The sequence below is a fragment of the Streptomyces sp. NPDC000348 genome (assembly GCF_042898795.1).
Taxonomy (GTDB): domain Bacteria; phylum Actinomycetota; class Actinomycetes; order Streptomycetales; family Streptomycetaceae; genus Streptomyces.
The window spans coordinates 230,058-344,201 of the sequence record NZ_JBIAZD010000007.1 but is presented as its reverse complement, the minus strand read 5'-3'; the positions used below and the strand labels follow the sequence as shown (position 1 = coordinate 344,201).

Below are 114,144 nucleotides of genomic sequence, written 5' to 3'. Positions count from 1 at the left end.
AAGTCACGGCCGACCTGCGCGCCATGGGCAGCGGCGACGTCTTCGGTACCCTGTCCGCCGATGGTCATGACGTTCAGATCATGTCGCTCGCGGGCGCGGCACTGTTCGTCAAGGCCGATCGCGTGATGTTGCAGATGATGGGCGTCGAGGAACCCAAGGCGCACGCCGGCCGTTGGATCGAGCTCCGTGGATCGGCCGACACCCGAGAAGTGCTCGGGCTGAAGCCGGCCCGGCTCGCCCCTTCCCCGCTCGCCTCGTCCCTGGTGTCCGCGGCCAAAGCCACCGGTGCGGCCAAGGAGAGCACGCCGCCGGCCCCCTCCCCCGCTGCCCGGCGATTCCCGCGACCGGCCGGGGTGCCCGCCGACGCGGCACCTGTCGCCGTCGTCGGAAATGCAAACACCAGGTCCGGCGTCTACTGGGTCACGGCTGCTGCACCGCACCGGCTGCTCGGCTACTCGGGACTCGACGTCATGCACGACAGCGACGGTCAGCCCCACGAGTCCATGTTCGACACTGTGGCGAAACTGTCGGTACGCACGGAGAACGCGGCGACCGCGCGCGGTACCTACACGGACATGCGCTCGGTGATCCGCTCCCTGCCGTCCGTCGTGCCGATCAGTGCCGAGCCGACCGAAGAAGAGGTCTCGGACACCGTCGACGAGGAGTGCGGGGTGCTGTGCCACACCGCCACCGTGACCGTCAGCCTGACGAACCGTATGCCGCATGAGTCGGTCACCGCTCGATACACACTCGAACTCACGGCCGTCATGCACAAAGACGAAGAGGGCTACCGGATCGGCGATCCCCTTTATAGGGACATCGGTTCTTGCACCGTCCGGCTGCCCACGGCCAAGCCCGGTGCCACCGTCCAGGGCGCCTGCACGGTGGGTGGTCCCAAGTTGCGGAAGGCAGTCGAGACGGCGGGTACGGTGCACGGGTTCGTGCAAATGACCTTCCAGACCGAGGCGACCCGTCAGGTCGACGGCATCACTGGCCCCAGCCGCTCCAAGGACCTGTTGCAGAAGCTCGACTCCCGTGCCGACCACGTCCTCGGCACGAACTGACCGGGCCGCCCCGGCTGCACGAGGCCGCACGTCGCAAGCCGTATACCGCGTCCGGCCCCAGCCGCTGACGTACCCGGGAAAACCGTCCACATGCGGCGCCGTCCGAGGGAGGAACCATGGCATTCGCTGCGCACGAGGACGACCCGGCCGACGGGCCGGGAGACCGGGACCGGACAACGGCGCAACAGACAGTGCCGTGCGAGCCCGAACTCGGCCCCCGTCCCTATGTGCGCCTCATGACAGCCGTGGGGGCGATCGGGGCCGTTGCCGCAGGCGTCGCCGCCCTGCTCGGCCTCTCCACCGTTCCGGCGCTGCCGTTTCCCGTTGATGTGCCGACCCCGCCGGGGATGACGGACCTGCCGAGCGGCCTGCCAACCGGTCTGCCGGGTGGCCTGCCGACCGACCTGCCGAGCAGGCTGCCCACCGGCCTCCCGACCCGTGGTCCCGAGGCGCCGCCGACGGGCAGCCTGCCGACCTCTGTTCCGAGCCTTCCCACGTCGTTCCCCAGCCTGCCCGACCTCCCACAGATCGGCGGTGCATCATGACCACGCCATCCCAAGCCGTGCCCCCCGTGCCGCCCAGGCCGGCCGAGCCGCCCGGGTACGCGTCCCGGCCCGGACTGGTCGGCGCGATCACTGTGGCGCTCGTGCTGACCGGGATGTACCTGGTCGCCCAGGTGGTCGCCTGGGCAGCACCCGAACCCATCTCACGCTCCGTCTTCGTGAAGCACTTCCTGCTGCCGGAGCCGGTGCCCTTCCGCGTGACGCGGATCCTGCTCCCCATCGGGTGGGGCGTCGCAGCCCTGCTCGGCCTCGTACTGCTCATCCGCCCCGACAGCGCACCGAAGGCGCATCACACGCCTGGCTCACCGCAAGCGCCGCACGCAACCGGCCCGTCGGAGGCGGGTCGTGCACCAGGTGTGCGGAGTGTGCAGACGGTCCAGGCCTGCCGGCTGGGCATTCTGGGTGCCCTGCTCTCACCCTTCGCGATCATGCCGTTGTCCGTCATGGGCAGCAATCTGCCGCAGCTGCTGCTCTGCCTGATCCCCACGCTGGCAGCGCTGCTCCTCGTCCACCGGGTCCAGCTCTATCGGCGGATGCCCGGATGGCTGCTGGCGTCCGGTTTCGGGTGGGGCGCGCTTATCGGCGGCGGATTCGGCCTCGTCATGATCACGTGGATGCAGCGGTCCGTGCCGGGGTACTTCATGTCCGGCTCCTGGGAACGCCCCCTGGACGGAGTCCGTGAGCTCTACACCCTGTTCCCCTTGCACACGGCGGTCGTGACCGAGCTCGGCAAGGCCGCCGGCGTCGCCGTCCTCTTCATGCTCTTCCGCCGCCACATCGACGGAGTAGTCTCCGGGGTGGTCCTGGGCGCGGCCGTGGCACTGGGGTTCAACCTCACGGAAACCGCCCACTACCTGGACCTCGTCGATTCCGATCACCATTTCACCCAGCTCTGGGACCGGCAGGTGGTCGGACTGCTCACCACACATGTGGCGTTCACCGCGCTCGCGGGTGCCGGGATCGGCGCGGCACGCTGGCTGCCGGCGCGCCGGGACCGGCTACTGGCGATCGGGGGTGGGCTGCTGGCGGCGGTGGGCGGCCACTTCGAGACGGATGTCGTACTGATGCATCTCGACGGGCACAGGGCCTACTGGTTCGCCGACGAGACCCTCGGACTGCTGGTCGGTATCCCGGCGATGACGGGCATCACCTCGGGGGTGTTCGCGGCACTGTACATGGTGATCCTCCACCGCGGTCTCAGGGCTCAGGCGGCAGGTCTGACCCGTGCGCTGCGCGACGAGGCGGCATCCGGCCTCGGCGCCGTCACCGAACCGGAGATCGGCCTGCTGCTCTCCCCGCGCCGCCGTCTTCTACTGGAACTGCGGGTATGGCGCCGCGACGGCACGGCAGGGCTGCGCCACCTCCTGCGCTTTCAGCAGGCCCAGCTCGACCTCGCCGTCCAGCGCTGGCACCACGAACGCCCCGGCACCGACTCCTTCATCCCGGAGGAGGAGAGCCTCCGGGGACGGGTCCTGGAGCTGAAGGGCATGCCCACGTCCTCGCATTCCCCTTCGATGCCCGACCGGAAGGCCCTGTCATGACCGGTTCTCCTGCCATGCGGCTGTTCACTCCGGCCACCGCCACCGCAGCTCTCGTCCTCGGCACACCCTCGCCCGCCTCGGCACAGTGTGCGGCCCCCACTTACCACGGCGGTATTCCCCTTTGGATCGGTGAGTGCCCCGAGGCAGTGGCCGGTGGTGCCTCCGCCGTCGTGTGGGCCGTGGTCATCGCGGTTGCAGGGCTCTGGATCGCCCGCGCGCTGTCCCGGTCGGACCATGGCGAGACCACCGACCTGCGGCTGATCGACCGGGTCTTCGAAGGGGAGCCCACCGACACCGAGGTCGAATCGTGAAGCGGCCTGCCGGTGTTCCGCTGCATGCCCTGACGGCCCTCATGCTGATGCTCGCGGCGGCCCTGCCCGCACCCGCCGCTGTGGCAGAGGCCAGGAACGCCGATGCCTCCGACGTACGCGGGACCCCGGTGGAGGATCTGCATCAAGACCCGATCGGACGCATGGCGTATGTCGAACGCAGGGCCAGGCATCTGGGAAGTCCGGGGGAGACGAGAAGGGTTCTGGCCATCGGGTTCGTGGACATCACCGGGTTTGATGACCTCCTGACCAAAGGATATGAGGTCTTCGACTCCGCGGAGCTCAAGCAGAGCAACCCGGCTCTCCACCGGCAGCTCCGGCTCGACGAGCGGCCCAGGATCGATCGCTTCATGACCATCGCGAGGACCAACGATCGGTCGGTCTGGCGAAAGAACGAGCTCGTCCTGCAGGGTAAGCATGCGGAGGAGCGCGTACTGAACGACGTCATGAACTTACACGTGCCGGCCAGCCGCCTCTTCGCCGTCTACGCCGACTTCTCCCCCTGCATCACCAAGTGCAGCCGCCAGTTGCCACCAGAAGCCGACGTGTTCTTCGGGACGGTTTACAGGAAAAGCGGCTACACGATGAAGCTGGAGAGCCTCTTCACCGAGGCGTCGGGCGCGGCAGGACGGGACCCGGCCTTCCAGGAAGAGGTAGCGGCGGCGAAAGTGCGTTTGGAAGATCTCAAGGAGGCGAACTCCAGGCGGAGGTACGACGAGGCCAGGCGCAAGAACAAGACCGCCCGGAAGATGAAGCGGCTTTTCCGCACCGAACAAGGTGGCGCTTGCGGTCAGCAGAACCTCGCTGTCCGGTTGACACTCGTGCCACAGTCCGCCGCCAAGGGACCCCACTGCGGCGCGGGCCCCGGCACGGCCACAACCGGCCTCCTCAAGGCTCTGACGGAACCTGCCTCGAAGATCGGCGGCATCGACTTCTCCAGCATGCGACTGCGCTACCTGTCGGACCCCGGTGACGGCAGCGGACTGCAGTACTCGTTCAGTGCCCGGAGCGACCCCATGCACGGCGATCTGCGCACCTCCTCCGGCCTGGAAGCCGCCCGGCAGACCTCCGATGCCTTCTTCGTCTGGCTCTCCCTCAGCCCTCAGGATTTCTGGGTCAACCTCAGCCCCGACGAACCCGACCGTATCGTCGACGACCAGCTGGGCCGCACAGACGCCGGACGCATCCTGCTGGAAGCCGATCTGCAGATGAAGAAGACCGTAGGCAAGCTCATCCATCCGCACACCGCGCTCGGCAAGCGCTACTGGGACGGTATCCGGGGCGACTGCGTGTCCTCCCGCAACTGGATCGTCCCCGCGCCCGCGTCGGTCCACCAGGACGGCGACAAGCTGTACATCCTCGACGCGCCCCTCGACGTGAAGATGGAAGCGCATTACGTGGCGGCCTCCGGACGTCCTGCTGACACCCCCACCTGCCCGCGTCAGGACCGGGCGACCGAGGAGCACAACGAACGCCTGGAACGAACTCTGGTACTGCCCAGGCTCAGGAAGGCCATCAATACCGCTCCCGAGTACGCCGCCCTGCGCCGCGTCTACCTCGCCCGGGTGGCCGCCGAGTGGTACCGCGAACTGAGCACCACGAAGGCCACCACGTACGGCGAGCTCATGAACTCAGGGGACATCACCGACTGGCCGGTCACCGGCGACTGGACGCCACAGGACACCTTCGACAAGGCCGTCGAGTCGTACACCAAGGGCGAGTACACGGTCACCGACCGGACCATCAGCGGCGGCACGGCCCACGTCAGGAGGTACGTATACGGCGGGGTCGACTTCATCAGCGTGCCCGTCCGCAAGCTCTCGAGCAATGCGTTCGGAGCGGACTTCGCCACACTGCCCGTGAGCGTGGACCGCTCCCTCCACGCCCCTTCCTTCACTGGCCGCGATGACACGGTCTGGCTTGGCGCTCCCACTCCCCGCCAGGCGGCCACCGGCCTTGGACCGACGCAGAAACCCGTGTCCGCGGGCACCTGGGCGATCCGTCTGCTACCGGCGCTGATCATTCCCGTGGCCCTGCTCCTGTGGCGCCGCCGACGGCGCTTGAACACCCGCTCTGCCAGCCCCCTGCGCCGCGCAGCGACGGGCGGGCCGCCAAGACGCCCGTAAACGCCCGCACCACCCTCTCCTCCGGCGGCGCGGCCTGCGCCTGCCGCGCCGCCCCGCGAACTCCTTCTGCCTAGAGGCGTGCCAACCACCCTGCGCAAAAATCAACGTCCCGCTCAAGTCGAACCCACAGCCGCCGGCCAGGCCCTGCGCCGCAAGGTCGAAGACCTCTGGTGCCGACTCGAGGACTGCGCCACCAGTGACCTCACCGAAGCCGAGCGCCACGAGACCCTCGCGGTCCTGGAGCGCCTCGAACGCAACCTGGCCACCCATGCCGATGCCCCCAACCGTCCCCGCCCACCGGGCTCCCACCGTCTGACCGGCCGCGGTCACGCCCTCCTCCCCGTCCTGTACGACCTCGCGACCTGGGCGAAGGACTCCCGCTCATCGAGCGCGGACGGCGCGGCGAGATCGTCCAGGCCCTGCGCGAGCTCGCCCGGCTCAACCAGTCGCACCGGGCGCTGGTGCGGCTGTACACCACGCTGGCGGCCGAGGCCGTCGAACCGGATCACGCGGACCACGAGTACTTCCGGCGCCGCAACGACATCGTCCGGATTTCCCTGGTCATGGCCGTCGACCGGGCACGTGAGTGCGGCAACCTGCCGCCCGGCCCTCCCGCCGAACAGGTGGCGGCCGGGATCATCGCCGTCATGGACGGCCTCCAGCTCCAGTGGCTGCTCGACCCCGGCTTCGACATGGTCGCCGCGTTCGACGCACACCTGCAGATGATCGGCGCACGCCTTGCCCCGGACGCCTGACCCAGCCGTACGTCACGGCGTCGCTCCGACGGCATCGGCTTCCTCGGCACGCTGAGGTGAGACCCTCCGTACCGGTCACCGGGTCGGTGATGTCGGGCCTCCACCCCCTGGCGACCTCGCCCCGGCCAGTGCCGCGCACGCGGTGAGCGCCGGTACGACGGCCAGGGCGTGCCGTACTCCGCGCGGATCACGCGGGTCGGGTACTTCGGTCAGCCGTTCCAGCGGACCCGGCGCGTCTGCGGGTTCGGCCCGTGGATGGCCGCGGGGTCGGTCAAAGGCAGGCGGGACCGGCGATGATCCGTCGGCAGGCACGGTCTTCCACTCGGATCACGGGGCGTCGAGAACTCCGTGATCTCGGGAGTCCGTGCCCGTCGTGCTCTCCAGGAGTCATGAGCAGGCAGGAGCCGGGCCCCGGTCGACCGCCGGCTGGGCAGGGAACTGAGCAAGCGGCAGCTCAACACGTCGTCCGAGGCCGATCTCCTCCGCCTCGTCACGGGTGACCATCGCGAACACTCCGCTCGGGACGCCTGCAAGACCGGCCGCGCGAGACGCCACGGCCAGGAGATCCTCCTCGGCGGCCCCGGTGATGAAGAAGACGTACGCCTCACCGTACTCCTCGCCGTCGTCCTGCACCTCCGCCGCCTCCTGCTCGGCGAGGAAGTCCTCGACCTGGTCGATCCACGGGAAGAGACAGGAACCCTCCGCAGTGCCCGCGGCTTCCCGAAGGGGCACATGGATCTCAACAACAATCTCCATGAGGCTCATTGTCGCTGTTTCCACGGACCGGACCCGTCGCCTGCCGCGCCTGAGCGCCCGCGCCGGGCGCGCATGGCTCAGTCGCCGTACAGCCAGCTGTCGTACCCGGCGTCATCCACCAGGTGGTACAGGCCGAAGGCGCCGGGGAACAGCACCAGGGCCAGCACCCCGATCCGCAGCAGGACCGGGGCCGCGACGGTCACAGGCCCGGCCTGGCCCCTGACGGTGCGCCAGTCGCGACAGCGCCGGATGTCTCCCCCGCAGGCCCACCAGAAGAAGAGCCCGATGAGGATCCCGACCACGGCCACGGCAGCGGCGAACCCTCCGGCGACGGCGAGGAACGTCGTCCGGTCGTTGTGGTCGCCGACGAACAGGGAGGCCAACCCGAGCAGGGGCACTGCGGCCAGCCCATACAGGGCCCCGCGCGCCGCCACATCCCGGATCCGGAGCAGGGGGCGGATGATCGCATCCTCGGTGCGTATACGCGGCACCGTACCCCGGCGCCGTTCTGGCCACCACCGGCCTGGCCGTCCTCGTCCACGGATTCAGCCGTTGCGACGAGACCGGTTGGAACGCAGCCGGCACGCCGGCCCTGCCGGCCGCCGCGGTGATGCTGCTCGCCGCCTTCACGCTACGACCGCACTCCCCCGGCGTGCGCAGGGAACCGCCAACCAGGTCGGGGCTGGGGCGGTCCGGCCGGGCCTGTGGTCGCGGTAGGGGTCGGGTTCCCGGTCAGGCCGCGTCGAGCCGCCTGTGCCGCCGGCCGGGCGTGCGGAGCGTGCCGGCCGCTTGCCTGCCGCCGGGGATCGGGCGCAGGTGCCGGCGGCGTGCGTGGCGGGGTGGCTGTGCGGTGCGGGTGAGCCATTCCTCGATGCGGCTCGTGGTGTACAGCAGTGCTGCCATGACCGGCAGCAGCAGGCACGCGGTCAGGATCACCGGTTCCCCCTTTCCCGGGAGGCGACCTGTGGACGGGTGCCCTCGTCCGGTCCGGCGATGGCGTGCGGGTGTGAAGGTCCTGTGCCTGTCGCTCATTCGTCCTTATGGAGAAGTCCCTCCCGGGAGCGTGCCGCTGGGGTCGTCGGGCAGGGTGATGCGGGTGGTGATGCGTGCGCCGACCGGCGCGCGTTGCACTTCGAGGCCCTGGGAGAGGGCCGTGACGATCTCCAGGCCGTGCTGGCCGACCCGGCCGGCGTCCGCGGCCCGGGCGACCGGCAGGACCGGACGGAGTCCCGCACCATGACCTCGCGCAGGTCGCCGGTGATGCGCAGGTCCGTCTGCACCGTGGACCTGGGCCAGGTCGCGGTGACCGTGTCCGGCAGGCCCTTGAGCCCGTCGCGGGCGACGACGCATACGTCCTCCACCGCGCGGTTGCGCAGTTCGGGCAGCACCGTCATCCAGGTGGTGGCGCCCTCGCCTCCGTCGCCGCCCCGCAGGCCGAGGACGTCCTTGCGGCCGTCCATGTCGACCCCGTGCAGGTCGGCCATCGCCGGCTCGACGCCCGCTTCCCCCGGGAGACCTTCTCGCGGCGGAAGGCCATGGGGCCGTGGCCGAGCGCGGCGGCCCGTTCGGCGACCGCCTCGGCTTCTCCTGCCTCCCCGTGTGATCAACCAGGACCAGCCCTCGATGCGCCAGCACCGTCGCCTCGCCGTCCTCCGCCGCATCCTGCATGACGAGACCCTGCCGCTGCGGACTCGAACCGCGGCCGCGCTCATTCCACTCCATGTCCAACCGGTCAGTCGCATCGTCCGCTTGACCACTGAGGACGTCATCGACGAGGGCGACACCATCACGATTCGGCTCGGCGACCCGCCGTCGCCGCTGCCCGAACCCGTTGCCGATCTCATGCGCGCTTACCTGGCAGAACATCCTGGCCTTGCCCGGGCAAGCAGCCGCAGCCAGGCCTGGCTGTTCTCCGGCCGGCAACCCGGACAGCCGATGAACCAGGTCGGCCTGCTCGGCCACCTTCGGAACATCGAAGTGCCTGTCCGGCGTGCCCGAGCCTAAGCGATCCGCCGGCTCGTGCTTCGAGTCCCTGCCCCTGTGGTTGCCCAGGCCCTCGGCCACCACGGCAAGACCGCCACGCGTTCTGTCACGGAAACCGGCCGGACCCGGAGTCGGTATGCCCCCGGCGACCGCACACGCTGACAGGCGCGACGTAAATGCTCTGGTGCGCCGAGCTCCCGGGATCGGTCCGATGTCGGAACCAGGTGGCGTGCTCTGGTTCCGACGACGGCTTCGACTGCTTCCGTGGCTGGTTGATCGCGCAGGGACGCGAGGCCTTCGAGCGCATGGTCACCGACCCCGATGCCCTGGCGGAAATGCCCGTCGTGCGGGCGTCAGCGGCGGACGGGCTCGATCTCGAGTGCGAGGAGGTGCTGAGCGTCGTCTGGAACGCACACGTCGTGGCGGCCGGCAGACAACTCCCTGACGATGCGTTCAGCATCCGATGTCCGGAGCCGGACCCCACCGGGGACTCCGATTTCGACGACCACAGCGAAATGACTCACCGACTGCCCCGCTTGGGGTCTCTCCATCTGGAGTAAGCCGAAGCTCGCGGTCACGAGGCGAGGTCAAAACGGCGGAGGGGAAGCCACCGAACATCCCGGAGTCTTCACAGGTCAGTCCAGACATGCCCCTCGGAGTAGTCGTGCCGGCCCGGAAAGGCATGCAGCGGCCGCAGTTGCTCCGCTGGTTCCGGAACAGGCGTCGGGCGCCGGGTCTCGGCCGCTTCTTCCGCTCCACCGGATTCGCCCTGGAGGACCACATCGCCCTCGACGTCCTGCTGGAGCCGGCCAACGACGCCGGCATCGGCGGGGGCGGCCTTGGCGGTCCCCCCGGAGGGCCCGGGAGGAGATCCCTTCACGACTCCAGGTAGCGCAGGACCGCCAGGATGCGCCGGTTGCAGCCGGTGGCGTGCGGCAGGTCGAGTTTGTCGAAGACGGCGTTGAGGTTCTTCTCCACCGAACTCAGCGACAGGTGCAGCTTCTCCGCGATGGCCGTATTGGTGTACCCCATGGCCAGCGTCTCCAGCACGCTGCGCTCGCGCGGGGTGAGCCGGGTCAGCGGATCGCTGTGCGTGGTGCGGATGAGCAACTGCCGTACGACCTCGGGGTCGATGGCGGCCCCGCCCGCGTGGATGCGCTCCAGCGCGTCCAGGAACTCCTCGACCTGGGCCACCCGGTCCTTGAGCAGGTAGCCGACCCGTTCGGCGTTGGAGGCCAGCAGCTGGGCGGCGTAGTTGCGCTCGACGTGCTGCGAGAGCACCAGCACACTGACGTCCGGGAAGCGCTCGCGGATCTCCACGGCGGCCCGCAGGCCCTCGTCGGTGTGGGTCGGCGGCATCCGGATGTCGGCGACGACGATGTCCGGCCGGTGCTCCTCGACCTCCTTGAGGAGGGTCACCGCGTCGCCCAGCGACGCCACCACCTCGTGGCCCTCGTCGGCCAGCAGCCGGACCAAGCCCTCTCGCAGCAGGGTCGAGTCCTCGGCGAGGATCACGCGCATGGCAGCTCCGCTGAGATGGTGGTGGGTCCCCCGAGAGGGCTTTCGATGTGCAGCACGCCGTCCAGGGCGGCCACCCGGCCGCGCAGCCCGGCCAGCCCGCCGCCGGCCGGATCCGCCCCGCCCAGGCCGTTGTCCTCGACCCGTACGGCGAGCCGTTCCCCGGTGAGCGCCACCCGCACCTCGATGGCGGTGGCCGCGGAGTGTTTGGCGGCGTTGGTGACGGCCTCGGACACCACGAAGTAGGCAGCCGTCTCCACGGGCTGGGGCAGCGGCGCGCCGACCTCGAACCGGATGCGCAGCGGGGTGCTGCACCGTTCGGCCACCCCGCCCAGCGCTTCCTCCAGGCCGAGGCTGTCCAGCGCCGAGGGGTAGACCCGCCAGGCCACTTCCCGCAGCTCGTTGAGGACCCCCTGGGACTCCTCGTGCGCCTGGAGCAGCAGCGCGTCGGCCCGCTCGGGGTCGCGGCTGCGGCGCGCGCGGCCGAGCAGCATGGCCGGCGCGACCAGGCGCTGCTGGACGCCGTCGTGCAGGTCGCGTTCGATGCGCCGGCGTTCGACGTCGACCGCCTGCACCACCGCGGCCCGGCTGGCGGCGAGTTCGTCGATCCGCTGCTGGAGCAGCTCCCGTTCGGAGGGGCCGAAGCACTCGCGGGCGGTGCGGGTGTCCAGGGCGGCCAGCGAGTACAGGCCCTGCAGGTCGAGGAAGAGCAGGACGCTGCCCAGCACCGCCTGGGTCAGCAGCTCGTCCCAGCCGAGGCTGCCCCGCGCCCCCCGTTGATCAGCAGCCCGGCCAGCAGAGCGCCGAAACCGAGCAGCCCGATCACGACGGCGCACAGCAGACCCGTGTAGCAGCGTACGGCGAGGTAGCGCAGGATCTTCTGGTCGGAGGCCTTGTAGTGCTCGGGGAACCGGTCGCCGAAGAACACCGAGCGGCGGGTCCGTTCGAGCGCCGTGAGGCGGCGCGCTCCGGCCATCAGGACGCGCAGGGCGTCCGGGCGGGTGCGCGGCCACAGCAAGAAGGGGCCGAGGAGGACGCCGACGACGAGGAAGTGGAGGACGCCGAGCAGGGCGGTCGCGCAGCCGAGCAGCACGCCCAGGCCGCGGCGCAGCCGCGGGGGCGGCGAGGCGGCGCTCCGGTCGTCCCCGGGGTCCGCGGTGCCGAGGGCTCCTGCGGGACCGTGGAACGCGGCGCCGGTCAAGTCCTCCTGCACAGCGCCCGAGCCTAGTGCGGCCGAACGGCGCCGGGCAAGATCGCCGGAGGCCGTGCGCGGGAGCACGGGGCGGGGGTCGGCGTGCGCGCGGTCGGTACGCATCAGGAGCGGCGGTGCTGGGCCTTGTCGCGGCCCCTCACCCGTACGGCCACGTAGGCGGCGAAGGCGACGACGACCACGACCAGGACGATCTTGCTCAGGACACCGAGGTAGGTGCCCACCTCGTCCCACTGGTCACCCAGCCGGTAACCGGCCAGTACCAGGACGCTGTTCCAGATCAGGCTGCCGAGCGTGGTGAGCATGACGAACACCGGCATCGGCATCCGCTCGATGCCGGCGGGCACCGAGATCAGGCTGCGGAAGATCGGCACCATCCTGCCGAGGAAGACCGCCTTGGTGCCGTGCCTGGCGAACCACTCCTCGGTGCGCTGGAGGTCGGAGGTCTTCACCAGCGGCAGCTTCGCCCACAGCGCGTACATCCGCTCCCGGCCGAAGAGGGCGCCGATCCAGTAGAGGACGAGCGCGCCGACCACCGAACCCAGCGTCGTCCAGAACAGGGCCGAGGCGAGGGTCAGCACGCCCTGGCCGGCGGCGAAGCCGGTCAGCGGGAGGATGATCTCGCTGGGCAGCGGCGGGAAGACGTTCTCCAGGGCGACGAACAGGCCGGCGCCGGGAGCGCCCAGCGCGTCCACGAGGTCGGCGGCCCACCCCGCGATGCCGTCCGCGGGCTCCTGGGGCAGGGCCAGAGTCATGTGATGCACGGTGGGTCTCCGAGGGGGCGGGTCGGTGGAGCGGGGCGGCTGCCCCGACGATCTCCAACCTAGAAACCGGAGACCGGCGGCGGTATGAGGGCTGCCACCCGGTCCGATGCGGTTCCCCGCACCCGGACCCTGCGGAAAACCGCAGGGTCCCGGGCCGCCCCGGACTGCCCCCGGGGCGTCACGTGTTCGTGTGAGATCTTCACGTGCGCCGTGTGTCTGCCGACCTGCCTCCGACCGTGCCGCTTCCCGGACACCGACCCGTCACATCCATCGGACCTGGAAGGCATCCTCGAGTGACACGGGCGGCCCGCCGGGTGAGGGTCAGTCGTCGAGGGCGTCCATGACCTTGCCCAGGTCGACGAACTTGAAGTTGGTCGCGTCCCGGTCGCCGTCGCCGGGGGCGTCGTGTCCGTCCTGGACGACGAGGAGGCCGTTCGGGTACTTGGAACCGAGCGGGGCGTTCAGGACCGCGGCGCCGTCGCACTCCTCGGAGCCGTCGAGGGTGTCGCTCGCGGCCGTGACCCGGAAGCCTCCCTCGTGCTCGTTGGCGTCCTCCAGCTCGCGGTCGTAGGCGGCAAAGGTGTTGTCGCCCTGGCTGGAGGCGAGGAGGTGGCCGTCGCCGTCGGGCTCGGTGAGCAGCGTCAGGCCCTCGACGTCCGCGGAGATCTCCGTGCCTCCGTAACCGGGGTCGGCGCCCGGCGTGCACTCCTCGGTCACCTCGTCGTAGGCACCGGGGACGCCGTACTCGCGTACCTTGTCGATCAGTTTCGGCGTGCCGGTGAGGTCGGCGCGCAGGCGCCAGATGCCGATGTCCTCCTGGCCGGCGTAGAGCATGCCGTTGGCCGGGTCGACGACCATGCCCTCGACCTGCGGCAGTTCGCCGGGCTCGCCGCACGGGGACCACGAGGTGCCGTCGGGCAGCCGGAAGGCGGAGGGCAGGTCCAGGGTGCGGATCTTGCGGTACGTGACCTTGCCGTCTGCGGTCGGCAGCAGCTCCAGGAGGGCGATGCCGGTGCGCTCGCGTCGGCTGACCAGGGCGTAGGACTTCCCGGTCGCCGGGTCCGTCCAGGTCGCCAGGCCGTAGGCGGTCCGCTGGTCGTTGATCTCGGCCTGGTCCTGGGAGAACACGGGCGGCGAGGCGGGGTCGGTGACGTCGGTCAGCGGGCCGCCGGTGCGGTCGCGGTCGATGCGGTAGAAACGCAGTCGATCGTGGCCACGGTCGCTGGTGACGGCCAGGTCGGCCTTGCCCGAGGAAAGCCGCAGCCCGTGGAGGAGGTCCACGTTGTTGAACCGGCCCGGGGCGTCGTCCTCGCCCACGGCAGGGGGCGCGGCTATCGACTGCACCAGTCGCGCGTCCAGGTCGTAGACGCGCAGACCGCCCTCCTTGGCGGTGGCGACGACGAGGCTGCGGTCGGGGGCCGCGGCGTTGCGCCAGATGGCGGGGTCGTCCGCGTCGGCGTTGCCGCCTTCGTCGTCGTCGTGCAGCACCGGCGTCTCCGCGCGGGGGGTGATGGACGGCAGCGAATCGCCGGAGACGCGGTGGCGGCCCTCGGCCTGGGCCGGCACGGCCAGGGCCGCCGCTGTGAGGGCCGTGATCACGGCCAGCACGGCCGACCGGGCGCTCGTGGAGCGAGTCACGCGGATCTCCTCTGAGAGGGGGTGGGTGGTCCTGCGAGAGAGTGGGCTCTCTTCGTGTCGGCACGGCAGCCGCCGGCCGACCGGTGACTCCGACTTTGCGTGTACACGAGGTGAACGACGTTTTGGACAGCGGATCGTACGTCGGGAGTGTGGCGACGGAGCCCGGGGCCGGCCGCTGGGGCGGGTGCAGGGAAGACGCGAGGCCCACCACGACCTATGGCGTGTCCGGCGGATCATGAGTGTTCCCTGCCGGCCGAAGGCGTCTTCTCGAGTCCGTTCGGCTGCCGTGGCGTCAGGTGCCGGAGGTTCGTGACCCCCACCGTGGCGGTCCGTTGTGATGGTCATGCGGGAGGTGCGGTCCGACGTCCGGTCGGCGGAACGGGGAGAGGTCCTTGTTCGGGTCGGTCACCGGTTCGGGCGGGTGGACCTGCGGCGGCAGACGCGGCCCTGGGTGAATGGTCTGCTCGGCCCGGTGGGCCGGAAGAGCGGCTGGCAGCCGGCCGAGTACGTGGGCCACCGCATCCCTGCGGGCCTGCAGGATCTGCTGAACCGTGCACGCCGGTGTCCTGACGAGGTGCGTGACGACCTGCGGGAGTGCACCGCGCCGAGATACTCGGGGAGCCGGACGGTGTGCCGATCGTCGACCACACCGGCTTCCTGAGGAAGGGCATGGTCTCGGCGGGGGTCCAGCGGCAGTGTTCGGGGATCGCCGGCCGCACGGAGAGTCCCCCGGAGGGGGTGCCCCCGGCCGGACCGGGGTCTTCGCCGCCTGCGCCACCCAGCGCGGACGGACGCCGGCGGACCGGGAGTTGTACCTGCCGAAGTCCTGGACGGCGGACCGGGACCGGTGCGGGGCGGCGAAGGCGCCCGACGACCGCGACTTCGCGGCCAGGGGCGACCTCGCCAGAGCCATGATCCAGCGGGCCCCGGCCTCGCCACTGCCCATCGCCTGGGTGACCGCGGACTCGGCCTACGGCCAGGAGTGGCGGCTGCGGCGGGTGCTGGAGGGAGCCGGCGTCGGTTACGTCCTGACCGTCCCGAAGTCCCAGCCCGTCCCCGCGCCGGGACGGAGACCGGCAGAGACAGCGAACTGCAGCTGGAGTATGAGGGAGCGGCCACCTCCGGCACCGCCGGGGCGGACTGGCACTTCGTCGGGCTCCGGCCACCGGCCGCACCTGCGGTGCCGGCCACCGTACGGTTCGTGTCAATGTTCTGCGGTCTGGGCGGTCAGCCCGTCTCTGGCGGTGTGCGCCGGCAGGAGCGGTTCGGACGCGGGCGGATTGCTGCGGGAGGGGCGCGTGACGGCTGTCGGCCGCGCCGGGATCCGACCGGATCGCGGGTCCTGTTGGAGTGAGGGCAGGATCAACTGCCACCAGTCGGGGAGGCGGCCGGTGAGGGCGTGGGGGCCCTCCAGCGCCTCCGTGAGCGTACAGAATCCGAAGAAGGCCCGGACCAGGGTGCGCGCGGTGGCGGCCGGGCGGACATCGGCGGCCAGATACCCCCCGGCTCGGGCCTGGGCGAGCAGACGTGTGGCCGCGGTCGTCCAGAGAACGAAGGGGTCGGGAAGATCCACGTTGATGGTGTGGCGCTCAGCCCACAGACGGGCACCCGCGCGCGTCAGGGGGTCTTCGGCGAGGGCGCGGGCGATCTCGTGGCTCAGTGCCACGAGGCGCTCCAGTGGCGGCACATCCTGGTCGCCGTACCGCGTGACGAGGCTCGGCCAGGTCGCGAAGCCGTCCTGGACGACAGCCAGGGCGATGCCTTCCTTACTGGCGTAGTGGAAGTAGACGGATCCGCTGGTTCGGCCGGACCGGGCGCTTATGTCGTTGACACTCGTGCCCGCGTAACCCTGCTGGGCGAAGAGGCAGGCGGCTGCCTCCAGGAGTGATCTGCGGGTTGCTCTGGCCCGTTCCTGCAAGATCTTGTGCACCTCAGTTCGGCTCCGTAGTGAACGACCCAAAATGTAGTGCGCCCGCGTACGCCTGGAGCAATGAACCGTCGACCTCGCGCGGTGATTGCTCATTTTTTTCGAATTTGAACACTCACGAGTGGAAATTGGCTTCTCGGGTGCCGCTCCTGGTCCGCCGACCGAATCCTCGCCGCATGGCGACGTGTGATTTTTCGCTGTGCGCATATGTCGCAACTTGCCTTCGCACAGGCATTGGTGACGTTCGGCCAGAAGCTTGAGAGCAGTCGACTGCGGTGACCGCTTACACCTTGATCACCTGACGGTCGAGTACTCGAAGTGATGATTGCACCGTTTTTCCGGGCCTAAATATCGTAGCCGTTGCAATGTTTTCTCTTTGCGGCTGACGCCCTGAAACGTAAGCCGTCCTGTCGGTCGAACCGTCGACGGAACGCCGGCTTTCCCCGCGGCCCGTCATCGAGGGCCGCACCGCCTCACCCCGCGGTCCCACGACTCGCGTGACCGCCCCCGCCCTCTCTCCCCCAGGAGGTCACCATGACGCCGACGCTCCGAACCCTGTCGAACTGGTCGCCCGAGGCCATCGTCTTCGACTGCGACGGCACACTGATGGACACAGAGCGTCATTGGCAGGATGCGCGTAACCGCGCCTTCCGTGAGTTCGGTCTGCTGCCCCCGCCGGGCTTCGCCGAGCGCGCCAAAGGCGTGCACTACGTCGACTGCGGCCGCCTGATGGCCGAGGAGACGAACAAGCCCGAACTGGCCGCGGACCTGACCGCGGCGCTGCTCGGACACTTCCTGTCCCTTGTGGCGGAGGACCCGCTGACGATGCCGGGCGCCTGCGAGACCGTAAGTCTCCTCTCCGGGCGGCTGCCGCTGGCCGTGGCCAGCAACTGCCCGCTCGAGGTGGTGGAGGAGAGCCTCGGCCGCGCCGGACTGCGCCGCCACTTCCGCCACGTCGTCGTGCCCACGGTGCCGCCGGGGAAGTCCGCCGCGCCGAAGCCGGTGAATGACGGGGAGCGGTCGACGGTGGTACGGCCCAAGCCGTGGCCCGATGTGTACACCACGGCGGCGCGTCTGTGCGGAGTCCTCCCGGGAGCCGCGCTGGCCGTCGAGGACTCCCTCACGGGGATCGAGTCGGCGTGGCGTGCCGGCCTGCGGGTGCTCGGCGTGGGCCCCCTGCCGGACGGCGGGAACACTGGGCATGCCGATGCCTGGGTCACGGCTCTGGACTGCCAGGAGGTGCTGGGGTGGGTACGGGGGTGGTGGCGCACCTCGCCACCGGACGCCGGACGGGACCACGAACGCCACGGACCGTTCTAGGAGTTCATGTCGCGCTTCGTTGCGGACCGGCGTCGCGCGCGACTCGCCGCCGACTGCACCGGATCCAGGACCTGCCCCGGCGCGCTCTCCGTTTCCGCCGGGCGGCACGGTTCTCCCGGAACCGACCAGCCCTCCTGGTCCTGCCGAACAGCCACGGCCGGCCGTACCCGCCGGTTCTCACCGACCGGAAGTGCCACTGCTGTCCGGGCGATCAGCCACCCTCGGGAGCGGCCGCGACGTCACCGTTCTCGTCGACCACATGGGTGCGCCAGTACACGTCCCACTTGTCGTCGACCTGCTGAGGCACCTTGCCCGCGGGGTAGCGCGTGTAGCCCTTGGGAGGCTGCTCGCCGTCCGAGATGCACGCGGAGCCGGTGGAGCCGACGTGAATGGCCGGGTACTCGCCTGCGCTGCAGATGTCCTCCCGGTACTCCAGCCCGCATCCGGCCAGCGTCAGGGCGGTCGTGACACCCAGAGCCGCGACAGCGGTGAAGCGGCGGGCACCGCGCCGGGAACGGTAAGCGGGTCGGCTGGTCCCGAGGGCCTTGTGCACGGCGATCTCCTGTCGTCGGCAGGTCCTCGACTCTTGCCGACGACAGGCGGCGCGTCGTGAGCACGCGCACCCAGGCAGGGAACGCCCGGGTACTCATCCATGTACCTCCTCACACCATGCAGGCCGCCTTCCCCCGAGTGGTCACCGGGGGACATGCACGTCGATCCCCGTTGGCTGTGACAGCGCCGCACGGTCGTCACACCGTTGGACCTCTCGATTCCCGCCGCAGACGCACACCACGAGGACGGCGCGGACGATGCCTTGCCGGCCCCGGGTGCCCTCGGCGCACCTGCGGGTCGGATCCGCAGGTGCGCCGGTCCACTGACTGACGTCGGGGGCCTGGTCGTGCTGCGCGGGTGAACTCCTCCCAGGCGTCCTCCCGCAGCTTCACGACCGCCGGGTACTTCCTGCCCCAGGCGTCGGCGAACTCGGCGGACCGCTCCAGGGCGGCTTCCTCGGTCGCCGCGACGTACTCCTGCCCAGTCTGCCGCCGCAGGTCCACCCGCCCGAACCGGTGACCGACCCGAACAAGGACCTCTCCCCGTTCCGCCGACCGGACGTCGGACCGCACCTCCCGCATGACCATCACAACGGACCGCCGCGGTGGGGGTCACGAACCTCCGGCACCTGACGCCACGGCAGCCGAACGGACTCGAGAAGACGCCTTCGGCCGGCAGGGACAGCGAACCGCAACCGGAGTAACCAGTCCGCCGGCGGTGGTTGGCCATGCCCACGAGGCTCCTCCCCACAGAGTCGTGAGCGGAGACGAGGGACGTGGGCGCGCACGCGAACCTATTATGATCTTGGTCATGTCTGTGCAGAGCTCTGACAAGATCCTTTCCCGTAAGCAGAGGCTTCAGGAGAAGCAGCGCCGCCAGTTGGCGGTGGTCGACACCGTGGACAAGGCCGAGGCGAAGGTCCGCAAGGCAGAGGTTGAACTGGCCGGTGCTGTCGCCGAGGCCGTGCAGGTGTTCGGCGACGAACAGTCGGCGTCCGAGGGGCTCGACATGCCGGTCGACGCGATCCGGCGCTTCCTCGGCATGGCGCAGGATGAAGCGGCCGACGCGGACGACGTCGCTGACGCATCCTGAGTTCGGCCCGCCTCGGGGCGGCCACGTGCGTGACCTGGGGTCTCCGGAAGGCGACTACCAGGCCGTGCGTACCACCATGTCCCAGCATGTCCCAGGCGTGCGCGAGCACGTTGCGGTCCTCGGCCGTCCCTGAAGGCGAGCGCCCGCCTGCCGCTCCCGGCACTGGACCCGGGTCTGCGCCGAGCTCGGCATCACGCCGAAGAAGAACATGCCTCACCGGCCACAGACGAACGGCACAGCGGCGAACCGCACGTCACCGGATCGGCCAACGTCCCCGGGCAGTACGCCTAGACTCGCTCCACGGCACCCGGCGGCGCGAGGGGAAGACGTTTCCGTGCACATGTACGACAACCCTGTGATCAGCGGATTCCACCCCGATCCGAGCGTGTGCCGGGTCGGTGACGACTACTACCTGGTGTGCTCCAGCTTCGAGTACGTCCCCGGGCTGCCGCTCTTCCACAGCAAGGACCTCGTGCACTGGGAGCAGATCGGCAACGTGCTCGACCGGCCCGCGCAACTGCCGCTGCCCCTCCCCGGCGCCAAGGCGTCCGGAGGCCTCTACGCCCCCACGATCCGCCACCACGACGGCCGCTACTGGGTCATCAACACCAATGTCGACGGCGGCGGCAACTTCGTCGTCTCGGCCGAGCGGCCCGAGGGGCCGTGGAGCGACCCGGTGTGGATCGACCTGACCGGGATCGACCCCGACCTGGCGTGGGAGGAGGACGGCACCTGCTGGTGCGCCTTCTCCGGCCCCGAAGGGGGCATCAACACGGCCAGGATCGACCCGGTCAAGGGCAAGGTGCTGGAAGGACCTTTCGCCACCTGGTCGGGCAGCGGCCTCAAGTACCCCGAGGCGCCGCACCTCTACCGCATCGGCGACTGGTGGTACCTGCTGATCGCGGAAGGCGGCACGGAACGCGGCCACAGCGTGTCCGTGGCCCGCAGCCGCTCGCCGCGCGGCCCCTGGGAGGGCGCACCCGCCAACCCCCTGCTGTCACACAGCGGCACCGCCCGCTCCATCCAGAACACCGGCCACGCCGACCTGGTCCAGGCTCCCGACGGCAGCTGGTGGATGGTGCTGCTCGGCGTCCGCCCCCGCGGCTTCACGCCCGACGTGCACGTACTCGGTCGCGAGACGTTCCTGACGCCCGTGGAGTGGGACGAGGACGGCTGGCCCGTCGTCGCGCCCGTTCCCGAGAGCCACGCGGCCCCGGACGGTGCCTGGCATCCCGTTCCGGCCCCGCCCGCCCGCGACGACTTCGACGGGGCCGCTCTCGCGCCGCACTGGATTTCACCGTTCGTCCGCGCGGAGGGCTCCTGGTCGCTCGCCGAGCGTCCTGGCTGGCTGGTCCTCAGCGCCACCGGCCCCACCCTCGACAGCCCCGGGTACACCTTCGTCGGCCGCCGCCAGCAGCACCACGACTGCCGCGTCACCACCGTGATCGACCCGGGTACGGGACGCGGTGGTCTCTGCGTACGCCTGGACGAGGCCCACCACTACGAACTGGAGGCCGGGGACGGGGAGGTCGGCGTCGTCGCCCGGATCGGACCGCTGCGCCAGACCGTGGCCCGCCGGCCGGTCCCGGCCGGGCCGCTGCCCCTCACCGTCACGATCCGGACGTCAGGCCTCGTGCCCGCGTCGCCCGAACTCACCGACGGGGGCACCACGGGCCCCGACACCATCGCCTTCTGGCTCGACGATCCCGACGCTCCCGATGCCCGGCCACTCGCCGAACTGGACGGGCGCTACCTGTCCACCGAGGTCGCCGGCGGCTTCACCGGCCGTGTGATCGGCATGTACGCCATCGAGGGCGCGGTCGCCTTCGACTGGTTCGAGTACGTACCAGCGCCGTCCGTGTGACGCTCGGTGTGCGAGCGGGTGTCGCAACACCGAGGGGCACCCGCCCGCAGCCTCCCCAGCCCCCGGACGGCCTCCTCGCCGGTTGACGAGTTGGTGCGTGAGAGGGGATGAGGCATCGTGCCTCCCCGATGTCGAGGTCCTCATGGACGACGGCCGCCTCGGCCCGAGCCGCGGCCATCCCGGCCAGGCCGGCACGCCTCAGCCGCTCTCACGCACCAACTCATTGGGCCGGGCGCCCGTACCGCGTCACAGAGGTGATCACGGAGGAAACAACGGCGGTCGCGACGAGGCTGCCGATCATGACCATCCCCACGCCGATCACGAAGAGGCCGCTGCCGTCGTCCGACCAGTCCAGGAAGGCCGCAGCGGTCAGACCGGCCGTGGTGCCGGCCACCGCGCCCACGACGTGGTTCCGGAACACAGCCCAGCACACCGGTACCAGCAGGGTCAACACCAGCCCGATCACCTGCCACGCCTCGTACGGGCCGGTCGACGAGCCGTCGGGGTGCACGTCACGGTGCTGGTCCCAGCCCAGCCACACGGCCCACATCACCGACGCCGTCACGGCCGGCACGAGGGTCGACGTCAACCGGGGAAGCAGCTTCACGAGTCCTTGGTGCATGCCTCGATCGTCCCGCCGCACGCCGTCGTCGGACAGCGCACGCATACTCAGATCCGTCCGAGTACGTGAGCCGGGAGGACGGACCGCGTGCTCACCCGGGCGCCCCCCCATGGGTTTTGTCACCCCGTGGGGCGGGTTGCGGGCCGCGGGGAGTACCGCCGTGAAGCATTCGTGAAGAGCACGTCGGCTCGTCGTCCGACGAGGCAGAGGAGTGCGTGGTCCGGTGTTTTCCCTGGGCGATCTTCGAGCATTTCGTTGTCGTGATCCACGACGTACCGGCGAATTCCTGGGACCTGGAAATGGCTGTCGCAGCGCGGCATCCGGCACCGCATCGCCCCGAGCACAAAGCGGAACACTTTCTCGCTTTCACGAGCATCGCCCGCACCTTCATCTGCCACCGCAGAATCGCGCCCACCCGGAGCAGCGAGGATCAGGTGTTGGCGGCGCCATAGTGCAGGACGTCGCCCTGTGGAAGCAGATGTCCGATGTCCCGCGTCTGCGGCGACCTTCCTGCCGGCGTCGATGCGCCGGTGCAACCAGAGACCTCGAAGCCGATGATTCCCAGACCGAAGGGGGCGCTCTTGAAAATTTGGGTCCCGATGGCGGCCGGCCATTCGTCCATCACGTCGGATGCGGCGGACCACAGAGCACTCAGGACGGCCTGAGGTTGGGCATCATCACTCGATCCGACCTCTATGGCCGGCTCGTAGCAGCCATCGGACCGGTTGGTCCGGTCCCGGAAGGCGGCAGGACTCGTCATGGCATGATCATGCGGCAGAGCCCGCTCCAATGCCCCGGCATTCAAGCGTGCGGCCGGCCCAATCGAGATGATCTTTTAACCCGTTCCGTACTCGTCTCCTCGGTCGGGTCACCAGACGAAGCGACCAGATGCCCCCTGGCAGTGAGCTCGACGGCGCCGATTGCCTCGCCGGACCTCTCCCCCGCTCCTCCCGAGCGTGGCAAAACACCGTCGGCGTCCCAGGGTGGGCTCATCCATGAGGCAGGCGGGCATCGGGAGGGGAATCAGCGATATACGGAACGGCGGAATGCATGATACGCAGCCGTAGGGCCATGGTTTCACCAGGTAAGTCAAGACTTACCTTCAGGGAACTTTGACCGTATGGTGTGGCGCGAGCCGAAGGAGCCCCCTGTTGTCGAAAATGAATGTTTCCACTGTGCGTGCGGTTGAATCGGAGCGGGATCATGTGTCCTCCTTATACGAGTTGCTCGCCGAGCGGATTTCCGAGGCGCAAGTACACCGAGCGAGTGTGTTGAAGGCTCCGGCGGACAGCGCCGGTGAGGCATACGAGAGAGAAATCGCCGCCGAGCGTCTGGCCAAGGAAATCGGCCGGCTGGAAGGCGCCGGAAAAGGGCTGGTCTTCGGGCGCATCGACCGGACGGACGGCACGGCCCTGCGCATCGGGCGGATCGGACTGCGGAGGGAGGAGGACGACCTGCCTCTGCTCGTGGACTGGCGCGCGGACGCGGCGCGGCCCTTCTACGAGGCGACACCGGTCCACCCGATGGGCCTGCGGCGGCGCCGGCACCTGCGCCTCGAGGAGCGCACGGTCGTCTCGGTGAGCGACGAACTGCTGGACGGGACCGCCCCGACCGACGAGGACGTCGTGGGGGACGGCCCGTTGACCGAGGCTCTGTCGGCCCGGCGTACGGGCAGGATGCAGGCGGCCGTCGCAACGCTGCAGGCCGAGCAGGACGAGATCGTCCGCTCCGCCCGCCGCGGGGTGACCGTGGTGCAGGGCGGGCCCGGCACCGGCAAGACGGTGGTCGCCCTGCACCGGGCGGCCTATGTCCTGTACGCGTTCCCGCGCGCCGCGGAGGAGGGTGTCCTGGTGGTGGGCCCGAACACCCGGTTCCTCGACTACATCTCCCAGGTCCTTCCCTCGCTCGGAGAGAACGACGTCGTTCTGGCGACCTGCCGGGAACTGGCCGGAGTGTCCACGGACACGGTGGATCCGTTCGGCACGGCGCGTCTCAAAGGAAGGTTCGACCTCGCCGACGCCTTGGCCGGTCTGCTGCGCGTCCACCAAGCCCCCGCCGGTGACTTCACCGTGCGGGTCGGACAGGAACTGGTTCACCTCTCCGGCGAGGAAGTCGCCGCGGCACGCGATGCCGCCTTGGCGGCCGTACCGGGGCACAACCCCGCGCGCCAGGTCTTCAAGGAACTCTTGGTCGATGCCGTCACCGACGCGGTGCAACGAGACATGGGCGATCTTCTGGAGCAGATCGACGCCGATGCCGAAAGGATGACGGGCCTGAACCTCGACCGGTTCACGGGAGTCGCCCAGCACCGTGCCGAAGGTGCGACCGACCCGGGTCAGGTCCACGAGCTGGGCCTGGACGCCATCCGAGCCGATCTCCTCGACGACGCCGACGTCGACCGAGCGGTCGAGGTGTTGTGGCCGCGGCTGGTACCCGGTGATCTCGTGAAGGCACTCCTGACGGACGCCGGCGTTCTCGCCGAGCGCCTGCCCCGCCTGACCGCTCATGAACGGTCCCTTCTGCTGCGTGGTCCGGACGACCCGTGGACCGATGCCGATGTGCCGTTGCTGGACGAGGCGGCGAGCCTGGTCGACGGCCCTCCCGAGCGGACGTACGGGCACGTCGTCGTCGACGAGGCGCAGGAACTGACCGCCATGCAGTGGCGGATGATCGTCCGCCGCTGCCCGGCAAGGTCGATGACGCTGGTGGGGGACTTCGCCCAGGCAGGCCCGGTCGCGACAGCACGCGACTGGAAGGAAGCATTGAGCCCTCACGTCGGACCGCGGTTCGTCCTGCACGACCTGACGGTCAGTTACCGCACCACGCAGGAGATCCTGGAGAGCGTCCGGGGCCTGCTCACGCGGATCGCTCCGGACCAGAGGCCCACGCGGTCACTGCGAAACGGTGAGAGCCCCTGCATCGTGACCACGCCTCCGGACGGGTTGGTCACCGCCATCGTCCGGGAGCTCCGCGCCCAGAGCACCGCGCACCCGGGCGAGCTGCTGGGAGTGATCTGCGCGGACACCAGGGTGGGCGAGCTGACGGCTCAGGGCATCGCTCACCACGCACGCGTCGTGTCGGCGTCCGAAGCACGCGGCCTGGAATTCGACGGGGTAGTCGTCGTGGACCCCGAGGAAATCATCACGGCCCGCCCCGGTGGGGAAAGGGACTTGTACGTAGCCCTGACCCGGGCCGCCAAGCGCCTCTGCACCATCACCGTCCAAGCCGCCTGACCCGCCTGCCGGCTCGGCGCCCGCGTCGTCGCCGCGGGCGCACCCGGCACGGTACGGACACCGGCCCGTGCGCACGGGACCGCTCGGCGGGCCGGCGCGACGAGACGTCCCCGCCGGCCTCTTCGCGTCCATGCGATGAGCTGGCCCCGGCGGCAACGCGGACATCCGGTCGTTGCCCGGCACTGCCACTACGGACAAAGAACCCACTCGTTGGGGCGGTCCGGCAGGACACGACCGGGCCGGACCACATCAGAACGGCCCTGTTTTCCTCCCCATATCCAGTGTCCAGTAATGGGTCCATGGACCGCCCCTCCAATAGCCGAATCCGGCCTCGCGAATATCGTCCGGCGTGTACCAGTCATCAAACAGAATGGCATTTCGGTGCCCCCAGTGCCAATTCTCATCATCTTGCATCCAGAAGCGCACAACTTTCTCTGCGGTATCAAATCCCATAGCTACATTTTCCGCCCGCCAGGTGTGATACCCCGCCTGGTGAATCGGCTGCCCAGGCTCCCAAACCAGTATTCCGCCGGGACCACGGTGCATGTTCGCATCTTCACCGACCCAACCCCCATCCTGTCCGCTCAGGAATTCACTGTGTGCGCGCGCTATCAAGACCAGACTCCTTGAGAGCGCGAAGTCCGGGACCCCGGGCGGCATGACAGCTTCTGCGGAATTTCCATGAGGTGGGTAGTTCTCTGGATGCGTACGTGCATCCGTGACGAAGCGTCGCAGCTCCTTCTCCTCGGCTGACATGCTCGTCGCGAGGTCCCAGGCGTGCAGCGGTAGCGAGCGGCGCGGCGTCATCGCGACTCACCCTTTATACATAGAGCGTACGGATACAGCCTGGCCAGCTGGCCAGACGTCAACTTGAGCCAATTAACCCACATGCCTCTATTGAGGAGCCATGGGAACGGGACGAGGCTTCAACGGAGGTCGCTGCTATTACGACCACGACCCTCGCCGAGTCGTTTTCCACTGGCACTCGAGGTACAGGCCACCGACGCATCGACACGTCATGCGATGTCTTCCGTTGCATCAGGCCCACTGCTCGCCTGTCTGCGTTTTCTATTTGCCGCAGCGGTTAACGAAGACCCTCGGCCTGATGCACCTCAGTCGCGAGGTGGAGTTACAGCTCCTCGATGCTTTTCCCTTCCAGTAGACCACCGCACCAGCACCTTCGCAAGCTCCGGGAAACCTGCCCATCACTCCGGTCCACAAGATCAACGCCCGTGCCGAGCTGCGGATTGACGTACCGAGGACGACCCGGTCCGCCTGGAGTTTGGAGCGCTTGTGTGCTGCCGGGAAAAAGGTTCCATAACAACAGCTGACACAATGAGGTCGCTGGTCATCCCACGCAGGCGACACATCGGGTGAGGTCTTCCGAGAGGAAGACGGTGAACCGTCGCTGTGTACCGGTGATCGTGACAGATGGACGCGATCTGTTCCCGCGGCATCGGGCCTTTCGGCGGCATCGGGCCTTTCGGCGGCGTCGGCCGGTCCGGGACGAGGGGTGACCCCCGTGTCCGGCATGGTTTGGTGCCGGTGGGACCAGGCGGTCCGGAGCAGGGGTGCGGAGGCGGCTGGGCTTCCGGACGGCTTGAAGCCGGCGCCGGCCTGCGACTCGGCCCAGGCAGCATGTGCAGGGGCACTCTGGTCCCGGCCGGGTCCCGGACAGCTCGGCCGCCTGCATCCGCACCGACTCCCGGCGCCGACGTCCCACAGCGGTCGGCCCGCCCCCGTCCGCGATTCACCCTGCCGACTGACGAACTGGAGTCAGTGACCTGAAGTCCCGCCGCCCCTTCCTGATCAGTTGGGCTCCAGCCCTCCGATGACGCCGGTCTCCGCGGAGGGCAGCCATCGCGCCGGGGTCCTGGAGGTGTTCACCTCCAGGACCCCCATGTCAGCGCCGATCGTGGTCCGGACTCGTGAACCTGAACCTGACCGCGTTCTCCTCGGTGGCCCACCGGTGGAAGCCGGCCTTGTCCAGCACTCGGATCGAGGACGGGTTCGGCAGTTCCACGCTGGCCGACACGGTGTGGACATCGGGCGCGGTGAGGGCGAATTCGGCCAGGGCCCGGGTGGCCTCGGGGGCATAGCCCCGGCCGCGGCGGGAGGCCACGATGCCGTATCCGATCTCGAGGACGCCTTCGCCGGGTGGCCAGAACAGGCCGATGGAGCCCACCACCAAGCCGCTGTCGCGCTCGATGATCAGACGGTGGCCATAGGTGCCGAGCCACTCGGGGTACTGGCCGAAGAGGCCCGCGACCACGCGATCGCCGTCGGCGGGAAAGTCGTCCGCCCAGTGCGAGGACCGGGTGCCGTCGAGGACCGCCGCGGCCTCGCTCATGGTCCAGGGCCGCAGGACGAGGCGTTTGGTGACCACGTCGGCGTGGGCGGAGGGGGAAGAGGAAGACATGTGTCTCTCCTGGTCGTAGGAGCGACCGGGCCGCACTCTGCTATCGCGCGGGCCGGATGAAGGCATGCCGATGAGGGCCGACGGCGGCCATATTCATCAACCTCCCCATCCCGAGATCACGCGTCTGTCGCGCCGGCCTGACGGTAGTGGTCCTTCTTCGGCCGGGACAACTCGTTTCCGGGTGAGCCGAGCCCCGGAGGGAAGATGCCGGGCTCTCCCGCGCGCAGGCGGTAGTTCTCCTTCCCCTCCGCACACCTGACGCAGGCGCCGCAGCCCCACGGGCCGTACACGACGACGGCGTCCCCTCCTTCAGTCCGCTCACACCGTCGCCGGCGCCTCGGCCCTCCCCGCGCCCTCGTATCCGAGGGGCAGCGGCGGTTCGCGGGGGAAGCCCTCGGCGAACTCGGCCACGTCGTCGAGCAGGCCTTCGCCCTGCTCGGCCGGTTCGAACGCCTCGCGGTCCGTCGGGAACGACGTACTGAACCCCACGGCTTCTTCGTCTCATCGGCTGGCGGCCCCATCGGCTGGAGACGCCTCGGGAAGACCGGATCGTGATCGCGTCACGGACTCACGGAAAAGAACTTGAGCGAGGTCTCGCCCCGCTGCTACTTTCGCGGCGGACCGTGAAGTCGTCGTATGGAGGTGAGACCCGTGAACGCAGTCATCCATGGGTGCTCCCCCAACCCGTCACGGTCCGGCGGCTGACATTCGGTGTCGCCAGGAGCGCCTGAGATCGAGGCACTCCTGGAAGGAGACTCCGATGAACACAGCGCCTTTCACATCGGGCCCGAGCGGGAACGCGGTGGAGATCACGCGCGTCGCGGACAGGCAATGGCACGCACTGGCCGACGACCTGGTCGTCGGCCGCGGGCATGCACAGCACCGGCCCGACGGACGCTTGTTCGTCAGCATCGACGCCTGGCACGACGCCGTCTTCGACCGGCTCGCCGAGGCGATGCTGGCGGAACTGCCGACGCCGCTGTACACGGTGGTCGACGAAGCCGACACCGAACTGACGGCCGGCTGGCGGCGGGCCGGTTTCACGACCCGGCGCCGCGAGTGGGAGTACACCGTGCCGACCGACCCCCGGGTCACAGGACTCGAAGCAGTCCTGCCGCCTTCGGGCGTGACGATCGTGCCCGCAGGCCAGACGGACGAGAATCCGCTGCGGGCGGTGGACCGCGCGATCCGTGACGAAGTCGAGGCGACCGTCGGGTGGCATTCGATGCCCGCCGAGGTGATTCCCCGCCCCGAAGGCGACACCATCGTCGACCCGTCGAAGTACGCGGTGGCCGCGGCACCGGACCGCTACCTGGGTCTGATCCGGGTGGTGCCGGTGAACCGGCCACGCATCGGGCTGGTCGCGGTCCGGGCCGGCGAGCAGCGCCGCGGCATCGCGCGGGCACTGCTCGCCCACGCGCTGGGAACACTGCACCGCTCTGGAGTCACCGCGGCCCGGACCGAAGTTCACCAGTCCAACCACGCAGCTGCGGCATTGTTCGAAAGCATCGGCGCCCGGCCGACGAGCAGCAACCTGGAGCTGGTGCGATGACGAAGAACAAGAACGTCATCGAAGTCGAGGGCAAGGTCGTCGAGTGCCTGCGCAGCGCCATGTTCACCGTGGAGCTCAAGAACGGCCACCAAGTGCTCGCGCACATCAGCGGGAAGATCCGCAAGAACTACATCAAGATCATGCCGGAAGACCGGGTCCTGGTGGAGCTTCCGCCGTACGACCTGACGCGGGGCCGGATCGTGTTCCGGTACCGGAACTAGCGATCGGCACCTTCCACAGCAGCTGGTCTCGGGGTCACGCTCACGGCGTTTCCGTGACCGTGACCCCGATGACGGCTCGCACGGTCGCGGCAGCCACCGCTCCAGGCGATGTCGTTGTGCGGCACGTACAGGATGCCCTGCAGACACGGCCGAACCGGTCCGTTCCACAAGATCGTGTCACGCGCTCCGACGAGTGCGGCTCGAGGTGCTTGCCCAGTCTCTGTGGACCTGTCCCGGGAGGCTCCGTCCGTGCGGATCCGGCCGAACTCCTGCCGTATCAGCACAGCCACCAGGCTGACCGGCGCCGGGCCATGACGAGTCGGTGCGCTTCGGGTCCCTTCCGTACGCGACCGGGAGCAGTTACGGCGGTCATGTGATCGGTCGACGGCCCGAGCGGGCCGGACACGACTCGTGCGCCATGTCGTGCCGAGGCGACACCTGTGTCAAGCGGAGGTGGCGGGGCCGTCCAGCGCCTCGACCGCCTCACCGGCGTCGTGCCCGAAGAAGCGGCCGAGCCGGTCTGAAACGGCATCGCCGGTACGGAACACAGCACGGCCCGCCACCTTCTGCACAGCACCGGACGAGCACTCCCCGGCCCGCCGCCTCCTGCTGGAGACCGCGCGCACGCCCTGGCGCTCGCCGGAGCACCGATGTGGCTCCGGCTATCTGGTGACCGACGGCGATGACCTCGTAGCCGTGCGTGCAGGTGGTGCATCCGTGGTGTACGACAGCGTGATCGAGGGTTTCGTCCACCATCGCCCGAGCCGGTGATCACGCCCTGTGGGGCGGGTTCCGGTGGGAGCCGGCGAGCCGGCGACAGGTTCTCACGGCGATGGACACACCGCGCCCTCGGGGTTCCGGGGAACGGAGGGCTGCTGTTCCTCGTCCTCTCCCGTGTCCTCCCGAGGGGGCCACGGCATCCATGTGAAGGGGTCGTCGGTGGCGAGCGGTCCCGTGGCGCCGAACTCGGACTTCTCCTGACGAGGGAGAATGACTTCTGTCCGCGTCACCGCGAAGGCGGCGGGCCGTAATTCACCGCACGACCCGTTCAGATCTCGTGCAAAAAGAAAGACGTTACCCATTTCTGCCTCTCATCGAGTGCCCGAATGGGGGGATGCGCCGCGCATCGCAATGGGCGATTTACACCCATCCCACCATGACACATGTGACGCGACGGTTCATTTGAAACAGTAAGCAACAGGTTAAGGCAGCCCCAAGGGCGATACAAGTGATAGCGGTCGGAAGGAATGATTGACCAGAATCGGTCGGGTTCGGCTGCCCGCGGCCGGGCATGTTTCCGGGCGCCGTCCGCACGTGAAAAAGCAGGCAAGGTGCCTGTTTGCGGCCCAGTCCCTCCGGAGGGCCGTTCCGCCGGGATTCACGAATGTCCGTTTGGGGTGGGGCGGCGGACCGGCTCCTGCCCGCTTCGGCCTTCCGGCCGACCGCCGACGGCGATATCCGCTCCGCCGGCGCCGGCGGAGCGGACAGGGGGGCAGGGCCCGCGGACGGCGACGCCGACCGGGCACCGGAGTCCGGTGAGCAGGCGGTCACCGGGCCGCCCGAGACGGCACCCGGGCCCCCACCTGCCGCTGCCGGCCGGAGAACGCGAGACGGTCCACCGACCGCGTCGGTGGACCGTCTCGCCGAAGAGCGGGGCTAGCGGGACCGGGGAAGGGTGTCCGCGGAAACGTGGCCGACCGGGGACAGGCTGCATTCCACGGCCCGCGCCGCCCGGATGGTGACGCCCACCTCCAGGGGAACCCGCGGCGGCGCCTCGGCGAAGCGGTACCGCTGGAGCAGCGTCGCCGTCGCGAGCTTCATCTGCAGCATGGCGAAGTGGTTGCCGATGCAGGAGCGCGGGCCGCCGCCCAGCGGGAACCAGGCGTAGCGCGGCCGGTGGCTCTCCTCCTCGGGACGGAAGCGGTCGGGGAGGAACCGCTGCGGGTCCGGCCAGTAGGAAGGGTGGCGGTGCGTCACCCAGGGCGACACGTACACGTAGGCCCCCGCCGGTATCGCGTGCCCGTCGACGACCGTCGACCGCACCGCCCGGCGGATGAGGACCGGCGCCGCGGGATACAGGCGCATGGCCTCCTTGAGCACCCGCTCGACCGTGGGCACCTCGTCCAGGTCCGCCGGGGTGGGGCGGCGTCCGCCGAGGACGGAGCGCACCTCGTCGCGCACGGAGTCCTGGACGTCCTGGTGCCGCGCCAGCAGGTACATGGTGAACGTGAGGGACGTCGCCGTGGTGTCCGAGCCGGCCAGCAGGAAGACCAGCACCTGGTCGCGCAGTTCTTCGTCGGTGAGCGGGGTGTCCTCGTCGCTGCGCGCGTTGATGAGCAGGGTCAGCAGGTCGGTCCCCGCCTCGTGGTCCGAGGTGCCGCCGCGCCGGCGCTGCTCGATCAGACGGTCGCACAGCGCGTGCAGCTCCCGCTGGGCCGCGCGCGCCCGGCGGTTGGCGGGTGTGGGGAAGGAACGGGGCAGGTTCACCGGCATGAGGCCGCGCCGGAGGGTGTACGTGCCGAGCACGGGCATGCAGTGGCGCACCACGTCCTCCGCCTGTTCCGCGTCCGCGCCGAAGAGGATGCGGGTGATCATCCTCACGGTGAGTCGGCTCATGTCCTCGTTGAGGTCGGGCCGCCGGTCGGGGTCGGCCTCCCACGCGGCGCACAGGGCGTCGACCTCGTCGCACACGGCCGTGGCGTACTCCGCCACCCGCTTCTTGGTGAACAGCGGTGAGAGCAGGCGGCGCTGCCTGATGTGGTCGTCGTCGAGACTGCTGAGCAGGCCGTTGCCGAAGGTCTGCCGCATCTCCAGCGAGAAGCGGTCGTCCTTGCGGAAGTTGGCCGACTGGCCGGCCAGCACCTGCTGGGCGCCCGCGGCGGAGAAGACGAAGTGGATCGTCGTGCGCAGTCCGGGCGGCCCGGACACGATCCGCACCACGTCACCGTGCTCGCTCCGGGCGCGCTCGTACGCGCCCAGCGGGTCTCGCCGCAGGTCCAGCAGTGAGCCCAGCAGCGGCAGGCCGTCGGCAGTGGGTACCTCGATCGCGTTCGTCTCCATCCCTGGCATCCCTTTCCCTGGCTCGGCGTGCAAGGCGGTGACCGGACCGGCTCCCGCGGAGCCGTCGGACCGCCGGCCTCTGCGTCCATTGCACGCCGGGCCGCTCGCCGTCCGACAGGGGCGCCCGGCTCGCGTCCGTCCTGCGCGGCCCACGCTTGTGCGCTTGTGTGCCGTAGCGCGGGCAGGCGCCGCCGGGGCGGCGGTCCGTCACCGGGGGCGTCGCGCCGTTCACACCGCGAGGCGCTCCGGGGAGTTCTGGTACCTGGTGTAGCCGTCCAGGCGGCCGAGGGCCGACCGCGCGGCGGGCCGCCGTGCGTAGGGCAGCAGCCTGATGCGCAGGTCGTCGAGCCGGTCGGCGGTGCGCGGGCAGCGGATCCGGCCGTAGTGGTCGAGCAGTTGGTGGACGGAGGCGCAGGCACGGTCCAGCCGTCCTTCCCGCAGATGGACCCCGCCGAGTTTGGCGAGTGTCAGCGCGCGGGCGCGGTGCGCGCTCGGTGGCCGGTGGCGCAGGGACGTGGCGAGGGCCTGGCCGGCCGCGGCGAAGTCGCCGAGGCTCTCGTGCACATGACCCCGCTGGTAGTGCAACGCGGCCATGGGGTAGCCGCTGAACGGCGCGGAGGGGCCGTCCTGTCCGCCGTGCAGCGCCATCGCGTCGGAGAGCGCCGCGAGCGACCGGCGTTCGTCTCCGGCCGTCGCGTGCACCACGGCCAGGTGGCTCATCAGGTACGCCCGGATGGGCGGCGGAGCGTCCTCCGGCGCGGCCGACCACGCCGCACGGGCGACCGCCGTGCTCCGGTGCCCGAGCTGGCCGGACTGCGCGCTCAGCGCTCGCAGGGTGACGGCGTACTGGGTGCGGTCGCCTGCCTCGACGGCCAGCTGTGCGGCCACGTGGAAGTACTGCTGGGCCGCTCCGTTCTGCCGGCAGTCCGCGGACATGCGGGCCAGCAGATGGGTCAGCCGGGAGAGTTTCCCGAGGAGCAGCGCGTGGGTCCGCCGGTCGGTCCGGGCGGCGAGGAAGGCGGCCCCGTCCGTGGCCAGGTAGGTGGCCAGGGCGGTGCGTCCGTGTGCCCCGCCGTAGGTGTCGATGGTCTCCGCGTAGTACGTGATGGTGTGCGTCAGGGCCGCCAGATCGCCCGGGCCGAGCCGCCAGTCGCCCCCGGTGGGCCTCGGCTCGGACTCGGTCCAGACCGGAGGGGCGCTGTTCGGGCGGAAGGGAAGTGCGCGGAACGCCGCCCTGGTCTGCGGACCGGTGTCCGCCGCGGTCAGCATCGCCAGCGCGTCTCGGCCGCTGCCGCCGGTCGCGCGCAACGCGTCCGTCGGCTCGTCGGGAACCCGGGCCAGTCCGGTCTCCTGGACGCTGACCCGCCGGCCGAGCCGCCGGGTCAGGATCTCCGCCACCAGCGCGGGCACCGGGGCCGGAGGCCGGGAGCCGGCCAGCCATCCGGCGACCGACTTGCGGTTGTACCGGAGCACCCGCTTGTTCTCCGCCGCGGCGAGGTTGACGGACCGGGCCAGCGCCTCGCCCGACATATCCGCTTCCCTCATGAGCCTTTTCAGCTGCTGATTCGGATGACTGCGTGACATGACGACCCTTCCGAGCACATTTCGGTAGCAGAAGCGGAATCCGCCGGTAACGACTCTGTAACCGGGGCTGTCATAATGCTGCGCCCATCCGTCGAACCCCATCACGGGACGGAGGACCGCTTGTCGTGTAACCGCATTCGCTAAACAGGTAACCGATTATTTTCAGCCACTCTGCTCGAATCGCCGGAATACGGCCGCCGCACGGCGAAGGACCCTGCGCCGGGCCATGTATTCACAATTTCACAAGTGAACGACCCGTGGGACACCGGGACCGGGGAAAGCCCTTGGCGCCGTGAAGCGGCCGCTGCTTGACTTCAGGTGTCGGCGGAACGGGGAATTCGTCTCCTCGAATAGCGAAACCCGTTCTCCGGGGATCGCACGGCGCGCTTCCCCCCGTCCCCCGGCACGGAACCGGCACTCGGAGGCCGGCACGGAGAACGACACGGCGCCCACGGGAACCGCCTGTTCCGCCGGCACCGGAACCGGGCCGGGCTCTCCCGTACGACCGCGCAAGCCGGCCGCGAGCGCCCCGGCGCCCGCGGCCGCCGCACGAAGTCTCACCGCAGAACGGCCCGGAGCAGCCGCGGGCCGGCACGCCGCACCCGTCATGACCCGACCAATGGGAGTGGAGACGACGTCCATGAACCAGGCAGAGGTCCTCGGCGCCCCGACCGCGGACACCGTCAGGGAGACCCTGGCCGAGTGCAGAGCGGCCACTCTTCCCGCCCTGCGCACCGCGGTCGAGAGCCTGCACCCCCGGCTGGCTCGCATCAGCGCCTACCACCTGGGCTGGTGCCGCCACGACGGCACGCCCACCGACGGCCACGCCGGAAAGATGCTGCGCGGCACGCTGGCCATGCTCGCCGCGCGGGCGTTCGGCGCGAGCACGGCGTCCGCGGTGCCCGGCGCGGTCGCCGTCGAACTGGTGCACAACTTCTCCCTGTTGCACGACGATCTGATGGACGCCGACGAACTGCGGCGCGGCCGCCCCAGCGCCTGGGTGGTCTTCGGGCGGGGGCCCGCCGTACTGGCGGGCGACGCGCTGCTGGGCCAGGCGTTCCGGGTCATCACCGAGGTCCGCGGGACCCCCGGGCAGCCGGCGACCGCGGTGATGGTGGCGGCGGTGGACGACATCATCCAGGGGCAGGCCGCCGACCTGGAGCTGGACGGCTGCCCGGTGGACGAGGTGGACACCGGTGACTACCTGGCCGCGTGCGCCAAGACCAGTGGCCTCCTCGGCGGCTGCCTCGAGGTCGGCGCGCTTCTCGCCCACGCCCCCGCGCCGGTGGCGCGCATGCTCCGCTCCGCCGCCCAGGACCTGGGAGTGGCGTGGCAGATCGCCGACGACGTCGAGAGTCTGTGGGGTGATCCCGCCGTCAGCGGCAAGGCCGCCCGCGGCGACCTGCGCAGCGGCAAGAGGACCTATCCCGTCATCGCCGCGCTGCGGTCCGGGACCGAGGCCGGCGCCCGGCTGGCAGCCCGGTTGAGCGCCACCGAGGCCCCTGCCGAGGCCGAACTGGCCTCGCTGGCCCGCCTGGTCGAGGAGGCGGGCGGGCGCGAGGCGGCCGAGCGGGCCGCCCGCCGCTACCTCGACCAGGCCCTGCACACGCTGAGCCGGGCGGGGGGAGAGGCCGGCACCGTCAAGACCCTGACCGCCCTGTTCCGCCATGTGCTGGCCCGCCACGAGCACTGGACGACCCGGCTCCCGGCCGCCTCCGCCACGAAGGGAGCGGCTCTGTGAACGCGGCCGAGGCCACCGGCACGGCGACGGCAACGGGCGCCCGCACGGCCCCCGCCGCCGACGCCGCCCCGCAGGTGTGGCTCCACCACGCCAGGGAGGTGACCGACCCGGTGCTGCGGGAAGCGGTGGACTCCCTGCACCCGCAGGCACGTGTCGTCGCCGGCTACCACCTGGGATGGTGGGACGCGCACGGCCGGCCCGTCACCGACGGCTGGGGCAAGGCCGTACGCCCCGCCCTCGCGCTGCTCTCCGCACGAGCCCTCGGCGCCCCGTGCGGAACCGGCGCGCACTGCGCCGCGGCCGTGCAACTCGCCCACGACTCGTCGCTGTTGCACGACGACATCATCGACCGCGACGACATGCGCCGGCACCGGCCCGCCGCCTGGCGCGCCTTCGGCGTCGCCGACGCACTGCTGGCCGGGGACGCCATGCTCGCCCTGGCGGTCTCCCTGGTCCACCGCGACACCCCGAACGCCCCGGCCGCCTCGGCGCTGAACGAAGCCGTGCAGCAGTTCATCGGCGGGCAGTTCGAGGACATGGGGTTCGAGGAACGGACCGAGGTGTCCCTCACCGAGTGCACCACCATGGCGGCGCGAAAGACCGGCGCGCTCATGGGCGCCGCGTGCCGTATGGGGGCCCTGGCGGGCGGGGCCGACGAGGGGCCGGCGGCGGAACTGGACGCCTTCGGCCGGTCCCTCGGCCTGGCCTTCCAGCACGTCGACGATCTGCTCGGCATCTGGGGCGACCCCCGGGCGACGGGCAAACCGGCCGGCGCCGACCTCCACGCCCGCAAGAAGAGCCTGCCGGTGGTGGCCGCCCTGGAGTCGGACACGCCGGAGGCCGCCGAGCTGGCCGAACTCTACGCCCGCGACCCCGCCTCGGACGACGCCGGCATGCTCCGGCGTGCCGCCTCCCTCGTCGAGCGGGCCGGAGGGCGGCAGCGGGCCGGCGGCCTGGCGCGCCGGTACCTGGCCGAAGCGCTGGACCACCTCGACGCCACCGGCCTGCCCGCCTCCGACACCCGTCCGCTGCGCGCGCTCGCCGCGTGGCTGGCCCTCCGCGACCACTGACGGCGGCGCCCCGGCGGAACGCGCACCAGCGCACCGCCGTCCGGCGGGCACGCCGACGACACGCCGCGCCCGCGTACCCCCGCGCCACCGTCCGGCCGGCACGCCACCGTGTGCCCCTCCGCACCCGAACGGCCCGCCGACCCGCCCGGCCGGTCCAGCCCTGCCGTCCGCCCCGGCCGGTGGACGCCCCGGCCGCTCTTTCCGTCCCTGCCGCGCCCGGCCGTGGGCCGGCACCCACCCGGCCCACGGCCGGGAAAGGAGAGACATCGTGCACAGCCCGGTCTCCGATCCGGTCCTCGACACCGTCCTGCCCCGATGGCCCTTCCCCGCCGCCCCCGCACGCGACCCCGGCGACATCGCCGCCGTCGAAACCGGCGGGGCGGAGTGGGCGAGGCGCCTGGGACTGATCGACTCCGGCGACCCCCGGCACCCGCTGCGCCGCCTGTGCGCGGGTGAGCTGGTCAGCCACGGCTATCCGCGCGCGGACACCGGTATCCGCGTACTGATCACCCAGTGGACGATGTGGTACTTCAACCTCGACGACCACTTCGAGGACGGAGCCGCGGGCGCCAGCGCCGCCGCCGCCGACCGGGCGGCGGCCCCGCTCAGGCGGCTGGTGGACGCCGCCAGGCACCGCGAGCCGCCGCCCGCCCCCGAGGACGCCCTCCAGCGCGCGCTGGCGGACCTGCTGGAGCGGACCGCGCAGCACATGGCGCCGGTGCAGTTCGGCGAACTCCTCGCGCACCTGGACGACTACTTCACCTCCCTGGTCGTGGAGTCCGACTACCGGGCGCGCGGGGTCCTGCCCGGCGTCGACTCCTACATCGCGCTGCGCCGTGACACCGGGCCGGTGCTGCCGTTGCTGGACTTCGTGGAGCAGGCCGAGTCGGTGCGGCTGCCGGCGCGCTTCTACGGCACCCCCGAGTACACCGAGATGATCGGCTGTGCGGCCGACATCGCCTCCTGGATCAACGACCTGTGCTCGGTGTCGAAGGAACTGGACCGCCCGGACGCCTACAACCTCGTGGTCCTGCTGCACCGCCTGGAGGGCATGTCGCTCCAGGACGCCGCCACCGAGACCCTGAACCGCATCGAGCAGCGGGTGACGGCGCTGAAGCGGGCGTTGCGGCAGGCCGGCGGTCCCACCGGCACGGGCGGCCCCTACACCGTCGCCGAGAAGGCGGCCCTGAGGACCTGGGCCGATGGACTGCTCAGCTTCCAGAACCACGTCGAGTGGTACCTGCGGCACGGGCGCTACGACCGGGACGAGCCCCGCTCGGAGGTCCCCGCGTGACCGGCGGCCGAACCGACCCGGAGGGCACGCTCCCCACGGCGTCGCGCGAAGCCGGGCCACCCCCGCACGGACGCCCGCACGTCGTCGTGGTCGGCGCGGGCATCGCCGGCCTCACCAGCGCCTTCCTCCTGCAGCGCCGCGGCTGCCGGGTCACCGTACTGGAGAGCTCCGGGCCGGAGTACGTCGGCGGCCGGATGAGCTCCGTGCGGCGCGGCGGATTCTTCGTCGACACCGGCGCCTCCCTGCTGTCGCGGCGCTACCACGCGATGCTGCGGCTCGCCGAGCTGGCCGGGGTCGGCGACCGGCTGCTGCCCTCCTCCGACGTCGTCGGGCTGATGCGCGACCGGCGGGTGCACCACGTACGGGTCGGTTCCCTGCCCCGCATGGCCACCGGGTTGCTGCGGTTCGCGCCGTTCCCGTCCGACCTGCCCAAGCTGATGCTGGACCACCTGCGGGTACGGCGCTCGCTGGACTGGTACGACATGTCCGCGGCGGCCCGTCACGACGGCGAGTCCGTCGCCGGATACGCGGTCCGCCGCGGGCTGCGGCCGGGCACGGTGGACCACCTGCTGGACCCCCTGTGCATGCTCGCCTCGCTCCAGGACGTCGAACGCACCTCGTCCGTCGCGCCGTTCATGCTGCTCAACTCCCTGCTGGGGGGTGGCGGCCTGTTCACCTTCCGCGACGGGGTCGGACTGCTGCCGCGGCTCCTCGCCGCCCAGCTGCCCGTCACCTACCACGCCACGGTGCGCCAGGTCGAGGAGAGCGCCACCGGGGTCGCGGTCACCTGGCAGGCGCAGGACGGGACGGGGGAACACACGGAGCGGGCCGACGCCTGTGTGCTGGCCGTGCCCGCCTCCCTGACACCGGACCTCTACGGCCAGATGCAGCGGCAGTTCAGCGATTTCTTCCGGCACGTCGAGTACACCGGCAGCGTCCACGTGGCCTTCGGCCTGGACCGGCCCACCGCCGAGAAGGCCGTGATGGTCAACGTCCCGCGTTCCGAACACCCCGCGCTCGTGGGCGTGATCCTGCCGCACAACACCGCTCCCGGCCGGGTGCCGCAGGGGCGGGGGCTGGTCATGGCGCACTTCCGGGGCTCCTGGTCGGACCGCCACCGCGACCTGCCGGAGGAGCGGCTCGTCGATCACGCGCGGTCGGCTCTGCGGGCCGTGGGACTGACACCCGAGACCGACGACCACACCGTCATGACCCACGTGATGCGTCCCGGGCGCTGCGTGGTCTTCCGCCGGCCCGGCGACTACCGCGAGATCGCCCGGCTCGGTTCGGCCTGGCCCGCCACCTCGCGGGTCCGGCTCGCCGGCGGCGACTTCTTCACCCAGTCCAGCACGCATCACAGCATCTGCTCGGCGGTGCGGGTGTCCCGCCAGCTCTGGGAGCGGCTGGAGGCGTCGCCCCCGCCGGCCCGGCCGTACGCACCCCCAGCCGTCTCCGCTCGGACGAAAGGAACGCAGTGAACACCACGGGCACCAAGGAACCGATCATCGTCGTGGGGGCCGGCATCGCCGGCATGACCGCGGCCTTCCGCCTCCAGCAGGCCGGGCACCCGGTCCGCGTCCTGGAGGCCGAGGACCGCGCCGGCGGCCGGATGCGCACGGTGGAGCGCCGCGGCTACCACATGGACCTGGCCGCGATCCTGCTGATCGAGAACTACACGCAGATGCGCGACCTCGTCCGCGACCTCGGCATCGAGGACACCACCCTGCGCACCAACAACCAGGTCGGGATCCGCCGCGAGGGCCGCGTCCACCGGCTGCGGGCGAACCGGCCCACCGACCTCAAGCGCTCGGGTCTGCTCCCCTGGACCTCGCTGCCCGCCATGGTGCGGCTGCAGTCGGACCTCAACAAGTACGCGAACCGGCTGCGCTGGGACAGCGACATGGGCGAGGCGGCCGCCCTCGACACCGAGACCGCCGCCGCCTACGCGGAACGCCGGCTCGACACGCAGTTCCGCGACTGGGTCGTGGACCCGATGAGCGCCATGTTCTTCAACTCGCCCCCCGACCTGTCCGTGGTCAACTTCCTGTTCTCGATGCCGGCCGTGAACTCCACCTGGTTCAACTTCCACGACCGGGTGGACACCCTCACCACGACACTCGCCTCCCGGCTCGACGTGGAGACCCGTGCCGAGGTCACCCAGGTCGAGGAGACCTCGGACGGCGTCCGGGTGCACTGGCGGCGGGAGGGCGAGCCCGAGCGCACCGAGGAGGCCGCCGCCGCGGTGGTCGCCCTGCCGGGCCCGGTGGCCGCCCGGCTCTGCCCGGGCCTGGCCCCGCCGACACGGGACTACCTGGCGAACGTGCCCTACGTACCCGACATCCACGTCTACTTCGGCGTCGACCGTGTCCCGGACGAGACGGCCACCTGCGTGCTCTTCCCGCAGCGCGAGCACCCCGACCTGGGCGTCATCACCTTCAACCACAACTTCGCGCCCGGCCGCGCCCCGCAGGGCCACGCCCTGCTGACCAGCTACTACCGCTATCCGTGGGCGATGCGGCACTGGGACGCCGACGACGAGAAGATCGAGGCGCTGACCCACGAGGTGCACCGGCAGGCCTGGCCGGAGATGGCCCGGCACATCGAGGCCCACCAGGACATGGCCTACGTGCAGCGCTGGAAGAACGCGGTCATCCTGCGCAAGCCCGGCGACTACGCGCGACTGCGCGACTTCAACCGCGGACTCGACCCCCGCTCGCGCATCCAGCTCGCCGGGGACTACCTCGCCTTCAGCGCGACCAACTCCAGCCTCGTCACGGGCGAGCGGGCCGCCGAGCGGGTGCGCGAGGTCGTCACCACCGGCGCGGTCGCCGCCGGCCGCCGTTAGACGACGCCCCGCCGCCCCCGGGCGAGCGGAGCGAACGTCTCGTCGGTACCCGTCCGGGGCGGCGGCACCGGCCGGCCGCCCCGTGCGAGGGACCGGGCCGCCTCCCCGACCGTCCGCCGCAAGAGAGGAATGCGGATCATGTCCACGCACTGCACGTCCACGACCGAGGAGCAGCGGATCGCGACGGGCGAGGCGCACGGCAAGGCCATCCTGTTCGGTGAACACGCGGTGGTCTACGGCGCCCCGGCACTCGCGCTCCCGCTGCCGGAGCTGACCTGCCGGGCCACCGTGCGCCCCGCGACGGGGCCCGGCACCGGTGGCTCCCGCCTGCGTCTGGTCTCCCCGGGACCGCACGGCACCCCCGGGGAGACGGCGGGAGACGTACCCGAGGAGCTCTCGCTGCTCCTGCGGGCCTTCGCCGAACGAGCGGGCCTCGGGACGCCCCCCGCCCTGGAGATACGCCTCGACAGCCGCATCCCGCCGTCCCGCGGCCTGGGATCCAGCGCGGCGAACGCCCGCGCGCTGGTCCGGGCGCTCGACGCGCTCTGCGGGACCGGCCTGGACGAACAGGAGGCCTTCGACCTGGTCCAGGTGGCCGAGCGGTCCGCGCACGGCATGGCCAGCGGCATCGACGCGCTGGCCACGGGCCGCGAGCGGCCGGTGCTCCTCGCGGACGGCCGGGCCCGTACCCCGTCGGTGGGTGCCGGATTCCACGTCGTCGTGGCCGACAGCGGCAGCGGCGGCGGCACCAGGAGAGCCGTCGGGATGCTGCGGGACGCCTTCGCGCGAAACCCCGACCACCGCACGCGGTTCGTCCACCGCTCGACCGGATTCGCCCGGGCCGCGCTCGACGACCTGGCGGCCGGTCGCCTCCCGTCCCTGGGCCGGCGCCTCACCGACTGCCACCGGATGCTGGCCGGCCTCGGCCTGACCACCGACCGTACCGACGCGCTCGCCCGCACCGCCCTCGACGCGGGCGCGCTCGGAGCCAAGATGAGCGGCGGCGGACTCGGCGGCTGCGTCGTGGCCCTGACCACGAGTGCGGCGCACGCCGAGTCGGTGTCCACCGCACTCGCCGGGCGAACGGGCGCCCGCACCTGGACGGCCGCCGTCCCGGAGGGGGCCGGACATGACGGCCGGTGAGACGGCGGTGGCCGTCGCGCACCCCAACATCGCCCTGATCAAGTACTGGGGCAAACGCGACGAGCAGCTGGTCCTGCCCGTCACCGACAGCCTGTCGCTGACGCTCGACGTGTTCCCCACGACGACCACGGTCCGGCTCGACCCGGACGCCGCGGAGGACCACGTCGTCATGGACGGCGTCCTCGCGCGGGGCGAGGCACTGCGCCGCGCCACCGCCTTCCTGGGCCTGGTGCGCGAGCGCGCCGGACGCCGGGAACGGGCCGTGGTCGACACCCGCAACACCGTGCCCGTGGGGGCCGGACTCGCCTCCTCCGCCAGTGGGTTCGCCGCCCTGGCCCTGGCGGCCGCGCACGCCTACGGCCTGCCCGGCGACGCCGAGGAGCTGTCCCGGCTGGCCCGCCGCGGATCCGGATCGGCCGCGCGGTCCGTCTTCGGCGGCTTCGTCGTCTGGCACGCCGGTGACCCCGACGCCCCCGACCCCGACCGTGCCTCCTACGCCCAACCGGTCACCGACGCCCGTCTGGACGCCGCGCTGGTCGCCGTCGTCCTGGACGAGGGTCCCAAACCCGTGTCGAGCAGGGAGGCCATGCGGCGCACGGTCGCCACCTCCCCGCTCTACCGGGACTGGGTGACGGGCAGCCGCACCGACCTGGCCCGCATGCGCGCGGCGCTGCGCGCCGGCGACATGGCGACGGTCGGCGCGATCAGCGAGCGCAACGCCCTGGGCATGCACGCCACCATGGAGGCCGCGCGGCCCGCCGTCCGCTACCGCACCGCCGCCACGGACGCGGTGCTCGGCCACGTCCGCCGGCTGCGCGCGGAGGGCCTGGGCGCCTGGGCCACGATGGACGCCGGACCCAACGTCAAGGTGCTGTGCGCGTCCGCGGACGCGGAACGGGTCGCCGCCCGGATGCGCGAGGTCACCGACGCCCGGGTGGTGGTGGCACGCGGCGGCCCCGGTGCCAGGCTCCGGCGGGTGACCACCTGATGGCGGCCCGGACCACCCGCCGCGCACCCGGAAAACTCATGGTGGCCGGCGAGTACGCCGTCCTCGAACCGGGGCGGCCCGCCGTCGTCGTGGCGGTCGACCGGTACGTCACCGTCACGGTCACGGCCGCCGAGGACGCCGACGTCGTGATCGACTCCGATCTGCTGGGCCACGAGGTGCGGCTGCGTCGCGGCGGACAGGGTCTCCGGGCGCTGCCGGGACGGGATCCGGCCCCGGCTCGCGGTGTGCCGGCACACATCGTGTCGGTCGTGGAGACGATCGAGCAGCTGCGGACGGAACGGCGGCTCGGCCTGACGCCGGTCCGGCTCTCGGTCCGCAGCGAACTGCACCGCGGTGGCGTCAAGACCGGGCTGGGATCCAGCGCGGCGGTCACCGTCGCGGCGGTCCGGGCTCTGGCGGACCACTACGGCATGCGGCTGTCCCGCGAAGACGTCTTCCGGCTCGCTCTGCTGGCCACCGTCCGGATCGACGCGGGTCCTTCGGGGGCCGACCTCGCGGCCGCGACCTGGCGGGGATGGGTGTCCTACCGGTCGCCCGACCGGCAGGCCCTGCTGACCGGCCTGCGGCGGCGGGGCGTCGCGCACACCCTGGGACAGCCCTGGAGCGGTTTCGCCGTCCGGCCGCTGCCGCCTCCCACCCGTCTCGCCCTGCACGTGGGCTGGAGCGGCCGCCCGGCGTCCACCACCGCGCTCGTCGCCGACCTCGCCACCCGGCGGGAGTGGCAGGGAGCGCTGCGGTCCCGCTTCCTCGACGACAGCGAACAGTGCGTGTCAGCCGCCGAACGGGCGCTGCTGCGGGACGAGCCGGCAGCCCTCCTGGACGCCGTGCGCACCGCCCGCGGCCTGCTGGACCGGCTCGACGCCGAGACCTCCCTCGGCATCGTCACCGCTGACCTGCGGCGCCTCTGCGAGGTGGCCGAGTCCTGCGGCGCCGGCGCCAAACCCTCCGGCGCGGGCGGCGGCGACTGCGGCATCGCCCTGCTCCCGGCCCACCGCTCCGCGGCGCTGCTGCGCCTGCGCTGGACGGCGGCCGGCATCACCCCCCTGCCGCTCGGCGTGACCGCCGGCGCCGGCGCGGACCCCGGTCCCGAGGACCGGACCGTCCCCGACGCCGCCCCTTCCCCGCGAGGACACATCCGATGACCGCACACCGCAAGGACGACCACGTCCGGCTCGCCCACGCCCAGCACACCGCCGGGAATGAGCCGCCACTGCCCGGGGGACCTCCGCGGCCGAGCCAGTTCGACGAGGTGCGCTTCGTGCACCACGCCCTGGCCGGCACCGACCGCGAGAAGGTCTCGCTGGCGACCCGCTTCGCCGGGATCGAGTGGCCGGTCCCGCTGTACATCAACGCCATGACCGGCGGCAGTGCGCGCACCGGCGAGATCAACCGGGACCTGGCCGTCGCCGCCCGTGAGACCGGACTGCCCATCGCCACCGGTTCCATGAGCCCCTACCTCAAGGACCCCGACACGGCGTCCACCTTCACCACCGTGCGCCGCCGGCACCCGGACGGCTTCGTCCTGGCCAACCTCAACGCCGAGGCCACCCCCGAACAGGCCCGCCGGGCCGTGGGCCTGCTGGAGGCCGACGCCCTGCAGATCCACCTCAACGCCGTGCAGGAGACCGTCATGCCCGAGGGCGACCGGTCCTTCGCGCACTGGGCCACCGGCATCGAACGCATCGCCGCCGCCGTCGACGTACCCGTCGTCGTCAAGGAGGTCGGCTTCGGACTGAGCGGACGGACCGTGCGCGAGCTGGCCTCGCTCGGGGTGCGCGCCGCCGACGTGGCCGGCAGTGGCGGAACCGACTTCGCCCGCATCGAGAACGGCCGCCGGAAGCGGCCCGACTACGCCTACCTGGAGGGCTGGGGCCTGAGCACCCCGGCCGCGCTCCTCGACGCCCGTGACCGCGGTCTGCCGCTCCTCGCCTCCGGCGGCGTCCGCAACCCCCTCGACGTCGCCCGCGCGCTGGCTCTCGGCGCCCGCGCCGTCGGCGCCTCGGGCCCCTTCCTCACCACGCTCCTCGACGGCGGTGTGGACGCCCTCGTACGGCACATCAACACCTGGCTGGACCAGCTCACCGCTCTCATGACCCTGCTCGGCGCGCACACCACGGACGCGCTCGCCGACTGCGACGTCCTGCTCACCGGATCACTGCGCGCCTTCGCCATCGACCGCGGCCTGACGACGGCCGCGCGGAAAGGAGTCACCGCATGACCCTCACGGCGGAACCGTCGGCCGGCCTCGCGGCGGCGGGCGTCCCCCTGCGCTGGGTGGGCCCCGTACGCCTCAGCGGCAATGTCGCCACCACCGAGACCGAGGTGCCCCTGGCCACCTACGAATCCCCGCTGTGGCCCTCCGTCGGCCGCGGCGCCAAGATCTCCCGACTGGTCGAGGGCGGCATCCGCGCCACCCTCGTCGACGAGCGGATGACGCGGTCGGTCCTGGTGGAGGCCGACGACGCGGCCACCGCCCACGCCGCGGCCCGCGCGGTCCAGGAGGACCTCCCGCGGCTGCGGGAGATCACCCGGGCGAGCAGCCGCTACGCCCGGCTCCTCGAGGTCCGCCACGAGATCACCGGGCCGCTGCTGTTCATCCGCTTCGAGTTCGCCACCGGCGACGCCTCCGGCCACAACATGGCCACCCTCGCCTCCGACGCCCTGCTGGCCCATCTCCTGGCCACCGTGCCCGGCATCCGGTACGGCTCCATCTCCGCGAACTACTGCACCGACAAGAAGGCCACCGCCGTCAACGGCATCCTCGGCCGCGGGAAGAACGTCGTCGCCGAGATCCTGGTGCCCCGGCACGTCGTGGAGTCGCACCTGCGCACGACCGCCGACCGGATCACCACCCTCAACATCAACAAGAACCTCGTGGGCACCCTGCTGGCCGGCGGCATCCGCTCCGCCAACGCCCACTACGCCAACATGCTCCTCGCCTTCTACCTGGCCACCGGCCAGGACGCGGCGAACATCGTGGAGGGCTCCCAGGGCGTCACCTACACCCAGGACCGGGACGGAGACCTCTACTTCTCCTGCACCCTGCCCAACCTGATCCTCGGCACGGTCGGCAACGGAAAGGGCCTCGGCTTCGTCGACGCCCACCTCACCCGGCTCGGCTGCCGCGAGGACCGGCCCGCCGGCGAGAACGCCCAGCGGCTCGCCGTCCTCGCCGCCGCCACCGTCCTGTGCGGCGAACTGTCCCTGCTCGCCGCGCAGACCAACCCCGGCGAACTGATGAAGGCCCACAACCGATTCGAACGCGCGACGGGAGACGCACATGTCCGCTGAGACCGCCATCGGCATCCACGACCTGTCCTTCCGCACCACCAGCCTCGTCCTGCCCCACACCGAACTGGCCCGCTCCAACGGCACCGACGTCGCCAAGTACCACAAGGGTCTGGGGCAGCGGGCGATGAGCGTGCCCACCGCCGACGAGGACATCGTCACCATGGCGGCCGCCGCCGCGCTGCCCCTGGTGCAGCGGCACGGCCCCGACCGCATCCGCACCGTCATCTTCGCCACCGAGAGCTCCATCGACCAGTCGAAGGCCGCCGGTGTGTACGTCCACTCGCTGCTGGGACTGCCGCCGCACACCCGCGTCGTCGAGGTCAAGCAGGCCTGCTACGGAGCCACCGCCGCACTGCAGTTCGCGGCGGGACTGGTCCACCGCGATCCCGATCAGCAGGTCCTCGTCATCGCCAGCGACATATCCCGCTACGACCTCGACAGCCCCGGCGAGGCCACCCAGGGTGCGGCGGCCGCCGCCATGCTCGTCTCGGCCGACCCCGCCCTGCTCGAACTCACCGGCCCCTCGGGCCTGTTCACCGCCGACGTGATGGACTTCTGGCGCCCCAACTACCGGGCCACGGCCCTGGTCAACGGCAAGGAGTCGGTCACGGCCTACCTCGACGCGGTCGAGGGCGCCTGGCGTGACTACCAGGACCGCGGCGGCCTGTCGTTGGAGGACTTCCGCGCCTTCTGCTACCACCAGCCCTACACCCGGCTGGCCTTCAAGGCCCACCGTGCGCTCCTGGAAATGTGCGGGGCCGGCCCGGACGAGGAAGCGCTGCAGCACGCCGTGGCCCCCACCACCGGCTACAACGAGACCGTGGGCAACAGCTACACGGCCTCCGTATACCTGGCCCTCACCGCCGCCCTGGAGAACTGCCCCGATCTGGACGGCCGGACACTGGGCCTGTTCAGCTACGGCTCCGGCAGCGTCGCCGAGTTCTTCGCCACCCGGGTGCGCCCCGGCTACCAGTCGCACCTGCGTGGCGACGCGCACGGGGAGGCCGTCGGCGCCCGGCAGACCATCGACTACGAGACGTACCGCGGGCTGCGCCTGCACAGCCTGCCCACCGACGGCAGCTGGTACGAGCTGCCCCACCAGACCCGTGGCCCGTTCCGGCTGGCGGCCCTCCGCGACCACCAGCGCATCTACGAGGCGGCCTGACCGACGGCATCCGCGCGGCCGCCCGACCGGCAGCGGTTCCCCGGTGCCGGCGGTGCAGACTCCGGGGCCGGCACCGGGTGCCCGACGCTCGGCGGCGCCCCCTCGGACCGATTGGAGACGAGTCGACATGAGCAGTCCTTCAGCCGCTGTCCCCGCCGCGGGAGCCGTCGGTGTGCTCGGCACCGGTTCCTGCCTGCCCGGAGACGTCGTCACCAACGAGCAGGTGGGTACGCCGGCCGGGGTGACGCCGGAGTGGATCGAGCAGCGCACGGGCATCCGGGCGCGCCGCCGGGCCAAGCCCGACGACGTCACCTCCGGCCTCGCCACGATCGCCGCCCGCACCGCGCTGGCCGCGGCCGGCATCGGGGTCGGTGACCTCTCCCTGATCGTGGTGGCGACCTCCACTCCGGACTCCCCGCAACCCCCGACCGCCACCGCGGTCGCCGCCGGACTCGGTGTCCCACCCGGCACGCCCGCCTACGACATGAACGCCGTGTGCAGCGGCTTCGTCTTCGCCCTGGCCGCGGCCGAACGGATGCTGCACGGCACCGCGGGGCACGCCCTGGTCGTCGGCGCCGACATCTACTCCCGCATCCTCGACCCGGCCGACCGCCGCACCGCGGTCCTGTTCGGTGACGGCGCGGGAGCCGTCGTCCTGGGCCCCGTCCGCGGCAGGGGCATCATCGCCACCCGCCTGGCGTCGTTCCCCGACCACCGTGACCTGATCCGCGTCCCGGCCGGCGGCAGCCGGATCCCGGCCTCACCCGAATCCCTCGCGGAAGGGCTGCACTACTTCACGATGGACGGCCGGGCCGTGCGCGCCTTCGTCGAGGACCACGTCACGCCGATGATCGACGGCTTCCTCCAGGAGCACGGTGCTCCGGCGTCCGGAGCGGGCGCGCCCCGTGTCCACTTCGTACCCCACCAGGCGAACGGCCGCATGATCGAGAAACTGGCGGCCGACCTCGGCTTCCCGCCGGAACGCGCCCATGCGACCGTCCGGGAGTACGGCAACACCGGTGCGGCTTCGGTGCCCGTGACCCTCGACCATGCGGCGAGCCGTCTGGCGCCGGGCGATCTCGTTCTGCTGGCCGGGTTCGGCGGAGGCATGGCCGCCGGACTCGCCCTCCTCGAATGGGGGCCCCGAAGCCTCCGCCCGGCACGGCCGGCCGGGGCCTGACCGAAGGGGATCACGGCGGGCATGGGTGGTGGCCTGCACCACATGCCCGCCACATCCTCACACGCGAAAAGTGCTGTGCCATGTGCCGCCCCGGCTTCCTGCCCGGCGGCCCGGACCGGACCGGAACCGTCACCTTCCGGCGACCCGACGGCGGGTGTCACGACCCGGCGTCACTACGGGACACCGCCTGTCGCCGCGTGGTCGGCATCGCGTCGTGGTGCCGTGCTTCCTTACGTTCGCGCCCGTACCACGGGACGCGGCCATCGCGTCCGGTGCGCCGACCGGCGGGGGGCCGGGGCGGACGGAGCCCGGCGTCCCCGGCCCCCCGCAGCAGGTGGGTGCGATCGTGGGGCCGGCCAGCAGGTGCTGGTCCTGGCCGGGCGTGAGCCGTGCGAAGCAGACGGCTGCCCTCGGAAGGCCACGCGTCCACGGCGGCACGCGGTGGGTGGCGCAGCTCAGTGGAGGTCGAGGACGTCCGGGTGCGACGCGACCGCTTGTTCGTCGGGGCGGCTCAGGGCAGGCGGTGTCACGGGACGACGGCCACGACTAGCCCCGCCTGGCCTTCCTCCTGCGGGATCTGCCCGTCCAGGTCCTGGCCCGGATGCGGTCGGACCGGGTCCTGCGCAGGGCCGTCCCGCCCCGCCGGGCGGGTGGTTGCCGGGCGACCTCGCAAAGAGCGAACTGGGCATCGGTCCCCCTGGACACGGCCCTGGCGGCCCCGGACCGATGGCAAGGTCGAACGCTTCCACCGCACCCTGCCGGAGGCCTGGGCCCGCCAGTGGCCTTGCACCTGAAAGGCCGAACGCCAGGCCGCGTTCCCCGACTGGCTGGAACGGTACAACCACCACCGATCCCAAACCGGCATGACGGCCACACACCGGCCGGTCGCGTCACCTGCCTGTCCGGACGGCACAGCTGCGGTTCAGATCGACTTGAGGACCCGGACGCGGTCGGCGACGGCGCGCCGGGCGACGTCGGAGTCGAAGGCGATGGAGTCGAATTCGTGCGGGGCGCCGGGGTGCAGGTGGAATTCGACCGGCACGCCCGCCCGACTGAGTTTGATGGCGTAGGCGGTGTCCTCGTCGCGGAAGACGTCGAGCTGGCCGACCTCGATGTAGGCGGGCGGCAGGCCGGTCGCGTCCCCGAGCCGGGCCGGAGCCGCCGTCGCGGGGACGTCGGGCCCGCCGGCGGCTTCACCGAGCAGGGCCGGCCAGGCGGTGAGGCTGTCGTCGTAGGACCACAGGAGATAGGGCGCGATGTGCGGGTCCGGGGTGGCGGTGCGGTCGTCGAGCATGGGCATGAGCAGGATCTGGCGGGCGATCTTCGGGCCGCCGCGTTCGCGGGCGAGGATCGTCAGCGCCGCGGCCATGCCGCCGCCGGCGCTGTCGCCCATCACGCCGATCCGGTCGGGATCGACGCCGAGTTCGGCTGCGTGCTCGTGCAGCCAGCGCAGCGCCGCGTAGGCGTCTTCGAGCGGGGTCGGGAAGGGGTGTTCGGGAGCGCGGCGGTACTCGACCGACAGCATCGGCACTCCGCTGGTGGACACGTAGCGGGCGACGGGCCCGTCGAACAGGTCGATGTGGCCGAAGATGTACCCGCCGCCGTGGAAGAACAGCACAGCGGGGCCCGTGGCCGCGCCTTCCTTGGTGTACCAGCGCATTCCGATCCGGGCGCCGTCGTCCGCGGTCGCGTAGTGCTCGCTGGTCTTGACGTCGGCCGGGACCGGCTGAGCCGTTCCCGCGGCGCCGATGATCGGCTCCCACAGCGCGCGGCGCCCCGCGATGTCGCCTACGGCCGGTGGTGTGGCGTCTGCCATCGCGCCGGCCATCGGGGCCAGCGCCGCGGCGATTTCCAGGTCCAAGCCGAGTGCCATGGCCCTTTCCTTTCGGTGGAGGAGCGGTGTCAGGCGGCGGACGGGACGACGACGACCTTGCCGTGCACCGCGCCCCGGGCGGCTCGTGCGTGGAGCGTCGGCAACTCGGCCAGCGGCACCCGCTCGGCGACGGCGACGCGCAGCTCGCCGCGGTCGATCAGCGCCACCAGCCGCGCCAGCTGGTCGGCGTCGCTGCGGACGAACAGGTCGATGCCCCGCACATCGCGCTCCTCGTCGCTGGGGGCGGGCATCCACACAGTGGTATTCACGATGACCCCGCCGGGACGGACCAGGGTGACCAGCGCGGCCAGTTCGGCCGGGTCGACCGGTGCGAGGTTGAGTGCGACGTCGACCGGTTCGGCCACCACCGCGGTCACGCCGGTGGTGGTGTGGTCGATGACTTCGTCGGCGCCGGCGGAGCTGACCGCTTCGCTGCTGCGCGGGCCGGCTGTGGCGATGACGTGGGCACCGGCGTTCTTGGCCAGCTGCACGGCGTAGCCGCCGACCGCGCCGCCGGCGCCGTTGATCAGCACGCGCTGCCCGGCCGTCAGCTTGCCGTGGTCGAACAGGGCCTGGTACGCGGTCAGTCCCACCAGGGGCAGCGCGGCGGCGTCGGCCAGGGGGACGCCCTTCGGTGCCAGCGTCAGGACCTCGGCCGGCGCGAGGACGTACTCCGCAGCGGCCCCGGTGCCGTCCATCGGCAGGAAGCCGACGACGTCGTCGCCGACCGCGATGCCGTCCACCCCCTCACCCAGCGCGTCGACGGTGCCGGCGACGTCGATGCCGGGGGTGTGAGGCAGCACCACCGGGATGGGGCCGCGCATGAAGCCGCCGCGGATGTTGCCGTCGACGGGGTTGAACGATGTCGCGGCGACGCGGATCCGGACCTCACCGGCACCAGGGACGGGCTGCTCCACGTCCTCGTAGCGCAGGACGCCGGGGTCGCCGTACTCGTGGAAACGCACTGCCTTCATTTCGGTTCTCACCTTCACTGCGATGCGAGTTGCTTCGAATTCGAAACAACTGTTGTGACGGTATCACTGCTTCGAATTCGAAGCAAGCAAGGTCGGTCATCACCGGTGCGAGCGAATCGCCGCGGCGAGTTCGGCGGCGGCTTGGCCGATGCAGGCGTGCAGCCACCCCGTGTCGCCGCGAGCCGTGGTCTGCCGGTCGGCGACGACGATCGTGGGTACGGGATCCGCGTGCACGCCGGTCAGCCGCCTGCGCAGGACCTGCGTGAGGTCGGGTGGCTGCCGGCGGGAGCCGCTGTTGAGCGCCAGGAGCACCGGCATGCCGGAGAGGACTCCGTCTCCCAGGACGGCGAAGAACGAGTCGAACACCTCGCTCGGCGATACGGCGAGCACCGGGGCCGCCACCACCAGCCCGTCGGCCGCCACGACCGCCGCGACCGCCTCCCGCAGGTCGAGGCTGGCGTGACCGCGGGAGGTGTGCTGGGCGAGGTCGGCCGCCAGCCGGTGCAGCTCCACCACCTCCACGTCGGCACGCGCACCGCCGGCCGCCAGTGACCGGCACACAGCCTCCGCGACCCAGTCCGCGAGCAGGCGGGTCGGACGCGGACAGCCGATACCGGCGCTCAGGACGGCCAAGGACACCGGACTCCACGCGGCGGTGCTCATCCCGGCATCGTGTTCACGGGTTCTTCCCTGCGGCCGGGCTGCGGTGCCGTCACCGCGGACGCCCGGGGACGGCACGGCCCGCCGGTTCCGCGGCTTCGGCGAGCAGCTGCGCAGGAATCCCGAAGTCCTCGTCGTCGGCCCGCGCCGGCGCCGAACCGGACAGGAGCGGGAAGACCTCGTCCTCGTCGTTGTGCGCGTGGAACGGCGGTGCCTCGCCCTTCGCGGGCGTCGAAGCGCCCGACGGCCGGCTGCCCACCGGTCGCCCCGGCGTCGAGCAGGACGCCGAAGACACTCCCGCCGATCCATTCGGTCTGCTGCTGGTCCTCGCGTTGCGCGGGGCGGGGGATGCCCATGGCCGGTCCTCGGGATTCGCGGGCGGCGGCGCCGTCCTCCTTCCGTAACCCTGCGACGTACCACTGCCCGATCTCCATGCCCTGCGGTGCCCAGTCGGGCCCAACGCTGCCCACACGGTTCGCCCGGGGGGCACGGCATGGGGCCCGTGAGACTCTCGTGCCCGTCCGGTCCACGCCCGGAACGGCACCGGAGCTCGCGGAGGTCGTGTTCCGGCGCCGCCCGCGGTGGCTGGAACAGCGGCGCACGAACACGGCACACCACACTCTTCGAATTCGAAGCAGTAGACTCCGGTCATGCCTGATTCGCCGACGTCGCTCGATCCCGTGCAGCTCGGTGCTTACTTCGACCTCATCGAGGTGACCAGCCTGCTCCGGCATGCGGTCGAGCAGCAGCTGCGCGAGAGCGGTGATCTCAGTTATGTGCAGTTCCAGCTGCTGGCCCGCCTCGGAGACTCGCCGACGGGCAGTCACCGCATGACCGACCTGGCCGACGGCGTGGTCTACAGCCGCAGCGGCCTGACGTACCAGGTGGGTCTGCTCGAGAAAGAGGGCCTGGTCGTCCGCGCTCCCTCGCCGGACGACGAGCGGAGCATCACCGTCACCATCAGCGATGCCGGCCGTGAGCTGCTTGCGAAGGTGCTGCCCGGTCACGTCGAGGTGGTCAGCGGCCTCCTGTTCAAACCACTTACGCGCGACGACGTCGAGGCTCTCGCCGGCCTGCTGGCGCCAGTGCGTGACCACATGCGCTCGACGCCGCCTCGCTCGGCCGCGCCTCGCCGCCGCAGAGGTGGAGCATAAGGACTCGACAGGCGTCGGACCCAAAGACCGCAGCGGGATCAGGAGGCGGCGGGATGCCGGGCAGTCGCGGCAGTCGCCGGCGCGCCGTAACGGGGTCGGGAGGCTGAGTCGTCAGGCCGGTCGGCGTGCGAATTGCGCCGGTGTTGCTCCGTATCGCTTCTTGAAAGCGCGGATGAAGTGGCTGCTGTCGGTGAAGTGCCAGCGCGCGGCGGCCTCGGAGACGGTGAGGCGTGATCCGGGGGCGGTGAGTACCGTGGCCGCTTCCTCCAGGCGCCGGCGGCGTATGTAGGCGCTCAACGACTCGTCCAGACTCGCGAAGGCCCGTTGCAGGGTGCGGAGGGAGACGTGCAGGTGCGCGGCGATGGTGGCCGAAGACAGGTCGGCGTCGGCGAGGCGGGCGTCGGCCAGGTCCCTGGCCGCTTGGGCCAGCGCCGGGATGAAGGTGGGCTCGCGGTCGTCGAAGTGGTCGAGGGCCAGCCCCTTGGCCAGTTCGAGCAGGGCGTTGCGGGACGCGTGCGCGGCCGCGAGGCTCAGGTCGCTCACGGTCCGCTGGACCATGCTGGTGTGTGCCATGAGGACCTGCGCCGCGGGCGAGGTGACCTGTCCGGCGCGTGGTTTCCCGGTGACCAGGGACCGCAGTGCGTCGCCGGGGAAGTTGAAGACGCGGGTGCCGATCTCGGGTGTGGTGCGGAAGTGGTTCTCCGTCACGACGTGGTGCATGAAGTAGGTGCCGGCCGGGACGGAGGCGTCACGGCCCTGGTCGTGCGGGTCCCGCAGGGTTACCGCGCCTCGTAGCACGATGTACAGCCTGATCTGGTCGTGCTCGTGCGTACCGACCGCCTGGGTGCTCACGGACGAGGAGCCCCAGAGTTCGTTGACGACCGTGTCCTGCAGGGTCACCGAGCGCATGGTTCCCTGGAAGCCGTCGACCGTGGACGTGCTGAATTCCGGCAGGGGGTACAGGTCTCCCATGCGGTCGTTCCAGGTGTCGATGAACGGCTTCCACGTTCGCCGGCCGGTGCCTGTGGAGTCGGCGTCGGCGGTGAACGTTCCCACCCTGTCGCTCGGTCCAAAGAAACGCGGTCTGCCGCTCATGTGTCCTCCGCGCCGATGAAGATGTCGCCGGTATCCCATCCGGTGTCGCAAACGTACATGCCTTCCACGTACGACCGTTCCTACTGTTGGCTGCACTTCATCCGTCAACGATCCACCGCCTGCGGGTGTCGCCTGCCGAGCCGCCGGCCCTGCACGTCGGCACCGTCGCGGGCGCACTGCCCCGCGGCGAAGTCGTCGTCGCGCCCGGCGGCTGATTCCCACCCGACCGACCTTCGAGGAGACGACCGCGATGATTCCCGATGACGATCCGTCCAGGTCGCTGACCGTGGCGAACCCGGACGACCCCGGCACGACGTACGTCTCGCTCGTGGGCAACACGTACGCGATGCTGGTCACCGGTGAGCAGACCAACGGCCGGTACTGCCTGATCGACATGCGCGTGCCCGACGGCGGCGGCCCGCCGCCGCACCGGCACGACTTCGAGGAGATGTTCACGATCCTCGAGGGCGAGATCGAGTTCACCTTCCGCGGTGAGAAGTACACGGTGGGGGCCGGGGCCACGGTCAACGTCCCGGCCAACGCGCCGCACAACTTCCGCAACGTCTCGGGTGCGCCGGCCCGCATGCTGTGCATGTGCACCCCCGCCGGCCAGGACGAGTACTTCCTGCGCATCGGCGATGTCGTCGCGGGCAAGGACGCACCGCCGCCGCGGCTGTCGGAGGACGAGCTCGCGGAGCGTCGCCGCCGTGCGGCCGAGTTGGCCTCGACCTACCGAAGCGAATTCCTGTAGCCCGCAGGGTCGGAACGCCCGGCCGTTGGTCGACGCTCACCGGGCCGGGCCCGGTCCCGCTCCGGTCACGGATGCGGCCGTGCTGAGTGGTGTGATCGTGATGAGCGGTCCGGCGGCCCGACTGCGGACGGGCCGCAGGCCTCGGCGAGGTGTGATCGCACCAGTGGCGCAGGGCCGCGCCGAGTTCTGCGGTCGCCATGCCCTTGATTGATCCACGAGGAGAGGCGTTTGCCTCTCCTCGCACTGCCACTGCTATTGCTACGTCCAAGGAGCACGGATTGGGAGCGGTGGGACTGGCGGGCCGGCTGGCCGCGGCACGAGCCGGTGCGCTGGTGGGCAGGGAGCCGGAGCGGGCGGTGCTCGACCGGATGCTGTCGGGCGCGGCGGACGCTCCGCCCGTGGCCTACCTGCACGGTCCCGGTGGCATCGGCAAGTCCTCGCTGCTGCGCCACGCCGCGTGGCAGGCCGAACTCAGCGGCCGCCGCGTGGTGCATGTGGACGGTCGGTTCCTCGACGCCGATCCGCGCCGGCTGGAGGAGGCCGCGGCCCCGGCGTGCGCCGAACCCGGCGCGGTGCTGCTCATCGACACCTTCGAGCGGTGTCAGTCCCTCGAGGCGTGGTTGCGCGAGACTTTCCTGCTGCGGCTCGCCGACCATGCGATCGTAATTCTGGCCAGCAGGATCGCCCCCGACGCCGAATGGTCGCTGGACCCTGGATGGGCGCAGCTGTTCACCGCGCTGGCCGTGCGGCCGCTGGACGCCGCCCAGTCCCACGCCTTGCTCACCGCTCGGGGGGTCCCCGCCGCGCAGCGCGGCCCCTTCGTCGCCTTCGCCGGAGGCAGCCCGCTCGCCCTCTCACTGGCCGCCTCGGTGCCCGCCGCGGCGCCCGGCGCACTGTGGGAACCGACCGGCGACGTGCTGACGACCCTGGTCGAGCGGCTGGTGGGCGACCTGCCCAGCGCCGTCCACCGGCGCGCCCTCGAGGTCGTCGCACAGGTCTACGTCACCCGCGAGCCCCTGCTGCGCGCAGTGCTGGGCGACGAGGACACCGACACGGTCTTCTCCTGGTTGCGCCAGCTGCCCTACATCGAGGCCACGCCCGAAGGGCTGCACCCGCACGACGCGGTGCGGGCGACCCTCGAGGCCGACCTGCGCTGGCGGGACCCCGAGCGCTACGACGACGTCCGCGTCCGCATCTCACTCGCGGGCCTGCAGGCCGTACGCGGCGCCGCCGAGAACGACGCGCTGCTGCGGGTCGCGGAGTGGATGTTCCTCTTCCGTAACCAGGGGGGTCCGGACCATCTGTACGACCACCGGCCGTACCCGCACATCGAAGAGACCCCGCTCCGGCCCGAAGACGTGCCCGACGTGTTGCGCATGACCGAGGAGGCGGAGGGCCCGGCATCGGCGGCCGCGGTCGCGCACTGGGTGTGCCGCCAGCCAGAGGCGTTCCGCGTCCATCGCTACGCGGGCTCCTCCGCGCCCGTGTCGTTCATGGCCATCCTGCGGCTGGACACATCACTGCCCGAGGACCGCGCCGAAGACCCGGTGATCGCAGCGGTCTGGGACCTCGTGGAGGCGGTCGCTCCCCTCGGACCGGGTGAGCATCTGGGCATCCGCCGCTTCGCGGTGCAGTCCGGTGGGCACCAGCGGCCCTCGCCCCTGATGGAGCTCATCAGCCGGCGCACCATCGGCGAGGAGATGCGGACCCACGGACGCGCGGTGACCTTCACCGTCTTCGAGGACGCCGACCGGTGGGGGCGCCACCTCGCCGAGGCCGGAATGCCAAAGCTCGTGGCCGTGGACGTCGGTGGGCGGCAACAGCACGTCTTCGGCCGGGACTGGCGGCGGCAGACAGTGGAACAGTGGGTGCGACACCGGGCTCGCGCCGCGGTCACGCCCGTGGAGACTTGGCCCTCAACTGCCGCCACGAGTGGTCCAGGCAGCCGGTTGCCGCGCGTGGCGTTCGCGGAAGGCGTGCTCGAGGCGCTGCGCACCTGGCACACCCCTCGCGCATTCGCCACCAGCGTCCTGCTGCACTCCCCTCTCGTGCCGCCCGGCTCGTCCGACCCGGCCGCGGACCTGCGCGACGCCATCATCACCGCCCTCGACGCGATACAGACCGACCCCACGGGCGTCAAGGCCCACGAAGCTCTCACCACCACCTACATCACGGCCTCCCGCACCCACAGGGCCGCCGCCCGACGACTCGGGGTGCCCTACGGCACCTACCGGCGCCACCTCGCCCTGGCCAAGGAACGCCTCGTCGAACAATTGCTGCGACAACCGGCCACGGCATCCACACCGACCCGGCCACGCTCTCTACCGGAGGAGTGAGCAGGTGTTTTTCGAAGCCTTCCCGTGGCACGTTCCACGAGCCCCCTCCCTCGACACGATCCTGCGCAACCCCGGCCGGGGCACGGTCATCGTCACGGGAACGCTCACCAGGCCGAGGCCGCAGAGCGGTGGCACGCTGTCGTTCTCGGCTGATTGCTCAGCTTGTCCGGACGCTCGTTGCGGGGTCCAGGTCGGACATGCCGAGTACGAAGCGGTAGCGGACGTCGTTGCGCCGGAGGCGGTCGAGGGCCTCGTTCACCCGCGCCGAGGGGAGCAGTTCGATGTCTGCGGTGATGCCGTGTTCGCCCTGGCGGGAGGAAGACGCCCCGCTGCGCGTGTCCAACGTGCAGACGGGGCTCTTCCCCGGCCCCGTGGGCTCTCGGCGAGGAACGCACCGGCACCGTCCGGACGGGCTCGTCATCCGGACGGAGACACCGCTGCGCCTGCGGTAAGCGCCCACCGCTGGACGGGTGGACGTGACCGTGAGCGTCGACGAGGGGTGCATGCTGGCGGCGTGGCTCGTGGGGACAGAGAGATCGGCCGGCCCGTCGGTGACGGAGCGAGGAGTCGGCAGACGCTTGAAGGGTCATCGGGTCCTGAAGCGGCGGAAGAGGTTTCGGGCCACGTACACGCCCGGGCCGCCGAAGCCGACGATGTCGACGCGCCCGTCGCCGGTGATGTCGGTGAGGAAGCGGGGATGCCGGTCGACCCGCCAGGCACCCGCGTCGTCGTCGTACCCGAACCCGCGGCACACCAGCCGGGCCTGATCGAACCGGCCGTCGCCGCGGTTGTGCGACACCCAGACTCCCTCGTTGCCGAAGCCGACGATGTCCGGGGGACCGTCGCCGGTGACGTCGGCGAGAAGGCGAAGGTGTTTACCGCCGGTCCACCCCTGGGCGAGCCCGAAGTCGTTCAGGACGAGCTGCGCGGGCTCGAACGTACCGTCGCCACGCCCGTGTGCGACGACGACGCCCTGCGGGCCGAACCCGACGATGTCCACTGCACCGCCACCGGTGGTCCGGAGCAGGAACCGGGGATGTTCCTCGACCGAGCTCCACCCCTGGTCGGTCCCGAAGTCGTCCAGCACGTACAGGGGCTCGGCGAATGTGCCGTCCTCGTCCTGGAGCGAGATCCAGACGCCGTCGTCGTGGCAGCCGACGATGTCGGCGCGCCCGTCGCCGGTGGTGTCGACGAGGAAGCGGGGGTGCCGGTCGACGAGCCAGCCACCCGCCTTCTCGTCGTGGCCGAACGCCCTGAGGACTGGTTCGTCGCCGATCGGGGCGAACGTGCCGTCCTCGTCCTGGAGCGAGATCCAGACGCCGTCGTCGTGGCAGCCGACGATGTCGGCGCGCCCGTCGCCGGTGGTGTCGACGAGGAAGCGGGGGTGCCGGTCGGCCAGCCAGCCGCCGGCCTGCCGGCCGTGTCCGAAGGTCTTGAGGACCAGCTCCCCGCCCGCCGGTGTGAAGGTCCCGTTCCCGTCCTGAGCGGACACCCGGACGCCGTCGACGGCGAGCACGACGGCGTCGGGCCTGCCGTCACCCGTCATGTCCACTTGGGTCCACAGGTCCGCGGGAAGCGCGGAGGGCGCGGGTGGGTGCAGGACGCGCTCGTCGTCGTCGAACGTCCCGTCGCCTCTGCCCGACGAGGTCACAGCGCCTTTCGCGGGTCTGATCGCGACGATGTCCGCCCGTCCTGTCCCCGTGGTGTCGGCGAGGAACCGTGCGCCGGGTCCGGCCCACCGGGTGGGCTGCCCGTCGGAGAGGTGACCGGTCCCGTCGCTCTTCCACCCGCCGGCGTCCTGGTCGCTGCCGAACCGTCCGAGGACCAGCAGCATGTCGCTGAAGGAGGGCGTCGCGTCGGGTGCCGGCCGCAGCGCGGTCGAGCGGGCCAGCCGCCAGGACCGGCGGCCATTCCAGTGATCCAGTGGCGACCAGCGCAGCACGGGGTCGCTGGTGCGCTCGGGCTCGGCCATGACGAACCGCCAGCGCTGGGTCCTGGCGGTGTCGTCGTAGGCGCGCAGGACGACCCGGGTGTCGTCCGGGCCCGGGTCACCGAGGTCCAGGACGGCGCCGTCGGTTGCGCCTTCGATGAAGTAAAGGCCCGCTTCGCCGTCGACGGGGACGACGCGCCACTGCTGGCCCTTCTTGCCGGCGGTGGCGTCCCACTGGCGGACGCCGCGGTCGGCGGCGGCGGGGTTGTCGAGCACCTTGCCGCTGACCACGTTGCGGATCACATGGATCCGGTCGTCCTGCGCGGCCGGTACGGGAGTGAGCTGCCACAGCTGCGGGCTCGGACCGCCATCGGGGCCGTCGCGGACGACGAGCGCCGCGTCCACGCCCGGCGCGGCCTTGGCACCGAGGGTCTTGCCGGTGGCGGCGTTGACGATCTGAAGCTTCAGGTCTTCTGTGGGCACGGGCATCGTGATGCCTCTTCCAGGCGGTTGGGGCGCCGAGGCCGGCCGGCGGCAGCCGGCCGGCCTGGGCTCGGGACGGGTGCGGCGCGGCAGTGGGCGCGGATCACGTGAAGACGTGGTGGTAGGGGACGTTCCATTCGTTGGGCAGCCGCGGGTAGAAGGTGTTGATGACCGTCCCGGTGAAGTCGCCGCCCCAGTTGCGGGTGACCCGTACCTCGCCGTCGGCCGTCACCGCGTGGTCCTTGAACCCGAGGATGGTGTCGGGGTGGGTGATCGGCACGAAGGTGATCCCGCCCCACGGCGTCACCGTGACGACCCAGAGCTGCGTGTCCTCGGGCGCGCCGTTCTTTCCGCGCCACTTGTCGCCCACCTTGTCGGGCAGGCCGACCTGGACGGTGTCGCACGTGCTCTGGGGGGCGTCCTGGTGGACGGTGATACGCCTGCGCTGCGGCTTCGGCGCGCCGTCGTCGCCGCGGCCTGCATCGGCATCGCCCGCACCGGCGGGTTTGGGCGAGACCTGGCCTGCGGCGCTCTCGATGAAGTACAGCGGTCGCTGCCCGAAGAAGCCGGCGGGGGTGATGTGCCAGAGGTGGCCCTTCGCCTCCTTGGTGGCCGGCTCGAGCGCAGTGGCGAGCTTGACGCCCTTGTCGTGGCTCTCCTCCTTCAGTTCGGCGGGCCGCAGGTAGCCGCCGTTGAAGGCGTGGACGAGCATGACCGGCCGGTTCTCGACCAGCGCCGCCACGATCGCGTTGTCGTAGCTGTTCACCGCCACCGGGCCGCCGACCACCAGGTTCGACGTCGCCGTGCGTTCTTGGGTGTACATCGCGGAAACCTCATCTTTCCCTGAATGTGGAGAACAACGCGTCGGACACTCGATGCAGTGGTCTGCCACGATCCACTGCCGCGAACTCAATCGAATTCGATCGAAAACAATACCCAAACGCCTGGGCGGCTGACGCGGAATACTCCCACACGGAAACAGCCGGGCGATATGACATCCACTGGCCGGCAATTCAGGAAGTCACGTCCGAGCGACCGACAGCTCCTCAAGTTAGTTGACAAGTAGGAGAGTTGAGGACGCCGAAGAAGCTTTATCACTCGATTGAGCGCATAATACGGTGACGCCTTCCAGGAAAACGGAGGGCATGCTAGCTTCACCTTTCGGGGACGCGCACAGATTCTTGTCCACATTTCACCGAACGAAATTCGGCCGGATTAGTCGAGGACGGGGAATGCCTTCCAACGCGTACAACCTGGTACAGGCCAAGCGTCAGCCGCTGACGAAGAAGAACCTGCGGGAACTGAACATTCAGCAGACCTGGCAGTCCATCCTGAACCACCCCAACCTGGTCTACGTCGACAGCAACGGTGCGAAGCACAAGCCCGTCGGGTTCTCCGTGAACAAGTCGAGCTTCGGCGACTTCGCCGGGACGGCGTTCCAGCTGGGCTGGCTCGCCTACATGAACCTCGGGGAGCCGCTGATCGAGGTGCGGGGCGACATCGGCCAGCCCCCGCCCGACACGTTCTCCTCGCGCGCCTACGTCAACCGCAGCCAGTCCGAGATGACCTTCACCGACTCGGTCGACTTCACCGTCTCGAACGGGGTCACGTGGTCGCTCCACGGAGACGCCAAGCTCACCTTCGGCGGCAGCGTCGGCGCGTCGCTCCAGCTGCAGCTGCAGAACCAGCTCCGGCTGGACCTCCAGTCGCAGCTCCAGGCGTCGTGCCAGAACACGACGGCGAACAAGAACGCGAACACGGTGACCAACAAGAACAGCAAGGACAGCATCGGGGTCGACAACGCCAATACCACCGAGACCTCCGCGAGCAGCTCCGCGACGAACTCCTCGTCGAACGGGACGACCAACTCGGTGGGGTTCACGACTACCGGCAGCGCCACCGGCAACGCGTCGCTCAACGCGCAGCTGGCCCTGGGCATCGCGGCCACCGTGGGCGGCTCCCTGAACACCGGCTGGGCCTCGAAGTCGCAGATCTCCGGCAAGGTCCCGCCGAACTCCCGCGTGCAGACCATCGTCACGCAGCGACGCACCCGCAAGCAGTACACCTACGAGATCCCGGTGACCTTCTCCGGACTGATCGCGGTGAAGTACGACGTGCCGGTGGCGGTCCTGTCTCCCCCGCAGCCCGGGACCTACCCCGGCCTGGACCGGTTGGTCGCCCGCGACATCGGCGACATCGACCTGGCGCCCGGCGGCTTCCGCATGAAAGGGCTGGCCGAGGTCGTCTCCGCCCTGGAGGTCCACCACACCATGCTCGACGGCGAGAGCCTGGCCGTCAGCCAGCAGACGCTGTACAAGCAGCCCTGACCGCGCGGCGCCGCCGCCACGACGACGACCAGAGGTGACGACCATGGTGTTCGACAACATCTTCGACTCCGCGGGCAAGGGTGCGGGGCTCTTCTCCGTGACCACCGACAGCACGAAGCCCCAGCCGGGTGAGGGCGTCGACTTCGAGGACAGCGACGACGACACGTACGACGACACGAGCACCAGCCTGTTCAACAACGCGATCCACGGCGCCTCGTCCCGCGCGAAGATCGTGCGGGAGACCTCGCCCGAAGCACGGGCCGTCCTGGGCTTCCTCGGCTCCTTCGTCCAGACCACCCGGGCGACCGCCGGCGCGCAGGCCCAATACGCCCAGGACCCCGGATCGGTGAGCCGGGCGGCGTCCGCCGGCATGCAGGAGGCGAGCGCGACGGTGACGGAACACAGCGGCCTGAAAAAGGACGAGGACCTGGAGAGCAGGCCGAAGAAGAGCGACTACACCCAGGCACCCGGGACCCCGGAGACGCCGAAGGCACCGGAGGCTCCCAAGGCGCCCAGGGCGACCGCGGAGAAGCCGTCCCGTTCCGAATAGGACCCGGGGCGTGAGGGGCAGGGGCGAGACCGCCCCTGCCCCTCACGCGTTACACGGGAAGCAGCTGCCACTGCCGGCCCCGGTGGTCGCCCTCCGCCCCGTCCTGCGTAATCGCCGTGCGGGCGTTGGTGTCCACCCGCAGCAGCAGGCCGCTCCTGCGGTTCGCGATCTCGAACACCCCCGGAGTGCCGTTCACCGGACCCACCGGGATCAGCCTCCACTGCTGGTGATGTGCGTCAGCGCCCTCGTAGACGCGCTGCGCGACCACTGCACCGGACTTCTCCTGCGCTCCGACGACCTCCAGGACCTTGCCGCTGCGTACGTTCTCGATCCGGTACAGGACATCGCCGTCGTCCTGCCCCGCCGCGACCAGCCGCCACCGCTGATGATCCCTGGGTACGGCGAGCAACTGGTGGACCTCGGCCCCGTCCTTGGTGGACTCGCGCGCGACCCCCATCCGCAGCCTGCTGCGGACGTTGGCCCAGGAGACCACCGTGCCTGACTCGGGCAGTCCGGCCGGCCTCGCCGACGCGATCCTCCGGAGCCGGTTGTTGACGTGATCGGCGATGTGGAGAGTGTCGACGCAGTCCACAGCCAGCCCGTACGGGTGGTACAGCCGGGCCGCGGCGGCCGGGCCGCCGTCACCGCCGAAGCCCGCGGTGCCCGTGCCGGCGACCGTACTGATCGTCCCGTCGGCGGTGACCTTCCGCACCCGGTGGTTGCCGTAGTCGGCGATGCAGAGGACGCCTGCGCTGTCCACCACCACTCCTACCGGACCGTTCAGCCGGGCCGAGATGGCGGGGCCCCCGTCACCGCCGAAGCCCGCGGCGCCCGTGCCGGCGACCGTACTGATCGTCCCGTCGGCGATGACCTTCCGCACCCGGTGGTTGCCGTAGTCGGCGATGCAGAGGGCGTCCGTGCCGTCCACCGCCACTGCGTGCGGGCGGTTCAGCTGAGCCGAAACCGCCGGACCGCCGTCTCCTCCGGATCCGATGGCCCCGGTGCCGGCGAACGTGCTGATCCTGCCGTCGGTCGTGATCTTCCGAACGCGATTGTTGTGGTACTCGGAGACGTAAAGAGCGCCGGTACTGTCCACCGCCACCCCCATGGGGAGGTTCAACCGGGCGGCGGTGGCGGGTCCGTCGTCACCACTGAGGCCCGCGGCGCCCGTGCCGGCGACCGTGCTGATCGTCCCGTCGGCGGTGACCTTCCGCACCCGGTGGTTGTTGCCATCGGCGATGTAGAGGGTGCCTGCACGGTCCACCGCTACTTCACGCGGCCAGTTCAACTGGGCCGATACGGCAGGTCCGTTGTCCCCGCTGAACCCCGCGACCCCGGTCCCCGCGACCGTACTGATCCTCCCGTCGGTCGTGATCTTCCGGACGCGGTGGTTGTTGAGGTCGGAGAAGTAGAGGGTTCCGGTGCTGTCCACCGCGATCCCGTACGGGCGGTTGACCTGAGCCGCTACGGCAGGTCCGTTGTCCCCTTGGAATCCGGCGCTCCCGGTCCCCGCGACCGTGCTGATCGGCGGGGCGGGGTCCTCGGCACCTGTGGCTGTCGCGTGGGCAGTGCTCACCGTTGTCCCTCCCTTTCCCGTAGCCGCTCCCGACGTTTCTGGTGCACCGTCATACCGAGCCCCCTGTCTTGAGACCGGATCGTCTTCGTCCGCCCGAAGGCGAACCGCACGACCGATGCTCCCGTCGCCCGGAGGGCACAGAAATGGGAATGTGTGTACAAGCCGGCTTTCCGGACAGAGCGCGCCAAGGAGCAGGACGGTTTCTTCCACACGCGTGCACGCCACCCGCTCCGGGCGGGCTCCGGAAAGCAGGCCGAGAGAGGATCACCCACACGAGGCGCCGGCCGGGCTCGCCGTTGGTCTCACCTTCATCGCCGCCGGGCCGGCCTTCGCCGGCATCGGCATCACTCAAGGAATCGACGGCATCGGGAAAGCCGTCGACAATACCGCAGACACCACATTCGGCAGGCACCTCGACGTCAACGAGGCCAGAATTGACGGGACGAGGGGCATCGCGCCGAAGATGGCCGAGAATTCGGGGCTCGCCTGAGGCCAGGAAACGGCAAGCAGTGGCCGACGCCTGCCAACGTCGGTGAACGGCGGACGTGGTGGGCCGTCGTGCCGCACGACACCGACGCCCCGACCGCTTCGGCCGGGGCGCGGCCGGTCCAGTTCACCGCCGGCCACATCCCGGAGCGCACCCCCGTCGTCGACGGGCAGAGACGGCCGCCGGCCGGCCCCCTCAACCAAAGTTCTGCGAGCGAGCCCCGCGGGAACGCCGCAGACGGCGCAACAGGACCGGAAGGCCGCCCGGCTCCCGGTTGCAGTCGGCCGTCGACAGTAAAGGTGATCACTGAATCGGGTGGTCACCTGCCTGGTCAGGCACTCCTTTCAGGAGTCGTGTCCCACGCTGAAGAGACCAAGACGTGGATCACGGAAAGGGCTGCCCCATGACCGCAGCGGCGCAGGACGTCATCACCCTCAAGCTCGAGCGCACCTTCGACAGCATGGACGCCAACCACGACGGCTACCTGGACTGGACGGACTACCAAAAGCTCGCCGACCGCTACATCCAGGCCTACCGGCTCGACCGGGACGACCGCCGGGCCAGGGCACTGCAGACCTTCTGCCAGATCTACTGGCTGGAGCTGCTGCGCCACGCGGGCGTGGACGAGGACCGGCTCACCAAGGACCAGTTCGTCACGGCCAGCCGCCTGGCGGTCATCGACACCAGCCGACTGAACGTGACCGAGGGCGGCGGCCACGCGATCTTCGACATCATCGACGTCGACGGCGACAACGAGATCACCAAGACCGAGTACGAGCGCTTCCTGCGCGACGTATGGAAGTACGACGCACCCGACGCACTCGGCATGTTCGACAGGCTCGACATCGACGGGGACGGCGCGATCTCGCGCCACGAGTTCATCCGCGCGGTGCGCGAGCACTTCCTCACCAACGACCCGGACGCGCCGGGCAGCCTGTTCTTCGGACACGTCTGACCCTGAGTCGGCCCGAGTTTCGTGGAGTGTCCGATGTGCCCCGGCGACCCGGCGGTCGGGGACGTCGATCCACGGCGAGCACGCCCGCGGAGGCGGCAGTCGGCAGCTGAAACGGGCGATGTTCCTCTCCGCGTTCGCGGCCCTGCACGATTCCGCCTCCCGGGCCTGCACCGCTGCCGAGCCCGCGGCGAAACCCGCGTCCGAACCCTCCCCCGCCTCGTCCGCCACCGCATCGGCGTCCTGTTCGCCATGCTCCGCGACGGAGCCTTCCACGAGCCCAGGAGCCCGGCGACGGCCGCACGGACCGGCCCCCGGCAGATCGACTCGGATCAGCATCTCGCGTCGTCCGCCCATGCCGAGATCTCCACGGCACCCCGGCGGACGGCTTCTTCCCCCGCTGGTCCTCGCCCGGTACATCGACATCCACCTCACGGGGACTCGGCGCACCGCTACCTCCCCCCGACCTCGCACCGAACCGAGCAGCCCAATGGGGGAACGCCGCCCCCTCAGACGCTCAGTCACACCGGTGCGGCCGGGTACACACCCGCCCACGACACGGACCTTCGTATGCCGGCCCCGTCCCCACCCTCCAGTCGCGATGGGTGACGTGGAACCAGGACTTGTCCGGGCGATCATGTGCCGAATCGACTGATCGTGTCGGTGATCTCTTCCGTCCATGGCCGGTGGCGGGCGAATCGCAGGCGCCGTCGGCGTGCGGTCGCGATGAGTTGGGCAGCGGCGGAGAACAGTCGCGGTCACCTCACCGCCCAACCGCTCGCTCCCGGACCGATGGATCCGGGGCCGGCCTTCGGAGACGGGTCGTGGTCCCGGACATAGACGGTGACTCGCGCCCCGTTGACATGGGTCGTTCCGTACTCGCGGAAGTGGCGCCGCAGGGTGCTTGCTTTCGCTTGCTCCTGCGGGTTGGCCGGCGGGTGCGCACCCGCCGGGTCGCGGACCACGACGATTCGGTCGAACTCCAGCATGCGTGCCGCTGTGTCCTGGGCGGGAAGCTCGACACCTGCAAGCGTGTTCGACGAAACGGGGTCCTGTGCCAGGGCCAGATCCGTCAGGAAACGGGTGTCCTCAGGGTTGGCCGCGGTCCAGATCCGGTGCCGGCCGGGGAGACAGAGCAGCCCGTCGCCGGGACGGCCTTCCTTGCGTACGGTGGCACCGATGGCGGTGACGTCGTTGGTCCGGCTCTGGGGCGTCCTCAGCGAGAGGCTCGCCGGGACGAGCGCGGCCGGTACGGCAACCGCGACCAGTACGGCAACCGCCGTGATCCACGCGTTGCGGAAGGACTGCCGCAGCCGGTGGAAGTAATCCATGCAGGCGCCCAGCAGCAAGGCGATTCCGATATTGCCGTAGAGCACGTACCGGTCCACGAAAAGGGGCTTGACCAGCGAGGCGATCAGCAGCAGAAGGCACGGGAGCACAACAAGCGGCACAGCCGGCACGGAAAGCCGCACGGGTCCTCTCACCCCCACGGGCGCCAGGGCACACGCCACGCCCACGACCGCCACGGTCAGGAACTCAGGAAGCCGCACCGGTCCGTCGATCCAGGACACCTGCTCCGACTGCCCCGCACTACAAATCGCCAGCGGCAACAGCCCGACCACAACGCCCGCGGCAGTCACGGTCCACGCCCTCAGCACCCGCCGTGGAGCGCGGGAGACGACCAGTGTGACGCCGTGTGCGACCAGCGCGAGGACCGCGAACTCATGGAGCAGACAGGCCAGCAGCACGGTGGAGCCATAACCCGAGACCGTCGACCTGACAGCCCTCGCCTCCCGGCTGACCGAGCAATACCCGCTCACTGGACGGCCGTTGACCCTCGCCTGCGACAGCACCGCCCCCGCACACGTACACGGAAACCCCGACGAGTACGAACGGCTGCTGCGCAACCTCATCGACAACGCCGCCCGTCACGCCGCACACCGCATCCAGATCACCATCCGACACCAGGACGCCTGGGTCGTCCTCACGGTGCACGACGACGGACCGGGCGTGCCCACCGAAGACGCCGAGCGCATCTTCGAACGCTTCGTCCGTCTCGACGACGCCCGCTCCCGCGACCACGGCGGCACCGGCCTGGGCCTCGCCATCGCCCGCGACCTGGCCCACCGCCATCGAGGCACCCTCACCCTCGCCCCCCGGACTCTCGGAGCATGCTTCCAGCTGCGCCTTCCCCGAGCCCCCACCCCAGCCGAGGAACGACGCGCTTGACCGCGGCGGCCCTTCGGAACCGGGAGACCACCGGATGACCACGCCTACCGCCACGGTCGCGGAAACGGTCATCCACTTCACCCGCCACCTGGCTGGGCCCGGCTGCTGTGGACCTCCACCGCCCGACCGGCGCGCGGCTCGTAGATCACCGCCTGCGAGAGGCCCGGGTGCGAGAAGCTCCCGCCCGCGAAGAAGCGGGTCGGCCGGCTGATCGCCGCAGAACGAGCCGTCTGCGCACACGCCTTCGCGCACCTGAAGAACTGGCGCGCAGTGACCCGGCTCCGCCGCGACGTGAAGTGGGCCATCCGGTTCGTCCGCACGCTGATGGTCCTCAACCGGCACGAGAGCGCCCGCCGACCGACGGTCCTCACCGCAGACAGCCGCCGCCGACCAGCACGAGCATGACCTCACTCACCCATGCCACCCCCGTGACCTGCACATTCCGCTCGGTCGGCTCAGCTGTCTCAGTAGACGCCCAGGCCGTACGCCGACAGCCACTCGGCCACCGGCTGGTAGTAGGTGAAGCCCCCCGAGCTGCAGTTCCCGCTGCTGCCGACGATGATGCCGAGAGCCGTGCCGCCCGAGAAAGCCGGACCGCCGGTGTCTCCGGGCTCGGAGCAGAGGGTCGACCGGAACAGCCCGTATACGGTGCCTCCCCCGTAGTTGATGGTGACGTTCACGGCCTGGACGGTCCCGCAGCGGTATCCGGTGGTCCGCCCGACATGGCAGACGGACTGCCCGACGACGGGATGTGCCGCGTTGGTGATGTCGCGGGTACCGGCGCCGGCGCCCAGCGAGACCTCGCCCGGGTAGGCGACCGCCGTATTGGTGTACCGGATGCTCGCGTAGTCGTTGCCCGGGAAACTCACTCCCGCGGTGACACCGACAACGACGGTCAGGGCAGGGTCGGCGTACCAGGTATGGGCGCCCTGGGCACACCGGCCCGAAACGAGCGCGTACAGCGTGGAGCCGGAGCGGGCGTTGAAGCCCACGGTGCAGCGGGTGCCGGTGCCGTAGAGGGTGTCGCCCCCGCGCACCGCGACGGCCGCCTGTTGCCCCGCTCGCCAGCCGGCGTGCGCGGCCGATCCGGCGGCGGACCAGCCCAGGAGCAACGCCAGTACGACGACGGCCCGGAGGACGGTTCGGAGGGGCCTTTCGGAACGCAAACGCATGGGACTCACGACGGCCTCCTACGGCATGTACCTGCCATTGTGGGTCTCCCCGACCCGGACGGTCAGGCCGAAAGCCGCCAACCACACGGCGCGCGGACGGGGCCGCCGACCGTCCCCGTACGCGGGACCGTCCCACCGCCCACTGCGCACGAGCCCGCTACCGCCCCCTCTGAGACAGCCCCGCCCGGCACGCAATCGATGCATCTTCCATTGATCGGGAGTTGCACCGAACGTCTTGCAGTCCCGTCGTCGCCCTGGTTCAGCGGGAACTCCGGCTGCCCGCGCCACCCCGCCTTCGCCTCCGGACGCCCGGGCAGCCCGTACGCCCCTTCGCGGGTCCACACGTCCGTGTTGTTCATCGCCGCTGCGGCCACCCGGACCAGCACCTGGCCAGGGCCGGGCCCGGGCAGCGGCCGGTCGGCCCGTGGCCCGAGCGCCTCCGGGCCGCCGTGGCGGTACAGAACAGCGGCAGTCATCAGGCGGTTCCGTCACTGCTTGATCGTGCCTCACAAGGGGCGAGCACGGCCGGGCCGAGAGCGATACCGGTCTGCTGGGCGGAGTCGAGCAGGGCCGAGGCGCTCCCGGCCTTGTCCGCATCGACGCGGTGCACCGCGGCCTGGGGGAGGGGCGAGGACCCCAGCGGGGCTTCAGGGGGCCGCTCGACGGCTGCCTCTACAGGGGTGGGTGTCCGGTGAGGGCGCCACCGGGGTCGTCGGCCAGGGCGAGGCGGGCGGTGATGCGTTTGCCGACCGGCTCGCGCCGTGCTTCGAAACCCTGCGCGACGGCCATCACGATCTCCAGGCCGTGCTGTCCCACCCGGTCGGCGTCCGCGGCCCGGGCGACCGGCAGCACGGGGTCGGAGTCCCACACCGACACCTCCACCGTGTCGCCGGTGATGCGCAGGTCCAGCAGTGCCGGACCGGGAGCGTACTTGCGGGCGTTGGTGACCAGCTCACTGACCACCAGTTGCGTCACGTCCATCGCGCGCTGCGAGACCTGCAGGCCGTGCTCGGCCCGCGCCCGGGCGAGAAAGCCGACGGCCAGGTGACGGGCCTGGGCGATACCCACCCCGTCGCCGTCCAGCACGACCGTGGTCCGTACGACCTCTTCCCCCGGCGTAGTGCCGTCCCCGCCCACGGGCACTGCTGCCATCCCCGCCGCCCTCGCTACCCCGTTCACCACCCGGCGCGCATACCCGCCCTTGCGCGGTACACGCCCCGTGCCCCTCCCCCGGCTGTCCGCACCGTCAAGGGCATCGCCCGCACCGTGCAGGGCCGCACCGCAGGCAAGGCCTGATGCACCAGTATCACCCACATGGCTGAGAAACATACGACAGAAGCACAACCCACCGAGCAGGCGTCGCACCTGGCAGCGGGCTGTCGGTCACCACCGCCACCCCTGACGACGCACGCGTCCTGACGCCGGCGGGCGAAACCGGCCATGACACCGGCGAGACGCTCCGCCGGGCCCCGGACCCCTCCGCCACCGGCCGGTCCCGCATCGTGGCCGACCTGCGGCAGGTCCCCTTCAGGGACTCCAGCGGCATCGGCATCCTCCTCACCGCCCACCACGCCGCGACCTCGCGCACGCGGTCGCGGTTGTCGTGGTCGTAGTCGTAGACGGTGGTGATGCCGCGGCCGTCCTTGACCGTCTCCGCCCGTCCCGGCGCGTCGTAGGTGCAGGTCGTCTCCCCCGGCGGCGCCGGTGGCTTCACCGTCCACAGGGTGCCCTGGCCGTCGCACGCGAACGGGACGGCCTTGCCATTGCCGAGGGGGCGGCGGCACCGGGAGCACCCGTCCCGTCAGTGCCGGCTTCGGTGCGGAACCGGATCAGCCGCCGCGCGTCCGGCGCCGCCCCTCAAGGGGCGGCCGGTGCCCCCGCGGACTGTGCGGGAATCCGCCGATGGATGTCCTCCAGCAGGTCCCGCATGGCCATGCGGAAGATCTCCGCTTGGTGTTCGCCGATGAAGGAGGTGTGCCCGAAGGCCTCCAGGACGACCATGCCGTGCATGTGCCCCCAGGCGCCGAGGAGGAGAGCGGTTGCGGAGGGCGGCAGGGTTTCCGAGCCATGCGGAAACAGGGGTTCCAGGTGCGCCTGCAGAGCCGGCGAGAGCGCCCGGGTGTCGGCTGCGGCGAGTTGTGCCGCGGTGAACCCATCGAACATCTCTCGTTGGAAGACCGTGCCCAGCCGGCGCATCGCCTGGGTGGTCGGGCCCTCGGCAGGGGCCTCGTAATGGCGCAGCGGTGCGCCGTACAGCAGCTGGAATCGCTCGACGTGGGTGACGGCCCAGCGGCGATAGCCCTCGGTGGCGGCCAGGAACCGCCGTGCAGCCGGTTCGTCGGCCGCTGCGTCGACGGCTGCCGTCACGGCATCGGCCAGGTCGTCGTACGCCTTGGCCACCAGCGCCGTGACGAGGGCGTCCCGGTTCGGGAAGTAGTGGTAGAGCCCCTGCACGGTCATGCCGAGGTCGCGGGCGACCGCTCGCAGGGACAGGGCGTGCGGTCCGTGCTCGGCGATCTGGCGCTCGGCGGCGTCCATGATCTCTCGGGTAGCGACGGCTCGGCGTCGCTGGCGCAGGGACGGCAGGACCGTCGCGGGCTCTTCGGCGAACATGCGGCGATCCTAAGGCGGTTGACGGGACGAGTCATCAGAGAACTACATCCGTTCGAAAAACCTGACAGTGTCAGGTAAATCTCCTTCTGCTCAAAAACACGCTGCCTTATTAGCGTCGTCCCCGGCGGCGACGAGCACGGCATCGCACACCTTCTACCGGGGCGAAGAGGGCTCTGCGACGCGTTCCGCCGGCTTCTCGCCCGGCCGCCACCTCTCGTCTTTCCCCGGAGAACCCTGAAGGAGATCCACTCGTGTTCGAACGTATGGCCGACTTGGCGATCCGCCGGTCCCGACTGGTGCTGGTCGTGGCCGCCTTGGCCGTGGCACTGATGGGCGTAGTGGGCGCCGGCGCCTTCGACAAGCTGAAGGGAGGCGGCTTCGACGACCCCGCCTCCCCCTCCACGCGGGCAGCGAACGTCATCGCCGACAAGTTCGGCGGCGAGACCAACCTCGTCCTGCTGGTCCGCTCCCCCGACGGCCGCATCGACACCCCCGCCGCCGAGGAGAACGGCCAGGACCTGGTGGCCGAGCTCAAGAAGGACGAGCGGCTCAGCAACGTCGTCTCGTTCTGGGAGACGAACAGCCCGGACCTGCGTTCCGAGGACGGCCGTGAGGCCATGGTGCTCGCCCACGTGAAAGGAGACACCACCGAGCAGCGGGAAAGCGCCATCGCGATCCTGGACACCTACAGCGGCTCCTACCAGGACACCCTCACCGTCCGGGCCGGAGGAGGCGCCGCTGTAGGAGCCGACCTGTCGAACCAGGTGGTCGAGGATCTGATCCTCGCCGAGGCGATCGCCATACCGCTGACCCTTGTGCTGCTCCTGATCGTCTTCGGCAGCGTCGTCGCGGCGCTGTTGCCGCTCGTCATCGCCGTCATCGCCGTCATCGGCTCGTTCGCCCAGCTCTTCCTGCTCGGCAGCGTCACCGACGTGGCCGACACCGCGACCAACCTCACCACAGCCCTGGGTCTCGGACTGGGCATCGACTACGCCCTGTTGATGGTCAGCCGCTTCCGGGAGCAGATCGCGGTCGGGGTGAGCGTGGACGACGCCGTCCGGCGGACGATGCACACCGCGGGCCGCACCGTCGCCTTCTCCGCAGCGACCGTCGCGGCGGCCTTGGCAGCCCTCATGGTGTTCCCGCAGTACTTCCTGCGCTCGTTCAGCTTCACCGGGGTCGGCGTCGTCGCCATCGCCGCCCTGAGCACCCTGTTCGTGATGCCGGCCCTGCTGAAGGTTCTGGGGCACCGGGTCAACGGCGGGCGGATGCCGTGGGCGAAGTCGCGGCACTCCGAGGCTCAGACATCCGTGTGGGGACGGCTGGCGCGCACCGTCATGCGGCGGCCCGTGCTCACAGCGGCGCCCGTTCTCGCCGTGCTGCTGCTGGCGGCAAGCCCCCTGCTGAACATCACCTTCGGAACGACGGACGAACGCGTGCTGCCCGAGGACGCCGAGAGCCGCCAGGTCTCACAGGTCCTGCGGGAGGAGTTCGGCGGCAGCGAGGACTCGGCCATCCTCATCGCCGTCGACACTTCTGTAGCCGAAGCCCCGCTGACCTCGTACGCGGGGCGACTGGCCGCGCTCGAGGGCGTCGAGCGTGTCGAGACCAGCGCGGGCACCTACAGCGCGGGACGGCCCGCCACGACCGGCCCGGCCGACTCCGCCCTCGGCCGGCCCGACGCACAGCGGATCACTGTGGTGAGCAGCCTGACGCCGAAGTCGGAGGCGGCCGAGAGCCTGGTCGAGCAGGTGCGCTCGGTGACTCCGCCCCCGGGGACGGACCCCTTGGTCGGCGGGAACGACGCCGTACTGGTCGACGCCAAGAAATCCATCGCCGACAAGCTCCCGCTGGCCGTGACCCTGGTCGTCCTCACCACCTTCCTGCTGCTCTTCCTGTTCACCGGCAGCGTCGTGCAGCCGTTGCGCGCGCTGATCCTCAACCTGCTCAGCCTGGGAGCCACCCTCGGTGTGATGACCTGGATCTTCCAGGACGGCAACCTCTCCTCACTCCTCGGCTTCACCGCCCAGCCGATGGAGCTGGCCATGACCGTGCTGATGTTCTGCATCGGCTTCGGCCTCTCGATGGACTACGAGGTCTTCGTCACCAGCCGGATCAAGGAACTCCACGACCGGGGAGCGGACAACGAGACCGCCGTGGTCAACGGCCTCGGCCACACCGGGCGCATCGTCAGCGCGGCCGCCTTCCTGCTCGCGGTGAGCTTCTTCGCCTTCGGCACCGCCGAACTCAGCTTCGTGCAGATGTTCGGCCTCGGCAGCGGACTGGCCATCCTCATCGACGCCCTCGCCGTCCGCGGCGTGCTCGTCCCCGCCGCGATGCGTCTGCTGGGAAGCTCGGCCTGGTACGCGCCCGGCTTCCTGCGCACGTTCCACGCGCGGTACGGCCTCAGCGAGGGCGGTCCCAAGCCGACGTCCGCCCCCGGATCGGCGGCGGCCGCTCGGGCGGACACAAAGGAGTCGACCATGGTGTGACCCGCCCGACCACCGCTCAGCCACCCACCGCGACTCGTCACGCAAGGCTCGGGCCGCTGCTCGGTCCTCTACGACCGGGCCGACGGTCGTCGCGGCGGGGGTACCGCACTCAGCAGTTCCCACAAGGGGCGCGAGCCGGCCGCCCACTGCGCGAGGACCTGACGGTCGACGAGGTGCAGGCGCTGCTGCCGGGCGAAGGCGCGGCCGGGCTGGGTGATGCGGCCGTTGGTGACCATGACGACGACGTCCGCCCGGTGGACGGGGCGGCCCGTGCCGTTGAGGACCTGCAGGTCGGGGGTGCCGACGGCCGCGCCCCGGCTGCCGTTCCTGCGGTGCTTGCACTGGATGACCCAGCGCCGGCCGTAGGGGTCGGTGGCCTTCACATCGGCGCCGAGGTCGCCCCGGCCGCCGACCTGGACGGCGTCCGCGCATCCGTCGCGGTGCATCAGGTCCCGGATCGCGTGCTCGAACTGGCGATGGGACAGGGCGTCCAGCTGCGCCAGCCCGTAGCGCAGTGCACGCGCCTGGACCTGCTGCCACTGCGCGCGCCGGGTGCGGTGCTGCCACCATCCCAGTCCGCCCAGCAGCAGGACGAGGGCGGCGACGACGAGGACCCACCAGTGGGCGACCAGCCAGTTGACCACCATGACCATGAGGCTGACGGCCGCCACCGCGGCGGCTCCCACGGCCGGCAGGTGCATGTCGTCCCGCTGCTGCCGGCGGCCACGACGGGGGCGCCGGGCAGGGCCGCGGCGCCGGGGCGGGCGCCGGCTCATCGCCCACCCTCCAGGGTGGAGAAGTCGATCGGGTACGAGACGGTCGGGGTGGGCGGTGCCGGCTTCCTCGTGGGGGTGTCGAACCTGACGGGGTACGACACCGTAGGCCGCGGCAGGCTCCTGCGCGGTGCCGCTCGGCCGGCACTCCGGTCGAAGCGGAGCGGAGAGGTCACCGCCGCTTCCTCCCCCGGCCTCGAGCGCGGGCCGGTGCTGCCGCCCGCTCCCCCGTTGCTGTCGCCGAGGCCCACGACGGCCACAGCGATCAGCGCGAGGACGGTGAGTTCCCGCCGGGCACCCGGCGCCCACCGAAAGTGCCCGCGCACCGGCGTCCCGTCGGAACGCACAGGGGACCGTACGAACGGCATGCAGTCCTCCCCCAAGTCATCACCACCGAGCGAGGACCATGCTGGAGGCGACCACTGACAATCGATCCAGGTCGGAGTGGTACGGAGTGCCCGTTCAGGACACCCGCCCCGCGCCCCGCGCGTCGATCGCTGTCCGACTTCGCTCGGACAGCAGTTCCGCCCCTTCTCGAGCCCGTCTGCCGGCGCAACCAGTCCACCCATCTGCATGCGACACGGATCCAGAGGGCGGGAGCTTGCCGGCGCCGCCCTGCAGCGAGAAGCCGGGCGGAACCGGTACTCGGGCTCCTGCCGGCGAGGGGAGAGGTGCGCCTCCATCGGAGGAGGACTCGACTTCCGACTGCCGGATCACATCAGGACAACCATTACGTGGCCGAACTCGACGCGGGGAGGGCCGTGGTCCCCCCGTTCACCGTGGGGAAGGCCGCGGGCTGACCCTGCACGCAGTGAAGGGGGCGCCCGAGGAGCGTCTGACGCCACGTCGGCACACCGCGCCGGGCCCAGGGAGGGTCCGTACGTGCGAAGACCGGGCCTCGATCCGTCCTGGTCGGATTCCGCGCAGGGTGATGTCGGCGTTTCGGCCATTCCGAGCCCGGAGCCACCCCAAGCGGGACCAGGGATCCTGCGGCGGCAGCGCTTCCTCCCGCATGCGATGACGGGCTCCCGAGCACGGCCGAATGGCATGTGTTCGACATCGCTGCCGGGTCGTTGGTCCTCACGACTCCGCCTCAGCGACCGTCCCAGGGGGAACGATGACCTCGGCCGTCACACAAGAGCAGCCGCCCCGGCCGCCGAACGGCACCCCGCGGGACGACGAACCGGGGGAGGCCGGTGTTCGAGAGGAGGAGTTCCTCCACCGCGACGGGTCGCGGCTCCGGGCCGGATCGCTGCTGACCACCCGCACGATGGCGCGGCACCTGCCCGCGCACGTGATCTGCCCGGCGGGTCCGGAAACCTCCGGGCGGCGCCGGATGCCGGGCAAGCTGCGCCGGCACATGGCCTGCATGGAGTCCGGCGAGGAGATGCGCGCCGGCCTGGCCGGCCCGTTCCGGATCGGCCGGTACCGGAAGCCGGCCGCCTCGGTCGACGCGGTTGAGCGCAAGGCCGTGAACACCGGCGCCCGGCCGGGGCCGGCCGGCGCCGCCGCCGGGATCCGGGTGGGGGCGGGCTCGTGCCGCACCGCAGCGAGGCGTCCCGGTCCCGCCTCCGGCGCTCGACGCGGTGCACGGGACCGCCTACGGAACCGCCCACGGTGATCCCGAACCGGTCGAGCGCGGCCGAGGGACTCCGGCCCGGCCGCGCACCGAACACAGCGGTCCGCATTCAGCGACAGGAGAAGCACCATGAGTCCCGACACCGCACCCGCCGCGCGGCCGCCGGTCCGCGCGGCAACGCCCGCCGACGCCGAGGGCATCGTCCGGATGCGCTCGGAGTACGTCCTGTCCACGCCCTTGAGCGAGGAGTGGATCCGGCGGTGCACGGACGAGCTGGTACCCCGGCTGACCCCGGCGGGGGACGCACGGGCCTTCGTCATCGACGCGCCGGACGGCTCGATGGCCGCCTGCGCCCTCGGCCTGCTCCATCCCGTGCTCCCGGCACCGGCCTACCCACGAGGCCTGGCCGCCCGCGTGCACGTGGTCGCCACCCACCCCGGCCTCCGGCGCCGCGGCTACGCCCGGGCCGTGGTCTCGGCGCTGCTCGACCACCTCGCCGACGTGGAGCGGGTCACGCTGTTCGAGCTGCACGCCGACGGGGAGGCAGCCCCGCTCTACCGTGAGCTGGGCTTCGCGGGCAGTCCGGCTCTGATGCGGATGACGCGTCCGGAAGAACCCGCCGTTGCGAGCACACCGGCGAGCAGCGCCACCTGGATGCCGCCCGAGCAGTACGCCGAGACGGTACCGAAGGCCACTTGTTTCGCGTGCCTGTACTTCACCGACGAGGACGACCGGCCGCTCCAGCTGCGCTCCGTCTACTCCCCCGCTCATCCATGGCAGTTGGTGGGCGGAACGATGGACGCGGGTGAGCGGCCCTGGGAGACCGCCGTGCGCGAGTGCCGGGAGGAAACCGGCCTGACCCCGTCCGGCCCGTCCCGGCTCCTGGCAGCCGTCTACGGGCTGCCCGGCACCCCGTGGCCCTACAGCACGATCGGACTGGTCTTCGACGGCGGCCGGCTCACCACGGCGCAGATCCGCGGCATCACCCTGAATCCGCAGGAGCACGACGAGGTCCGCGTCCTGCCCCTGGCCGGGTGGAAGGCGCTGATGCCGCCCCGTGACTTCGCGCGCCTGAGCGCGGTGGCAGAGGCCCGCCGTACCGGCGAGGCCGCGTACTTCGGCACCTGGGACTGGGGGAACGAATGAGCAGCGGCATCGTGTTGCTGTCCGACCGGAAGGGAGCCGCGATTCCCCTTCAGGAGTGCGCCGAGGGCCTCGTCGGCGTCCGGCAAGGCGAACCCGCCGCGCTGAGCGACGGATTCGCTGCATGCGAGCGGTTCGACGCGGAGGGTTTGGCGGTGCTGGTCCTGCGCGGCCCGGGCGGGTCGTTCGGCGCGGAGGAGAAGCAGTGGCCCGAGCCGCAGGCTGTCTTCGGCGCGGCGGCGGTGGTCACCTGGGAGCCGCCGGGCGGCCGGATCGAGCAAGGTGGAGCCGCGCCGGCAGCGGCCGTGCCGGAACTCGCGGAGGAGAGCGGATCGAATCCCTGATCGCCGGAAGCGTGCTCACGCCGGTCGGGTTCGGTCCGAGGACAGACCCGATCGCCTCGAATCCGGCACCTCGGCTCCCTGCGGGCCGAGGTGTATCAGGGGCCTCCATCAGCCCCGGAGCGGTTCACGGTTCGAGCGTCGGGAGGCGACGGGGGCAGGGAACGGGCTGGCCGAAGGCGGTCGGGCGGGTGGCCGGCCGGTGAGGGCCGGCAGGGTCGTCGTCCTGATCCGGTGGTGGGTCACAAAGCCGTTCACGGTCAATCCTGTCCAGATGGCGGTGCCGGCCAAGGGCCACCACAGGTCCCGTCCCTGCTCGCCCTGGATGAGGCCGCCGACCCGGCTCACCGCCCGACCGACGGCGAGGAGCAAGGCCGGCCACCTGGCCCACCGCCAGATCCGCATGGCGCCTCGGGCACGGGCTTCTTGCGGGTTCTGCCCGTCCTGCCGGAACTGTGTACCGTCCATGAGGGACGTCCACCCCCTCTCCGGCCCTGCTTTCCCGGAGCTCGGCAAAGGCGGGAGGATGAGCCGAAAAGCATCGTTGTCCCGGTGTTCCGCCGGTTCCGCCGGTCAGTGTTCCGGGTGCGGGTCACGGTTCTCGAACGTCCGCCGGACCGCGGCGCCCTCGTCCTCGACCAGTCCCGAGGAGTCAGGCAGTTCGAGTGCGGCGGCACAGTGCCCGCACAGCGTGGTCCCGCCCGCGGCCGGGGCGGCGGGCCGGCTCCCGCAGGCCTTGCACATCGTCCGGACCTGACCGTCGCGTCGGGGCTGCCGCTCTTCCATCAGTGCCTTCCCTCCCGGTGGGTGATGCTGGGTTCCGGATCGTTTCGGAGCCGGGTTCCCTGGAAGGGCCGGGATCTATCACCGGTGTGCCGCGCTTCCCCGTTCTCCACCAGTGGGCGCCGCACTCCGGACGCTCGGACCGTCCGCACGTTCTCTCGTGCCCGGGCGAGGGCTCCGCACTCAGGTGCTCAGGGCGACCGGGAGCGGGAAGACCCAGGCTGCCACCAGAAGCGCGGCACGGGGGTGGGCCGGGCGGAAGGTCTTCATCGCGGAGCGGTGCTGGAGCCAGGTGAGGCCGGCAGGACGTTTCCGACAGAGAGGATGCGCCTCCACCCCCCTTTCTCGTCCTCTTGACGATAAGAAGACCCCGCATTATCGTCGGCGCGACGAGAAAGAAGGGGCTTCCATGGCCGACATCACCCGGCGCCTGGGCTGGCGCCATCTGCGCTCCACGCCCACGGCTCACATCCGCCACCACCGCGGCGGCAAGCTGGTGCACGACGGGCCGGGACTCGGTTTCTGGTTCCGTCCGCTGACCGCCGCGCTCTCCGAGGTGCCAGTGGAGGACCGGGAGCTGGCCATGACCTTCCACGCCCGCACGGCCGACTTCCAGGACGTGTCGGTGCAGGCCACCGTCACCTACCGGATCGGCGACCCGGCGCTCGCCGCCGCCCGCCTGGACTTCTCCGTCGACCCCGACAGCGGAGCGTGGCGCGGGGCCCCGCTGGAGCAGTTGGGCACGCTGCTCACCGAGACGGCCCAGCAGCACGCGCTGGAGGTGCTGGCCCGCACCCCGCTGTCCGCGGCGCTGACCGACGGGGTGGCCGCGGTGCGCGACCGGATCGCGGCGGGCCTCGGCGCCGAGCCGCGGCTGCCGGCCACCGGGATCGAGGTGGTGGCCGTACGGGTCATGGCGGTGCGTCCCGAGGCGGAGGTGGAGCGCGCGCTGCGCACACCCGCCCGGGAGCGGATCCAGCAGGAGGCCGACCGGGCGACGTACGAACGGCGGGCCGTCGCCGTCGAACGCGAGCGCGCCATCGCCGAGAACGAACTGGCCAGCCGGATCGAACTCGCCCGTCGCGAGGAACGACTGGTGGAACAGCGCGGGGCGAACGCGCGCCGCGAGGCGGAGGAGAACGCGGCGGCGGACCAGGTGCGTGCGCAGGCCGAGGCGTCGCGCACGGTCAAGCTCGCCGAGGCCGAGGCAGCCCGTTCGGTGGCGCTCGCCCGCGCGGAGGCCCAGGCGGCGCGCGAGGTCGGCGAGGCCCGCGCGGAGGCCCAGGCGGCCTGGCTGCGCGTCCACGGCGACGTCGACACGGCGACGCTGCACGCGCTCACCGGGACACGGCTTGCGGAGAACCTCCCGCGCATCGACAGCGTGACCGTCTCGCCGGACGTGCTGACCGGACTGCTGGCCCGGCTCGGCGGCGAGGGCCGGGAATGAGTCTCGCCCCGCGGGCCGTCCTGGTCCACCGCACCACGGAGTACGAGGAACTGGTGGCCCGGCACGGCACCCACGGACAGGCCGCCTTCTTCCTCTCCTCCCGGGGCCGGGACCTCGGGGAGGTCGCCGAACGCCACCGCCGCGCGCGGCGGGCACTGGCCGAGGTGGCGGCCGCGGTCCCGCCGACCTGGCGGCAGGCCCGGGTGGAGCGCGGCGACCTGGACCGTTTCCTGTTCGCCCCGGAGGACGTCGTGGTCGTGGTGGGACAGGACGGACTGGTGGCCAACGTGGCCAAGTACCTCACCGGGCAGCCGGTGATCGGCGTCGATCCCGAGCCGGGGCGCAACCCCGGCGTACTGGTGCGGCACCGGGCGGCCGACGCGGCGGCGCTGCTGCGCGGCGTCTCCACGGCCCGGGCGGACGAGCTCACCATGGTCGAGGCCGTCGCCGACGACACCCAGCGGCTGGTCGCGCTCAACGAGATCTACTTCGGCGCCGTCGGACACCAGACGGCCAGATACCGCCTGGGCCTGGAGGGCGACGGGGGTGTCGTCGAGGCCCAGGCTTCCTCCGGAGTGCTGGTGGGCACGGGCACCGGCGCGACCGGCTGGCTCCGGTCGGTGTGGCAGGAGCGGGGCAGCGCCCTGCGCCTGCCACACCCCACGGAGGACCGCCTGCTCTGGTTCGTCCGCGAGGCCTGGCCGTCGCCGGCCACCGGGACGTCCCTGGTGGGCGGCGAACTCGCCGCCACCGGCCGGCTGCACCTCACCGTCGAGTCCGAACGTCTCGTCGCCTTCGGGGACGGCGTGGAGGGCGACGCCCTGGAGCTGACGTGGGGACAGATGGTGGGTGTGGGCAGGTGCGAGCAGCGGCTGCGGCTGGTGACACACGTTCCGGGGCAGCGGTGACTCGGCGAGGCTGAACGCCGGATGCGCAAGAGCGACCGCGCCGGGGAGGCCCAGCACCACCGGCCGGACTGCGGCTTGCCCGGCACCGCCGCGTACAAGGCGGACCTGACCGGGCGCTGTGAGCTCCTCAGCCGCGATCGGACGCCGCACCGCCCGGCCGGCACCGCACCGAACATCCCGGCTGCCGGGTGGCTCGGCCCGGTTCACCGCGCGCCGGGTGGCCGGCACGGAAGGCGTCACGGCGCGAGGCGGCCCCTGCCCGATCCCCGATCCGGTGCCGACCGTGGACGGGTCCCGTGCTGCCCCTGCCGCTGCCGGACCTGGAGTGCCCGAGCACCGGAGGGCTCAGGCACTCGAAGGGCCACTGTTCAACAACCCTGGTCCGCCCACGGCGACGTGGCGCGCCGCTGCCGGTAGCTGTCCCCGTCGAGCCGTACGACCTCGGCGTGGTGGGCCAGCCGGTCCACGAGCGCCGGGGCGGCCGCGCCGTGGAAGACCTCCTCCCAGCGGGCCGGCGGCCGGTCGCCCGTCACGATCAGGGACGCCCGCTCGTAGCGGTGCGCGACCAGCCGGAAGAAGAGCCGGGAGGTGTCCGCGCCGAAGGGGACGTACCCCACCTCGTCGACGATCAGCAGCGGGTAGGAGTCGAGGGCGGCCAGCTCCGCCGTGAGCCGGCCCGCCGCCTCCGCCTCGGTCAGCCGGGCCGCCCACTCGGCGGCGGTCGCGAACAGCACCCGGTGGCCGGCCTCGCAGGCCCGCACGCCGAGACCGACCGCGAGATGGGTCTTGCCGGTGCCGGGCGGGCCGAAGAACACCGCGTTCCCGCCGGAGGTGACGAAGTCCAGCTTGCCGAGCCGGGCCACCGCCTCCCGGTCGAAGACCCGGGGGTGCTCCGCGTCGAAGTCCTCCAGCAGCTTGCGTGCCGGGAACCCCGCCGCCCGGATCCGCTCGTGGGACCCCGTCTCCGCGGCAAGCGCCTTCGTCCGCGCCGGAGTTGCCGGGCGAGGGCGCGGGACCCCGGCGGGGGACGGCCGGTCCTCGGGCTCCTCGCGGTGCGGCGCCCGCTCGTGGTGGGCGGCCATCGGGCCCGACATGTACGCCAGGATCGCCGCCGACACGATGAACGCCATGTGGATCACCGTGCCCCACAGCAGGGAGTGCCGGGAGGTGTGGTGCACGTCGACGAACATCTGGAGCAGATGGACCGAGGAGATGCCCACGATCGCGGTGGCGAGCTTGACCTTCAGGACGTTGGAGTTGACGTGCGAGAGCCACTCCGGCTGGTCGCGGTGGCCCTGGAGGCCGATGCGCGAGACGAAGGTCTCGTAGCCGCCGACGATCACCATGATCAGCAGGTTGGCGATCATGACGACGTCGACGAGTTTGAGGACGGCGAGCATGACGTACGTCTCCGTCGCCTGCCCGGTGACGCACCGGAGGATCAGCGCCCACAGCTCGTTGAAGAACTTGTAGACGTACACCCCCTGGGCGGCCACGAGGCCGAAGTACAACGGGGCCTGCAACCAGCGGGTGGCGAACAGGGCGTACCCGAGAGTCGTGGTCGGCGGGGACGAGGAACTGGGGATGGGCTGCACGTTCGCCATTCTTCGCCGAGGCCGCCGGACAGGTGAAACCGCGCCACTCACACGAATGAATAGACATCCTGTAGGACGAAACGCGCCTCCCCTGGTGACCGGGAACCGGCCAGGGGGACCGATCAGCCGGCACGCCGGACGTTCGACCGTACGGCCCGGCCCCTCCATGCCGACTCCCGACGGCACGGCGGCGGTGGGGCCGTCGATGTCCCGGGCGGCGTCGAAGCCGCCGTGGCGCCCCGCCCGAAGCGTCCTCCGCCACGAGTGCGGGCTCGCCGGGACGGGCCGGTCGCAGGGCCCCGGCGGTCAGGGCCGCCGGGCCGGGTCCGGAGCGCGCGTCACCTGATCGAGGTCGTGGACGGCCTTGGCCAGCAGGTCGAGCATGGCGAGTTCGGCACGGGCCGGGTCCTGGTCCCGGACGGCGTCCAGAACGGCCTGGTGGCTGGGGACCGGGTCGTCGGTCCGGCCGTGGGAGTGCACGACGCGGTCGCGTGCGCGCAGTCCCGGCTCGAGCAGCAGGTCCATGCGCGCCAGCATTTCGTTCCCGGTGGCGTCGAGGAGGGCGCGGTGGAACGCCGCGTCGGCCTCGGCGGCGTCCGCGGGCGAGTGCGTGTGGGCGCGGGCCATCGCGTCCAGGGCGGCCTGCAGGGCGTGCAGGTCCTGTTCGGTGCGGTGCAGCGCGGCGCGGTGGGCCGCGGCGGGCTCGACGATCGAGCGGACGTCCGCCAGGTCGCGCATGAGGCGCTGTCCGGCGCCGCTGTCGACCTGCCAGCGGATGATGTCGGCGTCGAGCAGGTTCCAGTGCTTGCGTTCGCGGACGAAGGTGCCGCGCTTCTGGCGCGCGTCGATCAGGCCCTTGCCGGCCAGCACCTTCATGGACTCGCGCATCACGGTGAGGCTGACCTCGAGTTCTTCGCCCAGTGCGCGCAGGTCGAGCGTCGCGCCTTCGGCGAGCTCGCCGCCGACGATGCGGGCACCCAGGGCATGGACGACCTGCCCGTGCACACCTCGGCCGGTGTAGGACGCCATACAGGTACTCCTCGGGGTCGCGTGGGCTGCTCGGTGCGGTGCCACGCCATCCTAGCGGCGATTATTAAATATGAATACATCTTGACAGGCTTTCCGGCCACACCCACGATGAACCCACTTCACCGAGTCATTCCGCAGGAGCCGCCTGTCATGTTGTCTCTGCATGCCCACGACCCCTCCGAGCCCTTGACCGGTCACCTCCCCCTGGGCAGTCCTCCTGCCGTCCCCTTCCCGGTGGCCGTCGACAGTCGGAGCCTGTGGCGGGACGGCCGCAGATGGATCCCGGTCATGGGGGAATTCCACTTCAGCCGCTATCCCGCCGCCGAGTGGCGCGAGGAGCTCCTCAAGGTCAAAGCGGGCGGCATCGATCTGGTCGCCACCTACCTGTTCTGGAACCAGCACGAGAACGACCGCGGCGCCTACCGCTTCGACGGCGACCTGGACGTGCGCCGTTTCGTGACGTTGTGCGCGGAGCTCGACCTGGCCGTGGCCGTGCGCATCGGCCCCTGGTCCCACGGTGAGTGCCGCAACGGCGGCTTCCCCGACTGGCTGGAAGACATCGACTGCGCCCCCCGCACCGACGACCCCGCGTATCTCGCCCTGGTCGAACCCTATTACCGGCACCTCTCCCACCAGCTTCGCGGCCTCTTCCACGAGGAGGGCGGCCCGATCGTGGCCGTCCAGGTGGAGAACGAGCTGTACGACCGGCCCGAGCACCTGGCCACGCTGCGGCGCATGGCCGAGGACGCCGGCATCCGCGCGCCGCTGTGGACGGCGACCGCCTGGGGAGCCGCGGACATACCGGCCGATGTCCTGCTGCCGCTGTACGGCGGCTACCCGGAGGCGTTCTGGGAGGACGCGCACGACGGGTGGGCCCGCGAGATGCGCCGGCACTACTTCTTCACGCCGATCCGCGACGACCACGCCATCGGTGCCGACCTGCGCTCGAGCGCCCCGACCGGCACCGGCCCCGACGCGCGCCGCTACCCGTACGCCACCTGCGAGGTGGGCGGCGGCATGGCGATCGCCTACCACCGCAGGCCGATCGTGCCGGCCGCGGACATCACCTCGCTGGCGCTGGCCAAGCTCGGCAGCGGTTCGGTCTGGCAGGGCTACTACCTCTATCACGGCTGCTCGCAGCGCGTGGACCTCAAGGAGCCCAACCAGGAGAGCCACGACACCGGTTACCCCAATGACATGCCGACGGTCACCTACGACTTCCAGGCCCCGCTGGGCGAGTACGGACAGGTCCGGCCGGCTTTCCACGCGCTGCGCCGGCAGCACCTGTTCCTGCACGCCTACGGCGCGGACCTGGCCCGGATGCCGCTGCAGCTGCCCGACCGGGAGCCGGCTTCGCTGGATGACCGCTCCACGCTGCGCTGGGCCGTCCGGTCGGCGGGTGATCAGGGCTTCCTGTTCGTCAACAACCACCAGCCGCACGAGACCCTGCCCGACCACGACGGCGTCCGGTTCGGTGTCACCCTCCCCGGCGGCCGCACCGTCACCGTGCCCGCGCAGCCGGTGAGCATCCCCTCCGGCGCCCACTTCGTGTGGCCGATCGGCCTGGACCTCGGCGCCGGCCTGCGCCTGGAGTGGGCCAGCGCCCAGCCGATCACCCGGCTCGAGGCCGACGGCCTTCCGCTGACCGTGCTCGCGGCAACCGACCGCATCCCGGTGTCGCTGGCGCTGCCCGCCGGGGTGGAGGTCCGCGGCCCGGCCCGGGTGGACGCCTCCGGCGAGGCCACGCTGGTCACCGTCACCGAACCGGGCACCGCGGCGCTGCTGACCCTCACGGGTCCGTCCGGCCGGGCCCGCGTCCTGGTGCTCTCCCCCGAGCAGGCGCTCCGGCTCAACCGGATTCGGGTCTTCGGGCAGGACCGGCTCGTCCTCAGCGACGACGTGGTCTTCGCCGACGGCGACGAACTGCGCCTGCACATCGCCTCCGACGCGCCCTCGGTCGCCCTGCTGCCGGCCCCTGCCTCCCTCGGCGGAAGCGGTGCCGGGGAACCGGTGGCCGACGGCGTCTTCACCCGGTGGCCGCTGGCCGCGGCTCCGCGGCTGCCGCAGCCGGTCCTGGAGACCGTGCGGGAGCAGGCCGTCGCCCCGCCCGCGCGCACCGGCGGATCCCACGACCGGGCCTCCGCACCTCGCGAGGCGGACTGGGACAAGGCCGCCGTCTTCCGACTCACCGTCCCCGCCACCGCGTTGCACGGCGACGGTGAGGTGCTGCTGAGGCTGCGCTACACCGGCGACGCCGCCCGCGCCTACCTCGACGGGCGGCTCGTCGCCGACCACTTCTGGTACGGGCCCGGCTGGGAGATCGGGCTGCGCCGCTTCGCCGACGCGGCCGTCCGGCACGGTCTGGAGATCCGCGTCCTGCCCCTCGATCCCGCCGCCCGCATCCACGTCGACGCCTCGGTGCGCCCCGGGTTCGACGCCGCCCGCACCCGCGCCGCCGTCGAGTCGGCCGAACTGGTGGCCGTACCGCGGGCGCGCCTGACCGGTGAAGGAGAAGGACGTGTCTGATCCCAGCCGCAGAAGCGTGCTGCGCGCCGGGATCGGGGCGGGAGCGGGTCTGCTGGCCGGCCCGGCGCTCGCCGGATGCGGCTCCTCCTCGGCCGCGCCGCTGCGCGCCGGACGCGTCCGCATCAGCCTGTGGACCCACGATCCCGGGTACATCAAGACGTTCCGGACCGCGGTCGAGGACACCGGCCTGATGCGCGGCTCCCGATTCGACTACGGCCTGAAGGTCACCAGTGCGGCGCCCGGCGACGTGATGACCCGCATGATCGCCCAGGCGGTCGCCGACGGGAACACCCCCGACCTGGCCGGTCTGGTCGTCGACCAGTTCCCCCGGGTGATGGGCTCCTCCATCGCGCAGAACCTCTTCGTCGACCTCACCGACACCGTCCGCACGTTCGGTGACGACCTGCTCAAGCTGGCCCCGTACACGGTCGACGGCGTCCCCTACGGTCTGGACTCCGACAACTCGATCACCGTCCTGTACTACCGGCAGGACCTGTTCGAGAAGTACCGGGTCCCCGAAGCGGTGGAGACCTGGGAGGAGTTCCTCGAGCACGGCGAGCGCCTCGGCAAGGACCACGAGGTGAGCGTCGGCATGGTCTCCACCGGCGACAACGGATCGATCGTCAACGGCTTCCTGCAGTTCCTGCTGCAGCGCGGCGGCGGCTTCTTCAACGAGGCCGGCGAGCTGATCCTCGACTCGCCCGAGGCACTCGAGGTGCTCCGGTTCATGGCCCGCGGGGTGCGCTCGGGCGCGCTGCTGGCCCTGCCCGACCCCTACGGCAGCGCGTGCGCGGCCGCGCTCCAGTCCGGGCGGCTCGCCGCCACCGCCATGCCGAACTGGTACAACGCCTACGGTCTGCAGGCCAACGTGCCGGAGCAGAAGGGCCGTTGGCGGATGCGGACCCTGCCCCGCTTCGCCGGCGGCGGGCACGTCGGCTCGACCCTGGGCGGCACCGCCTTCGCCGTGCTGAAGGACAAGCCCCACACGCAGGCCGCGCTCGAACTGCTCCGCCGCGTCTACCTCAGCCGTGAAGGACAGATCCTGCGCTACAGGTCGGGCGGCTTCCTGCCCACCCTGAAGCACCTGTACCGGGATCCCGAACTCGTCGCCGCCGAGGACGCCTACCTCGGCAACCAGCGCGTCTTCGACGTCTACGGCGAGGCCGCCGCCGACCTTCCCCTCTTCTACCAGGCCCCCGGCATGCAGATCCTCGCCGATGTGCTGGGCGGCCCGGTCCTGGACGCGCTCAAGGGACGCGCCTCGCCGCACGCCGCGCTCAAGGCCGGTCTGCGGGCCTACCGACAGCAGGTGAAACGATGACCGCTCCCCCGCCGACCCGCACCGCGCCCACCGCCGTACGCGCCGAGGACCCCGGCGCCTGCGCGCCGTCGCAGTCCCGGTGGTCGCGCCGCCGGCGCGCCTGGGCTCCCTACCTGTTCATCTCCCCGTTCTACGTGCTGTACGGGCTCTTCCTGCTGGTGCCGATCCTGATCGGGCTGTACCTCAGCTGTACCGAGTGGGCGGGCCTGGGCGCCCCGCGCTGGGTGGGCCTGCGCAACTACCGGGACCTGATGGGCGACCACAGCTTCTGGACGGCCGTCACCAACACCGTCCTGTACGTCGTCTTCACGCTGTGCGTCGTGCTGCCCGCCGCGCTGCTCGTCGCCCAGGCCCTCAACGCCCGCGGCCTCCGCGGCCGGGACCTGTTCCGGCTGACCTACTTCATGCCCGTGGTGATCTCCCCGATCGTCATCACGCTGGTCTTCGGGCTGTTCTTCGACAACGAGTTCGGCCTCCTCAACGCGGCCGGACAGGCCCTGTTCGGCTTCGGCGGCATCGACTGGCTCGGCTCGCCCGGCTGGGCGCGCGTCAGCGTCGTCGTCCTCGTGCTGTGGCGCTGGACCGGCTACCTGACCATCTTCTTCCTGGCCGGACTGCAGAACGTGCCCAAGGAGCTGCACGAGGCCGCCGCCATCGACGGCGCCGGACCGGTCAGCCGCTTCCGCAACGTCACCCTGCCCAGCCTGCGCCCGGTCACCGCGTTCGTCGCGGTGACCGTCCTGGTCAGCACCGCCCAGATCTTCGACGAGCCGTTCCTGCTCACCCAGGGCGGCCCGGGCGAATCGACCCTGTCGGTGGCCATGTTCATCTTCCGCGCCGGGTTCCAGCGCCAGCAGCTCGGCTACGCGGCGGCGGCCGGCGTGCTGCTCTTCGTCGCCGTGTTCGTCCTCGGCCGGCTCGCCATGCGGCTGCTGGGAGTGGGGAGAGACGGCCGATGACCCTTCTCGAGACCTCGGGCACCAACACGCCTGCCCGGGCCCGCCGCCGGATCGGCCGCGCCCTGCTCTACGCGTTCCTGATCGCCCTGCTGCTGGTGTTCGCCCTGCCCCTGCTGTGGGCCCTGTCGTCCTCCTTCAAGGCCCGGAGCGAGATCTTCGGCTACCCGCCCGAACTGCTGCCCGATCCGGCCACCCTGGAGAACTACCGCGGCCTGCTGGACGGCAATCCGTTCTGGAGCTGGCTGCTGATCAGCACCGTGGTGGCCGTCGTCTCCACGGTCGCGTCCGTGGCGCTGTGCGCGCTCGCCGGGTTCGCGTTCGCCAAGTACCGCTTCCGCGGCAAGAACCTGCTCTTCGACATCATGTTCAGCTCGCTGGCCGTCCCGTTCGCGGTCATCGTCGTACCGCTGTTCATCATGATCGCCAAGGCCCATCTGACCACCCCGTACTTCGCGCTGGTCGTGCCCTGGGTGGCGCCCGCGTTCGGCATCTTCATGATGCGCCAGTTCACCGAGCAGTCCGTGCCCGACGCCCTCCTGGACGCCGCCCGCGTCGACGGCTGCACCGAGTTCGGGCTCTTCAGCCGCGTCGTCCTGCCGCTGCTGCGCCCGGCCCTGGGCGCCCTGGGCGTGTGGTCCTTCCTCAACAGCTACAACAGTCTGCTCTGGCCGCTCATCGTGGTCAGCGAACCCGGCGACTACACCCTCCCGATGGGCATCCAGGCCCTGTTCGGCGCGACCGGCCGCCAGTACGACCTGGTCCTGGCCGGCGCCGTCCTCGCCGCCGTCCCGAGCCTCATCGTCTTCTTCGTGCTGCGCAAGCAGCTCCTCGAAGGACTCACCGCGGGCGCCGTCAAGAGCTGACCCGCCCGTCGTCCGCACCCTCCACCCACCACACATGGGAAGGCTTCCTCCTCCATGCCCGTAGCGCCCCCCGCGCACCTGCCCGGCAAACTCACCGTCTGTCTGTGGGACTTCTCCTGGTACACCCGCACCGGTCCCGGCGAGCCCTTCGCCGACCTCGACAAGGCGTTCGCGGAAACCGTCGAGCGCGGCTACAACACCATCCGCATCTGCGCCATGCCCCTGCTGCTGTTCGGCCCGGGCACCCCCGGCGGGCCGCTCACGCTCGGCCCGCTGGGCGGCCGGTACGGCCAGGGCATCCGCTGGTACGACGTGCGCGCCACCACGACACTGCCCGATCCGCGCGCCCACCTGCTGGCGCTGTTCGAGGCGGCCCGCCGCCACGACGTCCACGTCATCCTCTCCAGCTGGGAGTACCAGCAGAGCCCGTCGTTCGCCGGTGACCGGGCCTGGTTCGACGCCATCATGGCGATCGGTCCCGAGCAGCGGGCCGAGGCCCTCGCCGACGCCCTCGCCGACCTGATCGACTTCCTGGCCTCGCACGACGGCCTGGACGACCGCGTCGCCTTCACCGAACTCCACAACGAGGTGCAGGCCGGCCGTCTCACCGACGGACTCACCGGTGCGGACGCGGTCGCCGCCCTCAGGCCCCGCCTGGAGCGCGGGCTGGCGCGCTTCCACGAGCGCCACCCCGACCGGCCGGTCACCGTCAACTACGCCCATGTCCCGGTGGGCTCGCTGCACGCCCTGCCCGACGGCATGGACGTCGCCGTCTTCCACCCCTACGTGTACGGCGTGCTGGACGAACTGCTGGACACCTTCGCCCTGCGCGACGTCTCCCGGCCCTTCCCCCAGGAACGCGCGCGGCGGGAGCTGCTGCGCGCGGGCGCTCCCCCTCTCGCGGACTGGACGCCGCCGGAGGCCGACCGCTGGCGCACCGACGCCACCATCGTGGGACCGCGCGAGGTCTACGTCCACGACTGGTGCGACCCGCAGGCGTGGGACGCCTGGCTGTACGAGCGCTACGCCACCCACCGCCCGGCCATGGAGCAGAAGCTCACCGGCTGGATCGCGGCGGCCGCCGACTGGGCCACGACGGCCGGGGTCCCGCTCGTCTTCGGCGAGGGCTGGATCGGCTACACCCCGCTGCACGGCACGTTCGAGGAAGGCCCGGTCGGGGCGGCGTTCTGCCGACGTGCCGTCGCCGAGGCCGCCCGCTTCGGCGCCTGGGGCACGGTCGTGTGCTCCAACGCCGCGCCCCACCACCCGATGTGGCAGGACATCGCCCTGCAGCAGGAGTGCAACGCCCTGCTGCGCGGCTGACGTTCCCTCCGAGCCGGCCCGGCGCGTCGCCCATGACGCGCCGGGCGGCGTTCGCTTCCCCCGCGACGTCGTCGGCGCGTCCTCCCACTCGTTCCGGGCCCGCCACGCCCCTCCGGACGGAGACGGTCTCCGCCTCGGTCCACCGCCCACGGGTGGGGAGCAGGACGGCGCCGTCCCACGGGCCGGGTGTGGGCAGGCCGATGGTGGCGGAGGTGACCAGCAGGCGCTGTCCGGTGAGACAGACGCCGGTGGGCCGCCTGACGGGCAGCGGCACCACGGCCGGCACCCGTCCGTCGGGAGCGAAGCAGCGCACCTGCGCGCCGCCCCAGACGGCGCACCACAGCCGTCCGCGGGCGTCGGTGACCATACCGTCCGGGCTGCCCTCGTCGGCGGAGAACCGGGCGAACGGGCGGCGCCGCGACAGTTCCCCGGTGCGCGGGTGAACGGTGAAGGCGTCGATCCGCCCACGGGCACCGTCGGCGAGGTGCATCGTGGTGCCGTCGGCCGCGAAGGCAGGTCCGTTGGGCACGGTGAGACCGGTGACGGCCTCGGTGACCGTGCCGTCCGGGTCCAGGCGGTGGAGAGTGCCGGCCCCCTCGGTGTTGTCGCAGGCCATGCTTCCCGCCCGCATCCGCCCGGACGGATCGCACACCGCGTCGTTCATCCGGCGTTCGGGCACCATGCCGGAGACGGGGCGGGCCGGCCACGAGGGATCCGGGTCGGCCGGACCGTCGCCCTCGCCGTCGCCGATGTCGGTGTCGGTGTCGGTGTCGGTGGCCAGCAGAGCGAAGCCGGTGCCCGCGGCTGCCGGCCACCGCCCGGACCGGCGGTCCCGCAACGGGGCGACCGCCCCGAGGGGTTCCGGCAGGCGGGCCACCTGTCTCAGGGCGCGTTCCGGGGGTGCCGAGGGGTCGAGGCGCAGCAGCCGGCCGGCGAGGATGTCGACCAGGACCAGGCTGCCGTCGTCCAACAGGCGCAGCCCCTCGCCCAGTTCCAGTCGGTCGGGCGCGACATCGCGCACCGCGTCCGCGTCGAACGCCGGCGGTTCGTCCTCCGTCCCGGTTCCTTTCTCGGCGCGGGGCCCGGTCAGCGGACGGCGCTGCCCGGCGCCGCGTCCAGCAGTGCCAGCTCGTCGCGGTGCGGCAGCCCTTCCCAGTCCCCCTCCGTGGCCACGGCGAAGGCGCCCAGGGCGGTGGCACGGTGCAGTCGCCGTACCGGGTCGAGTCCGTCCAGCAGGCCGGAGAGGTAGCCGGCGCAGAAGGCGTCGCCCGCACCCACGGTGTCCAGGACCGGGACGGTCCTGGCCGGAGCGGTCAGCGGGGGCCCGGAGCCGACGTGCAGCTCGGCTCCCCGGTCTCCGCGCTTGACGACGACTTCGCCGATGCCCGCGGCCAGCAAGGTCTTGATGCGCGTCGCCTCGGGGGTGTCCTCCTCGCCGGCCACCACCGGCAGTTCGTCGTCCGAGGCGATGAGCACGTCGACCAACGGCAGCAGTGGGCGCAGTGCGGCCGCCGCTGCCCGGACGGTCCACAGGCGTGAGCGGTGGTTGACGTCGAGCGCGACCGTCCAGCCGTGCGCGCGAGCGTGTTCGGCCGCGCCGCTCACGGCGTCGAGCGGTCCTTCGCCCAGCGCGCAGGTGATGCCCGTCAGGTGCAGGATGCGGGCGCCGGCGTCCAGCGCCGGGGCCAGGTGCCGGCGGGTGGTGCGCGATGCCGCGGAGCCCGAACGCCAGTAGTGCACCCGCACCAGGTCGGCGACCCGCCGCTCGCGGAGCATCGCCCCGGTCGGCGCGCTCGTGTCGACGGTGGCGTAGGCGGTGTCGACGCCTTCGCCGCGCAGTGTGCGCAGCACCATCCGGCCCGGTTCGTCCGCGCCGACCCGTCCGGCCCAGCCGACCCGGTGGCCGAGGCGGGCCAGCCCGATGGCGACGTTGGACTCGGCGCCGGCGAGCGTCGTGACCGCGCTGCCCCCGGCGGTGAGGGGGCCGGGGCTGCGCAGGGAGAGCATGGTCTCTCCGAATGTCAGCACGTCGATGGCCGCCGCCTCGGGTGTGGAGGACCCGGTCATGGCCGGGCCTCCTGGCGGCGCCGTCCGGGACGTCGGCAGACTTCGACGAATTTCCTTGCGCGGGCGCGCAGTTCGCCGAGGTCGCCGCCATGGGCGGCATCACCCACCAGGGGGGAGCCCACGCCGACGGCCACCGCGCCCGCTTCGAGGTAGTCCTGGGCGGCCGCCGCGTCCACGCCGCCGACCGGCACGAAGGGCACCTGGGGCAGTGGTTCGCGCAGCGCCTTGAGGTAGGCGGGTCCGCCGACCGAGGCGGGGAACAGCTTCACCGCGTCCGCGCCGGCCTGCAGGGCCGCGACCGCCTCGGTGGGGGTCAGCGCGCCCGCGAGCACCGGGAGCCCGGCAGCCGCGGCGGCACCGACCGATTCGGCGACCGCGGGGGTGACCATCCAGCGCGCCCCCGCCCCGGCCGCACGGCACACGTCAGCGGCGGTGAGCACGGTGCCTGCCCCCAGCACGGAGGCAGGCCCCAGCTCCCGGGCCGCACGGGCGATGACGCCCGGGGCGTCCGCGGTGTTCAGTGACACCTCTATGAGAGAGACGCCCTCCTCGGCCAGGGCCAGCACGGTACGCAGCGCCGCCTCGGGGTCGCGACCGCGCACGATCGCGACAAGGCGCTCGTCGCGCAGGCGAGCGAGGAGATCAGAACCGTCCATCAGGAGCTCCAAGTGGTGCGGTTACGGGGAGAGTCGCGCGGCGGTCACCATTCGGCGAACGAGCCGTCGTCATGCCGCCAGAGCGGGCTGCGCCAGTCCGGTCTGCTGCCGTCGGCCCGGCGCACCGCCGCCTCGTCCACCTCGATGCCCAGCCCGGGGCCGAGCGGACGGCGCAGATGGCCCTCGTCGAACCGGAACACCTCGCGGTCGACGACGTAGTCCAGGACCTCGGCACCGCGGTTGTAGTGGATGCCGATGCTCTGTTCCTGGATGAGGAAGTTCGGGGTGCTGAAGGCCACCTGGAGGCTCGCGGCCAGGGAGATCGGTCCGAGCGGGCTGTGCGGGGCGAGCAGCACGTCGAAGGTCTCCGCCAACGACGCCAGTCGCCGGACCTCGGAGATGCCACCGGCGTGGGAGAGGTCCGGCTGGAGCACGGCGATGCCCGCCCGGAGCGCGGGCATCGCCTCGGCTCGCGAGTAGATCCGCTCTCCGGTGGCGATCGGCACACTGGACGCCGCGACCACGTCGGGCAGCCGGTGCGCGTACTCGGGCAGCACCGGCTCCTCGACGAACAACGGGTGCAGCGGCGCCAGGTGCGGCAGGACCCGGCGCGCGTCGGCGGCGCTGAAGCGGCCGTGGAAGTCCACGGCGAAGTCGCGGCCGGGACCCAGCACGTCACGGACCACGGCCGCCCGTTCGACCACCGCGGCGACGTCCGCGGCGGTGGCCAGCCGGTTCATCCGCCCGCCGGCGTTCATCTTGACGGCGGTGAACCCCGCCTCCGCCTGGGCCTTGACCGCATCGGCGATCTCGTCGGGCTCGTCACCGCCCACCCAGCTGTAGACGCGCACCCGCTCGCGCACCGGACCGCCGAGCAGCACATGGGCGGGCACGCCGAGCGCCTTGCCCTGGATGTCCCACAACGCCTGGTCGAGGCCCGCGACCGCGCTGGACAGGACGGGGCCGCCCCGGTAGAAGGAGCCCTTCGTCATCACCTGCCAATGGTCCTCGATGCGCATCGGGTCCTTGCCGACCAGGTACTCGGCGAGTTCGTGGACCGCGGTACGGACCGTGGCCGCCCGGCCCTCCACGACCGGCTCGCCCCACCCCACCACGCCCTCGTCGGTCTCGACGCGGCAGAACAGCCAGCGCGGTGGCACAGCGAACGTTTCGACCCGGGTGATCTTCAAGGATGTCGCTCCCATGGACAGGACGAGTGAGTGGGGACGGGACAGCCGTGCGCCGGCCGCGCTCACGAGGAGTTCTTCAGCACGCTCCAGCCACCGTCGACCACGAGCGCGGCGCCGGTGACGAAGGAGGCGTCGCCGCCGGCCAGGAAGGCGATCGCGGCAGCGACCTCCTCCGGCCGGCCGAGTCGGCCGACGGCGGTCTCCCGGGCGGCGCCCCTCCGGTCCTCCTCGCCGATGCCGTCCCACGCCCGGGTCAGCACCGGCCCGGGCAGCACGCTGTTCACCCGGACCCGACCTCCGTACTCGACGGCCAGCTGCCGGGCGAGCCCCGTCAGCCCCGCCTTCGCCGCGGCATACGCGGGTCTGCCCGGAAGGCCCACCAGGGCGTGGACGGAGGAGACCAGGACCACGCTGCCGTTCGTCGCGATCAGATCGTCCAGACAGGCCCGCACCCCCAGGAACGATCCCGTCAGACCGACGGCCAGCTGTCGGTTCCACTCGGCCGGACCCGTCTCGTGAGCCGCCGCGATCCGCACCGCGCAGGCATTGCTGACCAGGGTGTGCACCGGGCCGAACGCGGCGTGGGCGGCCTCGACCGCCGACGCCCACGCGGCTTCGTCCGAGACATCACAGTGCTGGAACCGCGCACTGCCGCCTGCCTCCCGAATGGACGCCGCGACCTCCCTGCCCGCCTCCTCGTCGATGTCGGAGAGAAGCACGTGGGCGCCTTCGGCCGCCAGACGACGCGCCGTGGCGGCACCGATGCCCGAGGCGGCGCCGGTGACCAGGGCGCACCGGCCCGCGTGCCGCCCGGAGGACGCAGTTGTTGCAGGGTGCACGGAAAGCTCCAGCAGGAGAGGCAGCGAAGACTCCCGAATTAAATATGAATTATTTAGCCGTGCCAAGAGGCTGTCGTACCGAACCGAAGAATCCGCGCCGCGGCGGCCTGAGCAGCGGTCCGGCGGCCAGGGGGTGCTCTTCTCATGGGCGGCGCTCCGCGTACGGCGGACCGGGCCACTTCGTGTCCTGACGGCAGCGCGGCTCACGGTACCGGCTGTCGCAGGTGTGGCGCCGTCGCCGAGGCGAGGGGGACCGGTGACGGCTTCCCTCTCCCGTGCCGGGTGGCCGGTTGTTTTCCCGCTCCGGCCGGGGCAACGGCCGGGGCGGTTCGGCAGTCGTAGGGAGTGACACACGTCGGCCTCCTGCTCTCATCACCGACTTCCCGCGCACGCAAGGTGGTTGGCAGCAAGGCCTGTCACCCCTGGGAGGATTCATGAGCCGCTTCGCCGCACCACCCGGCGACGGACGAAGCAGCGGGCGCGACACCGCCCCGCCGATCGCCGCCGCACGTGCCGTACGACGCAAGCCCCTCGGTCGCGCCACAAGCCACGGTGTCGTGGTGGGGGCCGTCGCCGTTCTGCTGGCGGGGATCAACGCCTCGGCCGATGCCGCGTCCGACACCGCGCCCGGCGGTCCGGTGGTCAACGGTGCCACCGTCAACTCCGGACACGACGTCATCGTAGGTATCACGCACAACGTGCAGTTCCCGGTCACGGTCACCGGATCGGACGACTCCGGCCTGTCCTTCGCCGACGTGGACCTGAAGGGGCCGCACGGCGGTTTCTACACCACCGATGCCTTCTGCGAGACCGCGACGGCATGCACGACGGTGTTCACCGTCAACGCGCACCCGGCCCCGGGCAGTGACGATCCGGTGGACCTGGCCAACGCCAACGCGGGAACGTGGTCGGTCGACGCCTTGGTCGACGCCGACGACGGCGGTTCCGTTTTCGCCCCCGGCGTGAGGTCGTTCGGCCTCAAGCGTGCCGCGCGGCTCACGGTCAACGCCTCACCGGAACCGGTGGCCAAGGGCGCTCGCATCACCGTCACCGGCAAGCTCGTGCGGGCCAACTGGGACACCTACCGGTATGCGGGATACGCGGGCCGGGCCGTGAAACTGCAGTTCCGCCCGAAGGGCAGCAGCACCTACACCACGGTGGCCACGGTGAACACCAGTGACACCGGCACCCTCCGCGCCACGGTCGAGGCGGTCAAGGACGGCTACTGGCGCTGGAGCTTCACCGGCACCCACACCACCGGTCCGGCCAAGGCCGCCGGCGACTACGTCGATGTGCGTCCCTGATGCGGCAAGCACCACCATGAGCGACCGGCACGGCCCGGCCTCGGAGGGATCCGGCCCGTCCGCCGTCTCCGCCGACCGGTCCGTGCCCGGCAATCGCGACGACTGCTGAAGGACGGGAGCGTCCACCGCGCCGTGCCCGGCATCGCCCGCCTCCGCGATCCCGCCCTCACCGGAGGGCGGATCCATGGCCACGACCGATGAGGAGCATGCCTGAGATCACTTGTGCGACAGCCCTTGAAGCGGATATCGAAAAGGCCGCGGATGAGTTTTCTCGCCATTCTTCCTGCCGCGCCGGCGTGCTCACCCATGGCTGATTACTCATTCAACTCGGGGTGAACGGACCAGTCGGCCACCCTATGGGGAGATATCGGCAAGGCCGGATTCATCCGGCATTTTCCCGGTCTTCACCATCGAATGGCCGGAAGAGCCATGTTCAGGCAACTGTTCGATGAGTCAAGATCGCCACGTTTGGGTTGCTGCGGATTCGTGACGGAGCAGCTGAAGAGGCAGCGAGGCGGCAGACGCCTCGCGGGACGGAAGGTTCTCTCCCATGCGCAAGAGGTCTTGGGCCGCGGTGGTGACGGGCGCCCTGGCGGCCGCAACCCTGGCGGTGGGTTCACCCTCTGCGAGTGCAGTGGACATCTACTCGGCATTGGTGAACTACAAGAGCGGACGGTGCCTCTCCCTGGAGGGTGGCGGAGGTACGGCCAACGGAACCAATGCCATCATCTGGACCTGCAACAGCGGGGACGAACAGTACTGGTTCCACGCCACTCCTTCGGGAGAAATCCGTAACCTCAAGAGCGGCAAATGCCTGTCCCTCGCGAACGGCGGCAGTACCGCAAACGGAACCGAGGTCATCCTGTGGACCTGCAACGGTGCCGCCGAACAACGGTGGGACTACTCGGGCGCCCACCAGTGGTACAACATGAAGGCCGGTAAGTGCATGTCGACGGCGGGCGGCGGTGGCACCTCGAACGGCACCAAGGTGATCATCTACAACTGTCTCGGCTCGGACGAACAGCACTGGGACTACGCAGGCTGAGGCCTGACCCGCACCTACCGGCCGGCGGTTGCCTCCGGTTGCCCGGGCCGGACGCCCCGAGGGCGGTTCACAGCCGCCGGCCCCCGGGCCGGCCGTGCCGTCAGTGGCTCGGGATACGATCACCGCCTCGACGGGCCGGACGGAGATCGTGAAGGACTCGCGGCCATGGGGGGTGGGTCGTCCAGGCCCCGGCATCCAGCTCGGGACTGCAGGTGTCTTGCCGTGACCCCGCCCCCCACCTCCCTGCAACGGCTGGGTTCCGGAACCTTCCTGGACAGCTCCGTCCACCAGCCTGATCACTGCGTTGCGGCGCGAGGGCGCGGAGGCGGCAGTGCGCAGGGGGCGGAGGCGGCAGTGCGCAGGGGGCGGGCGGTGAAGTCCGCCGCAGGTGAAGGCCGTCGGCGGTCACACCACCGTCCGGACGAGGTGGGACAGGAAGAGGACTCATCCTGGAAGCGGGCGTTTCAGCCCACGGCTCCCGTCAGCTTTCGTCCTGCGCCTTCTTCTGTTTCTTCCCGGCTGTTCCGGGATTGCCGGGATGCTCGCCGGAGGTCCTCGCCTTGGTCTGCCTTCCGGTGTCGGAAGGGGCTGTGGTCAAGCCGCCCGGAGTGCCGTCCGAGTCGGGGCGGGGCGACGGGGCCGCGGTGCCGGGTACGGCTGCGTCGGGGGCTGGATTCCGGCTCGGGTCGGCCAGGGCGGAGCGGGGATTCCTCCCCGGGGTGGCGTCACGGAGCGGCTCGGCCGAGGCGTCGGGGACGGACGACGACGGAGGCACGGGTGTGGTGTCGTTCCTCTCGGCGGTGATGTGCGAGGGGTCGGCCGGCGCGGAAGGACGGCTGGCGGTCCGTGTCTCCTTCTCACCGCTTCCCTGCCGCACAAGGCCGTCGGAGACGGCGAGGCCGGCGGTCAGCACGGCGGCGAGCGCGGCGGTTCCGCCGGCGACCAGGGCACGACGCCGCGCGGCTGCGGTTTTCGGCCCGGTCGTGCCGCCTGCGGGCAACGGGGTCGGGTGCGTGGGCTCGGCATCCCGCACCGGTCCCCGGCTCGGCACGACGCTCGTGGCGCGGGTCGCGGAGGGGGCGGACACGGCATCCGCCGCGCCGGCCAGGACGGTCAGCGTCCCGGCGCACTCGCGGGCCGACGGGCGGTCCCGCTCGTCCAGGGCGGTCATGTTCCGCAGCAGGGCCGCGAAGTCCTCCGGCAGGGAGTCGGGCAGTACGGGCTCACGATGGAGCCGTGCGATCGCGGCCTCGAGGGGGCCGCCGCCGTATTCGAGCCTGCCGGTGAGGCACTCGAGGAGTACGAGACCGAGGGCGTAGACGTCGGCGGGCCGACCGACCGGCCGGCCGAGCACTTGCTCGGGGGACAGATACGCGGCGGTGCCGATGAGCGTGCCGGTGGCGGTGCAGGTGGTGGCGTCGAGCAGCCGGGAAATACCGAAGTCGGTCAGGTGGGGACGCCCGGACGCGTCCAGGATGATGTTGGACGGCTTCACATCGCGGTGAACGATCTCTGCGTCGTGTGCGTGGGCCAGGGCCTCGGCGAGGCCGGCACCGAGTGCGGCCGTCTCCTCGGGGGACAAACGGCCTTCGGTGATGCGGCCTTTCAGCGTGGGGCCTTCGACCAGCTGCATGACGAGGTAGGCACGGTCGTTGTGCCGTCCGGCGTCGTAGGCGGTGACCAGGCCGGGATGCTGCAGCCTGGCCAGGATGACCGCTTCACTCCGGAAACGTTCCTCCATGTCGGCGCCGGCGCCGGGCCGGAAGATCTTGACAGCCACCGATCGCCTCAGACGCAGGTCGAAGCCGCGGTGGACGTCGGCGGCACCGCCCGAGCCGATGAGTGCGTCCAGACGGTACCGCCCGGACAGCACTTCGGCGGAAGACCGGGAGGCCAGTGCCAAAGCCGACTCGCGGATCCTCATTCCATCTCCCACTGCTTCGACGAAGGGTCCGTCCAGGCGCTCGTTGCCGACGGGATGCCGGATTCACGTACCCGTGAAGGGCCGGGCTAGCCCCCACGGGCCGGTGCCGGTTCGCGGTGAGACATCGAGGGCCGCGGCGGGACCACGGTCGAGAGCCCGACCGGTCCCGGCCGGCCGGCGTGGGTGACGCCCGTGCGGCTTCCCGGCTCGGGCGGGCTGCGGAACGGTGTCCGGTCGCCCTCGTCGGTGGCGTCCGAGGCCTTGACGGCGTTCCGCCTGCTCCTGCCGGAGACGAACGTCCCGCGGGGGATGCCGACCGCCGGCTCGGCCACGCCTCCACGCGGCCCCGCAGGATGAAACCGCGGGAAGCCCATCGCCCGGCGCTCCTGGCGGCGACAGCGGACCGGAGGCGGGAGCCATGGCCGCCCGGGGTGAGCGCCGGCACATCGGGACCCGGCCCGTTCCGGATGCCGGGCGGGCAGGTCGCGGGAGGTTCCGGAACGCCCGACGTGACCTGGGATACACCCTTTGACGCCCGGTTGTGTGTAGCTTGTCCGACTGCTCCCGCACACAGTGCCGCGGCATCGGGTGCACGTTACATCGACCATTCAGGAGACCCATGCGCCCCCGAATACCCTCCGTTCCCCGCACAGCCTCTCTCCCGCCCGTCGCCCTGGCGGGCGGTGCGCTGGCCCTCGGCCTCGGCGGCCTGTATCTCGCCGGGCTGCTGCTCACCGGCGGTGAGATCGAGGCGGGTACGACGGTACGCGGCGTGGACATCGGAGGTCTGACCCGCGAGGAAGCCACCCGGAAGCTGGAGCGGCACCTGGTGGCGGCCGGCCCGCGGAAGCTGGCCGTGAAAGTCGGCGACCGCGCGGGCACGATCGATCCGCGGCAGGCGGGGCTCACCTTCGACATCCGGGAAACCCTGGACCGGGCGGCGTCCACCGGCACCGATCCGGTCGGTGTGATCGGCGGGCTGTTCCGCTCGGGCGATGACATCGAGCCGGTCGTGCGGACCGACGAGGACAAGGCCCGTGCCGCCCTCGGGAAGCTGGCGAAGACGCTCGACGAGAAGGTCCGCGACGGCGCCGTCTCCTTCGCCGACGGCCGTGTCGAACAGATCGCCCCGCGCACCGGGTACGCCCTGGACGTGGACGCCGCGACCGGCGCCCTGCGCACCCCCTTCCTGCGCGGCGCGGCGGACTCGGTCACGGTGCTGCCCGCACGCGAGACCAAGCCGGGGGTCACGGCGGAAGAGGTGCGACGGGCGGTGCGCGAGTTCGCGCGGCCGGCGATGTCGGCACCGGTCACGCTCACCGCGGGCGGCAAGCGGTTCACGCTCCCCCCGGCCGTGCTGGGCGAGTACCTGACGATGCGGCCGGACGACGGCGGCACGCTCACCCCGAAGCTGGACAGCGCGGGCCTGCGCGCCGCGCCCGTGGTGGCCGGTGCCCTGAACGGCCTCCCCGCCACACCGCGGAACGCCCGGCTGGGGCTGGAGGGCGACAAGGCCGTGGTGACCGCCGACGCCACACCCGCCGTGGAGGTCACCGACAAGGCCCTGGGCAAGGCCGTCCTGCCCCTGCTCACCAGGTCGGGCGCCGCCCGCACCGGCGCGGTGACCACACGGCAGATCCAGCCGGAGGTCACCCGCGAGAACGCGGCACGTCTGGGGCTGACGGAGAAGATGTCCTCCTTCACCGTCGACTTCGAGCCGGCCGCCTACCGCACGACGAACGTCGGCCGGGCCGTGGAACTCATCAACGGCTCCGTCGTCGTGCCGGACGAGACCTGGAGCTTCAACCGGACCGTCGGCGAGCGCACCGAGGCCAACGGTTTCACCGAGGGCATCATGATCCTCGACGGCCAGTACGCGAAGGCGCCCGGCGGCGGTGTCTCCGCCGTGGCCACGACCGTCTTCAACGCGATGTTCTTCGCCGGGGTCAAGCCCGTCGAGTACGGCGCCCACTCCTTCTACATCGAGCGCTACCCCGAGGGCCGCGAGGCGACGGTCGCCTGGGGCAGCCTCGATCTGAGGTTCACCAACGACTCCGGCAAGGCCGTCTACATCCAGGCCGAGTCCACCGACACCTCGGTGACCGTCACCTTCCTCGGCACCAGGAAGTACGACGGGATCACGTCGGTCAAGGGACCGCGCACCAACGTGCGGCAGCCGGAGACGAAGACGAGCACCGACGAACAATGCGTGCCGCAGACCCCGCTCGAGGGTTTCGACGTCACCGTGGAGCGGGTCTTCCACGACGACGGCCGGGAAGTGCGGCGGGAACCGTTCCGCACGCACTACACCCCGCGTGACGAGATCACATGCGAGGAAGTACCGGGCGAGCGTCAGCCCTGAGGGGGCGACCCCGTCGGCTCGCCCGGCGTCGCGTCCTCTCCGCCCGGCAGGAGCCGGAGCGCATGCGAGGGCGGCACGCACCCGCGCGGGTGCGTGCCGCCCTCGCGCTCCACTCCCCCGTCGATCGCCGTCCATCCGCAGCGGGGCGGCTCACACGCTCCCCTCGACACGGGAACTCACAGGGCCGAGCGCTCCGTACAGCCGGTCGGCGCTGTCACGCTGTCGGGCGTGCAGGCGTCCGACGGTGCGTCGGGACGTGGTGGACTTGTGGTCCGGGTCCATGCCGTACGTCGCGTTCCACCGGGAGGCAGCCGCCGAGATCGCCCAGCCGGGCGGTCTCTCCCCCTCCGTAGCCTGATGCCGATGGGCACGGGCTTGTCCGGGCCGTCGGCCTGCGGGGGCCGTCAGGGCGGAGATGCCGACGGCTCCGGCGGGTCCCCGGGCTCTCAGGCGTGGCCCTCGCCGTAGAAGCGGACGTAGTCGACGGTCATCGTCGCGGGGGACGGCGTCGAGGCGTCGGGCGGGCCCGGCCAGTCGCCTCCGACGGCGACGTTGAGCAACAGGTGCATGTCCTGTTCGAAGACCCAGTCGCGCGCTGAGGGGAGCTTCGACGGGGTCAGGGTGAAATACGGCTTCCCGTCGACGGACCAGGTGATGCGGTGCGGCCGCTTGTCGACGGCGTAGGTGTGGAAGGCCGCCGAGGCGTCGGCGGTCAGGGTGGCGGCTTCACCGATCCCGTTCTCGTTGTAGTAGGTCGGTCCATGGGCGGTGCCGTACACCGTCCGCGGTTCTCCGCCGACCACCTCGCAGATGTCGATCTCGCCCTGTCCGGGCCATTCGACTCCGTTGTCGCCCAGCATCCAGATCGCGGGCAGCAGCCCCGTGCCCGTGGGCATCCTCGCGCGGATCTCCGCCCGTCCACGGGTCAGCGCGACCTTCCCCTCCGTGGTCAGACGGGCCGATGTCCAGGGGCAGGACTCCTCGGTGAAACACGGGAGTTCGGCCCCTGGTGGAGCCGGACGCGCCGAGATCTCGAGGTGACCGGCGCCGTCGAGGGCGGAGTTGGCCGCGTCGTCCGTGTAGTACTGCAACTCGTTGTTGCCCCACCCCTCGGCCTCCCGGTTCCCGGTCTCGGTGTTCCAGGACCTCTCCGAGGGGCGGGTGCCCGCCGCTCCGTCGAACTCGGCCTGCCAGAAGGGTTTCTCCCCGGCCGGCGCCGGGCGGTGCGTCTCCGTCGGAGCCGTGCCGCAGGCGGCCAGCAGGCTGCCCAGGGCCAGTACGAGCGCCAGACTGGTCCCTCGGTTCACCGCGCTGCTCCCGAATGGGCCCTCACCGGAAAAGTACACATGGCACGAACCCTACAAAGGCCCTTGCGCACCTGACCTCGCGGGACGGCACCGGTCACGGCATCCGCCGGCGGACCGGACCCTGTGGCACGGCCACCCGGTGTCCGGGCACGCCTGCACGTGGTGCACCGCGGCCGGATCCCGCAGGCGTCGAACCCCACCGCACCGTCGGCTCGGGGCGTCGTAGGCTGAAGTCGTGGTTCCGGCGGGTCCTGCCGAACGAACGGATCTCGCGGGTGGCCACGTTCAGCGCGCAGCCGCCGGCCGCTTCCGGATTCCTCGGCCTCCCGGCGCAACCGGGTCAGAAGATCGGGGGATGCCCGTGGTCGCGACGGAGGCTCCCGGGAGTGCGGTGCAGAGCCCGCGTCGGACGGTGCCGCTCGTCGGCTTATCGCTCGCGGAGGACGACGACGTCGGTGGTCGGGGTACCGGGGGCGGGCACGGGCGGAAGCCTGCCGAGTTCCGCCTCCCAGGCGGGCAGCCCGGCCTCCATGGCGGCCGGGCCCCGGTGTGTTCTACGCCGCGGTGCCCTGTCCGGCCTCACCCGGGTCCCCCAGCGGCCGTGTCAACCCGTCACCCGCCTCCGGCCGACGGTCCGGCTCCGTCTCGTCCAGCTCCCAGTGGTGCCGGCACTCCTCGCACCGGGGCCCGTCCGTGACGGTCTCGAACACCTCCCCGTTCGGACAGTCCGTGCCGTCCCCGCGGCCCACACACGCTTCCCCGGTGTCCCCCATGCGCTCGACCGTGCCGCCGCCCGCACGGCGCCGGGGAGTGGGCCCGAGGGGCGCACAGACGCTCACGGTCGGCACGACGCCCCGGCACCCGCCAACAGTCCCGCACGGACCGGGTCCGTCGTTTCCTCACCCGCCGCCACTCCCGTATCGCACCGTGGACCCCGGACACGTCCGCCACCGGCTCTTCGGAGGCCGGTGGCGGACACAACCGGCCTCGGCGCCCTCGGCGGCCGGCCACCCGGCGGTCCGCCCGGGCCGCCCGCGGAGCGCCGCGGAAACCGACGGCGACGGACGCGGACACGGCACGCACGCGCGCGGAGCGGACGACGCGGCGGGCGCCGGCCGGGTGACGCCGGTGTCCGCCGGATGCCGGAGTGCCTCGTGTGAGCGGGAGGACGACAGGGCAACCCATGCTGCATGCGCATCGTGGTCACCGGGGTCACCGGAAACATCGGTTCTGTCGTCGTGCGGCGCCTGCGTGCCGAGGGCGGGCACGACCTTGTCGGCTTGGCCCGGCGGCTGCCCGAGGGCCCTGACAGCCATGGTGTCGACCTGCGCTCGGCAGACCTCAGCGTCGACGCCTGCCACCGCACCCTCGTCGAGGCGTTCACCGGCGCGGACGCGGTCGTCCACCTGGCATGGGGTTTCCAGCCGTCCCACGATCCCGCCTACCTCACCGAACTCGGTGTCGGCGGCACCCGCCGCGTGCTCCGGGCCGTCGCCGACACCGGTGTCCCGCACCTGGTGCACATGTCCTCGGTCGGCGCCTACTCACCGAAGAAGGACGACCGTCCGGTCGACGAGTCCTGGCCCACCGGAGGTGTGCGCAGTTCGCTGTACAGCCGGCACAAATCGGCGGCCGAACGCCTCCTCGACCGGTACGAGGCCTCCGGCGCCGGCACGCTCGTCACCCGTCTCCGGCCGGGAATCGTCGGGCAGCGCGCCGCCGGCAGTGCTCTCCTGCGGTACGGCGTGCCCGCCCTCCTGCCCCCCAAGGCGCTCGACCTGCTGCCGGTCCTGCCGATGGACCGGAGGCTGACCATCCCGATGGTCCACACCGACGACGTCGCCGAGGCGGTCGTCACGGTGCTGCGCCGGCGGGCGGGAGGGCCGTTCAACCTCGCCGCCGACACGCCCGTGACCGCGGCGGTCATCGCGGACGCGCTCGGCGCCAGGCTGGTGCACGTGCCCTCCACCGTGGTCCGCGCCGTCATGTCGGCCGCCTGGCACGCTCGCCTGCAGCCGGTCGACACCGGGTGGCTGGACATGGGCTTCGCGCTCCCGACGCCGGACACGACCCGTGCGCGCACGGAGCTCGGCTGGGCCCCGGCCGAGGACGGCCCGCAGGTGCTCGCCGAGGTGATCGAGGGCATGCGGGAGGCCGCGTCGGGCCGGACGCCCGTGCTGCGCCCGCGCACCGTCCTCGGAGCGCTCGGCGACGCGGTCCGCCGCGGGCCGGTCGCCGTGCGGCGGCGCCCGTGACCACCGGCACGGCACCGACGCGCCCCGGACCGCCGCCCGTGCTCGCGCTGCTCGCCGCCGCCCACGGCGGGCCGGCCCTGGCGGTCGCCGCCGTCGCCGGCCTGCTCGCGCTCCGCAGCGACCTGGACCCGCTCGATGCCGCCGTCGTCACCGCGGCGGTACTCGCCGGCCAGCTCACGGTCGGCTGGGGCAACGACCTGTGGGACCTCCCCCGCGACCGCGCCGTCGGCCGGACCGACAAGCCGTTGGTCACCGGAGCCCTCCCGGTCGGCCGGGTGGTGCGCGCCCTGGCCGCGGCCGGACTCGCCTGCGTCGTGCTGTCCGCGCTCGCCGGCTGGCGCGGCGCGCTGGTCAACGTCGTCCTCGGCGCCGGCGCGGGCCACGCCTACAACCTGGGGCTCAAGGCGACCTGGTGGTCGTGGGTGCCGTACGCCAGCGCCTTCGGGACGCTGCCCTCGGTCGTCACCCTCGCCGGCCCCGTCCCGGCCTGGGCGCCGCTGTGGACGACCGGCGCCGGAGCCGCGCTCGGTGTCGGGGCACACCTGCTCAACGCGCTGCCCGACCTCGCCGACGACGAACGCACCGGCGTCCGCGGCCTGCCGCACCGGATCGGCGGGCGCCCTTCGCGCGTCCTGGCCGCCCTGCTGCTGTCCGCCGCCTCGCTGCTGGCCGTGCTCGGCCCCGCCGGGCCCCCTGCGGCGTGGGCGTCGGCGGCTCTCGTCCCGGTGGCGGTCCTCGTGGTGCTCACGTCGGCCGCCCGCGGCCGGGCTCCCTTCCGGGCCGCGGTGGCCGTCGCCCTGCTCGATGTCGTGCTGCTCGTGGCGGCCGGCTGATGGCGCCCGCAGCCACCCGCTGGGACCTCGCGGTGGTCGGCGCCGGACCGGCCGGCGCCGCCGCCGCCCTGGGCGCGCTGCGCGCCGACGCGAGCCTGCGCGTCGCCCTCCTGGACCGGGCGGACTTCCCGCGGGACAAGGCCTGCGGCGACGGGGTGGCCCCGCACGTCCTCGACCTGCTCGCCGAGGTCCGCGTCACCGGTCTCGTCGACGACCGGGTCCCGGTCGAGCGCCTGCGCCTCGGCCGGGGCGGCCTGGTCGTCGAGCGGCCAACGGCCCGCCCGGCGTGGGTGGTGCCGCGCCGGATCCTCGATGCCCGGCTGGTCGACGCCGCCGTCGCCGCGGGCGCGCGGCTCCTGCGGCACCGGGTCCGCGACCTGCGGCAGCACACCGATGGGGTGATCCTCGACGGGGAGGTCTCCGCCGCGGTCGTGATCGGCGCCGACGGCGCGCACTCGGTCGTCCGACGCGCGCTCGGCCGCTCTCGCGGTCCGGTGGCCCTGGCACTGCGCGGCTACGCCCCGGTCGCACCCGGGCGGCGAGGCGTACAGGTCATCGAGTTCGGCACCCGCCACCAGCCGTCGTACGCCTGGTCCTTCGACCGCGGTGACGGCCACGCGAACGTCGGGTACGGCGAGGTCCTGCGCGGGGACCGGCCGGCGCCGACCCGCGCCCAGTTGCTGGAGCGACTGGAAGTGCTCCTGCCCGGTGCGGCCGAGGAGGGACGGCACTGGGCCGGGCACCTCCTGCCGCTCTCGACGGCGCGCTGGCGCCCTCCGGCCGGCCGCGTACTGCTCGCGGGCGACGCCGCCCGCCTGGTGAACCCCTTGACCGGGGAGGGCATCCACTACGCCGTGGCCACCGGCATCGCGGCCGGCCGCGCCGCCGCCGCGGCCCTGCGTGAGGGACGGCCGGAGCGGGCGGGAGAGCGGTACGCCCGCGCCACCCGCCGGATCCTGCTGCCCCACCTGCGCCACACCGCTCTGGCCGCCCGGCTCGCCCGCACCACTGGTGTCGTCGAGGCCGGGCTGCGGGCCTCGGCCGCCGACCGGCGCGTCTTCGACGACATCGTCGAACTCGGTCTCGCCCGGGGCCTGCTCACCCCCGCCGTCGCGCTCGGCCTCGGCCGGGCGTTCCTCACCCCCGTCCGTCCGACCGGCCGACCTCAGGAGCCAGCATGACCATGCGCGTCCTCAGTGTCCGCGGTGTCCTGCCCGAGCACCGCCACCGGCAGGAGGAGATCACCGAGGCCTTCGCCGACACGCTGGCCGAGGGCGCGGTGGACCGCGGCGTCGTCGAGCGGTTCCACCGCAACACGTGCGTCGAGGCCCGGCACACCGTCCTGGCGCTGGAGGAGTACGCCCGCCTCGGGGACTTCGGCCGGTCGAACGACGTCTTCATCCGGATGGGCGTCGAACTGGGCGGTCGTGCGGTCGTCAACGCGCTCAAGGACGTCGGCCTCACCCCGGCCGACGTCGACTTCATCGTGTCGTGCACGGTGACCGGTCTGGCCGTCCCCTCGCTCGAGGCCCGCATCGCGGCGGAGATCGGGCTGCGCCCCGACGTGGTGCGCATGCCCCTGGTCGGCCTCGGCTGTGTCGCCGGCGCGGCCGGCATCGCACGCCTGCACGACCTGCTGCGCGGCTGCCCGGACGGGGTCGCGGTGCTGATGTCGGTCGAGCTGTGCTCGCTCACGTTCCAGCGCGAGGACACCTCGGTCGCCAATCTCGTGGCGAGCGGCCTGTTCGGGGACGGCGCCGCGGCGGTGGTCGCGGTCGGTCCCGAGCATCCGCTCGCACGGTCCGAGGACCCCGCCCGCCCCGAGGTCCTCGCCTCGCGCAGTCGCCTCTACCCCGACTCGGAACGCATGATGGGCTGGGACGTCGGTTCCGGCGGGTTCAGGATCGTGCTCGACGCCTCGGTCCCCGACCTGGTGCGCCGGTACGTCGGCGACGACGTCCGCGGCTTTCTCGCCGACCACGCCCTCACCGACGACGACGTCGGCTGGTACGTCGCGCACCCCGGCGGTCCCAAGGTCCTGGAGGCACTGCAGGAAGTGCTCGGGATCGAGCGTGACGCCCTGGGGGTGACCTGGGACTCACTGCGCCGGATCGGCAACCTGTCCTCCTCCTCGGTGCTGCACGTCCTGGCGGACACGCTCGCCGACCGCCCTCCGCGGCCCGGCTCCCACGGGCTCATGCTCGCCCTGGGCCCCGGCTTCTGCTCCGAACTCGTGCTCCTGCGCGCCCCGGGGGGTGGGCGGTGAACGGCGAGGTCCTGTTCACCGTCCTGGTCCTGGCCGTCGGCCTGGAACGGGTCGCCGAACTGGTCGTGTCCCGCCGCAACGCCGCCTGGAGCATCGCGCGGGGCGGCGTGGAGTCCGGGCGGGGCCACTACCCGTTCATGGTGGTGCTGCACACGGGCCTGCTCGCCGGCGCGCTCGTGGAGGTGTGGGTGCGGCGGCCGGAGACCGTACCGCTCCTCGCCTGGGTCATGCTCGCCCTCGTCGCGGCCTCGCAGGCGCTGCGCTGGTGGTGCATCGCCACCCTGGGCCGGCAGTGGAACACCCGGGTGATCGTCGTGCCCGGTGCCGCGCGCGTGACCGGCGGCCCCTACCGCAGGATCCCGCACCCGAACTACGTCGCCGTCGTCGTCGAAGGGCTCGCGCTCCCGCTGGTGCACTCGGCCTGGGCCACGGCGGTCGTCTTCACCGTGCTGAACGGGTTCCTGCTCGCCACCCGCGTCCGCGCCGAGGACACCGCCCTGGCACGGCTGGCCTGAGGAGGCGCGCATGGATCTTCTCGTCGCCGGTGGGGGGCCGGCGGGTCTCGCCACGGCATTGCACGCGGCTCGGGCCGGGCTCGAGGTCGCCGTCTGGGAGCAGCGCGCGGGTACCGTCGACAAGGCGTGCGGCGAGGGTCTGATGCCGGGTGCCGTCGCCGCCCTGGCGGCGCTCGGTGTGCACCCGCCGGGACGCGACCTGCGGGGCATCGGGTACGTCTCCGGGCGGCGCCGGGTCGACGCCGACTTCCGGGCGGGGCCGGGCCGCGGGGTACGTCGCACCGTTCTGCACGCGGCGCTGCGAGAGGTGGTGCTGGCCGCGGGCGTACGGGTCGAGCAGCGCACCGTGCGCCGGGTCGAGCAGGACGAGGACGGTGTGGTGGTCGACGGCACCCGTGCCCGCCACCTCGTCGCCGCGGACGGCCTGCACTCGCCGATCCGCCGGTCCCTGGGGCTGCACCGGCCGCGCCGGGCCCACCGGCGGCACGGGCTGCGGCGCCACTACGTGCTCGCCCCCTGGAGCGACCGCGTCGAGGTGCACTGGGCCCGTGCCGCGGAGGCCTACGTGACCCCGGTGGGCGACGACCTCGTGGGCGTCGCGGTGCTCACCTCCGGCCGCGGACCGTACGACGACCACCTCGCCGCCTTTCCCGAGTTGCGGGAGCGGCTGGCCGGAGCCGGGCCCGCCGGACCGGTGCGCGGGGCGGGGCCGCTCCGCCAGGACACGAGCGCGCGCACCGCCGGCCGGGTGCTGCTGGTCGGTGATGCGGCCGGTTACGTCGACGCGCTGACCGGCGAGGGCGTCGCGCTGGCGCTCGCGCAGGCCTCGGCGGCGGTGCGGGCGGTCGTCGACGACGACCCGGCGGCGTACGAGCGGGAGTGGCGGCGGCTCACCCGGCGCTACCGCCGGCTGACCCGGGCGCTGCTCGGCGCGACGAGGGTGCCCCCGGTCCGCGCGGCGCTGGTGCCCGCGGCGCAGCGGCTGCCGTGGTTGTTCTCCGCGGCCGTCGACGCGCTGGCGCGTCCGGCGGGGACGTGATCCGGCGGGCTCCGGGCACGTGCGCCGTGTGCGAGCGGAGAAAGAGGGCACAGGAGTGAGGCCGGTCCCGTGCCGGCCGGCCACCGGCCGGTTTCCCGGGCCCCGGCTGCGGGCTCCCGCGGAACCGATGCGTTCGTCGTGGCGGGACGACGGCGGAGCGCCGCAGAGTTCCATGGACGGCCGACGGAGCGAAACCCGGGCGTCGGGAAAGCACGCGTCAGGGATCCTCGTCGCGTCGGCGTCGCCGCGGCCGCGGCCGAACGGCTGCTCCCGCCATGGAGTCCGGCTGCGACGGTGGGCGGACGGATCACGCTCTCGGGGCCGGCGGGAATCCCTTCCCCACACCTGCCGCCACCGCCGCACCGCCCGGACACCCACCCGCAGGTCCTCGACGATCACCGGGCTCGCCCCGCGCGGGGCGGCAAAGCCCGTGTCCGGCCGGGCGGTCGTACGGCCGTCACGCCGTCGCCGTCCGGCCGGCGTCGCGTTCCACGCCTCCTCGCCGGCGGCGCGGCCCTGCCCTGTCACCGGGGGCCGCCAGGAGCGGCGATCTCCCGTCCTTGCGTCTCCCGCGTGTCCTGGCCGCGCCGGAGGAACCGCTCCCGAAACCCGCGGGCCGGGCGGGAGCTGGTTCGAACCGGCGCGCACGGCGCGCGTGGGCAACACCCCGTTCGGTCTCCGCACGCTCTACCGGTGCCGATGCGTGACGGAAATGATGAGGACACCGCACATGAACCAGGTGATCCGCACCCCTGTCCTCGGTCAGGCGGACATGCGGCGGAAGGAGCCCGTGGTGTTGCTTCTCATCTCCCCGGACAGCGTCGAGGAGGCCCTCGACTGCGCGAAGGCGGCGGAGCACCTCGACATCGTCGACGTCAAGAAGCCCGACGAGGGCTCGCTCGGCGCCAACTTCCCCTGGGTCATCAGAGCGGTCCGCGACGCGGTCCCGATGGACAAACCGGTGTCCGCCACCGTGGGAGACGTCCCCTACAAGCCCGGCACGGTGGCCCAGGCTGCGCTCGGCGCGGTCGTCTCCGGCGCCACGTACATCAAGGTCGGCCTCTACGGATGCACGACGCCCGATCAGGGCATCGAGGTCATGCGCGCGGTCGTCCGGGCGGTGAAGGACCAGCGCCCCGAAGCGCTCGTCGTCGCCTCGGGCTACGCCGACGCCCACCGGATCGGCTGCGTCAACCCGCTCGCCGTGCCCGGCATCGCCGCCCGCTCCGGCGCCGACGCGGCCATGCTCGACACCGCCGTCAAGGACGGGACGCGGCTGTTCGACCACGTTCCGCCGGACGCCTGCGGCGAGTTCGTCCGGTCGGCCCACGCGTCCGGTCTGCTCGCCGCCCTCGCGGGCAGTGTCAAACAGGCCGACCTCGGTCCGCTGACCCGCATCGGCACGGACATCGTGGGCGTGCGCGGAGCGGTCTGCGAGGGCGGCGACCGCGCTGCCGGGAGGATCCGGCCGCATCTGGTGGCCGCTTTCCGGGCGGAGATGGACCGGCAGGCCCGGGAGCACGCGGCCGGCGTCCCCGCCGCGAACTGACCACCGGCATGCCGTCCCCTGGACCCGCCCGCGTCCCCGGACACCGGGCCGCGCGTTTCGCCGTCGTCGACCCGGCCACCGGGGAGACCTTCGACGAGGCCCCCGACCAGCAGCCGGACGAGCTGGACGCCGTGGTCGACCGGGCCCACCGGGCCTGGCACGGCTGGCGCGCCGACCCCGCCGCCCGCACCACCGCGCTGCGCGCGGCGGCCGACGCCGTGGAGACGGCCGGCGGCGACCTCGCCCGGTTGCTCACCCGGGAACAGGGCAAGCCCCTGGCCGAGTCGTACGCGGAGATCGCCCGTACGGCGGCCCGCCTGCGCTACTTCGCGGATCTGGCCCCCAGCACCCGGCGGATCACCGACGGCCGGCCCGTGCGCAGCGAGATCCGCTGGCGCCCCCTCGGGCCCGTCGCCGCGATCGTGCCGTGGAACTTTCCGCTCCAGCTCGCGGCGGCGAAGTTCGCGCCCGCGCTCGCGGCGGGCAACACCATGGTCCTCAAACCCTCCCCGTTCACCCCCCTCGCCACCCGGCTGCTCGGCTCCCTCCTCGCCGCCGTCCTGCCCGAGGGGGTACTGACCGTCGTCACCGGCCGCGAACCCCTCGGTGCCCGCCTCGCCTCCCACCCGGGCATCCGCCACGTCACCTTCACCGGTTCGGTGCCCACCGGGCGGGCCGTCGCCGAAGCTGCGGGGGCCTCGCTCGCCCGGGTCACCCTGGAACTGGGCGGCAACGACGCCGCCGTCCTGCTGGACGACGTCGAGGTGGACCGGATCGCGGACCGGCTGTTCTGGGCGGCGTTCCGCAACTGCGGGCAGGTCTGCATGGCCGTCAAGCGGGTCTACGCCCCGGCCCGGCTCCACGCCGAGGTCGTCGAAGCCCTCGCCCGGCGCGCGAAGACCGTCGCCGTCGGGGCCGGCCTCGACCCGGGCACCCGGCTGGGCCCGGTCAACAACGCCCTCCAGCTGGCCCGCGTCGAGCAGGTCACGAAGCGGGCCCTGGCGGACGGCGCCCGGGCGGCGGCCGGCGGCCGGCGGCTGGACGGGCCGGGCTACTTCTTCGCCCCCACGATCCTCACCGACGTCCCGCCCCACAGCCCGGTGGTGACCGGGGAACAGTTCGGACCGGTCCTGCCGGTGCTGCCGTACCGGAGCCTCGACGAAGCCGTCGAGGCGGCCAACGGCACCGGCTTCGGACTGGGCGGCTCCGTGTGGGGCACCGATCTCGACCGGGCCGAGGCGGTGGCCGGCCGGCTCGAATGCGGCACGGCCTGGATCAACCACCATGCCGAACTCTCCCTCGCCCAGCCCTTCGCGGGTACCAAGAACAGCGGTGTCGGCGTCGCGGGCGGACCGTGGGGGCTCTACGGCAACCTCCGGCCGTTCGTCGTCCACCGCCCGCAGGAGGCATGACGGTGAGGTTTCAGGCGGCCGTGCTGCGCTCGTACGAGGACCCGTTCACGGTCGAGGAGATCACCCTGCGCACGGAACCCGCCGTCGGGGAGATCCTGGTCGAGATAGCGGGCTGCGGGATGTGCCGGACCGATCTCGCGGTCCGGCGATCGGCGGGCCGCAGCCCGCTGCCGGCGGTGCTCGGCCACGAGGGGGCCGGGGTCGTGGTGCGGACGGGCGGCGGCCCGGACACCACGATCGGCGTCGGTGACCACGTCGTGCTGAGCTTCGACTCCTGCGGGCACTGCCGGAACTGCCGCGGCGCGGCCCCCGCCCACTGCGACTCCTTCGCCTCACTGAACCTCTTCGGAGGACGTGGGGAGGACGCGCCGCGGCTCACCGACGCGGCCGGAGGAGCGCTGGCCCCCCGGTGGTTCGGCCAGTCCTCGTTCGCCGAGTACGCGCTCGTCCCGGCCCGCAACGCGGTCCGGGTCGACCCCGGGCTGCCCGTCGAACTGCTCGGGCCGCTCGGCTGCGGCTTCCTCACCGGCGCCGGAGCCGTGCTGAACACCTTCGGCGCCGGCCCGGGTGACACCCTCGCGGTCTTCGGCGCGGGAGCGGTGGGCCTGGCCGCGGTGATGGCGGCCACCGCCGCCGGCGCGCTGACCGTGGCCGTCGACCGGCATCCCGGGCGGCTGGCCCTGGCCGAACGGTTCGGCGCGATCCCGCTGCCCGCCGCAGCGGCCGGACTGTCCGAGCGGATCCGGCGGGTGACCGACGGCGGCGCGCAGTACGCGCTGGACACCACGGCCTCGTGCCCGCTCGTCAACGACGCGCTCCGGGCGCTGCGTCCCACCGGCAGCCTCGGCCTGGTGGCACGGCTCCACACCGCGCTGCCGCTCGAACCGGGCACGCTGGACCGAGGCC

Annotated in this window: 98 protein-coding genes and 6 pseudogenes (2 of these 104 running past the window's edge); 60 read left to right on the top strand and 44 right to left on the bottom strand. The window is 71.8% G+C overall.

Annotated features, from left to right (window positions below):
- From ACFY3N_RS17085 to ACFY3N_RS17065, 5 genes are all read left to right on the top strand, one after another.
- On the top strand, positions 1-1,064 hold the 3' portion of the coding sequence (locus ACFY3N_RS17085) for a hypothetical protein (protein WP_390817480.1). The gene continues 283 nt to the left of window position 1, outside the view; 1,064 of the gene's 1,347 nt are visible here — the last part of the coding sequence; the start codon falls outside the window, past its left edge; its stop codon occupies positions 1,062-1,064.
- A 116-nt stretch (positions 1,065-1,180) separates the two neighbouring features.
- Entirely contained in the window at positions 1,181-1,609 is a 429-nt protein-coding gene (locus ACFY3N_RS17080; RefSeq protein ID WP_390817479.1) for a hypothetical protein, read from the top strand.
- Positions 1,606-3,168, top strand: coding sequence for a PrsW family glutamic-type intramembrane protease (locus ACFY3N_RS17075; RefSeq protein ID WP_390817478.1), 1,563 nt, complete (start codon positions 1,606-1,608; stop codon positions 3,166-3,168). The genes ACFY3N_RS17080 and ACFY3N_RS17075 overlap by 4 nt, the downstream gene beginning before the upstream one ends.
- On the top strand, positions 3,165-3,479 hold the full coding sequence (locus ACFY3N_RS17070; RefSeq protein ID WP_390817477.1) for a hypothetical protein: 315 nt from the start codon (positions 3,165-3,167) through the stop codon (positions 3,477-3,479). Before ACFY3N_RS17075 ends, ACFY3N_RS17070 begins: the two co-directional genes overlap by 4 nt.
- Positions 3,476-5,623 carry a hypothetical protein gene (locus ACFY3N_RS17065; protein WP_390817476.1) on the top strand — a complete coding sequence of 716 codons (2,148 nt, stop codon included), beginning with the start codon at positions 3,476-3,478 and terminating at the stop codon, positions 5,621-5,623. The genes ACFY3N_RS17070 and ACFY3N_RS17065 overlap by 4 nt, the downstream gene beginning before the upstream one ends.
- Positions 5,624-5,949: 326 nt before the next feature.
- On the opposite strand, the gene ACFY3N_RS17060 is transcribed toward ACFY3N_RS17065, so the two are convergent.
- Entirely contained in the window at positions 5,950-6,075 is a 126-nt protein-coding gene (locus ACFY3N_RS17060; RefSeq protein ID WP_390817475.1) for a hypothetical protein, read from the bottom strand.
- Between the two features lie 9 nt (positions 6,076-6,084).
- Between ACFY3N_RS17060 and ACFY3N_RS17055 the strand changes: the two genes are divergently transcribed.
- A complete protein-coding gene (locus tag ACFY3N_RS17055) occupies positions 6,085-6,378 on the top strand; it encodes a TetR family transcriptional regulator C-terminal domain-containing protein (protein WP_390817474.1) in 294 nt (97 codons plus the stop codon).
- Positions 6,379-6,765: 387 nt separating this feature from the next.
- Here the strand turns inward: ACFY3N_RS17055 and ACFY3N_RS17050 are convergent, their stop codons facing one another.
- The 4 genes from ACFY3N_RS17050 to ACFY3N_RS17035 form a co-directional block, all read right to left on the bottom strand.
- Entirely contained in the window at positions 6,766-7,134 is a 369-nt protein-coding gene (locus ACFY3N_RS17050; RefSeq protein WP_390817473.1) for a hypothetical protein, read from the bottom strand.
- A 77-nt stretch (positions 7,135-7,211) separates the two neighbouring features.
- Complete coding sequence (locus ACFY3N_RS17045; protein ID WP_390817472.1) at positions 7,212-7,625, bottom strand: DUF6336 family protein; 414 nt, start codon at positions 7,623-7,625, stop codon at positions 7,212-7,214.
- A gap of 241 nt (positions 7,626-7,866) precedes the next feature.
- Positions 7,867-8,070 carry a hypothetical protein gene (locus ACFY3N_RS17040; RefSeq protein WP_390817471.1) on the bottom strand — a complete coding sequence of 68 codons (204 nt, stop codon included), beginning with the start codon at positions 8,068-8,070 and terminating at the stop codon, positions 7,867-7,869.
- Between the two features lie 92 nt (positions 8,071-8,162).
- On the bottom strand, positions 8,163-8,618 hold the full coding sequence (locus ACFY3N_RS17035; RefSeq protein ID WP_390817470.1) for a transposase: 456 nt from the start codon (positions 8,616-8,618) through the stop codon (positions 8,163-8,165).
- Positions 8,619-8,733: 115 nt separating this feature from the next.
- On the opposite strand from ACFY3N_RS17035, the gene ACFY3N_RS17030 reads away from it, so the two are divergent.
- Positions 8,734-9,138 (top strand): hypothetical protein, encoded by a 405-nt coding sequence (locus tag ACFY3N_RS17030; protein ID WP_390817469.1) that lies wholly within the window; start codon positions 8,734-8,736, stop codon positions 9,136-9,138.
- 155 nt (positions 9,139-9,293) lie between these two features.
- Positions 9,294-9,677 (top strand): DUF4240 domain-containing protein, encoded by a 384-nt coding sequence (locus ACFY3N_RS17025; RefSeq protein WP_390817468.1) that lies wholly within the window; start codon positions 9,294-9,296, stop codon positions 9,675-9,677.
- Positions 9,678-9,993: 316 nt separating this feature from the next.
- Here the strand turns inward: ACFY3N_RS17025 and ACFY3N_RS17020 are convergent, their stop codons facing one another.
- The 5 genes from ACFY3N_RS17020 to ACFY3N_RS17000 form a co-directional block, all read right to left on the bottom strand.
- Positions 9,994-10,638, bottom strand: a complete 645-nt coding sequence (locus ACFY3N_RS17020) for a response regulator (protein WP_390817467.1) — start codon at positions 10,636-10,638, stop codon at positions 9,994-9,996.
- Positions 10,629-11,363: a sensor histidine kinase gene (locus tag ACFY3N_RS17015; RefSeq protein ID WP_390817466.1), complete on the bottom strand. Its 735-nt coding sequence runs from the start codon at positions 11,361-11,363 to the stop codon at positions 10,629-10,631. The genes ACFY3N_RS17020 and ACFY3N_RS17015 overlap by 10 nt, the downstream gene beginning before the upstream one ends.
- Positions 11,364-11,371: 8 nt before the next feature.
- Positions 11,372-11,848 (bottom strand): hypothetical protein, encoded by a 477-nt coding sequence (locus tag ACFY3N_RS17010; protein WP_390817465.1) that lies wholly within the window; start codon positions 11,846-11,848, stop codon positions 11,372-11,374.
- Between the two features lie 101 nt (positions 11,849-11,949).
- Complete coding sequence (locus ACFY3N_RS17005) at positions 11,950-12,600, bottom strand: DedA family protein (RefSeq protein ID WP_390817464.1); 651 nt, start codon at positions 12,598-12,600, stop codon at positions 11,950-11,952.
- A 330-nt stretch (positions 12,601-12,930) separates the two neighbouring features.
- Positions 12,931-14,247, bottom strand: a complete 1,317-nt coding sequence (locus tag ACFY3N_RS17000) for a phytase (protein ID WP_390817463.1) — start codon at positions 14,245-14,247, stop codon at positions 12,931-12,933.
- Between the two features lie 551 nt (positions 14,248-14,798).
- Between ACFY3N_RS17000 and ACFY3N_RS16995 the strand changes: the two are divergent.
- Positions 14,799-15,278: pseudogene (locus tag ACFY3N_RS16995) on the top strand (transposase); the annotation flags it as partial.
- Positions 15,279-15,451: 173 nt separating this feature from the next.
- Here the strand turns inward: ACFY3N_RS16995 and ACFY3N_RS16990 are convergent.
- Complete coding sequence (locus ACFY3N_RS16990) at positions 15,452-16,177, bottom strand: ScbR family autoregulator-binding transcription factor (protein WP_390817462.1); 726 nt, start codon at positions 16,175-16,177, stop codon at positions 15,452-15,454.
- A 531-nt stretch (positions 16,178-16,708) separates the two neighbouring features.
- On the opposite strand from ACFY3N_RS16990, the gene ACFY3N_RS16985 reads away from it, so the two are divergent.
- Entirely contained in the window at positions 16,709-17,494 is a 786-nt protein-coding gene (locus ACFY3N_RS16985; protein ID WP_390817461.1) for an HAD family hydrolase, read from the top strand.
- Positions 17,495-17,705: 211 nt separating this feature from the next.
- On the opposite strand, the gene ACFY3N_RS16980 is transcribed toward ACFY3N_RS16985, so the two are convergent.
- A complete protein-coding gene (locus ACFY3N_RS16980) occupies positions 17,706-18,047 on the bottom strand; it encodes an SCO0607 family lipoprotein (RefSeq protein WP_390817460.1) in 342 nt (113 codons plus the stop codon).
- Positions 18,048-18,856: 809 nt separating this feature from the next.
- Here ACFY3N_RS16980 and ACFY3N_RS16975 point away from each other — a divergent pair.
- Positions 18,857-19,138 carry a hypothetical protein gene (locus tag ACFY3N_RS16975; RefSeq protein WP_390817459.1) on the top strand — a complete coding sequence of 94 codons (282 nt, stop codon included), beginning with the start codon at positions 18,857-18,859 and terminating at the stop codon, positions 19,136-19,138.
- A 340-nt stretch (positions 19,139-19,478) separates the two neighbouring features.
- Positions 19,479-21,002: a glycoside hydrolase family 43 protein gene (locus ACFY3N_RS16970; RefSeq protein WP_390817458.1), complete on the top strand. Its 1,524-nt coding sequence runs from the start codon at positions 19,479-19,481 to the stop codon at positions 21,000-21,002.
- Between the two features lie 220 nt (positions 21,003-21,222).
- Here the strand turns inward: ACFY3N_RS16970 and ACFY3N_RS16965 are convergent, their stop codons facing one another.
- Positions 21,223-21,624 (bottom strand): hypothetical protein, encoded by a 402-nt coding sequence (locus ACFY3N_RS16965; protein WP_390817457.1) that lies wholly within the window; start codon positions 21,622-21,624, stop codon positions 21,223-21,225.
- 430 nt (positions 21,625-22,054) lie between these two features.
- On the bottom strand, positions 22,055-22,384 hold the full coding sequence (locus ACFY3N_RS16960) for a hypothetical protein (protein ID WP_390817456.1): 330 nt from the start codon (positions 22,382-22,384) through the stop codon (positions 22,055-22,057).
- A 400-nt stretch (positions 22,385-22,784) separates the two neighbouring features.
- Between ACFY3N_RS16960 and ACFY3N_RS16955 the strand changes: the two genes are divergently transcribed.
- Positions 22,785-24,857 (top strand): HelD family protein, encoded by a 2,073-nt coding sequence (locus tag ACFY3N_RS16955; protein ID WP_390817524.1) that lies wholly within the window; start codon positions 22,785-22,787, stop codon positions 24,855-24,857.
- 249 nt (positions 24,858-25,106) lie between these two features.
- On the opposite strand, the gene ACFY3N_RS16950 is transcribed toward ACFY3N_RS16955, so the two are convergent.
- The 3 genes and pseudogenes from ACFY3N_RS16950 to ACFY3N_RS16940 form a co-directional block, all read right to left on the bottom strand.
- On the bottom strand, positions 25,107-25,664 hold the full coding sequence (locus ACFY3N_RS16950; RefSeq protein ID WP_390817455.1) for a CAP domain-containing protein: 558 nt from the start codon (positions 25,662-25,664) through the stop codon (positions 25,107-25,109).
- A gap of 1,096 nt (positions 25,665-26,760) precedes the next feature.
- Entirely contained in the window at positions 26,761-27,276 is a 516-nt protein-coding gene (locus tag ACFY3N_RS16945) for a GNAT family N-acetyltransferase (RefSeq protein WP_390817454.1), read from the bottom strand.
- A gap of 173 nt (positions 27,277-27,449) precedes the next feature.
- Positions 27,450-27,675, bottom strand: a pseudogene (locus ACFY3N_RS16940) (alcohol dehydrogenase catalytic domain-containing protein); the annotation flags it as partial.
- Between the two features lie 361 nt (positions 27,676-28,036).
- On the opposite strand from ACFY3N_RS16940, the gene ACFY3N_RS16935 reads away from it, so the two are divergent.
- Together ACFY3N_RS16935 and infA are read left to right on the top strand one after the other, a co-directional pair.
- The gene (locus ACFY3N_RS16935) at positions 28,037-28,828 is read left to right on the top strand and encodes a GNAT family N-acetyltransferase (protein ID WP_390817453.1); all 792 of its coding nucleotides are present in this window, start codon (positions 28,037-28,039) and stop codon (positions 28,826-28,828) included.
- Positions 28,825-29,049 carry a translation initiation factor IF-1 gene (gene infA, locus ACFY3N_RS16930; RefSeq protein WP_390817452.1) on the top strand — a complete coding sequence of 75 codons (225 nt, stop codon included), beginning with the start codon at positions 28,825-28,827 and terminating at the stop codon, positions 29,047-29,049. The genes ACFY3N_RS16935 and infA overlap by 4 nt, the downstream gene beginning before the upstream one ends.
- 1,656 nt (positions 29,050-30,705) lie before the next feature.
- Here the strand turns inward: infA and ACFY3N_RS16925 are convergent.
- Entirely contained in the window at positions 30,706-32,109 is a 1,404-nt protein-coding gene (locus ACFY3N_RS16925; protein WP_390817451.1) for a cytochrome P450, read from the bottom strand.
- A gap of 228 nt (positions 32,110-32,337) precedes the next feature.
- Positions 32,338-33,654, bottom strand: a complete 1,317-nt coding sequence (locus tag ACFY3N_RS16920) for a tol-pal system YbgF family protein (RefSeq protein ID WP_390817450.1) — start codon at positions 33,652-33,654, stop codon at positions 32,338-32,340.
- 679 nt (positions 33,655-34,333) lie between these two features.
- Here ACFY3N_RS16920 and ACFY3N_RS16915 point away from each other — a divergent pair.
- The 13 genes and pseudogenes from ACFY3N_RS16915 to ACFY3N_RS16855 form a co-directional block, all read left to right on the top strand.
- Positions 34,334-35,434, top strand: a complete 1,101-nt coding sequence (locus ACFY3N_RS16915) for a polyprenyl synthetase family protein (protein ID WP_390817449.1) — start codon at positions 34,334-34,336, stop codon at positions 35,432-35,434.
- On the top strand, positions 35,431-36,504 hold the full coding sequence (locus ACFY3N_RS16910) for a polyprenyl synthetase family protein (RefSeq protein WP_390817448.1): 1,074 nt from the start codon (positions 35,431-35,433) through the stop codon (positions 36,502-36,504). The genes ACFY3N_RS16915 and ACFY3N_RS16910 overlap by 4 nt, the downstream gene beginning before the upstream one ends.
- 268 nt (positions 36,505-36,772) lie before the next feature.
- Positions 36,773-37,798 (top strand): terpene synthase family protein, encoded by a 1,026-nt coding sequence (locus ACFY3N_RS16905; RefSeq protein WP_390817446.1) that lies wholly within the window; start codon positions 36,773-36,775, stop codon positions 37,796-37,798.
- Positions 37,795-39,276, top strand: a complete 1,482-nt coding sequence (locus ACFY3N_RS16900; RefSeq protein WP_390817445.1) for a protoporphyrinogen/coproporphyrinogen oxidase — start codon at positions 37,795-37,797, stop codon at positions 39,274-39,276. The genes ACFY3N_RS16905 and ACFY3N_RS16900 overlap by 4 nt, the downstream gene beginning before the upstream one ends.
- Complete coding sequence (locus ACFY3N_RS16895) at positions 39,273-40,643, top strand: protoporphyrinogen/coproporphyrinogen oxidase (RefSeq protein ID WP_390817444.1); 1,371 nt, start codon at positions 39,273-39,275, stop codon at positions 40,641-40,643. Before ACFY3N_RS16900 ends, ACFY3N_RS16895 begins: the two co-directional genes overlap by 4 nt.
- Before the next feature lie 138 nt (positions 40,644-40,781).
- Positions 40,782-41,786, top strand: a complete 1,005-nt coding sequence (gene mvk, locus ACFY3N_RS16890) for a mevalonate kinase (RefSeq protein WP_390817443.1) — start codon at positions 40,782-40,784, stop codon at positions 41,784-41,786.
- Complete coding sequence (mvaD, locus tag ACFY3N_RS16885) at positions 41,773-42,774, top strand: diphosphomevalonate decarboxylase (protein WP_390817442.1); 1,002 nt, start codon at positions 41,773-41,775, stop codon at positions 42,772-42,774. Before mvk ends, mvaD begins: the two co-directional genes overlap by 14 nt.
- Positions 42,774-43,937, top strand: a complete 1,164-nt coding sequence (locus tag ACFY3N_RS16880; protein WP_390817441.1) for a phosphomevalonate kinase — start codon at positions 42,774-42,776, stop codon at positions 43,935-43,937. Before mvaD ends, ACFY3N_RS16880 begins: the two co-directional genes overlap by 1 nt.
- Positions 43,934-45,013 (top strand): type 2 isopentenyl-diphosphate Delta-isomerase, encoded by a 1,080-nt coding sequence (gene fni, locus ACFY3N_RS16875; RefSeq protein WP_390817440.1) that lies wholly within the window; start codon positions 43,934-43,936, stop codon positions 45,011-45,013. Before ACFY3N_RS16880 ends, fni begins: the two co-directional genes overlap by 4 nt.
- Positions 45,010-46,086: a hydroxymethylglutaryl-CoA reductase gene (locus tag ACFY3N_RS16870; RefSeq protein WP_390817439.1), complete on the top strand. Its 1,077-nt coding sequence runs from the start codon at positions 45,010-45,012 to the stop codon at positions 46,084-46,086. The genes fni and ACFY3N_RS16870 overlap by 4 nt, the downstream gene beginning before the upstream one ends.
- Positions 46,076-47,251: a hydroxymethylglutaryl-CoA synthase gene (locus ACFY3N_RS16865; protein ID WP_390817438.1), complete on the top strand. Its 1,176-nt coding sequence runs from the start codon at positions 46,076-46,078 to the stop codon at positions 47,249-47,251. The genes ACFY3N_RS16870 and ACFY3N_RS16865 overlap by 11 nt, the downstream gene beginning before the upstream one ends.
- Positions 47,252-47,378: 127 nt before the next feature.
- The gene (locus ACFY3N_RS16860; protein ID WP_390817437.1) at positions 47,379-48,431 is read left to right on the top strand and encodes a 3-oxoacyl-ACP synthase III family protein; all 1,053 of its coding nucleotides are present in this window, start codon (positions 47,379-47,381) and stop codon (positions 48,429-48,431) included.
- Between the two features lie 698 nt (positions 48,432-49,129).
- A pseudogene (locus ACFY3N_RS16855) lies at positions 49,130-49,347 on the top strand (integrase core domain-containing protein); the annotation flags it as partial.
- 6 nt (positions 49,348-49,353) lie between these two features.
- Here the strand turns inward: ACFY3N_RS16855 and ACFY3N_RS16850 are convergent.
- The 4 genes from ACFY3N_RS16850 to ACFY3N_RS16835 all read right to left on the bottom strand — a co-directional run bounded on the left by ACFY3N_RS16850 (position 49,354) and on the right by ACFY3N_RS16835 (position 52,197).
- The gene (locus ACFY3N_RS16850; protein WP_390817436.1) at positions 49,354-50,304 is read right to left on the bottom strand and encodes an alpha/beta hydrolase; all 951 of its coding nucleotides are present in this window, start codon (positions 50,302-50,304) and stop codon (positions 49,354-49,356) included.
- A 29-nt stretch (positions 50,305-50,333) separates the two neighbouring features.
- On the bottom strand, positions 50,334-51,278 hold the full coding sequence (locus tag ACFY3N_RS16845) for an NADP-dependent oxidoreductase (protein WP_390817435.1): 945 nt from the start codon (positions 51,276-51,278) through the stop codon (positions 50,334-50,336).
- Between the two features lie 99 nt (positions 51,279-51,377).
- A complete protein-coding gene (locus ACFY3N_RS16840) occupies positions 51,378-51,941 on the bottom strand; it encodes an NAD(P)H-dependent oxidoreductase (RefSeq protein WP_390817434.1) in 564 nt (187 codons plus the stop codon).
- 49 nt (positions 51,942-51,990) lie between these two features.
- Positions 51,991-52,197 carry a hypothetical protein gene (locus ACFY3N_RS16835; protein WP_390817433.1) on the bottom strand — a complete coding sequence of 69 codons (207 nt, stop codon included), beginning with the start codon at positions 52,195-52,197 and terminating at the stop codon, positions 51,991-51,993.
- 391 nt (positions 52,198-52,588) lie between these two features.
- Between ACFY3N_RS16835 and ACFY3N_RS16830 the strand changes: the two genes are divergently transcribed.
- Positions 52,589-53,092 carry a MarR family winged helix-turn-helix transcriptional regulator gene (locus tag ACFY3N_RS16830; protein WP_390817432.1) on the top strand — a complete coding sequence of 168 codons (504 nt, stop codon included), beginning with the start codon at positions 52,589-52,591 and terminating at the stop codon, positions 53,090-53,092.
- Positions 53,093-53,203: 111 nt separating this feature from the next.
- On the opposite strand, the gene ACFY3N_RS16825 is transcribed toward ACFY3N_RS16830, so the two are convergent.
- Positions 53,204-54,187 carry a helix-turn-helix domain-containing protein gene (locus ACFY3N_RS16825; protein ID WP_390817431.1) on the bottom strand — a complete coding sequence of 328 codons (984 nt, stop codon included), beginning with the start codon at positions 54,185-54,187 and terminating at the stop codon, positions 53,204-53,206.
- Between the two features lie 250 nt (positions 54,188-54,437).
- Between ACFY3N_RS16825 and ACFY3N_RS16820 the strand changes: the two genes are divergently transcribed.
- Both ACFY3N_RS16820 and ACFY3N_RS16815 read left to right on the top strand, forming a co-directional pair.
- Positions 54,438-54,938 (top strand): cupin domain-containing protein, encoded by a 501-nt coding sequence (locus ACFY3N_RS16820; RefSeq protein WP_390817430.1) that lies wholly within the window; start codon positions 54,438-54,440, stop codon positions 54,936-54,938.
- Positions 54,939-55,225: 287 nt separating this feature from the next.
- Positions 55,226-57,274: an ATP-binding protein gene (locus ACFY3N_RS16815; protein ID WP_390817523.1), complete on the top strand. Its 2,049-nt coding sequence runs from the start codon at positions 55,226-55,228 to the stop codon at positions 57,272-57,274.
- Between the two features lie 157 nt (positions 57,275-57,431).
- Here the strand turns inward: ACFY3N_RS16815 and ACFY3N_RS16810 are convergent, their stop codons facing one another.
- The 3 genes from ACFY3N_RS16810 to ACFY3N_RS16800 form a co-directional block, all read right to left on the bottom strand.
- Complete coding sequence (locus ACFY3N_RS16810) at positions 57,432-57,617, bottom strand: hypothetical protein (protein WP_390817526.1); 186 nt, start codon at positions 57,615-57,617, stop codon at positions 57,432-57,434.
- A 243-nt stretch (positions 57,618-57,860) separates the two neighbouring features.
- Positions 57,861-59,693 (bottom strand): RICIN domain-containing protein, encoded by a 1,833-nt coding sequence (locus ACFY3N_RS16805; RefSeq protein WP_390817429.1) that lies wholly within the window; start codon positions 59,691-59,693, stop codon positions 57,861-57,863.
- Between the two features lie 97 nt (positions 59,694-59,790).
- A complete protein-coding gene (locus tag ACFY3N_RS16800; RefSeq protein WP_390817428.1) occupies positions 59,791-60,510 on the bottom strand; it encodes a hypothetical protein in 720 nt (239 codons plus the stop codon).
- Positions 60,511-60,919: 409 nt separating this feature from the next.
- Here ACFY3N_RS16800 and ACFY3N_RS16795 point away from each other — a divergent pair, with 409 nt between their 5' ends.
- Entirely contained in the window at positions 60,920-62,014 is a 1,095-nt protein-coding gene (locus tag ACFY3N_RS16795; protein WP_390817427.1) for a hypothetical protein, read from the top strand.
- Between the two features lie 43 nt (positions 62,015-62,057).
- Positions 62,058-62,564 (top strand): hypothetical protein, encoded by a 507-nt coding sequence (locus ACFY3N_RS16790; protein ID WP_390817426.1) that lies wholly within the window; start codon positions 62,058-62,060, stop codon positions 62,562-62,564.
- 49 nt (positions 62,565-62,613) lie between these two features.
- Here ACFY3N_RS16790 and ACFY3N_RS16785 read toward each other — a convergent pair whose 3' ends face one another.
- The gene (locus ACFY3N_RS16785; protein ID WP_390817425.1) at positions 62,614-64,140 is read right to left on the bottom strand and encodes an RICIN domain-containing protein; all 1,527 of its coding nucleotides are present in this window, start codon (positions 64,138-64,140) and stop codon (positions 62,614-62,616) included.
- A gap of 214 nt (positions 64,141-64,354) precedes the next feature.
- On the opposite strand from ACFY3N_RS16785, the gene ACFY3N_RS16780 reads away from it, so the two are divergent.
- From ACFY3N_RS16780 to ACFY3N_RS16770, 3 genes and pseudogenes are all read left to right on the top strand, one after another.
- Positions 64,355-64,630 (top strand): hypothetical protein, encoded by a 276-nt coding sequence (locus tag ACFY3N_RS16780; RefSeq protein WP_390817424.1) that lies wholly within the window; start codon positions 64,355-64,357, stop codon positions 64,628-64,630.
- A gap of 400 nt (positions 64,631-65,030) precedes the next feature.
- Positions 65,031-65,582, top strand: coding sequence for an EF-hand domain-containing protein (locus tag ACFY3N_RS16775; protein WP_390817423.1), 552 nt, complete (start codon positions 65,031-65,033; stop codon positions 65,580-65,582).
- A 37-nt stretch (positions 65,583-65,619) separates the two neighbouring features.
- Positions 65,620-65,879, top strand: a pseudogene (locus ACFY3N_RS16770) (IS110 family transposase); the annotation flags it as partial.
- A 458-nt stretch (positions 65,880-66,337) separates the two neighbouring features.
- Here the strand turns inward: ACFY3N_RS16770 and ACFY3N_RS16765 are convergent.
- Positions 66,338-67,327: a hypothetical protein gene (locus ACFY3N_RS16765; protein WP_390817422.1), complete on the bottom strand. Its 990-nt coding sequence runs from the start codon at positions 67,325-67,327 to the stop codon at positions 66,338-66,340.
- A 13-nt stretch (positions 67,328-67,340) separates the two neighbouring features.
- Between ACFY3N_RS16765 and ACFY3N_RS16760 the strand changes: the two are divergent.
- Positions 67,341-67,808: pseudogene (locus tag ACFY3N_RS16760) on the top strand (sensor histidine kinase); the annotation flags it as partial.
- Positions 67,809-68,272: 464 nt separating this feature from the next.
- Here the strand turns inward: ACFY3N_RS16760 and ACFY3N_RS16755 are convergent.
- The 3 genes from ACFY3N_RS16755 to ACFY3N_RS16745 form a co-directional block, all read right to left on the bottom strand.
- Positions 68,273-68,980 carry a S1 family peptidase gene (locus ACFY3N_RS16755; protein WP_390817522.1) on the bottom strand — a complete coding sequence of 236 codons (708 nt, stop codon included), beginning with the start codon at positions 68,978-68,980 and terminating at the stop codon, positions 68,273-68,275.
- A gap of 672 nt (positions 68,981-69,652) precedes the next feature.
- Positions 69,653-70,132, bottom strand: coding sequence for an ATP-binding protein (locus ACFY3N_RS16750; protein ID WP_390817421.1), 480 nt, complete (start codon positions 70,130-70,132; stop codon positions 69,653-69,655).
- Positions 70,133-70,837: 705 nt separating this feature from the next.
- Complete coding sequence (locus tag ACFY3N_RS16745) at positions 70,838-71,593, bottom strand: TetR/AcrR family transcriptional regulator (protein ID WP_390817420.1); 756 nt, start codon at positions 71,591-71,593, stop codon at positions 70,838-70,840.
- Positions 71,594-71,844: 251 nt separating this feature from the next.
- Between ACFY3N_RS16745 and ACFY3N_RS16740 the strand changes: the two genes are divergently transcribed.
- Positions 71,845-74,085: an MMPL family transporter gene (locus tag ACFY3N_RS16740; RefSeq protein WP_390817419.1), complete on the top strand. Its 2,241-nt coding sequence runs from the start codon at positions 71,845-71,847 to the stop codon at positions 74,083-74,085.
- A gap of 68 nt (positions 74,086-74,153) precedes the next feature.
- Here the strand turns inward: ACFY3N_RS16740 and ACFY3N_RS16735 are convergent, their stop codons facing one another.
- Positions 74,154-74,861 (bottom strand): restriction endonuclease, encoded by a 708-nt coding sequence (locus ACFY3N_RS16735; RefSeq protein WP_390817418.1) that lies wholly within the window; start codon positions 74,859-74,861, stop codon positions 74,154-74,156.
- A gap of 1,114 nt (positions 74,862-75,975) precedes the next feature.
- Here ACFY3N_RS16735 and ACFY3N_RS16730 point away from each other — a divergent pair.
- The 3 genes from ACFY3N_RS16730 to ACFY3N_RS16720 all read left to right on the top strand — a co-directional run bounded on the left by ACFY3N_RS16730 (position 75,976) and on the right by ACFY3N_RS16720 (position 77,924).
- The gene (locus tag ACFY3N_RS16730; protein WP_390817417.1) at positions 75,976-76,479 is read left to right on the top strand and encodes a hypothetical protein; all 504 of its coding nucleotides are present in this window, start codon (positions 75,976-75,978) and stop codon (positions 76,477-76,479) included.
- Between the two features lie 87 nt (positions 76,480-76,566).
- Positions 76,567-77,583, top strand: coding sequence for a GNAT family N-acetyltransferase (locus ACFY3N_RS16725; RefSeq protein WP_390817416.1), 1,017 nt, complete (start codon positions 76,567-76,569; stop codon positions 77,581-77,583).
- The gene (locus tag ACFY3N_RS16720; RefSeq protein ID WP_390817415.1) at positions 77,580-77,924 is read left to right on the top strand and encodes a hypothetical protein; all 345 of its coding nucleotides are present in this window, start codon (positions 77,580-77,582) and stop codon (positions 77,922-77,924) included. Before ACFY3N_RS16725 ends, ACFY3N_RS16720 begins: the two co-directional genes overlap by 4 nt.
- Positions 77,925-78,494: 570 nt before the next feature.
- Here ACFY3N_RS16720 and ACFY3N_RS16715 read toward each other — a convergent pair.
- A complete protein-coding gene (locus ACFY3N_RS16715) occupies positions 78,495-78,707 on the bottom strand; it encodes a hypothetical protein (RefSeq protein ID WP_390817414.1) in 213 nt (70 codons plus the stop codon).
- A gap of 406 nt (positions 78,708-79,113) precedes the next feature.
- Here ACFY3N_RS16715 and ACFY3N_RS16710 point away from each other — a divergent pair, with 406 nt between their 5' ends.
- Complete coding sequence (locus ACFY3N_RS16710) at positions 79,114-80,151, top strand: SPFH domain-containing protein (protein ID WP_390817413.1); 1,038 nt, start codon at positions 79,114-79,116, stop codon at positions 80,149-80,151.
- Positions 80,148-81,059: a hypothetical protein gene (locus ACFY3N_RS16705; RefSeq protein WP_390817412.1), complete on the top strand. Its 912-nt coding sequence runs from the start codon at positions 80,148-80,150 to the stop codon at positions 81,057-81,059. The genes ACFY3N_RS16710 and ACFY3N_RS16705 overlap by 4 nt, the downstream gene beginning before the upstream one ends.
- A 368-nt stretch (positions 81,060-81,427) precedes the next feature.
- Here ACFY3N_RS16705 and istB read toward each other — a convergent pair whose 3' ends face one another.
- Together istB and ACFY3N_RS16695 are read right to left on the bottom strand one after the other, a co-directional pair.
- Positions 81,428-82,663 (bottom strand): IS21-like element helper ATPase IstB, encoded by a 1,236-nt coding sequence (gene istB, locus ACFY3N_RS16700; protein WP_390817411.1) that lies wholly within the window; start codon positions 82,661-82,663, stop codon positions 81,428-81,430.
- 297 nt (positions 82,664-82,960) lie between these two features.
- Positions 82,961-83,683, bottom strand: coding sequence for a FadR/GntR family transcriptional regulator (locus ACFY3N_RS16695; protein WP_390817410.1), 723 nt, complete (start codon positions 83,681-83,683; stop codon positions 82,961-82,963).
- Between the two features lie 150 nt (positions 83,684-83,833).
- Here ACFY3N_RS16695 and ACFY3N_RS16690 point away from each other — a divergent pair, with 150 nt between their 5' ends.
- Genes ACFY3N_RS16690 through ACFY3N_RS16670 form a run of 5 tightly spaced genes read left to right on the top strand, consistent with a single transcriptional unit; the run spans position 83,834 to position 90,675 of the window.
- The gene (locus tag ACFY3N_RS16690; protein ID WP_390817409.1) at positions 83,834-86,209 is read left to right on the top strand and encodes a beta-galactosidase; all 2,376 of its coding nucleotides are present in this window, start codon (positions 83,834-83,836) and stop codon (positions 86,207-86,209) included.
- Positions 86,202-87,530: an ABC transporter substrate-binding protein gene (locus tag ACFY3N_RS16685; RefSeq protein WP_390817408.1), complete on the top strand. Its 1,329-nt coding sequence runs from the start codon at positions 86,202-86,204 to the stop codon at positions 87,528-87,530. The genes ACFY3N_RS16690 and ACFY3N_RS16685 overlap by 8 nt, the downstream gene beginning before the upstream one ends.
- Positions 87,527-88,489 carry a carbohydrate ABC transporter permease gene (locus ACFY3N_RS16680; RefSeq protein ID WP_390817407.1) on the top strand — a complete coding sequence of 321 codons (963 nt, stop codon included), beginning with the start codon at positions 87,527-87,529 and terminating at the stop codon, positions 88,487-88,489. Before ACFY3N_RS16685 ends, ACFY3N_RS16680 begins: the two co-directional genes overlap by 4 nt.
- Positions 88,486-89,352, top strand: a complete 867-nt coding sequence (locus ACFY3N_RS16675) for a carbohydrate ABC transporter permease (protein ID WP_390817406.1) — start codon at positions 88,486-88,488, stop codon at positions 89,350-89,352. Before ACFY3N_RS16680 ends, ACFY3N_RS16675 begins: the two co-directional genes overlap by 4 nt.
- A 54-nt stretch (positions 89,353-89,406) precedes the next feature.
- A complete protein-coding gene (locus ACFY3N_RS16670) occupies positions 89,407-90,675 on the top strand; it encodes a cellulase-like family protein (protein ID WP_390817405.1) in 1,269 nt (422 codons plus the stop codon).
- Positions 90,676-90,892: 217 nt separating this feature from the next.
- Here the strand turns inward: ACFY3N_RS16670 and ACFY3N_RS16665 are convergent.
- From ACFY3N_RS16665 to ACFY3N_RS16645, 5 genes and pseudogenes are all read right to left on the bottom strand, one after another.
- A pseudogene (locus ACFY3N_RS16665) lies at positions 90,893-91,696 on the bottom strand (SMP-30/gluconolactonase/LRE family protein); the annotation flags it as partial.
- Positions 91,697-91,761: 65 nt separating this feature from the next.
- Entirely contained in the window at positions 91,762-92,742 is a 981-nt protein-coding gene (locus ACFY3N_RS16660; protein WP_390817404.1) for a sugar kinase, read from the bottom strand.
- Positions 92,739-93,398 (bottom strand): bifunctional 4-hydroxy-2-oxoglutarate aldolase/2-dehydro-3-deoxy-phosphogluconate aldolase, encoded by a 660-nt coding sequence (locus tag ACFY3N_RS16655; protein ID WP_390817403.1) that lies wholly within the window; start codon positions 93,396-93,398, stop codon positions 92,739-92,741. Before ACFY3N_RS16655 ends, ACFY3N_RS16660 begins: the two co-directional genes overlap by 4 nt.
- Before the next feature lie 44 nt (positions 93,399-93,442).
- Positions 93,443-94,588, bottom strand: coding sequence for a galactonate dehydratase (dgoD, locus tag ACFY3N_RS16650; protein ID WP_390817402.1), 1,146 nt, complete (start codon positions 94,586-94,588; stop codon positions 93,443-93,445).
- 62 nt (positions 94,589-94,650) lie between these two features.
- The gene (locus ACFY3N_RS16645; RefSeq protein ID WP_390817401.1) at positions 94,651-95,427 is read right to left on the bottom strand and encodes an SDR family NAD(P)-dependent oxidoreductase; all 777 of its coding nucleotides are present in this window, start codon (positions 95,425-95,427) and stop codon (positions 94,651-94,653) included.
- Between the two features lie 434 nt (positions 95,428-95,861).
- Here ACFY3N_RS16645 and ACFY3N_RS16640 point away from each other — a divergent pair, with 434 nt between their 5' ends.
- Together ACFY3N_RS16640 and ACFY3N_RS16635 are read left to right on the top strand one after the other, a co-directional pair.
- Positions 95,862-96,731, top strand: a complete 870-nt coding sequence (locus tag ACFY3N_RS16640; RefSeq protein ID WP_390817400.1) for a calcium-binding protein — start codon at positions 95,862-95,864, stop codon at positions 96,729-96,731.
- A gap of 550 nt (positions 96,732-97,281) precedes the next feature.
- The gene (locus ACFY3N_RS16635; RefSeq protein ID WP_390817399.1) at positions 97,282-97,776 is read left to right on the top strand and encodes an RICIN domain-containing protein; all 495 of its coding nucleotides are present in this window, start codon (positions 97,282-97,284) and stop codon (positions 97,774-97,776) included.
- 481 nt (positions 97,777-98,257) lie between these two features.
- Here ACFY3N_RS16635 and ACFY3N_RS16630 read toward each other — a convergent pair whose 3' ends face one another.
- A complete protein-coding gene (locus ACFY3N_RS16630) occupies positions 98,258-99,700 on the bottom strand; it encodes a protein kinase (protein WP_390817398.1) in 1,443 nt (480 codons plus the stop codon).
- A 619-nt stretch (positions 99,701-100,319) separates the two neighbouring features.
- Here ACFY3N_RS16630 and ACFY3N_RS16625 point away from each other — a divergent pair.
- Entirely contained in the window at positions 100,320-102,062 is a 1,743-nt protein-coding gene (locus ACFY3N_RS16625; protein ID WP_390817397.1) for a VanW family protein, read from the top strand.
- A gap of 446 nt (positions 102,063-102,508) precedes the next feature.
- On the opposite strand, the gene ACFY3N_RS16620 is transcribed toward ACFY3N_RS16625, so the two are convergent.
- Positions 102,509-103,369, bottom strand: coding sequence for a family 16 glycosylhydrolase (locus ACFY3N_RS16620; protein WP_390817396.1), 861 nt, complete (start codon positions 103,367-103,369; stop codon positions 102,509-102,511).
- Between the two features lie 554 nt (positions 103,370-103,923).
- Positions 103,924-104,142 carry a hypothetical protein gene (locus tag ACFY3N_RS16615; RefSeq protein WP_390817395.1) on the bottom strand — a complete coding sequence of 73 codons (219 nt, stop codon included), beginning with the start codon at positions 104,140-104,142 and terminating at the stop codon, positions 103,924-103,926.
- Between the two features lie 417 nt (positions 104,143-104,559).
- Between ACFY3N_RS16615 and ACFY3N_RS16610 the strand changes: the two genes are divergently transcribed.
- The 9 genes from ACFY3N_RS16610 to ACFY3N_RS16570 form a co-directional block, all read left to right on the top strand.
- Entirely contained in the window at positions 104,560-105,624 is a 1,065-nt protein-coding gene (locus ACFY3N_RS16610) for an NAD-dependent epimerase/dehydratase family protein (RefSeq protein ID WP_390817394.1), read from the top strand.
- Positions 105,621-106,457, top strand: coding sequence for a UbiA family prenyltransferase (locus ACFY3N_RS16605; RefSeq protein WP_390817393.1), 837 nt, complete (start codon positions 105,621-105,623; stop codon positions 106,455-106,457). The genes ACFY3N_RS16610 and ACFY3N_RS16605 overlap by 4 nt, the downstream gene beginning before the upstream one ends.
- Complete coding sequence (locus ACFY3N_RS16600) at positions 106,457-107,638, top strand: NAD(P)/FAD-dependent oxidoreductase (protein WP_390817392.1); 1,182 nt, start codon at positions 106,457-106,459, stop codon at positions 107,636-107,638. The genes ACFY3N_RS16605 and ACFY3N_RS16600 overlap by 1 nt, the downstream gene beginning before the upstream one ends.
- Complete coding sequence (locus ACFY3N_RS16595; protein ID WP_390817391.1) at positions 107,635-108,723, top strand: type III polyketide synthase; 1,089 nt, start codon at positions 107,635-107,637, stop codon at positions 108,721-108,723. Before ACFY3N_RS16600 ends, ACFY3N_RS16595 begins: the two co-directional genes overlap by 4 nt.
- Entirely contained in the window at positions 108,720-109,238 is a 519-nt protein-coding gene (locus ACFY3N_RS16590; protein WP_390817390.1) for an isoprenylcysteine carboxyl methyltransferase family protein, read from the top strand. The genes ACFY3N_RS16595 and ACFY3N_RS16590 overlap by 4 nt, the downstream gene beginning before the upstream one ends.
- Positions 109,239-109,248: 10 nt before the next feature.
- Positions 109,249-110,277, top strand: coding sequence for an NAD(P)/FAD-dependent oxidoreductase (locus ACFY3N_RS16585; protein ID WP_390817389.1), 1,029 nt, complete (start codon positions 109,249-109,251; stop codon positions 110,275-110,277).
- Between the two features lie 793 nt (positions 110,278-111,070).
- On the top strand, positions 111,071-111,826 hold the full coding sequence (locus ACFY3N_RS16580; protein WP_390817521.1) for a (5-formylfuran-3-yl)methyl phosphate synthase: 756 nt from the start codon (positions 111,071-111,073) through the stop codon (positions 111,824-111,826).
- 8 nt (positions 111,827-111,834) lie between these two features.
- Positions 111,835-113,238 (top strand): aldehyde dehydrogenase family protein, encoded by a 1,404-nt coding sequence (locus tag ACFY3N_RS16575; protein ID WP_390817388.1) that lies wholly within the window; start codon positions 111,835-111,837, stop codon positions 113,236-113,238.
- Positions 113,235-114,144, top strand: partial view of an NAD(P)-dependent alcohol dehydrogenase gene (locus tag ACFY3N_RS16570; protein ID WP_390817387.1) — the 5' portion only. It continues 203 nt past the right edge of the window; only the first 910 of its 1,113 coding nucleotides appear in the window; the start codon lies at positions 113,235-113,237; its stop codon lies off the right edge, out of view. The genes ACFY3N_RS16575 and ACFY3N_RS16570 overlap by 4 nt, the downstream gene beginning before the upstream one ends.

What these genes read in the sequence shown, in the direction of transcription:
- ACFY3N_RS16950 (WP_390817455.1), bottom strand. Translation starts at nt 25,664, where the DNA reads ATGACGCCGCGCCGCTCGCTACCGCTGCACGCCTGGGACCTCGCGACG.
- ACFY3N_RS16775 (WP_390817423.1), top strand. Translation starts at nt 65,031, where the DNA reads ATGACCGCAGCGGCGCAGGACGTCATCACCCTCAAGCTCGAGCGCACC.
- ACFY3N_RS16730 (WP_390817417.1), top strand. Translation starts at nt 75,976, where the DNA reads ATGACCTCGGCCGTCACACAAGAGCAGCCGCCCCGGCCGCCGAACGGC.
- ACFY3N_RS16625 (WP_390817397.1), top strand. Translation starts at nt 100,320, where the DNA reads ATGCGCCCCCGAATACCCTCCGTTCCCCGCACAGCCTCTCTCCCGCCC.
- ACFY3N_RS16870 (WP_390817439.1), top strand. Translation starts at nt 45,010, where the DNA reads ATGACCCTCACGGCGGAACCGTCGGCCGGCCTCGCGGCGGCGGGCGTC.
- ACFY3N_RS16600 (WP_390817392.1), top strand. Translation starts at nt 106,457, where the DNA reads ATGGCGCCCGCAGCCACCCGCTGGGACCTCGCGGTGGTCGGCGCCGGA.
- ACFY3N_RS16745 (WP_390817420.1), bottom strand. Translation starts at nt 71,593, where the DNA reads ATGTTCGCCGAAGAGCCCGCGACGGTCCTGCCGTCCCTGCGCCAGCGA.
- ACFY3N_RS16610 (WP_390817394.1), top strand. Translation starts at nt 104,560, where the DNA reads ATGCGCATCGTGGTCACCGGGGTCACCGGAAACATCGGTTCTGTCGTC.
- ACFY3N_RS16720 (WP_390817415.1), top strand. Translation starts at nt 77,580, where the DNA reads ATGAGCAGCGGCATCGTGTTGCTGTCCGACCGGAAGGGAGCCGCGATT.
- ACFY3N_RS16935 (WP_390817453.1), top strand. Translation starts at nt 28,037, where the DNA reads ATGAACACAGCGCCTTTCACATCGGGCCCGAGCGGGAACGCGGTGGAG.
- ACFY3N_RS16915 (WP_390817449.1), top strand. Translation starts at nt 34,334, where the DNA reads ATGAACCAGGCAGAGGTCCTCGGCGCCCCGACCGCGGACACCGTCAGG.
- ACFY3N_RS17035 (WP_390817470.1), bottom strand. Translation starts at nt 8,618, where the DNA reads ATGGCCGACCTGCACGGGGTCGACATGGACGGCCGCAAGGACGTCCTC.
- ACFY3N_RS16655 (WP_390817403.1), bottom strand. Translation starts at nt 93,398, where the DNA reads ATGGACGGTTCTGATCTCCTCGCTCGCCTGCGCGACGAGCGCCTTGTC.
- ACFY3N_RS16640 (WP_390817400.1), top strand. Translation starts at nt 95,862, where the DNA reads ATGAGCCGCTTCGCCGCACCACCCGGCGACGGACGAAGCAGCGGGCGC.
- ACFY3N_RS16975 (WP_390817459.1), top strand. Translation starts at nt 18,857, where the DNA reads ATGTCTGTGCAGAGCTCTGACAAGATCCTTTCCCGTAAGCAGAGGCTT.
- mvaD (WP_390817442.1), top strand. Translation starts at nt 41,773, where the DNA reads ATGACGGCCGGTGAGACGGCGGTGGCCGTCGCGCACCCCAACATCGCC.
- fni (WP_390817440.1), top strand. Translation starts at nt 43,934, where the DNA reads ATGACCGCACACCGCAAGGACGACCACGTCCGGCTCGCCCACGCCCAG.
- ACFY3N_RS16635 (WP_390817399.1), top strand. Translation starts at nt 97,282, where the DNA reads ATGCGCAAGAGGTCTTGGGCCGCGGTGGTGACGGGCGCCCTGGCGGCC.
- ACFY3N_RS16825 (WP_390817431.1), bottom strand. Translation starts at nt 54,187, where the DNA reads ATGAGCGGCAGACCGCGTTTCTTTGGACCGAGCGACAGGGTGGGAACG.
- ACFY3N_RS16960 (WP_390817456.1), bottom strand. Translation starts at nt 22,384, where the DNA reads ATGACGAGTCCTGCCGCCTTCCGGGACCGGACCAACCGGTCCGATGGC.
- ACFY3N_RS16705 (WP_390817412.1), top strand. Translation starts at nt 80,148, where the DNA reads ATGAGTCTCGCCCCGCGGGCCGTCCTGGTCCACCGCACCACGGAGTAC.
- ACFY3N_RS16795 (WP_390817427.1), top strand. Translation starts at nt 60,920, where the DNA reads ATGCCTTCCAACGCGTACAACCTGGTACAGGCCAAGCGTCAGCCGCTG.
- ACFY3N_RS17075 (WP_390817478.1), top strand. Translation starts at nt 1,606, where the DNA reads ATGACCACGCCATCCCAAGCCGTGCCCCCCGTGCCGCCCAGGCCGGCC.
- infA (WP_390817452.1), top strand. Translation starts at nt 28,825, where the DNA reads ATGACGAAGAACAAGAACGTCATCGAAGTCGAGGGCAAGGTCGTCGAG.
- ACFY3N_RS16690 (WP_390817409.1), top strand. Translation starts at nt 83,834, where the DNA reads ATGTTGTCTCTGCATGCCCACGACCCCTCCGAGCCCTTGACCGGTCAC.
- ACFY3N_RS16920 (WP_390817450.1), bottom strand. Translation starts at nt 33,654, where the DNA reads ATGAGGGAAGCGGATATGTCGGGCGAGGCGCTGGCCCGGTCCGTCAAC.
- ACFY3N_RS16670 (WP_390817405.1), top strand. Translation starts at nt 89,407, where the DNA reads ATGCCCGTAGCGCCCCCCGCGCACCTGCCCGGCAAACTCACCGTCTGT.
- ACFY3N_RS16725 (WP_390817416.1), top strand. Translation starts at nt 76,567, where the DNA reads ATGAGTCCCGACACCGCACCCGCCGCGCGGCCGCCGGTCCGCGCGGCA.
- ACFY3N_RS16755 (WP_390817522.1), bottom strand. Translation starts at nt 68,980, where the DNA reads ATGCGTTTGCGTTCCGAAAGGCCCCTCCGAACCGTCCTCCGGGCCGTC.
- ACFY3N_RS16925 (WP_390817451.1), bottom strand. Translation starts at nt 32,109, where the DNA reads ATGGAGACGAACGCGATCGAGGTACCCACTGCCGACGGCCTGCCGCTG.
- ACFY3N_RS16595 (WP_390817391.1), top strand. Translation starts at nt 107,635, where the DNA reads ATGACCATGCGCGTCCTCAGTGTCCGCGGTGTCCTGCCCGAGCACCGC.
- ACFY3N_RS17080 (WP_390817479.1), top strand. Translation starts at nt 1,181, where the DNA reads ATGGCATTCGCTGCGCACGAGGACGACCCGGCCGACGGGCCGGGAGAC.
- ACFY3N_RS16675 (WP_390817406.1), top strand. Translation starts at nt 88,486, where the DNA reads ATGACCCTTCTCGAGACCTCGGGCACCAACACGCCTGCCCGGGCCCGC.
- ACFY3N_RS16820 (WP_390817430.1), top strand. Translation starts at nt 54,438, where the DNA reads ATGATTCCCGATGACGATCCGTCCAGGTCGCTGACCGTGGCGAACCCG.
- ACFY3N_RS16575 (WP_390817388.1), top strand. Translation starts at nt 111,835, where the DNA reads ATGCCGTCCCCTGGACCCGCCCGCGTCCCCGGACACCGGGCCGCGCGT.
- ACFY3N_RS16880 (WP_390817441.1), top strand. Translation starts at nt 42,774, where the DNA reads ATGGCGGCCCGGACCACCCGCCGCGCACCCGGAAAACTCATGGTGGCC.
- ACFY3N_RS16800 (WP_390817428.1), bottom strand. Translation starts at nt 60,510, where the DNA reads ATGTACACCCAAGAACGCACGGCGACGTCGAACCTGGTGGTCGGCGGC.
- ACFY3N_RS17025 (WP_390817468.1), top strand. Translation starts at nt 9,294, where the DNA reads ATGCTCTGGTGCGCCGAGCTCCCGGGATCGGTCCGATGTCGGAACCAG.
- ACFY3N_RS17050 (WP_390817473.1), bottom strand. Translation starts at nt 7,134, where the DNA reads ATGGAGATTGTTGTTGAGATCCATGTGCCCCTTCGGGAAGCCGCGGGC.
- ACFY3N_RS16660 (WP_390817404.1), bottom strand. Translation starts at nt 92,742, where the DNA reads ATGACCGGGTCCTCCACACCCGAGGCGGCGGCCATCGACGTGCTGACA.
- ACFY3N_RS17070 (WP_390817477.1), top strand. Translation starts at nt 3,165, where the DNA reads ATGACCGGTTCTCCTGCCATGCGGCTGTTCACTCCGGCCACCGCCACC.
- istB (WP_390817411.1), bottom strand. Translation starts at nt 82,663, where the DNA reads ATGGCGAACGTGCAGCCCATCCCCAGTTCCTCGTCCCCGCCGACCACG.
- ACFY3N_RS16830 (WP_390817432.1), top strand. Translation starts at nt 52,589, where the DNA reads ATGCCTGATTCGCCGACGTCGCTCGATCCCGTGCAGCTCGGTGCTTAC.
- ACFY3N_RS16850 (WP_390817436.1), bottom strand. Translation starts at nt 50,304, where the DNA reads ATGGCACTCGGCTTGGACCTGGAAATCGCCGCGGCGCTGGCCCCGATG.
- ACFY3N_RS16805 (WP_390817429.1), bottom strand. Translation starts at nt 59,693, where the DNA reads ATGCCCGTGCCCACAGAAGACCTGAAGCTTCAGATCGTCAACGCCGCC.
- ACFY3N_RS16860 (WP_390817437.1), top strand. Translation starts at nt 47,379, where the DNA reads ATGAGCAGTCCTTCAGCCGCTGTCCCCGCCGCGGGAGCCGTCGGTGTG.
- ACFY3N_RS16865 (WP_390817438.1), top strand. Translation starts at nt 46,076, where the DNA reads ATGTCCGCTGAGACCGCCATCGGCATCCACGACCTGTCCTTCCGCACC.
- ACFY3N_RS16965 (WP_390817457.1), bottom strand. Translation starts at nt 21,624, where the DNA reads ATGCACCAAGGACTCGTGAAGCTGCTTCCCCGGTTGACGTCGACCCTC.
- ACFY3N_RS16845 (WP_390817435.1), bottom strand. Translation starts at nt 51,278, where the DNA reads ATGAAGGCAGTGCGTTTCCACGAGTACGGCGACCCCGGCGTCCTGCGC.
- ACFY3N_RS16985 (WP_390817461.1), top strand. Translation starts at nt 16,709, where the DNA reads ATGACGCCGACGCTCCGAACCCTGTCGAACTGGTCGCCCGAGGCCATC.
- ACFY3N_RS16615 (WP_390817395.1), bottom strand. Translation starts at nt 104,142, where the DNA reads ATGGGGGACACCGGGGAAGCGTGTGTGGGCCGCGGGGACGGCACGGAC.
- ACFY3N_RS16585 (WP_390817389.1), top strand. Translation starts at nt 109,249, where the DNA reads ATGGATCTTCTCGTCGCCGGTGGGGGGCCGGCGGGTCTCGCCACGGCA.
- ACFY3N_RS16955 (WP_390817524.1), top strand. Translation starts at nt 22,785, where the DNA reads ATGAATGTTTCCACTGTGCGTGCGGTTGAATCGGAGCGGGATCATGTG.
- ACFY3N_RS17020 (WP_390817467.1), bottom strand. Translation starts at nt 10,638, where the DNA reads ATGCGCGTGATCCTCGCCGAGGACTCGACCCTGCTGCGAGAGGGCTTG.
- ACFY3N_RS16945 (WP_390817454.1), bottom strand. Translation starts at nt 27,276, where the DNA reads ATGTCTTCCTCTTCCCCCTCCGCCCACGCCGACGTGGTCACCAAACGC.
- ACFY3N_RS16735 (WP_390817418.1), bottom strand. Translation starts at nt 74,861, where the DNA reads ATGAGCCGGCGCCCGCCCCGGCGCCGCGGCCCTGCCCGGCGCCCCCGT.
- ACFY3N_RS16695 (WP_390817410.1), bottom strand. Translation starts at nt 83,683, where the DNA reads ATGGCGTCCTACACCGGCCGAGGTGTGCACGGGCAGGTCGTCCATGCC.
- mvk (WP_390817443.1), top strand. Translation starts at nt 40,782, where the DNA reads ATGTCCACGCACTGCACGTCCACGACCGAGGAGCAGCGGATCGCGACG.
- ACFY3N_RS17005 (WP_390817464.1), bottom strand. Translation starts at nt 12,600, where the DNA reads ATGACTCTGGCCCTGCCCCAGGAGCCCGCGGACGGCATCGCGGGGTGG.
- ACFY3N_RS16630 (WP_390817398.1), bottom strand. Translation starts at nt 99,700, where the DNA reads ATGAGGATCCGCGAGTCGGCTTTGGCACTGGCCTCCCGGTCTTCCGCC.
- ACFY3N_RS16970 (WP_390817458.1), top strand. Translation starts at nt 19,479, where the DNA reads ATGTACGACAACCCTGTGATCAGCGGATTCCACCCCGATCCGAGCGTG.
- ACFY3N_RS16715 (WP_390817414.1), bottom strand. Translation starts at nt 78,707, where the DNA reads ATGGAAGAGCGGCAGCCCCGACGCGACGGTCAGGTCCGGACGATGTGC.
- ACFY3N_RS16790 (WP_390817426.1), top strand. Translation starts at nt 62,058, where the DNA reads ATGGTGTTCGACAACATCTTCGACTCCGCGGGCAAGGGTGCGGGGCTC.
- ACFY3N_RS16750 (WP_390817421.1), bottom strand. Translation starts at nt 70,132, where the DNA reads ATGGCAGCAGTGCCCGTGGGCGGGGACGGCACTACGCCGGGGGAAGAG.
- ACFY3N_RS16680 (WP_390817407.1), top strand. Translation starts at nt 87,527, where the DNA reads ATGACCGCTCCCCCGCCGACCCGCACCGCGCCCACCGCCGTACGCGCC.
- ACFY3N_RS16840 (WP_390817434.1), bottom strand. Translation starts at nt 51,941, where the DNA reads ATGAGCACCGCCGCGTGGAGTCCGGTGTCCTTGGCCGTCCTGAGCGCC.
- ACFY3N_RS16710 (WP_390817413.1), top strand. Translation starts at nt 79,114, where the DNA reads ATGGCCGACATCACCCGGCGCCTGGGCTGGCGCCATCTGCGCTCCACG.